The sequence below is a fragment of the Sinorhizobium fredii genome, assembly GCF_002944405.1.
GTDB classification, from domain to species: Bacteria; Pseudomonadota; Alphaproteobacteria; order Rhizobiales; family Rhizobiaceae; genus Sinorhizobium; species Sinorhizobium fredii_C.
Window position 1 is genome coordinate 115,343 of record NZ_CP024308.1, and the last position, 113,317, is coordinate 228,659.

Sequence of the window (113,317 nt, forward strand, 5' to 3'; positions counted from 1 at the left end):
GGACAGAAGGGCGTTCCCCAACTCGTCGCCCCCGGCTGCGTCGATCTAATCGACTTCGCGAGCTGGCAGGAAATTCCGGCACGGTTTGCAGATCGCCCGTACCACGCCCACAACAGGCTGATCGCCTCCGCGGCACTCACTGCGGAAGAACGGAGGGAAACGGCCAGGGAAATCGGGAAGCGCCTCTCCCAGGCGAAAGCTCCGGTCCACGTCATCCTGCCGAACCAGGGCATCGAGGAGTGGGACAGGGAAGGGCAGCCGGCACACGATCCCGAAGGGCTGACCGCCTTCCTCGACGAGATGCGGAGCGCAATCCGCGCCCCGGTGGAGCTGACCGAGATCGATGCGCACATTAACGACCCGGCGTTCACCGAAACCGTTCTCAAGATCTTCGATGACTGGGTGCGCCGCGGAATCATCCGGAAAGCCGTGTGAGGTCAGCCGCCATGACATTGGATCCACGCTACAGCGTTCTCTTCGAACCCGTGAAGATCGGACCGGTCACAGCGCCCAACCGCTTCTTCGCAGTGCCCCACGCGACGGGGCATTCGCCCCTGATGCCCAACGGGTCGATAGCCATGCGTGCCATGAAGGCGGAGGGCGGCTGGGGCACCGTCGCGATGCAGCTTGCCGAGATTGATCCCTCCTCGGATATATCGAACCTGCCTATCGAAAAGTTCTGGGATGAGACCGATATCGCCAGCCACGCAAGACTGACTGCGAGAATTCGGGAGCACGGAGCTCTGTCAGCGATCGAGATCGGCCACAGCGGCATGCGATCGCGGGGGCTTGCCAACGGCTACCCCGTACTCGGACCCTCAAGTCTTCCCGTCCTGAAGCCCGAGGTTCCCGTCCAAGCGAAGGCAATGGACAAGGAGGACATCCGGTCGCTTCGCAGGAGCTACCGCGCCGCCGTGCAGCGGGCCAAGCAGGCAGGCTACGACATCGTTTACGTCTACGCGGCTCACGACGCATCTGTTCTGTGGCATTTCCTGACACCCGCCTACAACTTCCGGACGGATGAGTACGGAGGAAATTTCGAGAACCGCGTCCGCTTGCTCCGTGAGGTGCTGGAAGAGACCAAGGAGGAAGCGCGGGACGAGATCGCCGTGGCGATCCGGTTCGCGGTCCATGAGCTATCCGGCCCCAAGGCGATCCTGAGCACGGGTGAGGGGAGGGACGTTGTCGAGCGCCTCGCCGAGCTCCCAGACCTTTGGGACGTCAACGTGTCCGGCTGGAGCCGCGACTCTGGGACGTCGCGCTTCGACCCGGAAGGCGCGCAGGAAGAGTTCACCAGCTTCGTCAAGACCGTGACCAGCAAGCCGGTCGTCGGCGTCGGCCGCTTCACGTCGCCTGATGCAATGGTGAGCCAGATCCGGCGGGGCGTGCTCGACCTGATCGGAGGTGCACGTCCATCGATCGCGGATCCGTTCCTTCCGAACAAGATCAAGGAAGGTCGAGTCGACGAGATACGCGAATGCATCGGCTGCAACATCTGCGTTGCATCGGATGCCTATTCGATCCCCCTGCGCTGTACCCAGAACCCGACGATGAGCGAGGAGTGGCGTCGTGGGTGGCATCCGGAGCGAATTCCAGCCGCGCCGGAGCCGAAAAACCTCCTCGTCGTGGGGTCAGGTCCAGCGGGACTAGAGTGCGCCTTCACGCTCGCGCGCGCCGGGCACCAGGTTACCGTAGCGGACAAGTCAACCGAGCTAGGCGGACGCGTGTCAAAGGAATGCCGTCTAAAAGGCCTCTCCGCATGGAGCCGGGTGCGCGATTACCGTCTCTATCAATTGCAGCAGATGGCGAACGTCGTTCTCTACCCCGAGAGCGAGGTAACGGCTGACGACGTAGCCGATTTCGGAGCCGACCACGTTTTCGTCGCGACGGGCTCCCACTGGAGGGATGATGGACTCGGCCGCAGCCGCTACACCGCTATCCAGGGATTCCGCGGCAACGCCCTGACGCCGGACCACATCCTCGACGGAGGGATCATTGCCGGATCGGTGGTCGTCTATGACGACGATCACTACTACATGGGCAATGCCCTCGCCGAGCACCTCGCCGCGCTCGGGTCCGAAGTGCATCTCGTCTGTCCGCTGCCATCTATCGCGGGGTGGATGGGCTACACGCTGGAGCAGCCGCGCGTCGTTGCGGCGCTGATGGAAGCCGGCGTGAAGATGTACCCGAACACCACGGCCACCGGCTGGGAGAACGGCGTTCTCCGCATCAAACGCAGTGACACGTACCAGGAGCTTCAGCCCATTAGGGCCGACAACCTTCTCACGGTGACCGCAAGGCTGCCGAACGATGCGCTTGGGGAAGCAATCAGGAAGTCCGGCTCCGTCGGCTGCACTGTCATCGGGGATGCCGTCGCCCCGGGCATCATCCAGGCGGCGGTGTTCTCAGGACACAAGGCTGCCAGGGAATTTCTTGGCACCGAACCGGAGAACAGGATCTTCCGGCGCGAGACGCCGAAGCTGTTCGTCTAGGAAGGAGATCGCATTGGACCCGGTGAACTCGGCATATCTCGAGGAGTTGAGGGCGGCTCACTTCGGAGAAATGGTCGGCGACCTTCTCTTTCGAAGACTTTGCGACCGTTATCCTGAACATTCGAGCAAGCTCCATGAGCTTGCGCGCCTCGAGGCGAGCGTCGGCGACCTCCTGGAAGGCGTCCTGGCGCGACACCGCGTGGAGCCCGAACCGACGGAGCGCGTCGAAGCCCTGACTCATCAGCTTTTCGACGATCTCGGCGATGCCGACTGGGACGCCTTTCTGGCTCGGCTTCGCGACGTGGTCGTTCCCTTCGTGGAGCGCTTCGATCGGCTGCATGATGCAGGTCCGGCCGAGGATCGGAACACGTTGCGCATTCTCCGCGACCATGAGCGGGCGCTGTTGCGCTTTCTCGATGCCGAGATCCGGCGCGAGGACGAATTGCAGCCGTTAGAACGGGTGCTGGCGGAACTCGCCGAAGTTCGCTTCGCAGGGGGCAGGATTAGATGCGACAGCGCGTGAAATCGGCATTGTTGGATGTCACGGCGAACCTCCTGCAAGGGCCGATGGGTCGACAAAGCGGCTTTCGATCGCCGCGAGCCCGAGTTCGATCGCCGACATCAACTCAGGGCCCATCGCCCGCTGAAGCTCTGCCTGATATTCGAGGGCGGCGGACGAAAGCTCCTGGTAGGTCCGCATTCCCAATGCCGTCAGTTCGAGATGTTCGATCCTGCGATCCGAGGCGTCCTCCCGCCTCCTCAACCAACGGCGCTTTTCGAGAGCGAATACGGCGCGGCTCACCTTCGTCTTGTGCATGCCGGAGTGCCCGCCGATCTGCGTTGCCGTCAGACTCTTGTAGGCACCCAAGGCAGCCAGCGTCCGCCACTCAGGACGTGTCATTCCGTGCATCCGCTTGTAGTGCTCGGCGAAACGAAGGCTCACCGCCTCCGCGGCCCGATTGAGCCTGAAAGGCAGGAAGCGATCCAGATCGAAAAATTTCTCCATTGACCAGCCTTGATGGTTACAACTGTGACAGTTACGAGCGCAACGAAATCTAACGTCGCGCAAAAGGAGTTGCAACAGATGTCGAGTGCAGCAAGCCAGAACAGCCTCCAATACATGCCGGGTTTCGGAAATGACTTCGAGACGGAGTCGCTGCCCGGCGCTCTGCCTCAGGGACAGAACAGTCCGCAGAAGTGCAACTACGGTCTCTATGCCGAGCAGCTTTCAGGCTCACCGTTCACCGCGCCGCGTGGCACGAACGAACGTTCCTGGCTCTACAGAATTCGGCCAAGCGTGCGCCACACGCGTCGCTTTTCGAACGCCAGCTATCCTATGTGGAAGTCCGCGCCTTGCCTCGACGAACACTCTCTGCCGCTGGGCCAGCTTCGCTGGGATCCGATCCCCGCTCCCGAAGAGGCATTGAACTTCCTGGAAGGTGTGCGGACCATGACCGCCGCCGGCGATGTGATGACCCAGGTCGGCATGGCCGCGCACGCCTACGTGTTCAACGAGGATATGGTCGATGACTACTTTTTCAACTCCGACGGTGAACTGCTCATCGTGCCCCAGGTGGGAACGCTCAGGGTATTCACCGAGATGGGGATCATGGACGTGGAGCCCTCGGAGATCTGCCTCGTCCCGCGTGGTATGATGTTCAAGGTCCTGCGCGTTGGCAACGCGGACGTCTGGCGCGGCTACATCTGCGAAAACTACGGGGCGAAGTTCACGCTGCCGGACCGCGGACCGATCGGCGCGAACTGCCTGGCCAATCCTCGGGACTTCAAGACGCCCGTTGCCGCGTTTGAGGACAAGGAGACTCCCTGCAGGGTGCACGTGAAGTGGTGCGGGAAATTCTTCGTGACCGAAATCGGCCACTCGCCCCTCGACGTGGTCGCGTGGCACGGCAACTACGCGCCGTTCAAATATGATCTGCGGACCTTTTCCCCGGTCGGCGCGATCCTCTTCGATCACCCGGATCCATCTATCTTCACCGTGCTGACCGCGCCGACGGAAGAGGTGGGCACAGCCAACGTCGACTTCGTGATCTTCCCGCCGCGCTGGATGGTGGCCGAACACACATTCAGGCCACCCTGGTACCACCGCAACATCATGAGCGAGTTCATGGGCCTCATTCATGGCCAGTACGATGCGAAGGAGGAGGGGTTCGTTCCGGGTGGGATGAGCCTTCACAACATGATGCTGCCGCACGGGCCCGATGCGTCAGGTTTCGAAAAGGCGTCCAGCGGCGACCTGAAGCCCGTCAAGCTGGACCACACGATGGCCTTCATGTTCGAGACGCGTTTTCCTCAGCAACTGACCAGATATGCGGCAGAGCTCGAGACGCTGCAGGACAACTACCTCGAATGCTGGGATGGCCTGGAGCGGAAGTTCGACGGAACCGCCGGGGTGAAATGAAGCTGGGATTGGAAAGACAATGAAACTCGCAACACTCAAGGACTCGACCCGAGACGGCAAACTCGTTGTCGTCTCGAAGGACCTGACGCGCTGCTCGGAGGTCGGGCATATCGCGCGCACGCTCCAAGCGGCGCTCGACGATTGGGGGCATGCGAGCCCACGGTTGGCTCGTGTTGCGGAAGGACTCGAGAACGGGTCTCAGCCCTTCATGCGGTTCCACGAGCATGAGGTGGCTTCGCCGCTGCCCCGCGCATACCAGTGGGCCGACGGATCGGCATACGTGAACCATGTCGAACTGGTGCGCAAAGCCCGCAATGCCGAGTTGCCCGCGTCGTTTTGGACCGATCCGCTGATGTATCAGGGAGGATCGGATAGCTTTCTCGCGCCGCGTGATCCGATCCGGATGGCGGACGAGGCCTACGGCATCGACATGGAAGCAGAAGTCGCAGTCATCGTCGACGACGTGCCCATGGGAGCGACCCCCGACCAGGCGCGCGAGGCAATCCGCCTGGTGATGCTCGTCAACGATGTCTCACTACGGGGCCTGATCCCAGGCGAACTTGCCAAGGGTTTCGGCTTCTTCCAGTCAAAGCCGTCCTCGGCGTTCTCACCGGTCGCGGTGTCGCCGGACGAGCTCGGCGACGCATGGGACGGCGGCAAGGTGCACCTGCCGCTGCTCGTCAGCCTCAACGGCCAGCCATTCGGCAGGGCGAACGCGGGTCGGGACATGACATTCGACTTCGGAGAGTTGATCGCGCATGCCGCCAAGACGCGGCCGCTGGTCGCCGGATCCATCATCGGTTCAGGGACGGTCTCGAACAAGCTCGACGGGGAGCCGGGAAAATCGATCGCGGACGGCGGAGACGGCTACTCGTGCATCGCCGAGATTCGAATGATCGAGACGATCGAGACCGGCTCGCCGAGAACGCCGTTCATGAGGTTCGGCGACAGCGTCCGTATCGAGATGAAGGACCAGTCGGGACGATCGATCTTCGGCGCGATCGAGCAAGCAGTCGAAAGATACGAGGCGGCCTGATCCTTTCCGGCCGCGCGACCAAACAGAATAAGGAGACTAGCAAGTGGCAAAGGCATTCGCATCGCAGGGCGACCTGGCTGAAAAGAAGATCTCGTTCACCGAGGTCGGCCGTGACCTCTGGGCATTCACTGCGGAGGGTGATCCCAACACCGGGGTTATCATCGGCGACGACGGAGTGATGATCGTGGACGCGCAAGCCACCCCCCGACTTGCGAACAAGGTGGTCGAGAAGGTTCGCACCGTCACCGACAAGCCGATCAAGTACGTGGTTCTGACGCACTATCACGCAGTCCGCGTTCTCGGGGCGTCGGCCTACGGAGCTCAGCAGGTCTTCATGTCCGACAAGGCGAGGGCCATGGTCGTGGAACGCGGCCAGCAGGACTGGGAGTCTGAATTCCAGCGCTTCCCTAGACTGTTCCAGGGTCACGAGAGCATTCCTGGGCTGACCTGGCCAACCATGACCTTCAAGGATCGCATGACGGTGTTTATGGGCGGGCGCCGCGTCGACCTCATGCATCTTGGCCGCGCGCACACGGCCGGCGACATCGTCGCACATGTGCCGGATCAAAGCGTGATGTTTACAGGCGATATCGTCGAGTATCACTCGGCCTGCTATTGCGGGGACGCCCACTTCAATGACTGGCCCGCCACAATCGAAGCGATTCGGGCATTCGACGTCGACGCCATCGCACCCGGTCGTGGGGACGCTTTGCAGGGCAGGGACTTGGTCCGGAAGGCGCTCGACAGCACGGCCGACTTCGTCCGCTCAACTTACCGTCCCGTTGCGCGTGTGGCATTGGGCGGGGGCACGCTGAAGCAGGCCTGGGATGCTTGCCGCGCCGAATGCGACCCCAAGTACTCGACCTATGCCATCTACGAGCATTGCCTGCCGTTCAATGTCGCCAGAGCCTACGACGAGGCTCTCGGGATCGACACGCCGAGAATCTGGACCGCCGAGCGCGACCGCGAGATGTGGGATGCCCTGCAGGGCTAAAGACAGGGGGATTGGGAGGCAGAAATGAGCAGAATTTTTGAAGCGCCCCTCTATCCATATCGACGGTCGAAGGACCAGGACACGGTCAGGGCGGTGCGTCACCCGGTGGTGGTTGTAGGCGCGGGTCCGGTCGGGCTCGCGCTGGCTATCGACCTGACCAGCCAGGGGGTGCCGGTCGTCGTGCTCGACGACAACGACAAGGTCAGTTTCGGGTCGCGGGCGATATGCTTCGCCAAACGCACCCTGGAGATAATGGACCGGCTGGGTTGCGCGGATCCGATGGTCGAAAGGGGCGTACAATGGAGCCTTGGCAAGGTCTACTTCGACGAACGCCAGGTCTTCGAATTCAACCTGCTGCCTGAGAGCGGGCACAAGCGTCCCGCGTTCATCAATCTCCAGCAGTACTATCTCGAGCATGAGCTGGTGGCACGCCTCCGTGCTCTCGAGGAGGAAGGCAACGCCATCGACCTCCGCGGCAACAACAAGGTGACGGCGGTCCGGCGGACCGTCGACGGCGTGCAGCTCACGGTCGACACACCCGAAGGGCCGTATGAAATCGAGGCCGACTGGCTCGTGGCTTGTGACGGAGCGAACTCGCCCGTGCGGCGTGCGCTTGGACTGGATTTCGTCGGGCGCGTCTTCGAGGACAACTTTCTGATCGCCGACATTGTGATGGAAGGCGGTGTCGAGTTCCCGGTGGAGCGGCGATTCTGGTTCGATCCCCCCTTCAACCGCGGCCAGTCCGCGCTGCTGCACAAGCAGCCGGACAACGTCTGGCGGGTGGACCTTCAGCTCGGCTGGAACATCGACAAGAGCGAGGAATCGAAGCCGGAGCGGGTGATCTCGCGACTGAAGGCGTTTCTGGGCGAGGACGCGAGGTTCGAACTGGAATGGGTTTCCATCTATACGTTCCAGTGCCGCCGGATGGAGAACTTCAGGCACGATCGGGTGATCTTCGCCGGCGACAGCGCTCATCAGGTATCGCCGTTCGGCGCGCGTGGTGCCAATTCCGGAATCCAGGATGCGGACAATCTCGCCTGGAAGCTCGCGCTCGTCTTGCAGCGCAAAGCTCCGGAATCATTGCTCGACAGCTACGACCTCGAGCGCAGGCAGGCGGCGGACGAGAACATTCTGCATTCGAGCAGATCGACCGATTTCATCACGCCGAAGTCGGAGACGAGCCGTCTGTTCCGGGATGCCGTGCTGAACCTCTCCGAGCATTTCCCCGCGACACGCCCCATGGTGAATTCCGGCAGGCTGTCTTTGCCGAGCGTGCATGACGGATCACCGCTAAACGGACCCGATTGCGAGGACATGCCTTCGCGGACGCGGCCCGGCGCGCCCGCCAGCGACGCCCCCGTTTCCGGCGGCTGGCTGCTCGACCGCCTCGGTGGAGGGTTCCAACTGCTGACCATCGACTGCGACGTGCCGGAGCACCTAGAAATCGAAGGCATCGGTATTGAACGCGTGGCGCTGACCGCCACTGGCCTGGAGGAGCTGCGGACACGCTGGCTCGGCTCCGCCGACAGCGCCGTGTACCTGCTGCGCCCCGACCAGCACGTTGTCGGTCGGTGGCGCTCGTTTGATCGGGAAGCGGTTCGATCCGCTGTCCTCAGGGCTGTCGGGAGGTGAAGGTGGCAGAACTGATCGTCAATCCAAACATTCCGGACCCGGATGATTTCTACGCCGAGCTCCTCGCTGCGCACGAAGGGCGGGCCAAGGCGGAGAGCGACGCGTTCAACGCTCGCCTCATTCTGCTCCTTGCCAACCACATCGGAGACCGGACGGTTCTCACGCAGGCGCTGGAAGCGGCCGCCCGGAGCAGGAATGTCGATGAGTGAAATCGTCCTCTACGACTACTGGCGGTCGTCGGCGAGCTACAGGGTTCGGATCGCCCTCAACCTTCTCGGTCTCCCGCACAGCTCGGTCTCCGTGAACCTCCTCGACCACTCCCACAGGAGCGAGGCGCACCTCCAGCGCAATCCGCAAGGTCTGGTGCCGGTGCTGGGGGTCGGCGAAGTCATGTTGACGCAGTCGCTCGCCATCATCGAGTACCTTGCCGAGACGCAACGCTCGGAACTGCTCCTCCCGGCCGCTCCCTTGGGAAGGCATCGTGTCCGCGCGCTCTCCCATGCGATCGCCATGGACATCCATCCCATCTGCAACATGGGGGTCGCAGCCCACGTGATGCAGATCACAGGGGCCGGCGAGGAGGCGCGTGGCGCGTGGATGCGGAAGTTCATAGGCGAGGGACTGCATGCATTCGAGCGGATGCTGGACCACCCGTCAACCGCTGCCTACTGTCACGGAGATGGTCCGACGATGGCCGACGTATGCCTCGTGCCCCAAGTCTACAATGCCGAGCGGTGGGGCGTGGAGCTTGCCAGTATGCCTCGGGTGTCGGCGATTGCCGAACGATGCCGAGCACTGCCCGCGTTCGCTGCCGCTCACCCGGACGCCGTGAAACCAGCCTGACCAAACGAGTAGTCGAAACGCCATGAATCCACTCAAGCCATTGTGGACGCCCACGTCCTATGCCCTCGAGCACAGCCCGATGGCACTGTTCATGAAACGCTGCAGCGAGAGATCCGGGCGCATCTTTGACGACTATGGCGACTTCCACGCCTGGTCCGTCAGCAACATGCGCGAGTTCTGGTCCGAGGTCTGGGATGAATGCGACGTCATCGGCGAAAGAGGAACCGAGGTTCTGGTTGACGGCGATGACATGCGGCGAGCCCGCTTCTTTCCCGGAGCAAAACTCAACTTCGCGGAGAACCTCCTGCGCAAGCGGGGACCCGGACCTGCATTGATCTTCCATGGCGAGGACAGGGTCGGCTACAGCGTCACGTGGGACGAGCTGCATGGGTTGGTGTCGAGGATGCAGCAGGCGCTGAGCATCCTGGGCGTTGGCCGCGGCGACCGGGTCGTGGCTATGCTCCCGAACCTGCCGGAGACCATCGCTCTGATGCTTGCCACGGCGTCGCAGGGTGCAGTCTGGGCTTCATGCTCCCCGGACTTCGGCGTGAGCGGGGTCCTCGACCGCTTCGCACAGGTGGAGCCGAAGCTGTTCGTTGCGTGCGACGGCTACTGGTACAACGGAAAGAAACAGGGCGTCGGCGACAAGGTCAGGGAAGTGGCGGCCAGCATGCAAGTACCCCTCGTCATCGTGCCGTATGCGGGCGACGCCGAAACCTTGGCGGCTTCCATCCCGGGAGCGGTTACGCTCGCGGGACTCATCCGCGAATTCCAGCCGCGGGCCATCGACTTCGACAGGGTGCCGTTCTCGCACCCCCTGTACATCCTCTTCTCATCGGGCACGACAGGCGCGCCGAAATGCATCGTGCATTCCGTCGGCGGCACGCTGTTGCAACACCTCAAGGAGCATAGGTTCCACTGCGGAGTGGGCGATGGGGACCGCCTGTTCTACTTCACGACATGCGGATGGATGATGTGGAACTGGCTGGCCAGCGGGCTCGCGCTTGGCGCTACGCTTTGCCTATACGACGGATCGCCGTTCTATCCGGGCCCGGGCGTGCTTTTCGACTATGCCGAGCAGGAACGGTTTTCCGTCTTTGGCACCTCGGCCAAGTACATCGACGCGGTGCGAAAGAGCGGCTACAGGCCGGGCGAAACGCATGACCTCTCGGCCATGCGTCTCTTGGCGTCCACCGGGTCGCCGCTGTCGCCGGAAGGCTTCGCATTCGTCTACGAGGCGATCAAAGGGGACGTTCAACTCGCCTCGATATCCGGTGGCACGGACATCGTGTCCTGCTTCGTCCTCGGCAATCCGCTGAAGCCGGTCTGGTCGGGGGAGATCCAGGGGCCAGGCCTCGGTATGGCCGTCGATGTGTGGGACGATACTGGATACCCCGTCCGCCAGCGGAAGGGAGAACTCGTCTGCACCAAGGCGTTCCCATCGATGCCGATCATGTTCTGGAACGATCCGGGCGGCGAGAAGTACGGCGCGGCCTACTTCGGCCGCTTCAACAACGTCTGGTGCCACGGGGATTTCGCGGAGTGGACCGAGCACGACGGTATCGTGATACACGGTCGCTCGGACGCCACGCTCAATCCGGGAGGTGTCCGCATTGGAACAGCGGAGATCTACAACCAGGTCGAGAGGATGGACGAGGTCGTCGAGGCCCTTTGCATTGGCCAGGAGTGGGACGGCGACGTTCGCGTCGTCCTTTTCGTCCGCCTGGCGGAAGGCATTCACCTCGATGCAGATCTTGAACAGGCGATCAGGACACGCATCAGGACAGGGGCTTCGCCACGGCATGTCCCGGCGAAGATATTAGCAGTGGCGGACATTCCCCGTACCAAATCCGGAAAGATCGTCGAATTGGCCGTCCGGGAAACGGTGCACGGGAGGCCGGTCAAGAACAAAGATGCCCTGGCAAACCCCGAGGCTCTGTCGCTGTTCGAGAACCTCGAATCGCTGCGCACCTGATCGGTCCGCCTCCATCCTTAAATGCAAGCTGAATGAACGGCCTGGCGCTCGTCTTCGGCAGGCCGTCGTCGTCTCGAGATTCCGCAAGTCCAGGAAGACGAATGCCTGACGGCGTCAAAAAGCGAGCACCGGCGCACTGGTTGCTCTGCTCGGCTACTATTGCATGCAGATCGGCATGTCGGGTATGTTCGGACCGGTGACCGCGGATCTCGTGAAGACATCGAACGGGCTCGATCTCCCTTGGTGGTTCTACAGCATCGGGGCATCGCTGCTCATAGGCGCTGCTGGCGTATCGCAGGGTGGAATTCTCCGCCAAGGTGCTCGGTCTGCTCATGCTTGCAGAATTCGGGGTGGTCCTGATCCTCGATCTGCTGATCGTGTACCAGGGCGTGCCGAACGGGCTCACCCTTGCTCCGTTGTCCTTGGCTGAAATGCCCAGCGGCGTGGCTCTCGGCGTGACCTTCGTTTTCACCTTCGGCTACTTCATCGGCATAGTGCAATCTGGATCGTTGAGGCCTCCGGTACCGAGACGATCGTCGGTACGCTTCAGCAACTGGCCGATCTGTTCGTCAACAGCGTCTTCGCCTGCCTCCTGGCATTCCACAATCACGTGGCGCGCTACTTCTACTTCCTTGGCAAGGAAGAAATGATGCCGGAGTGGCTGGGAAACACATCCGGTATACCAGAGGCCGACCGGAACGATCGTCCAGACGGTCATTGCCGTCAACGTCATCAGCACCTTTGCCGTGCTGGGCATGGATCCGCTCCTTACTCTGTTCGCATGGATCGCGACCATCGCCGTGATCTGCGTGATCTCCTTAATGACGCTGGTTTGCATCGCGGTGATCGTCTTCTTCGGGAGGAATCCTGATCTGGAACCGGGCGAACCGATGACGCCGCAATCGGCTTCGCGCTCGTCGGCTACTTCGGCGTCTCTGGATTTGACATTCTGACTGGCGCGTCCGCCCGCTCGCCACCATCCTACCTTCCCTGATTCTCGTCGCAGCGGTCGCCGGTGCGGCAAGGGCGATCGGAAAGCCTGAGGTCGTCGAACGATTGACCCACGATACGGTCTAATTGGCTACACATCAGGTGGCCCGGTTCCCGGGTCATCTGATGTGCGCCGAAGAAGTTCGAACAGCCCGCTCGCATGCGGCACGTTATCTCGGCAGGACAGGGCGAAAAGCGACGCGCTCCAGAGGTGGTGCCGACAAGAGTCGTCACGGCACGCATCCAGGGATCGTAGATTGGGACCGATCGAGTCATTCTCCCCGGTGCCGATTTCCTTTCGCAGCAAACGCATCACGAATGTGTCATTGTGTCGATCGTGCGGAGAGCACGGGCTGGAGCCAAACATCAACACTTCCGGCAAGGCGATGCTCGATCGCACGAGGCACAGGCACTGGTCAAAGTGACGGGGCATGGACCGCTCTCCCACAGCGGGCAATCTGGCGTGCTACCATGGGGAATGACAGCTAGGGGCTAAGCACCAGAAATTCCGCTGCGCGTTTACGAGCGGCAGCTTTGGGTCGGAAGCGGTCTCCGCAAGCTATTCGGCCGCAACGCCAACCTCGACGGGATCAGGCACGGTTGCGCTGAAGATGTCCACGATGTTGCGGCGCTTGGTCGGAGACTTGTCGCCAAGCTTCTCGGCTTTCGTCTCGACCACTTCCTTGAGCTGCGCGGCCTTTGGTATGAGGCCCTCCTCGATGGCCTTTATCCGGGCTTCCATTGCATAAAGGCTTGCAGATGCTTCCGCACCACCCGTTTTTGCAGCAGTCGCCATGGGCTTCGGGCGCAGCGCCTTTTTATTGACGGTGCGTTTGGCAGGTGCTGCAGCTTTCGGGGCTGCCGCAGGTTCTGCCTTGACCGGAGCCGCCTCCGCCGCGGCGGCCGTCAAAGGCTTCTCCTCCGTTACTGGCGCCGGCGCGGCAATTTCGACGGAAGGATCTCCCCCCTTGGCATATTCCGGAGTTGTCGCCGGAACGGGTTTCGGTGACAAATAATCGACTTCCGGCACTTGCGGAATGTTGGCCTGAGAAAACGCCTCGGCTGATTTGAAGGGCTGTGTTTGGAAGAAGCGAAGCTTTTCACCAAAGATCGGCCGTTGTCCTTCGATGAGCAGGATCATCTTGTTTTCCGGCATTTGCCGGACCTCCTGCGGCATCATCAGATCGCGTTCGCGAATCTGCTCTACCTTCGTGCGGCGCGGGAGGCCCATCAGTTCGATCGTGCGGGATTCTGACTGGTAACGGATCGTGCGCTTTCCGAGCGCGCGGGATGCGTACTCGGCTGTGGCCTGATCGTTAGCGCCGAGGACGAGCTGATAGCCACAATTGCCGAGCAGGGAATGCCGGGACGTTTCGCCATAGATCTCGTCGAGGTTCTTCAGATCCTGAATGATGAAGGCGAGCTTGATGTTATAGCCAGCCACATAGGGCAGCTTGGTCATGATTTCGTCCATCCGCTTCAACTGTCGGAACTCGTCGAGCAAGAAGTAGACGGGGAGGGAATTGGGATCGTGCTCGAGCGTGAGAATATCCATCACCTGCTGCACGAACAGGGTCAGGAGGGGGCGCAGCAGGGTGATGTCGGTGATGTTCGGCGCCAGGTAAATCGAGATCGGCCGGCGCTTCATTGCCCGAAGATCCATGTCAGTGACGTTGGTCGCGGCAACGATCCGCTCGTTCTTGAAAGGCCGCATCGCCTTTTGAATGTCCAAGAGAGCAGACGCGGCGGCGCGTTCCGATAGGGCGATGTAGGAATTGAAGCTCTCGACGGTGAACTTCGAAAGGTAGAGCTCCTTCTCTTTGATGTATTTCATGAGCGCCTGGAGATCGACGCCACTGTTAAAAAAGGAATTGACCTCGGCGAGGTTGCGCCGGTCCTTGTAGAAGGTGCTTTCCGTGATGTAGCTGATCACCCCGGCAAGGACCTGTTGGGCGGTTGCTTGCCAGACGGAATTTTCCGATTCCGTGTTCTCGGGCACAAGAATGCTGGCGATGTTTTGAATGTCGGTCGTACGACTGCCGCGCTCGGGCCGGATAAAGTCCAGCGGATTATAGCTGTTGGTCTTTTCGGAGCCGGGCGCAAATAGGAAAACCTGGCTGCCGTTCTGGCGGCGATAACCCGCCGTCGCCTTGAACACTTCGCCCTTGAGGTCGGTGACGATCATCGAGCCTTCATGCATCAGCGCATTAGGGATCACATAGCCCGCGCCTTTACCGGAGCGCGTCGGGCCGATGATTAGATGATGCCGATCGTCCTTGGTGCGAAGAATGTTCCGCCCGATCCGGCCGAAGATGTGTCCCTGTTTGCGGAACCACTTCCCGCGCCGTAGCGAAGCTATGTCCTGAAACGCAGCATCCCCCAATGGGCTGCTCGTCGGTTTCAGTCCGACGTAGGCGACAAGGCCCGCCATCAGCAGCGCCGGCACCATGGAACCAAAAGCGACCTTCTGCAGGGCAGGGCTCGTTTTGTAGTGCCAGAGCTGTTGAATCGGAGCGAAGGGATTGCTCGTGATCGTCGTTTCGAGGATCCGACCGTCCTTATAGAAGAGCTGAAGCCCCAGGCCGTACCCGAGCATCCAGACAACGAACGCTATCCCGACGCAAAAGAGGAGGTAGAAAGCCTGGAGCTGCTTCGTCATGACTCATCCCGGGCGAAGAAGATCTCAGAGACCCCGCGCTTGCCGCCTTCGCAGCGGAGCTGGATGACGATCGGGATGACCATCTGGATATAGGACATCAGATCCTGCTTCGAAAAACCCGCCGACATGCCGGCTTGCTGCATCATCATGGCGAGCTGTTCATAAGCGCCCATCGGCGTATCGGCGTGAACCGTCGACATGCTGCCAGGGTGGCCGGTGTTGATTGCGCGGAGGAAGGAAAAAGCCTCCGCGCCTCGAATTTCACCGACGAACAGGCGATCCGGCCGCATGCGCAGCGATGACTCGAGCAGGCTTTGAATTGTTACGTCTGCTGTGCCCTGTTCGCCCTTCGACGCGATCAGGTGAACGGCATTTGTTTGCGGCGGGAAGAGCTCTCGCGTGTCCTCGAGCGTGATAATCCGCTCATGCGGATCGACGCTCTTCAGGCAGGCATTGAGGAAGGTCGTTTTACCGGAGGAAGTGCCGCCACTGATCAGGATAGAGACCCGTTTGGTGATGGCGGTGTGGATGAAATCGTAAATCCGATTGGCCCGCAGATGCCCTATCAGCTCACGATCGATGTCGCTGAGGCCGCCGACGGCTACAGAGACCTTATCGAGTGCTCCGGTGTCGCGATACTCCTCGAGCGTGAAGTTATTGACCACCTGCTTGCGGATTGAAATCGAGCCACCTTCTGGCGCCGCCGGCGGCAGAACAATCTGTATGCGCTCGCCGGTTGGAAGCGCGGCACTCAAAATCGGCTTGGAGCGGCTGATAAACTGGTGCGTCGCAGCCGCAACACGCTCGCCGATGTTCTGGATTTCATCGCCCGTCAGGGCGTCGATTAGATGATGCTCCATATAATCGGCGCCAAACCGCTCCACATAGATATGGCCTGGTTTGTTGACCGCGATTTCCACCACCCTGGGATCGTCAAGAAACTCCCTGATCGGTTCGAGAGCGCGGTTGAGGAAATAATGGGGATCGCGTCTGATCGTAGTGGTGTTACCTGCGGCGACGTTCACGTTGAATCTCCTTCATCGCTTCGGTGACCGGGTCGTCATACATGGCGCTGAAATCGAGGTCCTGGCGTACGTAGACAAAGATCCGCTCGCCTTGGCTAACGCTGATGGTGGGAGGAATGCGCAGGTTTTCGCTCAAGGCTTGGTTCGCCATATCCGAGAACGTCTCGGCGATGGTTTCGCGGGCGAGCTCCTCGCCACGTTGTGCCTCGCTGTTGTTGTCGCCAAACGCCTCGTCGCTTCCATAGCCGGTCAGGAAGCTGGCACCTGCGCCGACGACCGAAAGCATGATTGCGGAGCCGAACCGCTCGCGCCACTTGTTATCGACATGACCGGTCAAGCCCGAGCGCCCCAAGCTGTCCGTGCCGATGGAGTTGAGGCGAACCGACACGCCATCATCGCGAATGAGGCGGGTCCAAATAACGAAGTTCCGCTTTTGACCGCGGGTGACCTCGGACTGGTATTCGCCAATGAGGCGCGTTCCGGTCGGGATGAGGACGCGCCTCCCGTCGAAGGAATAGACGTCCTGCGACGTGATCGCACGAATCTGGCCGGGGAGATCGCTGTTGATCGCGGTCTCGAGGATACCGGGGATCAACGTTCCTTCCGGTATCATGGCGTCGATGCGTTCGATCTGCCGCGCCTTTGCGCTCCGATCGGCGAGACTCGAGGCCGCGGCCAGGTACTTGCTGTTGCGGTCTTCGCCAGCAACGCTGAGCCCGGAATCGTCCTCGCCTGGAAAACCCCCGTTGCCGTCGCCATTCCCTTTCTGATCAAGCGAGATCAGGCCCGACTTATAGCGTTCGGGAAACTCTTCGACGGGCGCAGCCTCAGGCGTTGTCTCGATGATCTCTGGCGGAGGCGGGACATCGAATTGGGTCGTATCGACGGGTGTTTCTTGAATCGGCTCAGGAGGTGGCGGCAGGTGAATTACTGCTGGTTCTATCTCCGGCTTCGGCTCTTCCTGTTCACGGACGAAGGCCGGCGGCCGAAAGGTCGTCGTCTGAAACTCTTCGTCGCTATCGGCGACGTCACGCGGCTTTTCTCCGGCCGTGGCAAGCACGAAATAGGCGGCGACGGCGCCCCCCAGGAGTAGGGCAGCCATGCCGATGGTTTGATTCCGTCCAGTGTTCCTGTTGCTGACGGCCGTTTCATCGGCCGCCGTCATGGCCTCAAGTTCAGGGCTGCGCTTCATTAGTTGCCGCTCCTCCTACGTTTCGTCGCCTTGGTGTCAGGAGCCGGACCGAGAATGGCAGGATCCGGAGCGCCGAAGTCGGGCTTGCGAAGGTTAAAGATGCAGGTCCATTGATTGCCCTCACGCAGAGTGTATTGCATCGCGACACCATCGACGACGATGTATTCGCCCTCCTTTCGGAAATTGCGCAGCGTCTCGGAGAAGTCGGCCTGGACGGCAAAAATCACCGGGACTCGGCTGCCGAACTTGAAGAAGGTCTTCTTCCCGTCGTCGAAGATCACCAAGGGCTTCAACGCCGGGTCCCCGGAAAACGAATAGTCGATGTTGACGTTCGCCTTATCGAGATTCGACATGTTCGGGTTCGCCGCCCGGAACTCGGCTTCCTTGCGGAGCGCGGCATTTAGATCCTTCTCTGGATACATGAAACGGATCCCGAACACCTGCTTGCCAACGGTCGGAGCATGGTCATTAAGCTCGAGGAAATAGATCCTCTTGCTGGTCACAACATTCATGTTGGTGGCGACGTTCTTTGCGATCGGCTTCACGAACAGAATGTTGCCTTTCTCGGAAGGGGCAACCTGCCAACTGTCGGTGTCACCAAGTGAGATCGTTTCGAACTTTTCGTCCTCATCAAAGATGATCATGGTGGAGATGCCGTAGGTGGCAGAGACCTTCACCACGTTATTGGACTGATAGACGACGCTGGTCACGCGCGAATCGAGGCTGCCTGGGCGAGGTGCCTGCGCAGCATGGGCGTGAGTCACCATCGCGACCGCGCAGGCCGCGGAAAGCAGGAGGCGTTTGATCATTCCTCAGATCCCGGCGTAACCGTTTCTTGATCGCGACGGTAGTTGTAGACCTGGAAGCCCAAGGGATTCTCAAAACGCCATTCGTTGGTCGCCGGCGTGTCCGTATAGCGATAGCGAACGACCGAAATGTAGTGACGGACGATCGAATCCGTGTCCGATTTTTCGGTCGTCGAAAAACGGACCAGCGCCGTGCTCGCATTGGAGAAGGTGACGGACTTGATGTCGACCGTGACCTTATTGTTCTTGCCGAGGACTTTTGCGGGATTGTTGGGATTTGCCGCGCTGTAAAGCTCCTGCAGCTCGCGGGCCGCATCGTCAGTGGAGAGTAGGGCGGCAATGCCGAAATTCTGCTCAATAGCAAAGGGATCGTAACCTTCGCGTGATCGGATATAGCGCACGACGTTTGCCTGCGTGACCGCCTGTTGATCGGTCAGCTTGGCAGACCTGGTTAGGCCGGTCTTCACCTCCATATAGCCGGTGTTCTTATCGACCTCGACGATGTACGGCTCGAAACTCTTCAGCGGGACGAGCATCACCAATGCTGTCAGTGACAGCAGGGTAATCGCGCTGGAAATCATGGTGACGAACCATGCGAGCGAGCGCGATCGCTTGGCCTTTTTGACGATCTCCTGTTCCCAACGGTCGCCGTCCTGAAAATAGCTCCGAAGAGCTGCGTCATTCGTTTCTGCCATTCGTTCTAGCCCTTACATCTAGCTCTTAAATTCGCGTCTCAGCGAGGCATGCTGTTGCTGCTAATGCGGTTCTGCATCGCCTCAGCAGCGGCGTTGCGAATATTGGTTCTCATGCCTTCCTGTGTGCGTGCCCTGGCTTGCATCCCGGCGTTGCCAATTGACCCCGCCAGACGTTGTCCGCCTGACAGCGCGGATATTGGTGCCGATACGCCTGCCCATCGGCCAACGGCACGTGCGAAATTCCCGATACCGGCGGCCACGCCACCGGTGATGCCTTGCGCGAGTACCTGAATGTTGAAGAGGACAAATGCGCCTGCAGCGCACAGTAGCAGGAAGGCAGCAACATCGCTAAGCTGAAGCCGCCGCTGGCTCGCAGCGCTCGCAACTTTCGTCAATTCCGGATCCATGGCCGAGATCAGAAATGCGGCCACGACATAAACGAACAGAGGGATGAGGGCATACATCAGCACCTGTTGGAACCAGGCGACGCCCAAGCCTCTCGTTTGATCGAAGAGCATGCAGCCGATGAAGATTGGAGCAGTTCCAATCAGTACCCACATCATCACCTTGGCAAGCAACAGAATCGCCAGCGCCACAGCAATGAAAACCCCAACTGCAAACATGATCAGAAAACCGACCATGGAGGGGAGAATTGTTAGATACCCGGACTGCTCAGCAAACGCGGAAGCGGCATTATTCGCCGTTTTCCAGATCATCGATAGGCCGTTTGTCGGCTCTGTGATGCCTGTCCCGGTGGCGGTAAGGATCGCCCGGCCGACGTCCTCTGGCGTGTTATTCAGCCAAGAATAGAAAAGAGTGTTGAAGTAGTCCCACTCTCTGACCAGCGCCAGAATGATCAACATCCGGGCGACGCGACCAATGATCTCGCTGACGCTGACGCGAGCCGTTCCCATGAAAAGCTGGAGGCCGTAGTAGCCCACATATGCAATGAACATGATGGTGAGCAGCGGCACGATCTCATCACCGACAATCCCGTAGGCCCGGGAAGAAAAATTCGCGCCGGTCTGTTCAATTCTGTCCAGCAGATCGCCTAGAAAATCGTGCATCGTTGCAAATTGTCCTTATTCAGCCGCCGTCGCCTCAATCGCAGCGAAGGCGGCCGCTGCGTCACCGTTGACGCTCATCATCGGGCCGCATTCTTGGCGAGGATCCGGAACGTAAGACGTCAGGTTGGCAGGTCTCTTGCAGGGGGCGGTCTTCTCCTTCGCCGCTGTACCGCAGCCGGCCAGGCCGGCCGCGATCAGGACGAGAAACAGAACCTTTGCGGTCGTGGTGTTTTTACTGGTCACTGTAGGTGAGCGCCTTCTTCGAGTTGGAAATGTCCGTCAGGCGCCGCTGGTTATCGGCCTGAAGCGAAGACACGGCGCCGTTCATGACGCCGATCAGCTCGTTGATGGTCAGGCCTGCCTGAACCTGAAGCTGTGTGTTCTGATCGATCGAGCCCTTGATGTCCTTGGCCTGGCCGATGTTTGCCCCCGCCTGCTCGAAAGAGGTGCGGCGCGTTTGAACTGCCTGTTGCGATCCGGTAACGAGCGCCGCGACACCGAGAACGGTGTTCACCATCTCTTCGTAAGATTTGTCGCCCGAAAAGGAGCTGCCCGCCTGCCCGGACAGGTTCTTCACCAGTTGCAGGCCGTTGATGAAGGTCGTTGCGACCTTGGCAACATCGCCGCCCATGCTTCCGAAGTTCGGAACGCCGCCAGACATCAGGCTATCGAAGGACGGCATTTGAGAGACGCTGAAGCCATTGCCGACGGCAAGATTCTGCATCTGATTGGCGTCGCTACCGCGATCGCCGGTTACCGCCTGTAGGGTCTCCTGCACCGTTTTCAGGACTTCCTTGTTGGTGCCGAGAATGTCGTCTGTGGTTTTCGACGTTCTCTGCGCAATCTCAAGATTTGCAGCGTCGATGACCGGGACTTGCGCGGAAGCTGCGGACGCAAGGGCCACCGAGCACGCCGTTAAGATCAAACGTTTCATGGCAGTTCTCCTCATTGAGCGGTCAACATCAGATCTACGTTGGCTTCGCGCTCCCGCTTCTGGACGCAAGCCTTTTCTGTCGGGCTCCATTCAAGCCCCTCGCGAGGATCGCAAATGCCAGTCGTTTCGCGGTCCGTCTCATCGTCATCCTTCTTGAAGCCGCTCGTACGTGATGCGCCTGAAAGATTGCCGACATCGACCGCACTTCGAGAATTCATGAGGTCCGCCATTGTCGTGCCGAGGCGGATGACCTGGTTCATCATTTCGAGGTTTGCGTTTCGCGCGCCCGAATTATGGTCCCAACTGTCCTGAATGGTCCCGCTGGACATGGCGCCCAACTGCTGCAGCCAGGAGGCAACATTCCCGCTGCTTTCCCCGATCGCCTGGGACGTCGCCATGGAGTTGATGGTGGAATCCCGCATGCCGGTGAAGGCTGTAGAACCGCCGCCATAGTTCGCAGGAATATTCGCGTCGTCGGAGCCGCCAAAAGCAGGAAGCCACTTTTGGGTGATGTTCGCCACATACCCCTGCGTTTCCTTGAAAGGTGGGATTCCGCCCCACTTCTGGACGTTACCAGGACCCGCGTTATAGGCGGCCAGTGCGAGATTGGTGTTGCCGTTGAAGCGCCGGAGCTGTTGTTTCAGATAGCGCGCGCCGCCACGAAGATTGTCTTCCATGTCATAAGGATTGACCCCGAGCTCCTTTGCCGTACCCGGCATGAGCTGAGAAAGCCCAATAGCGCCGACCGGCGATTTCGCACACGGATTGAGCCGGCTTTCCTGGTAGACGAGCGCCATGAACAGGCTTTCGTCGACGCCTTCTTCCTGGGCCACTCGCTTCACGAGGCCGGTGATTTCCGGGTTAGCTGTCGCAGCGGAAGTGGCGTCACCGCTGCGACCCGGACGATACATTGAGCAGGTCACACTTTTGCTGACCGTATGGCGGTCACTGTCCGTCTTCTCGATTTCCGCCGTCGTCTGATCGCGTTTGGTGTCGGTCTCGAGCACCTTGCCGTCAAGTATCGGCACCTGAGAGTGCGCCGTTCCGAAGGCACCAAGCCACAGCGCGGAAATCACCCACAAAGCAGGACTCTTCCTCATTCGGCCTTCTCCCATCCGCAAAATTCAGCCAGCCAATTTTCAGGTTCGTCGCCATATAGTTCCCGAAGCGCCGCGCACTCCTCGACGGTCTCCTTGCGGCCGGAAAGCACCTTCACGAGATCGGGCATGGCGGAGAGATCGAGCCGAGCGATGACCGAGTCATTGCCGTGCTTGATCAGAAAAGTTCGCTTTTCGGGCGGAGTGTTCTTGATGAAGTTGAATTCCTTCACCGTCAGGCCAAAGCGCTTGATGTAGCTCTCTTCGTCGGCCCTCGGGTTCGGAAAGTGAATGTTCGTCGCCGACTGCTCGATCAGCGTATGCGAGGCTTTTGCCTTGGCGATATCCGCCGCGGACTGGGTGCCGAAGCCAACAATGCCGTTGAGCTTGCGGATGGTTTTCATCTTGTCGACGATGAACGCCGAAAATGTCTCGTCCATAAGGAGCTGCCAGCCCTCGTCCATGAAGAACATGACCGGGTTTCCGTCGAGCAGCTCGTCAAGGCGATGATAGAGGTACATCAGCGCCGGCGTGCGAAGATCCTCGTTGCCGAGGATGTTCGTCATGTCGAACCCTAAGACGCTGCGCCCCGAGAAAGAAAGGACGTCGTGCTGGGCGTTGAAGAGCCACGCCTTTTCTCCTTCCATCCAAGGCCGAAGGCGAGAGTGAAGGTCATTGGCATCCGCCCGCGACCGGCCCACCAGCAGCCCGGCCAAGTTCGCCAGGTTGCGCTCCGCCGCAGGTTCCTGCATCAGGCGGACGATCGCCCGCTCTAGCGTATCGTCATCTTCCTGAGTGAAGTCGCTGCGATCACCGGAACGCAGCATTGCCTTCAGGAGGCGAAGGAGGAATTCGCGGTTTGGGCCGGTATTTTCGAGCTGCAGCGGGTTAAAGCCGGTCGGCGTTCCGGGCGACAGCACCTCATATGAACCGCCAATCGCCCTTACGAAGATTTCCGCGCCGCGATCCTTGTCGAAGAACACGGCTTTCGGCGTCGGTGAAACGCGCATCGCCTGCGCGAGCAGGAAAGTCAAAGCGACCGTTTTACCGGAGCCGGTTGGTCCGGTGACCAGGAAGTGCCCGATGTCGCGGCGATGGAAGTTGAACCAGTACGGCGTCTGCGACGTGGTTTCGAGGATTGTGATCGGCAGTCCCCAATGCGTGCGATCGGCCTGGCCCGTCGCGAAATTGTGCATGGAGGACAGGCCGGAAAAATTCGCGCTCGACAGCATCGCTTTGCGAGCAATGTAGCTGTGATTGCCGGGCAGTTGCGCCCAAAATCCCGCTTCGAGGTTCAGATCCTCGCGAAGCCAGGTGAGATTCATGTCGGTGAGGCAAGCACCGAGTTCGGAAACGGTGCGGCTAAGGCCCGGGAGGTCGCGGGAGAGGCATAGGAGCGAAAGATGATGGAAGCCGAAGACGGCTTCCTGGTTCATCAGGCTGTTGAGCGCATAGTCGATATCCTGTTCGACTGAGCTACCGGCCTCGTCCGAGGCTCTGATCTGCCTCTGCAATCGACTAATACGTTCTTGGGCGATCGGCTTGTCGGCGATCGTGAAGGATTGCGTCAGAATGAATTCGTGGTTCACCTGCAGCAGGCCGTCCAGCATTCCCGGCCCGGTGAAGGGCGGATATTCCTTGATGGACAGCAGCGCTCCAAAGCGGGTGTCTTCATCGACAGCCGCTTGAGCCTGCATCGTCCGCTTGCTGAAGTGCAGTCGCGACGTGCCGACATAATTGCGAATGCCCATGCGGGGCAGGCGCATCTTGCGCGGCACGCCGCAGCTCAGGATCGCGTTGAAGAACTCGCAGGGTTCGGAGTAGGGCTCGCCTTTCTCCTTCTCTTCCTGCCCTTCAATCTTCGCCTCGTCGTCATTCCTGCGACGATAGGTAATTCCGAGCGCCCGGGCTCCATACTTATGCAGATCACGGACGATGTTGCCGATCAGCTCCTCGAGCTCCGTAACATCTTCGCGCGTTTGCTGGATCCGAGCGTCCCTGTTTGCCTTGTCAAAGAGCCTCTTCAGCGAGTCGCCAATGCCGAGGGCGCCCCGCATCCCAGACCGCACGACCGTCAGGTATATTTCGTTTGTGAACATGCGCTTATGGCGCAGTTGCCCCATGTAGCGCTTGTTCAACAGGTCGCAGAATGGTTCATCGAACGCGCCACCGATCTGCGTTTCGACCTCTCTTCGGATCACGGTCGACCAAAGAGAATAGCGGCTCGACCCCAACGCGCGGATCATCGTGTTTTGGACCACCGACCGCATGTTGAGCTCAGCCTGGTCCTCCGTCTGGAAGAACAGTCCATCGAGTTTGATGACGCTTAGAAGCGAGCCGTTTTCCAGCCCGATCACGGTATCGGAGACGTGCCGCAGATACGGAATATGAGTCGACATGGGCCGCTCATTGCTGGCGACCCGGCCGAATCCAAGCTCTTCTTTGACGACTTTCAGCATGGTCACGGTCCGTAAGAGTTGGTGCCCCAAAAGCGCTTGTTGGGCGTGCGGGGGGCCTTGCGGGACGTCACCTGCATCACATCGAGGATCCTGTTGTCCCAGGTGCAGAGCGAGAACAGGACAACGTAAGCGACCGGCGCGATGAGCAATGCCAGGAGATCGTTTGTTGCAAGCCAGCCGATAATGGTGACGCCAACGATCAGCACCACCGCCATGTAGGGCACGCCCCAGAGTGTTGGGGACCGGGTTAACCCGATCACCAACGGCGTCAGAGCTGGTTTTTCGTCCTGAAACTCACTCATCGGTCACTGACCGACCGCCGAGATCATCTCGTCGACGATCGCCGGTGCGCCAAACACCAGACCGATGCCCATCACGACCGCGCCGGCCGTGAACCACGATAGGCGTCCGGCGAATGCCAGAAACCCAAGCCCGATAACGGCAATGATCGCGAGCAGGCGACCGAACGGGCCGGTGATGAAATCGACGATCATCTGTACCGCCGTTTGCAGCGGCCCGAAGGCGCCGCCTGCGCTCTGCGCCAGAGCCACATCAGCGCCCGCGACCTGGAAAGCCGCCACGATGCCGAGCGTCGCTGCGAGCTTCAACGCCTGAGACTTCCTCGTTTGCATTTCAAATTGCATGTTTCTCTCCTTCAAAAGTGCATGACACCGCCGACAAACTTGCCGGTCTTCTTCACGGCGATGACACCGGCGTCGCCGCTGTCACTGGCATCCGAGACCGCCTGCGGAGCGGCGGCCGGCCTCGCCTTGCCTTTTGCCGGCGGCATTGGCAGCCCGAGTTGGTAGTTCACCACCTTGGCGACGTATCCGACGGTTTCCTGGAACGGCGGGATGCCGCCGTGTTGGTAGATCCGCTGTTCGCCGCTGTTGTAGGCAGCCGCGACCAGGAGCGGGTTCTGAAACTCATCAAGCAGAAACCGCAGGTACTTCATCCCGCCCTCGATATTCTGAGCGGGATCGCAGATGTCCTTGACGCCGAACCGCGCAGCCGTAGCAGGCATGAGCTGCATCGGTCCGCGCGCGCCCTTTGGGGAATTGCGGCTTTGGTCAAAGCCGCTCTCCGCCCAGGCGATTGCCGTCGCGAAAACTTCATCGACGCGATATTTGCGCGCTGTCTGCACAACCAGAGACTTAACCTCTTCCGGGTCGAGCGGCGACGGACCGCACTCATAAACGTCTTTGGTGCTGTCATCTGTCTGCCTAACTGCATCAACGTGCTGTATCGAGCCCGTGAAACCTTGCGCTTCATCAACCCTGTTCGGTACGTTGCTGGAGGGAGCGAAATTGCTCAAAGCTGCATCAATATGATGCAGACCCCCAAAATCACGGGGGCCTTTGTCGCCTTTGTTCTGAACCGCACTTTCCTGCTTCACTACACCATCAGCGCCTAGCACGAACTCCTTCTCTGAGCCGCGCCAGCGCTCATCGAAGTTCGTTGCAAGCTCCGCCTTGCGCTCAATCGTCCAAGTGCCTTTTTTTATTATGTTATCTGCAGATTTCTGCCCATCTTGAGCGTGAGAAATCTGAACCCAGCTCGTGCACAAAAGGGCGCTTCCCGTCAAAGCGGCCCAGCCCACAACGCTTGAAAATCTAGACCTTTTTTCCATTGCCGCGCGCCTAACTTGCGGTGTTGTGATCGAGACGAAAACCAACTAAGCTGGTGAAGCTATCGCATCGATTTGGTTCAGCGATACAACTTTTCGAGGCAGACTTAAACCCCCTATTGCAGGGGAACGAGCTGAAGCAATGGGTAAGGGCTAGAAAATGAAACGGACCATCATCGCCGCACTCGCAAGTTGCGCTATCGCAACACCTGCTTTGTCCCTCTCGGACATCAACAAGGATTACATCAAATCGCTCGCAGCGCCGGGCAAGACGGTTCTCGTGCTCGAATATTACGACGGAAGCGGGAAGGTCGCCGATCGGAAGGGCTATGCAACAACGGCCGGATTCAAGGCCGTTTCGCCGACCGACTTTCGCGTGGATGACAAGACAACACTGCACCTTTTCGGCCTGGAGCCATGCAAGGGCGAAATGGTCAATCGCAGTGAAGACTTCGCCGGGAGCTGCACCGATTATGCGCAGCAACAGCTTCAAATCCTGTTACAAAACCCGAAGGTCGTGTTTTGCCGTGCCTTCGTGAGCGAGCTAGGTTGGCCCGTCCAGAACGTCACCTGCTACGGCTACTATAATTTCCCCGGTAGCCTCGACTCCGTCGATATGTTCGAGGAGCAGCTTTTGTCGCTCGGCGCGCTCCGCCTCGCAAAAAAGCCAGATGGGACTCCCGTTCGTCCGGATCTCTCCAAAGCTGAGGAGATCGGCCAGAAGGGCTCCTTCGGGATGTGGGCCGATCCGAGGGTGAAGGGTCAATGAGAAAGGCTCTTTCCCTTCTGTTGGCTCTCTTGCCGACATCGGTACCCGCAGCACCGGCAGGCTATTTCGATCTTCTTCCTGGCGTCACCCTGGAAACGGGCGACACGTGGGTTTCCAATGGCGAAAGATTCCGCCTCTACGGCGTCCAGTCCTGTTTGCGCGGCACTGCCTATACGGACAAGCACGGGCAGAAACGCGACTGCGGCGAGGCGTCCCTTGCCGTGCTGGCGGCCTACATCAAGGACACCAAACCCGTTTGCGCCCCGGTGGTGAATAAAGACGGTATCGCTTACGTCGTCTGCTACGCCACAGTTGGGAAGGAGCGGCTTGATCTGGCAAACGTCCTGATCACGAGCGGATACGCCTTCGCGGCCCTCAACGGTGAGGGCATGCCCTATCACGTCCCCTATGCCGTGGCTGAGAAACTTGCGCGCGATAAGCGTGCCGGCCTCTGGCAGTTCGAAGACGTCCAGCATCCGGCCATTCTCTTGAGCCGCGAGGTGAATGCGCGAACCAAGAAGGCAGATCAATGAAGCGACACCTACTTGCAGCCGCCGCGCTCGCTTTGATCTCCCACGCAGCGACAGCCGCGGATCTCATCAAGACTCCGGCGGCGGCGGCTCGGCCACCGCAGAGATTCAGCGAAGCTCCGATCTATCAGAATGCGGTCTACAATGGCCGAGTTGCCGTCATGGACGGCCGCACCCTGTGGTACCCGCAATATGCGCAGCGCGTTCGCCTCGTCGAGATTGACGCGTGCGAGCTTCCACAGTGGGCGATTGATCCCAAGTGGGTGGATCGCGAGCGGCAAAAGGCGCCTCCACCCGTTCCGTGCGGCCCACTTGCGAAGGCTTGGCTCAAGAGGACCATAGGTAGCAGACCGGTCGAATGTACCGTCATAGCGTATGGCAATGACGGTATCCCCCAGGCCCGCTGCACGTCAGCCGGCCGCGATATTGCGGTCGAGATGCTTCGTGTCGGATGGGCGCGCGTCGCGTCGCCCTATTCATACAACAGCCAATACCTGGTCTATCAGCAGCACGCGATGGCGGCCCGATATGGCATGTGGGCCACTTACGTCCTCGACATGAACGAGTGGCGTCGCAAGGCCGTCGACAAGACGCTAGACCGCCAGCCGATCGCTGATTTCAACCTGCTCGTCGAACGGGAAAGAGAAATATCGCCGCCCTTCATCGACGCGCGGAAAAAGCCCAAGAGGACAGACCGATAGTTGCCCGACTTCGCACATATTGCGAGCTCATTCGCAACCGATCCGCTGGCGAGCTTAATGCTCGCCATTCCCTTATCGTTTGCGCTCATCGTCGTTTCGGAAAGAATCTGGTGGGTGCACGGTCCGTTCGCCCTGGCGCTCCTGATCGTTTCGATCCTCTTTCTCGATCAACGTCATCGGGCGCTGGACAGCTTTCTCGTCGGCTTATTCGCCTTTCCACCGCTTTGCCGGGACATTCCCAACCAGCCGATGCTCTTTCGCATCGGGATCCTCTGGTTCTCAGCCTTCGCGCTCGTCGCCGCCGTCCTCTACGCAGCAGGCGGTCGAGTGCACCACGCCACACCGCTCGACAAGCTATTCGTCGACCACGCGTCTCCAGCCGCAACCATCATGAGGGCCAACTGACATGAAACACCTGCTTTATGCGGCAGCCGGTCTTGCCGCGCTTGCCTTCGCCCCTACAGGAGCAAAGGCCCAAGATGCTTCCTGGAGCTGCCAGATTCTCCTTTGCGCTGCCTCTCAAAATCCGTCCTGGCAGTGCGTTCCCTATTGCGTGCCCCCGATGAAGAAGCTGATAGCCGCAATGTCGCGCTCTGGATTCGATTGGCCCATTTGCCACGAGGCGAAAGCGGGCGAGCCAGGTCGGGAAGAATATGAGGAGTGCCCGGCAGGAACCAAAGTCGGCTACACCGCGAGCGGCAATCATGATGACTGGAACCGGAATCGTGAGCCGAACCGCTGCGTGAAAACGGTGGATCGGTGCGAGAACTGAGCGCAGTTCCACTACCTTTATGGAGATGAGAAAGCAAATCGACGAGCTGGCATTACCGTCAGCTACTCTTACAGCGGCAATAGCTCTGAGCTGGTAGCTCGCAACAACAGTGCCTGCAAGGTGCAAATCTCAACTCCACGCCCGCGCCGCGCTAACGACTGGTATTTCGACATCCCGAATAACAAGGGCGTGAAAGTGCGCTTCTGGTTCAATCTCAGGATCTGAGCGTCAGAGGAAATCAATGCACCAGAATGCCATAATCGCGGTCGCAGCCACCCCCGGTTTAGCGGCCGGCGCCGGCGGCACCTACATTGCGAACTCCGATCCGAAAGTCGAGGCTCCGGCCATCTCGAAAGCCGAATTGGTGCGGCTATCTCCGCCGATCCGTCTCTATGCCCGATTCCGACCGTTGAAGCGCCTGGTGACCAACTCGGTTTGCCAGTCACGCGCGTTCAGGCAATACACCGCCAGTTCGAATAATTGCGCGATGTAGTTGTATCACGCCAGCCTTGCTTTGTCACAACGCCACGGCCAACCGGGTATGCCCGAGGTTGTCGAAAAGATTTAATAACCGGTTGCTTGACACTCGGAATTGCGCCAGCATAGGTTGCGATTTCGAAGCGTGGGGCTTAGTTCAAAAAAGTGGTTTTCGCTGAGACGTCCGTTCCTAAGTGCGGAGTGGACCACGCGGCCAACCGAGCTTGTTGAGTGAGCAGCCTGCGGGCCTTAACGAGTACACTGGCTTGACCAATTTTCTTAGGTTGTTGGTAATGTGGAAAGCGATTGTTGCTGTTACAGCAACCAAGCTGGGAGGGTGATCTGATCATTGCGAGGATGGAGAAGCCCTTGAAGGAATTCAATGTGCGAAAATACGCGATCTTAGCTTGGTTCGCGTTTATATTCATGAGCCTAATGATTCAAGTTATTGGGTTCCTCCCAAATAGAGGAACTGTGTTAGTGATACACTTATTGTACGTGTTCTATCTGATATTTACGTTGATCTTATCAAAGAGTTCGCGGAGCAATACTATTTTGCTTCTATTGCCTGTTGCAAAAGAACGTCTTGCTGGGTTGCGAAGATTCTTGATTCTTTGTCTAACTATTTCTGTCCTGTCGATATTGTACGCTTTGAACACGGCTGACCAGGAATATGGAATCGCGATGTACATTTTCTACGTCGCTTTCACTTCCTTGTTATCATACGACATGCTCACATTCATCGTAAAGTTCGAACGAGAGGGTCGCCACTAGAATGGCTTCTGCAGAGACATACGAATTCCGTTTAACCTCCCCGGGTCATCAAGACCTAACGTTTGATGCCTATACCGGAGAGGTTAACGTTGACCTCTCAGATCAGGATGTTCTTTACTGGGCAAACTACCTCACCGGCTTGGCACAAGGCATCGCACAGGCAGCTGTCGACCTTGGTAAAGCCAACCCGGGGTGGCCTGGTGCTTTGAAGCCGATCAGGCTTGTTGCGGCGGGCCTCGATATGACGGGCGTGCTGGCCGAGGCCAACGACGCCGCAACACCGCGGGACCAAGTTCAAATTTTGGCCGGCGGTATTGCCTCGGTACTCTTCACAGCATCGGCTGGCTATTATACGGGTTTGCTTGCCGCTGGCCTGCCCTTGGCGTTGGAAACTCTCGGAATCGCTTTCCCCCCATTCTTGGCGACGTTGGCAGTGCTCGCTACTGCCGGTGTCGCCGCTTACTTTATCGAACAGTACATGGATAACGCGATAAAGTTCGTTGCGGGAACCGCCGCAGGGGGGCTGTATGATTTATATGAATTACTAACGTCTCCTCTTGTCGGCATGCGCCACGATCCACTCGTGCTCGACCTCGACGGCGACGGTGTCGAGCTCTCGACGCTCGACAGCTCGAATGTGCATTTCGACTATGACCAGGATGGCTTTGCCGAAAAGACGGGCTGGGTTTCGTCGGACGACGGAATCCTGGCGATCGACCGGAACAACAATGGCTCCGTCGACGGTGTCTCGGAGTTGTTCGGTTCGCCGACCCAAGACGGCTTCTCCGTGCTTGAAACTCTGGATAGCAATCGTGACGGCAAGATCGATGCCGCGGACGAGGCCTTCGATCAACTGCGTGTCTGGCGCGACCTCGACCAGGATGGCGTTTCCGACGAAGGGGAGCTCATTTCTCTCACCGACGCAGGTATCAAGTCCATCTCTGTCGTTACCACAGAGGTAAATGGCAGCAACAATGGTCACACGGTCGGCTTCGAAGCTGTTTATACGCGTACCGACGACACGACCGGCACATCCCAGACGATCTACTTCGAGACTGACCGTCAGGATACCCGCGCAGACAATACGCCAGAGTTCGTCGTGGCCGAAGGCGTGGCGTTGCTGCCGCAACTGCCTGGCTCGGGGACGATCAATTCGCTGGCGTGGAAGGCCACTCAAGATGCGGACTTTCGCCAGGACTGGCAGGACCTGACCGATGGAGCTCACAGTCTGTCGTACGACGAGCTGCGGGACGAGTTTGCCTCCTTGCTGTTGCGCTGGGCCGGCGTGGACGACGTGTTGCACGGATCGCGAGGGCCCTATGTCAATGCGCAACACCTCGAGTTTCTCGAGCAATTCTACGGCACGCCGTATATAGAAGTCAGCCCGTGGGGCGAAATCTCCGGCAGCTCGCCGTCCGAAGCGCAATCGGCTGCGGGTATCGAGCCGGGGTTCAATGCTGTCGTGAATGCCCTGCTAACGATGTTCCTCAGTCAAGCCGGAAGAAGCGTATTGCTGCGCGGCGGAGATCTGGACGCTGTCGTTTCCAGCCCGTATTTCGCCTATGCGATGCTCGACTTCGCGGGAACCGAAGAGTCCTCGCCTACCTACGGAAATGTCCCGCAGGTTGTCGATCTGATAACGAAGATGCTTCCCTCCGGAAGCGGGGCTGCGGTCGACTTCCTCGTGCGGTCGCTTGCGGGGCTCGAGGGAATCGGTGTTGCCGCGTTTGGCGGAGACCGCGCCCTGTATCTGTCGGCTGTGGAGCAGTCACTAGCAGGCATTTCCGACGTGGCGGCCCGACAGGTTGCCACGATGATCGTCAAGGGCGAAGGAGTGTTCGGCACGAGCGGCGACGATGGCCTACTCAAGCTTGACGGCGACAATCTTTTCGATGCTGGTGGCGGCAACGACGTTATCGTTTCCGGGGCCGGAAGTGATCTTTTCCTCTACCGCTCGGGCGATGGCTCCGACGTCATCCGCGACACGTCGAAGTCGACAGCGGAACTGGATACTCTCGTTTTGACTGATGCGTCGGCCTCGGACGTCACGTTCGAGCGAATGGGCGACACGTTGCGGATCCGATTTGCGGGATCGACTGAAACGATCATCTCGGAGGACTTCTTCAGAAACTGGGGAATTGAGAATCGCGGCATCGACAAGATCGTCCTCTCCGACGGTACCGAACTGTCGCGCGACACGATTGCCAGACTGTCGGTTACCGTTGACGACAACAACGACCATACGATCTCGGACACGGCATCGGACGATGTCTTGCGTCCGGGCCGCGGCGACGATCTTATCAGTATCAATGAGGGCAACGACACCGTCGTCCACGCTGCCGGGGATGGCGACGACATTATCGACGATCTCAGCGGACGCGTTACTGAAACCGACGTCCTGAAACTCGTCGGCATGCTGCCGGAGGATATCGAACTTTCCCGAGTCGGCAGCTCCCTGGTGGTTCTCGTCAAGGCAACCGGAGAGCGGATTAGCAGCACCGACTTCTTCCGGACGGATTCGGCGACCGGCGCGATCGGCGCCTGGGGCATCGAGCAGATCAAGTTTCAGAATGGCGTGACTTGGGACAAGGCGACGATCGTCTCGCAAGCCTGGATTCGCGGAGACAGCGGCGTGAACAGCCTCAGTGGCAGTTCGATGGACGACACGCTTACCGGCGGGGCTGGAAACGATGCCCTCGATGGCAAAATGGGCTCGGACACCTATGTTTGGGAAGTGGGCGCCGGCAGCGATACGATAGACGAAGATCACTATGGTGAGACGCAGAACGCCGATCGCCTGGTGCTGCAAGATGTGCGAAGCGGCGATATCGAACTGTTCCGGCGAGGTACGTCGCTCGTCGTCCATGTGAAATCGAGCGGCGAAACGATCGAGATCTCGAAGCAATTCTTCGGCGTCGAGAATATCACAACGGATTGGAATGAATCCACATACGGGTTGGAGGAATTGATTTTCTCCGACGGCACACGATGGGGCCGCGACAAGCTGATGAAGTCGATCAGCAATGTCGGCTTCGATCTTGATTTCAAGTACTGGTTCGAATGGCCGGGCTTAGACAACACGACGTTTGAAACGTCATTTCCCGACATCACCTCTGCAAACTCCAGCATCAGCAACGGCGGAGGTGGCGGCGGAGGTGGCGGCGGATCGACCTATTCGCCGCCGCTTATCGGCATTTCCTTTGAAGACGAGCTCGGAAAAACCGGGAACTTCTATGATGTCGAGGAGATTGTCCGAAACTATACAAAGTCGGACGATAGTGGCCACGATATATTTTTCGGAGACGAACAAGGGGAACGCATTGGCGGGGACTATTACAACCCTGCGATGGAAGACGGTTTGCCGACGGGCGGCAGTTCGCAGGTTAACAGCGGCGGTAGCAGTGGTGGCGGCGGTGGCGGTAGTTCAGTTGATATCCTTCCTTCCTGGCCGGGCGAAATCAAGAACTGGGGCCACAATTACTTTGACGGTCGTGAAGGCAACGACACGCTGATCGGCGGTGGCGGTCATGACGCGTTGATCGGCGGCGAAGGAAACGACACGCTCTATGGGGATTCTGAATCGACCGCCGGCAACGCGGGCTCCGGTCACGACAGCTTGGACGGAGGTGCCGGAGACGACAGTCTTTTCGGTGGCGGTGGGAACGACTCCTTGAACGGCGGCAAAGGCAACGATCTGCTTTCCGGCGGGAACGGTTCGGATACGCTCATCGAGTATGGAACGTCGAACACCAGCAGCGACACGTTCATCGGCGGGCGCGGAGACGACCTGATCGTTTCCGGCTACTACGTCGGCGATAGCGGCAGCGACACCATCCTCTATGCCAGGGGCGACGGCAACGACATCATCGTCGAAGAAACGACCTCCTCGACCGAAGTCGATGTTTTGCGGCTGACAGACTTGACCCAGACCGATGTTCATCTGTCTCGTGAAGATGGCGACCTTGTTGTGAAAGTGCTCTCCACGGGAGAGACCATTCGCAGCAACAGCTTCTTTACGCGTGCCAATGACGTTGACGCCACGGTGGGCATTGACCGTATCGAATTTGCAGACGGCTCCTCCTTGGGCCGCTCGGACATCTGGGAGAAGGCGTGGTTCCGCGGTACCGATGGACGCGATGTTCTGAAAACCACATCGAAATCCGGCAACACGTTCATCGGGTATGGCGGAGACGACGTAATTGTTTCGGAGATGTATGGAACCACCCACAATGGAAGCGACACATTCGTATATGCCAGTGGCGACGGCAACGACGTCCTGATCGACGAAGGTTTTGAAGATGATGAGACCGATACGCTTTGGCTCACTGATCTGGATCCCGACGACGTTGAGCTTTCGCGATCGGGAGACGACCTTTTAGTCAAGGACCTGAAAACCGGGCAAGTAATTACAGGTCATGACGTTTTCTATAGCTCTTGGTATGGAATCGACGCGATAAAATTCGCCGACGGGACTATCTGGGGCCGAGGTGAGATATCCGCGAAGGCTTGGCTTCGCGGTTCGATAGGTAGAGACACGCTTCAGAATAACGGTTCCGGGGATCTCACGTTCCACGGCGACGAGGGCGATGATCTGCTTATCTCCGGATCGAGCTTAAGTTCGAGCGACATCAGCAACGGAAATGACACATTTCGATACCAGCTGGGCGATGGCAATGACGTCATTTACGACGCAGCTATCTCCACCAATGAGGTGGATACGCTGATACTTCAGGGCGTCCGTCAAGAAGACGTGCGCCTTACTATCGAGGGGTCGGACCGACTGATCAGCTTTACCACAAGTACGCAAGTCATCCGTGACTATAAAGCCGTTTGGTCAAGGCTTTACAACAACGGCGTCGACCGCATTGTTTTCGACGACGGGACCGTTTGGAACAGAGTGGACATAGATTATTGGTCTACCTCCGGTTCCGTCTACTATGATGGCGGTGGCGGGGATGACCACATTATTGGTTCGTATCTCGATCAGCGCCTGAGCGGTGGACTCGGGCAAGACTACATCGATGGTGGTTTAGGGAGTGATCTCCTATTCGGCGACCGCGGAAATGACACGCTCGCAATCGCGGCTTCCCACCCGGACGACTTGGATGAGATTGACGGCGGAGAAGACATCGACACCGTTTCCTTCCAGGATTTCGGCGCCTCGATCCTTGTCGATCTCGTGGCAAATGGCGGTGAGGCGAGAACGTCCGATACGGCCGAATTTGCCGACTTCAGCGGCCGGCGCATCGCGACATTGAAGAATATCGAGAACATCACGGGCACTGGTTTTGGGGACGCGCTGTTCGGGAACGAGGCCGCCAACAAGATTTCGGGAGGCGGCGGCGATGACCTGCTTGATGGCCGCTCCGGCGATGACACCCTCACCGGCGGCTCGGGTGCAGATATTCTCCTTGGCTATCTCGGCAATGATATCCTGGAAGGCGGACAAGGGAACGATCGACTCGAAGGCGGTATCGGAAATGATACGTACATCCACACCTTTGGCGATGGAGACGACGTCGTTGTCGAGCTAGATGGCGAGGGAACCGATAAACTGCAACTGAAGGGCGTGCTCCCCGCGGAGGTCTCAGTCACTCGATCGGGTTCAGATTTGCTGATTTCCCTTACGAGCGGCACAGGCGGAACGCTGCGCATGATCGGTGCGGCTGGATCGAACCAGCACTATGACCAGTACGGCCTCGAAGAGATCACCTTCGACAATGGAACGAAATGGGACACGGCATTTCTGCGTCAGTGGTCGATCTACGATTCCAGGACAGACGGTGATGACACGTTGGTGGGCACGACTGCGTCCGGCAGTTTCGGTGGCGGCAAAGGCAACGATGCGCTGGATGCGGGAAGAGGCAACGACGTCTTTTACTACAGTCGCGGTGATGGCGCCGACACGATCACTGAGGGGGCGGGGGCAGGAACCGCCGACAAGCTGATGCTCAACGGCATCAAACCCGCGGACGTAACGTTGTCGCGCAGCGGCGGAGACGTCACCCTGATCATAGCCGAGAGCTCGACGGGCGCCGGGGACTCGGGCTCGATTGTCCTCAAATCGAGCCTCGACGACTACCTTGAGGAGGGCATCGAAAGCATCGTGTTCGCCGATGGAACGACATGGACGCAAAACAACCTGCGGCTCATGCTGCTTCAGCAGGCGACCACGAGCGGAGGCGATAATATCGTCGGCTTTAAAGTCGCGGACACCATCAATGCCGCTGCTGGACACGACACGATCAGTGCCGGCGAGGGCAACGACCTGATCACCGGTGGCGTTGGCAATGATGTCATCGATGGCGGAAAGGGCAACGATACCTACAACTACGGTCGCGGCGATGGCAGCGATACCATTACGGACGCGGCTTTCGCCGGTTCGGCGGACAAGCTTGTTCTCACCGGCGTCAATGCAAGCGAGGTAACGCTGCTTCGCAGCGGCAATGATGCGACGCTGGTGATAGCCGAGAGTTCTCCAGGCACAGCTGACGGCGGCTCGATCCTCCTCAAGGCCAACCTGGACGACTACAATGATCAGGGCGTCGACAGCATCGTCTTTGCCGATGGGACGACATGGACGCGCAACAATCTGCGCCTCATGCTGCTGCAGCAAGCCATGACTGCCGGGGATGACTCCATTGCTGGCTTCAACGTAGCCGATGTCATTACCGCAGGTGCCGGCAACGACGCGATCAGCGCAGGTGCAGGCAATGACACGATAAGCGGCGGCACTGGCAACGACGTGATCAATGGTGAGGCCGGTAACGACACCTACTACTACAGTCGGGGTGACGGCAACGACACCATCGCTGAGATCGGCAGTTCTCACGGCAATGCCGATCAGCTCGTCCTCACCGACATTGCAGCGAACCAGATCACGCTAATCCGCAACGGAAGTGATCTTACCATCGTCATCTCGGAAAGCTCTGCGGGAGCAGGCGACGGCGCTTCGATTTTGGTCAAGGACACGCTTGCCGGCACATCCGACCGGGGTATCGAGAAGCTGGTTTTTGCGGACGGAACAAGCTGGACGCGGGCCGACATGGTTGCTCGCGTTGCCTATGTCGCAGGGACGTCGGCTTCGGAAACGGTCACTGGCAGCACCGGCAACGATGACATCCGTGCTGGCCTCGGCAATGACACGCTCGTCGGCCTGGCCGGCAACGATACCTACTCCTACTCGCGCGGGGACGGGGCCGACGTCATCCAGGAACAGACCTCCGGCACCGATATCGATGTGCTTCGGCTCAACGACATCGCGCGTTCCGAGATCGTGTTCGAGCGGCGCTTCAATGCGCTCAACGATATCATCCTTCGCAATCTCGCCACTGGCGAGACAATCACGCTGACGACCCAGCTGGACCAGGAGGGCGGTATCGAGAAGATCACATTCTCGGATGGGACCGTGCTTGGCGGTAGCGACTGGAGCCTTGACGCACTACTGAAGAGTCTAGCGCCGATCGTTGGCACATCCGGAAACGAGACGATTTCGGGAACCACTGGTGACGATCTGTTGCGGGGGAACGCGGGGGACGACCGCATAAACGGGACTGCCGGCAGCGACACCTACATCTACGCCCGCGGGGACGGGAGCGACTATATCGACGACGAATCGGGCTCCACAACCGAGATTGATGTTCTGCGGCTCTCGGATCTCAACGTCGGTGATCTGACCTTCAGCCGTTCCGGTTCTCACGTGAAGATCACGGTGAACAGCACCGGTCATGTCATCACCCTCGACGAGCAGCTCTACTCGGCAACGGCCAACTGGGGCATCGAAAGGATTGAGTTCGCCGACGGCACAACCTGGGATCGTGCCCAAATCAAGGCAGCGGCCTGGATCAGAGGCACGGCTGGCAACGACACGCTTTCCGGTACAACGGACAACGACACCTTCATGGGCGGAACGGGTGACGACCGCTTCAACAGCGGGGCGGGCAGCGATACCTACATCTATACCCGGGGTGACGGCAGCGACTACATCGATGACGAATCTGGTTCGACGACGGACGTTGACGTGTTGCGGCTTACGGATGTCAATGCCGACGACGTGGTTTTCAGCCGAACGGGCAGCCACGTAAAACTTGTTGTAAACAGCACCGGTCATACCATTACGCTCGATGAGCAACTGCATTCATCCACTGCGAACTGGGGAGTGGAGACGATCCAGTTCGCCGATGGAACAAGCTGGAACCGTGCTCAAATCCAGTCCGCCGCTTGGGTAAGAGGCACGACCGGAAACGACACGCTGACGGGTACCACCTCCGCCGACACACTGTTTGGTGACAGTGGCAACGACACGCTAGCCGGCGGCTCTGGAAGTGATGCCTTTGTATTCAAGCCTGGCTTTGGCAAGGACACGATCACAGACTTCCAGGCGGGGGCGGCGACCGACGATGTACTTCAGTTCGACGGCTCGCTCTTCGTTGACTTCGAAGCCGTGCTTGCTGCGGCATCGCAGGTGGGATCAGACACGGTCATAACCTTCGACGTGGCGAATGCGATCACGCTGAAGAACGTCACCTTGGCGAACCTCAATGCAGACGACGTCCGCTTCGTTGCTTAGGGGCTAACGCGTGACATCGTTGATGACGGACGGGCGGCGATCGCTGGTCGCCGCCGCTCTTCGCGAGACCCGCAAGGCATTTGTCGGGGTGGCGGCGCTCAGCGCCGTCACCAACCTCCTGATGCTGACCGGGCCGCTCTTCATGATGCAGGTCTACGACCGGGTGCTCGCCAGCCGCAGTGTGCCGACGCTCGTCGCCCTGTCGATCCTGGCGATCGGCCTCTATCTGTTTCTCGGCCTGTTGGAAGTCATCCGCTCGCGCATCCTCACCCAGATCGGCCAGCGCCTGGAGGAGCAGCTGGGCGGCCCGACTTTCGATACCGTCCTGAAGCTGCCGCTCCGTATGTCAAAGAAGGAGGCGATCTCACAGCCGCTGCGCGACCTCGACCAGGTGCGGCAGTTCATGAGCGGCCAAGGGCCGATTGCCATGTGCGACATGCCGTGGCTGCCGATCTATCTCGCCATTCTTTTCCTGTTCCATGCCTATCTCGGCTGGCTCGCTGTCGCCGGAGCGCTCGTCCTAATCGCCTTGACGTTGCTCAGCGAGGTGACATTGCGGCAGCCGATGCAGCGCCTTTCTCAGCTCGGCGGAAGCCGCAGCGAGTTCATCGAGGCCGGGCGGCGGAACGCCGAGGCGCTGCAGGCGATGGGCATGAGCGGTGCGTACGCGGCGCGCTGGCACGCGATGAACGGCGACTATCTCGACGAGCAGCGGCGCACGAGCGACGCGACCAGCGGCTTTGCCGCCGCATCAAAGATCTTCCGGCTGGCGCTGCAGTCTGCGGTGCTCGCGCTCGGGGCGTGGCTGGCGATCTACCAACTGGCTTCGCCGGGGGCGATGATCGCCGCGTCGATCCTGACCTCGCGGGCGCTTGCGCCGATCGAGCAGGCGGTGGCCCAATGGCGCGGTTTCGTCAATGCGCGGCAGGCGCGGCGACGTCTCGAAAGCGTGCTCGACAAGTTCGCTGATAGCCGCCAGCCGATGCCCCTGCCGGCGCCGCGGCGGACGCTCGACGTCGCCGGGCTTGTCGTTGCGGCCCCCGGCAGCAACGCCGCGATCGTCCGGGAGGTCTCATTCAAGCTTGCAGCCGGTCAAGGTGTCGGTGTGATCGGTCCAAGCGGTTCCGGCAAGTCGACCCTGGCCCGCGCTCTGGTCGGGGTCTGGTCTGCCGCGCGCGGCACGATCCGGCTCGACGGCGCCGAACTCAGTCAGTGGGAGCACGAGGCGCTTGGTCCCTCGATCGGCTACCTGCCGCAGGGGGTTGAGCTGTTCGACGGCACGATTGCCGAGAACATCAGCCGGTTCGCCAGAGAGGCGGATCCGACCGCGATCATCGAAGCGGCCGAGCAGGCCGGCGTGCATCAGCTGATCCTGTCGATGCCGGAGGGCTACGACACGCGGATTGGTACTGCCGGAGCAGTCCTGTCTGCCGGGCAGCGCCAGCGCATCGGCCTTGCCCGTGCGCTCTACGGCAAGCCGTTCCTGCTCGTGCTCGACGAGCCGAACGCAAGCCTCGATGCCGACGGCGAGGCGGCACTCACCAATGCGATCCTTTCCGCGCGTAAGGCCGGAGCGATCGTCGTCGTCATTGCCCACCGGCCGAATGCGCTAGCCGCCGTCGATCAGGTGCTCGTCCTGGCCGAGGGGAGGGCGGTCGCCTTCGGTCCGCGCGATGAGGTGCTGCGCAAGACCACTGTCCGGGCCGTTTCGGAGACCGCATGAACATGGAAGGAAACAGCCGCGCCACTAATGCGATCGCCCGCTACATGCTGGTCGCCGGCGTCTCGATTGCGGCGCTTGTCTTCGGCGTCGGCGGTTGGGCGGCGACCAGCAGTCTATCCGGCGCCGTCGTCGGTGCTGGAACCGTCGTCGTCGAGGGCAACGTCAAGCGCATCCAGCACCGCGACGGCGGCATTGTCGGCGAAATCCGGGTGCGCGACGGGCAGCCGGTCACGGCCGGTGAATTGTTGATCCGGCTCGACGACACCGTCACCCGGGCCAACTTGGCGGTGATCGTCAAGCAGATCGATCAGTTGCAGGCGCGCGCCATGCGGCTCACCGCCGAGCGCGACGAGGCGGCGGAACCAGAGTCGTCGAAAGAGCTGCGGGGCAAGCTCGGCGACCCCGAGGTCGCGGCCTATGTCAACGCCGAAAAGGCGTTGTTCCAGGCGCGAAGGCGCACGATCGACGGACAGAAGGCGCAGCTGAGGCAACGCGTGCATCAGTTGGCGCAGGAGACGCACGGGCTGGAGGCGCGACGCGACGCCAAGGACGATGAGCTGCGGCTGATCGACGAGGAGCTGAGGGGCATTGCCAGCCTGCATGCGCAAGGGCTGATGCCGTTCTCGCGGCTTGCCGAGCTCAAGCGGATGAAGGCGCAATTGTCGGGCGAGCGGGGCCAACTGATGGCGGAGATCGCCCGCGCCGCCACCCAGACGACCGAGACCGAGCTGCAGATCCTGCAGCTCGATCAAGACCGCCGCTCCGAAGTACTGACGGAGCTGCGCGACGTCGACAACAAGCTGGCCGAGCTCACCGAGCAGCGCGTCGCGGCCGAAGATCAGCTGAAGCGCATCGACATCTTCGCGCCGCGAAACGGCATCGTGCACGAGCTTGCGGTGCACACGGTCGGCGGCGTAATCGCCGCCGGCGAAACCGTGATGCAGATCGTACCTGTCAACGACAGCCTGGTCGTCGACGCCAAGATCCAGCCAGCCGATATTGATCAGTTGCATCTCGGGCAGAAGGCCACCTTGCGCTTCTCCGCCTTCAACCAGCGCACCACGCCTGAGATCACTGGCGAAGTCCAGACGATCGCCGCCAACCTGAGCAGCAACCCGCAAACGGGCGAGGCGTGGTACACAGCACGCATCCGCATCTCATCGGTAGAACTCCAGAAGCTCGGCAGTCTCGCCCTGCATGCCGGTATGCCGGTGGAGGCGTTCGTCCAGACCGGCGAACGGACGGCACTCTCCTATCTCGTCAAGCCGCTGGGCGATCAGATCGCCCGCGCGATGCGAGAGGAATAATGCAGTCCCGGAGGCGTTGTGGCCTCGTTCGGTCTCAAAGGGCCTCCGTTTCTTCCGGCTTTAACGACTCTCGCTAGCGAACAGATACGTCGCAAATGTAGGCCAGTTTGCTGGTAAGCTGGCGGCCGGCGCCAAGCTCATATTCGCCGGGCCGACTTGTCAGCGCGCGACAAAAACCGCTTCAAGCTCAAACCCGCCATTAGAATGTAAGGCGGCAAGGCGAGCGAATAGTGACCGCAGTTCAGTTCCAAAACATTCGGCCTGCCTCCGGCGTCCTTCAGCTTCTGAATGAGGCGTCTCGATGGGTCGGGCAACACCACCTTGTCCCTCGTAGCCAACACGACGTGAAGTTCGAGACCAGGCCGTGCCAGATTATGCGCGTAATTCTCCAAGTTGAGCGGACCCCATGCCCTTCGGAGATCGGTGAGCTCAATTACAGGCTCAAGGCTATCGCGTATCGATCGGGACGCGCGCCCCGTCCAAACCATGTCTGCGAGACTTCCCGCCGTCAAAAATAACGAGGCCTTCGATACGGCCGGATCATGCGCAGCGATCAATCCCGCAACCCAGGAGCCAAGGCTCATGCCGAGAACCGAGACCTCTCGATAGCCTTCGCTCTTCAGCCAGCGGATGAGCTTTCGCCCATCCCATACGGCCTGCCTTACCGACTGGATCGTGCGGCCGAGATTCGAACTAAGCATATAATCGGCGTACAGCGAGCCGGGACGGCTGCGCTCGAAGTGATAAGGCATAGCAATCTCGACAACCGTGATCCCACGCTGCGAGAAGAACTTGGCAATCTGTCGATTTCGGGAGCTGGCATTCCAGTGATGAAAAATCACCAATGCCTGATCGAGCGAGCCGCTCTCGGTGAGTTTTGCCCAAACGACGTTGTTCTCTTCGACGTCAGTAGAAATGTCCGATGGAAATCTGAGCCACCCATTGTGCCTTTTAAAGCCCTGACCGCTCCCGCTCGGCTCATCGTAAAAGCTTGAATCAGACAGGGCCTGGTCCGCAAGGACACAGAACTGGTCGATAGTTTCTATCCTCTTCTCGCCCGGAAAGGCCCGGCCGGCGTCGAGGATGAAATCCGTTACTTTCTTCGCTTCCTCACCGCGCCGCGCCCGCCGCTCGTCCCAACGATCAAGCCAATTATGATACACTCTGGTTGCTTCCTAACTCGCTTGCTCGCCATCGCCCAAACTCTGGATCAAAGAGGCCGTATGTCGCGAGCAGCACTCCAACGCCGAGGAGGATCGAAAAGCCCTCAAAGGCATCGATCAACAAGTAGCTGACAAAGAGCAACCCTACGACTGCAGACATCCTCCATAGAGGCGCGCGAAACCGCTTTCCGACACCCAAGCGAATGGAACCGTACAGGAAAACGAGACAGGTCGAAATGGCTACCAGGAGGCTGCTGTAATGCGTTGGCATTCTATAGCTGAAGCTATTGCCGCCGTCGTGGCGCTCATACAGGGCCCAAGACATATCGTGGGCTATCCAGGTCACGATATCTCCTCCGTTCGAGCTCAGGTAAGAGCTTTGGACCTTCATGCATATGGCGACCAGAACACCCAGGACAGTACACCGGAAAATTCCCCGCATCACCCTAAGGCCGATTTCACCGCCCTCGCACCGATGTTCCACCGGTCGCATCGTTGATGCCTCTTCAATGCTCCAGAGATCATGGACGATCGTATGAAGCAGAATGAGGCCCGCGAAAAAAAGATAAAAGCAGAGACACATGTAGAGATATGCGAGCGCCGTAAAAACAATCGAAACTGGCACTGATATGACGTCAGGTTGCACAATCGCTAACGTGCCCCAACTGGTCGCGTAGTCGTCACCGCCTTCTAGCAGCGGGATCAAACACACGCCGATCCACTGAAAAAGGCCCGCGAACAAGATGCAGATCAAGAAAACCGCCCAGTATGTGTACGAATAAGCTTGAACGTTGCGCGTCCATGCATCGTCGCTTTCCAAGCGGTCGCCCTGCGCTACCAGCCTAAAGCGCGCGTCATGTTTCCAGAAGACCAGCAGCTCTATCACGAACGCGAAAAATAGCGGCAAGAGCACCATGAAGAGGAACGTCCAGTTCGGTGCCCATAGAAAACCGACCTGCTTAACGACACCATCTGCCCGGCTATAAGTGGCACTGTGTATCCCCACGATATACGATAAAAACCCAAGGGCGGAGGCACCCGCGAATATCGACGCGGGTAAATTCAGGGGAGATCCATGGCTGAAAAGCGCTTCCGATCTTCTCGCTAAGCTGAAACCCTGTCTTCGCCGGGTGGCATCAATGCCTTGTGGCACATCGCCCGCAGGCTGCGTCTGATCAACGACCGTCACAGGCGGCGGCATATCTGGAACCCGCAGCGCCGTGCTGCTACCCGCCTTCTTCGAATCTCGCCTCTTGGCGGTTAGCCGTGATTGCGCCGCGCTGAGCTCCATCTGCCATTCGCTGGTCGCTTCCGGATCGTCGCACCCAAAGATCCGCGCCAGCCAACGAATGTTGGACGGGCTAATCCCCTTTTCGTTCTCTTGAAACCAGAGCTGCACCGTCCGCAAATCGACCCCGATCCGGTTGGAGTCGATCTGTGAAATCGCCTCGGCCAGAAGCTCCGGCGTCCATGGGCCTCGCGGAAACCCGTCACTGCCTAATGGCCGGCCTGCTCCCGCAGCGGCTAACTGTTTGAACAGTTCCTTGAAATCGCTCCCGTCCTTTGGCGGTGCGAAAAAAATCTTTCCGTTCTTTTCCAACGGCTTATTGGCCCAAATTTCGTTTCGTTTCGTATCCTATCGTGCCTTCAGCCTCAATCAATGGTGTTAACGCCCGCAATGCAACTTGATTGGTGAGGCATTCCGCCATGCTACTGTTGTCGTCATCCAGTTCTCGTTCGTCCCGTGGTCCCGGCTCCATTTCTCCACGCCCGAGCACGGCCTTGAGTGCGTCAGCGCCGGAGCGTGAGGCGGGTCAAAATGAAAAGAGTGGGGCGGAAACTGCAGTTGCCCTTTGCGACTTGATGGATCAGCATATCGCTGCGCTACGGTCGACCGCGGATGCCGTTCGTGCGTGGGATGAACGCAGGGCAGCCACCGAGGTTACGAACGTAGCCTATGCAAACGGACTTTTAGGCGTTGCGAGGGATGAAGAAGCCGGCCGGCTAGCGATCGTCAATTACAGGCCGCGCGGCGATCGGGAATCGACGCTGAAGCTGGCTTATATGGCGGCTTACCTGATCGCGACACGTGGCACCCTGAACCCCAATGAGATGAATGCCGTCTTGGAAGCCCCTCACGATCGACCAAGCACATCGGGTTCCTGAGTCTCCTTCATGCTGGTTCCACAATAAGACCACACTGCTGTCGATTATGTCGGCGGCGGTGTCCATATCGGACATTGCGTCGAATTCGCCAGTCGAGCGTGAGCTTGCCGGAACTCTCGGTGGCAAAGGCCCGCTTCCGATCGGCCCACGGCTAATCAGCGCGTGAGCAGGCTGGCGATCAATATGCCTGCTGCTGATGGTTGCGAATTGATGGCGATTGAACGGCAGCTCCGCCGGTTCATTTTGGGCGATGAATTTGCTATAAGGGCAGCCTGTCCGAACACGTACGTGTGCCCCGTCAAGAGGCAGGCCAGCCGGAGCGGTCGGGGGCGACTAACAATATTAGGGGTATCTAATTGCATCTGTGGTACACTTCCAGCATGCGCGACTTGCTGCTCTATATCGTTGTGCTGGGCTGCCTCGTGGCGGTCGATTGGATCGCAACCGAGGGGAAGTACAGCCGTGCGGTTTGGCGAGCAGCGAGCGAGCATGCCCACTACGTGCGCTATCAGGTGGGATATTTGGTCGATGACAACGCCAAGCTTTAGGCCTGGTCCAATTCATCAGAGGGCTTGCCGCCCGTTTGCCTCTATCAAAGGGCGCACTAAATCTCTCTCGACATGACAGAGAAAGAAAAGACGCAATCGACGAACGAGTACACACTGCGCCAACAAGTGGCCGCCCTGCCGTTTCGCATTTCAGAATCCAAATCCATCGAAATCCTCCTGATCACGTCGCGCGATACCGGCCGGTTCATCATTCCGAAGGGTTGGCGAAAGAAGGGGCAGAAGAAGTCTGACTCCGCTGCCAGGGAAGCTTACGAAGAGGCGGGCCTCGTCGGCAAGTTGGGGCGAAAGCGATGTATCTTTCAGCCAGCGGCGCCCGTGGTACCAGCCGCTGATGGTCACAGTGTGCGCCTCAATTGCGGCGTTGCATAGATCGGAAGGCGCGAACAAAAAAGGCCGGGTTAACTCCGACCTTCCAGTCGCGCATGATGGCGGATTAGCTCGGCTCGGGTCAGCTCAAGTTCTTCGGCAACAGCAGGCGCCGATTCAACCTCATCTTCGAAGATCGTTTGATCCCCAACGCGCTACAACCGAGAGCTTGAAGGTAGCATCGAGGGAAGCCGCCGAAAGGGCTAGTACACGTTCCTTTGACGTTACACGGATGAGGTGTAACATACAAGTCAGTAGCACTTGATCACGGTAACGGGTTTCGTCTCCGAGCTATACCGCGCCGCCAATGAGGTCCATCACCTCACGCCGTTGGCGGCGCGCCGGCGTTGGTGCGCGCCGTGGCGGTGATCCGCCGAGAGGAGCGGCGGTGCTCAGCCAACTGGGGATTCAGAAAAGCGGCGATCGAAGCATGCATCAAGGAAGGCAGTTGGTTTGCCGCGGAACGCCACTGAACGTCTCCAGGATTGTACGCGCCAGAACCCCTCGCCTGGTTAGAGCGGGTAATAGTGCGAGCGCGAGAGAGCTTGGCTCGCTTCGAACCGCCTCCACGATTTCCAGACGATCGATCTTACAGCCCTGCTGGGGCACAGAATGCCCCTTCCAGCGCACCTCGAGCCGGCCTACCGCAGTCAGCGGGACGTTGTGAGATCATTCCCGGCCGCGGGTCTGGAACTTACGCCGGGCGACGCCGTTTCTGACGCGTCCACAAAGAAGGAGGACGCAGATGCCGGACAGCAAGAAATCCGTCGGCCGCGACCGCGGACGGGTCGCCGCAGAACAACCGTATGAGCTCAGTTATTTCAAACGCAAGCACAAGCTGACGGAAGAGCAGGCGCGCAAGATTATAAAGGATGCGGGGAACTCCCGCGAAAAGGCTAACGCCCTGGCCGAGAAGGTTAAGAAGGCCTGACCGCTCCTCGACGCCAAGAGCGAGAGAGAGCCGGGATCGGCGCTCCAGCAGTCCCCCGAATCTTCGGCCATAGGCCATTCGATGAGCTTCGGCTCAGTCGAAGGGAGGTAGAGGATCGATCGCTCGCGAGCGGCCGGATGGCCAGTGAACGGGACAGCTCGCACTCGTAAAGAGGAATTACTCGGCCCGCGATGTGGTATTATAATACCACATCGCATAAGACTTATTATGGAACCCTAAATGCATGGATAAAGGTTCTGAACGCTAAACCTTTGCAACCCCGGCCAGAGGCAGGCCAAACGTGCCGTCATGCTGCTGACCGCTCCTGCTGGTCTGCGTCAGGGCACCGAACGAGGCAGACAACCCTGCGCGGACTAGCTGTCGGAAAGATCAAACACCGTGGCATCATCCGCGCGTTCTCTGATCCCCTTGAATGCGGCATGCCGCAGCTTCCATTCATCCGTCCAGGCGCGATATTCGACCTCGGCCACAAGCACTGGCTCGACAAAGACGGCTCCCTTCCTCTTCAGGTTCACCGCCGGCGAATCCGCCTGGATTGCGTCGAGCAGCTCGCGCAGCTTGGCCGATTCCGCATACGTCCAGCCGGTTCCGCAGCCGCCGACATAGACAAGCTCGCCTGTTCTCCTCGCCGCCAGCAGAAGCCGGCCGATTGCGCCAGGCACGGTCGACGGCTCGAAGCCGACGATCACGAAGCTGTCTCGCCGCTTGCAGGTGATCTTGAGCCAGTCGAGGCGGCGGCCGGAGCGGTACGGGCGCTCACGGTGTTTCGCGACAATGCCTTCGATCCCGTGAGCGCAGGCGACGCGCAGGAACTCATCACCGGCCGCGGGCACCTCCTCCGAGAGGCGAATTGCGCCTCGCCGGTCGACGGGCAAGACCTGCTCCAGCAGGCGCCGCCGTTCGCGTTGGGGCAGACGGCGCAGGTCAGAACCATCGAGATATAGGAGATCGAAAACAAAGAGGATAATTTCGCCGGGTTCGTGGGAGGCCGGTCGCCGGCCAAGCGCCCGCTGCAGCATGCCAAAGTCCGATCGGCCGCTGTCGTCGAGCACGACAGCCTCGCCGTCAAGGATGGCCGTTTCCACACCAAGCAACTGCGCTTCCGCAGCGATCGCGGGGAAGCGCGTCGTCCAGTCGTAGCCGCCGCGCGTGATGATCCGCAGCCGGCCCGGCTCAATATGGACGGCAAGCCGGTAGCCGTCCCATTTCACCTCAAATGCCCACTCAGGCCCGATAGGAGGCTTATCGATGAGCGTGGCCAAACACGGATCGACGCGCCCCGGGATAGGATCCGGCGGCGGCGTTAAGGATTTTTTCGAGGACGCTCTTGGAATATTTGCTGTTTTCGCCATGTGCCGCGCTTCAAGCAGCGTCGCTGTAACGGCGTCGCTTTGTTTCTTGCGAACCGGCCGCCGCTAATCTCAACCTACGCGAGGACAGCCGGGACGATTAGCGAAGTACACGGTCATAAAGCGTCCCCGTCGTATCCCCTCGACAGCAATCTCGCGGCGCGTGATAGATTGGATCTCGGGGTCACGAACTCCGAGGCTGTAAGCACGACGAATTGCCTGGCGTTCGCTACAGCCGCGATAGCGCCGATAATCGTCGTCATCATCATACCTTCGCTCGCGAAGCTCCGGTCCGCCCGGTCCGATATACAGGTCCAGGGACTGCGCTGAGGGGAAGGACGGCGTGACCGTCCATGTACTGATTGCAATCATGCCTATTGCAAGTGACTTGCCAACGGACCTTTTCATTGTCTCCTCCACTATTTCAGTGAAGCCTAATTTGCGTTCAACGAAAATCAGGGCAAACGGGTTCCCCAATCGGGCGGCGACTGACGCAAGGAAAGGCGTGGCTTCGCCGGCCTAAATCAATACCGTCGTCCGGTCGAGGTCCGCGGCGTGCAGGAGGTCGCTGCCATCATTGCCGACTCCTTTCTAGCGTTCGCCATCTTCGACATTGAGTCTGTGTTGCGCTCTCCGGCAATCACGCCTTTCGTTACGCAGACGCTTTACTCGATCCCGATCGAACTTCGCCGGGCCTCATGCGGTCAGGATCGCTCGACAGCAGAAAGCGCCCGCAACAAAATGGCTCACATGATCTCAGTTGCGTTGCTGCGAAGATATCACTTCGAGCAATTGAAGCACGCCGGGAGCTCTTGCCATTCAAACTGGCAGCAAGCGTTCGAAGAGCAATTCGGCAGTCGCCGAGGAGGCAAACCCGATGAGCGATGAACAAGGGGCGAAGCCGCATTATGAGGCCGGCCCGTACGTCCACTACTGCGAGCACCCCGACTGCCACAAGTGGGGCAGCTTCGGCTTTGCGGTCGGTAAGGCCGCGCCGAATTGGTTCTGCTTCGAGCATCGGCCTGGCCGGATTGACGGCGGCGTTGTCGCGGACGATACGTCAGCGCACGAATGAAGGGGCTCACACGACGATGACAGACGAGGAGCGCGAGGCCGCCGAGAACCTGCGCCGGATATTCGATGACGGTTCGCCAAGTCGCGTATCGGAGTTGTGGAATTGCAGGTAATCGAAATACGAATGAGCGAGGGACCGACGCTGGTGCCGCAGGTGAGCGCTATGGCCCGCCTATAGCGTTCTTCCGAGAAGATCATCGACCCTTAGGACCTGGTCCGAGGGGGGCCGGCAAAGTCCTATCCCAATTGCTGAACCAATCGCCGAGAGCAAAATGAGGTTGCAAGCGCTGACGGCCTCCGCGAGACCCCTGCCGTTGGCGGAGGTCCCAGAGCAGCCCGAAAATTGCACTTGCTCTGGGACCTAACCCCATTAACGGCTGGGGATGTGTTAGCGGTACGACTTTCGCCAGCCCGCAGCCCAAGCCTCAAACTCCGAACAAAACAAGCGCTCGCCGTATCTCGGGCTGACCTTCGTCTGCGAATAGTAGCGTTGCCCAGGCACGTGAAAAATTCGCTCGCCGGTATCGATGCTGATGTTGCCTTTGATATTGCACGATGCGCCGGCGCCACCGAAGCCATTCCAGGCTGCGAAGAGATCACTCAGGGTCATGCCGCCTGCGGCACCAACGGCAAGGGCGCCGATCACCACCCCCGGAGCTGTGAGGAGCAGCGAGCGCTTCTGCGAATTGTGATGGCCGTCGTGATAGCGCATGTTCCGCTCTCCAAGGTTGCGGAGATCGTAAACTGGTGGGAGCGTTGGCGGAAAGTCGGCCAAAAGAGTTAGACCAGGCGGCCGAACCTCATGCACAGGCGACTGTAACAACCAGCCGGAGCGCTCGAGAAAATGATCGTCGAATGAGCAAAGGCGCCGCGCCCTAACTCGGCACAGGCCATAAGCTGACCCACCTCTGCTTACAGAAGAAATGGGTTGCAACGGGTGCTAGAATCTCCTCCGGCGTAGCGCCGAGAACCTCGCAAAGACCCGCCGATTGCAACCGAGATTCAAATCCATTGCTCCAGTGATGTTGTGTCCTTGGGCCCCTCAAAACGTCTTGGATGGTATCACATTGGCCTGGCGCGACCCCGCTCTATGCCTTCGGCACGAAGCCCGCAAAAAAGCGTTCTTCGCCCGAGGGGGTATCGATCGGTCGCGCAGCGGCATGCTCCGCCGCCGTGCCGACTTCACTGCACCAAATTGGCTACAAAGCCCGTTTACATGCCGGCGTGAAGTCAGCATATTGCCAACCGGCAACGACAATCGAGAGTTGGTCGTGGCAAGTCGCTAGCCCTTCTTGTCATGCTCCACGGGGCCGTCCTGATCTACGAGCCAGGGCGGCCCTTCTCGTATCTGAGATGGCGGCCGCCAGACGGCCGGCTTTGCCTTCCTGAAGGAGGGAAAGAGGGCGCTGCCCTCTCTCCCTCACAAGGGAAAAAACGGTCTCCCCGTCCTTCCTCCCCTCGCCTCCGCTCGCTCCGTGCAGGAGCGACGAATCCGCATGCGCGGATTTTGCGTCGCCCCTTCGGCTTTGGCCTCGGGCGGGCGAACCCCCTCCGTTTTGTTCCCTTGCCTCCCTCTCTCCCGCTGCTCCGCGCGAGCTCGGGGAGCAGGAGCGGGGCTCCTGCCCCTCGGGCAAGAGCTAGACCTCTTCGCGGAAAGGAAAGGGCTAGAAAATGGTAAGAGCAAACACCGCTTATGTGCTGGACCCGGAAACCACGATTTTTAAGCCGGTAGAGCTTCAGGTCGATCTGGGCATCCAGCCGCTTTACGCGATTATCGGCTGCCGCCTGCTGGAGGTCGTGCGGTTCGACGAGCGGCACACGCTTTTCGTCGACGAAGAAGGTCTGCAGGACGGATTGACCGCCTTCACGATCTTTGAAGGCTTCCCGCCGCCGATCGCAGGCAAGATCGTGCTTGTCGGAGGCGATGGCAGCACGCCCTACACGTCCCCCCTCACCAGCCTTGAGGATGCGGCCAAGCATTTCAAATGCTGCCGTCCGGCCCTGGACCCGGTTTTCGCAAAGGCAGACGAGGTTTCGCCGGGCGGTATCATCATCGCCGGTGCGCTCGCAGGTTTGCAATGCCGCATCGAGCGCCGGGCCCCTACCCTTGTCGAGGGAGTGGCATGATGAAGATCGCGGCCCTCGAAAACAACATCCTCGCCATCGTCGCAGGAACCTTCGCCGCAACCATTGCGGCGGAGGACATCGAGCCGCAGTTTCATGCGCTCACCCACTTTCCGGACCGGCGCGCAAGGTCAGAGCTTGGAGACCTGGCCGAGCGGCTGAATCAGTTTGGCGCCTAGTCGTGGCTCTTTGGAACAAGGCTTGCGAGCCGATTCCGGAGGCTGAAATCGAAGCCTTCGCCCGCCGCCACGTCGATCTGACGCGGCGCTATTGGGCGGCGGAAGGCCGCTGCATGAATTGGTTTATCACCGGCCCTGCCCGCTTCCCTGTCGCCCGCAAGGAAAGGCGTATGAAGATATCCGACGCCCGCCGCGCCGATCTGAAGGCGCACGAAGTGACGGCCCGAAAGGCAGCGAAGCGGAAGGCGTTCCCGCACGGCACAGACGATGAGCCGATCCGTTCCGGCGATCCGGCCGCCTTGCAGCGGATCATGACGCGCATCGAGGAGACCGCTCTTTCCATCGACCGGATGAAGGCCGCGAACGCGATCATCCGGCGCATGGAGAAAGACCTTGCGACGGAAGAGGACATGATTGCCGCCGTTGCGGTGAACACCGGCCTTTCCCCCGAAGCCGCAGCCAGAGGCATCAAACTAGCGCCGTGGCAGTCCCGACGCGGGTTCAGCACAACCAACAGCCGCGCCGAACTCCGCCGCCTGCAGCAACGCCTTGCGGCGCTTGCGAGGATGAAGGAACGCGGCAATCAAAGCCAGGAGGTCAAGACGAGCGCCGGCGCCGTCGAGATCAAGGAGAACGCCGACATCGCGCGGATCCAGTTGATCTTTTCCGGCAAGCCGGACGACCCGACGCGGCGCGTGCTGAAGGCGAACGGCTTCCGCTGGTCGCCCTCGCAAGGTGCTTGGCAACGGCACTTGAACGAGTCCGGACGCTACGCCGCCCAGCGCGTGTTGAAGACGATCAGCGGCGCCGACGCCGCGTGATCACTCGCTCAGATCCCGAGAAAAGGACAGTTCCGATGGTCGACACGATCTATTCCGCAATGGAGTTTTACGGCAAGGGCGACCCATATTTCGGCGGCACTGCCGCCGATTGGGCGCTGTATAAGACCGAGGATGGCGGGCATGCTTTCATCAGCGCCGCCGACGCGCAGCGCCGGAAACTGGTCATGGCCTATTTTCCGACCGAAGCCGAGGCAGAGAAGGCCGGAACCGCAGCGAGCACCCGGAAGGGCTCGATTTCTGCCGATCCCATCAAACCCGACTCGAAGTCCTGACCGCACAGATTTCGTGGATTGTTGGCAACAAGCATGTCGGCGAGGAGGACGGCGAGCTCGCCGAGGACTTCGCCGACAGGGCGAAAAGGGCGGGCGCGGCCGATCCGGACTTGATCGCGCAAATCGTCGCCTTCGCGCTTGCTTGCCACCGCCCCAATCAGGCGTTGATCGTGCGTTTCCGGCTTTAGGAAACGTGCAAAACGCTTTACGACTACAACCGAAGATAGGCCGTGCTGTTCCCTGCGCGGCCCGGAGAGGCGATCAAGAGGAGCAGGCACTTGAGCCGACACACCGTGCAAATCACCAACGGCACTGAAACGGACGAGCAGGGCACGATAGGCTATGATCCGCCCTCGCGGACGTTCTTTCTTCAGGCGGTTCCCGACCCGGAAACCGACGAATGCGCCCTTTGGCTGGGCGCGCGTTCATTGAGGAATACCCGACTTTGGAATCCATCATCGGGGCGGCCCGCGCACAAGGTTACGAGGTGCGCGGCATGACGCAGAAAATAATGCTGGCAATGCTCAAGGAGCGGGACCGAGGCACCCGCCGAGCATTGGTGAACAACTCGGCATAGTTCCGTAAGAAGGACGACAGCAGTTTCGAGGGCGGAAGCAGCAGCGCCGAGCCAGCGGCGCGTTCGGGGAGGATGGGCCACCCCGACCGAGGCGACGGCCTCGCCCTCGAACCGGAGGTGCTGCATGTGGTTCCTACCACTTAGCATCACCCTAGACGTGAAAAGGACCCGGACCACCTGGCAAGTGCGGATCCGAGTCCAATTCTGGCTCTAGGAAACGGAGGCGGGCCGCAAGGCTCGTCCCCACTCCGGAAATCAATATAGGCGATTTTCTTCCCAACTTCAAAGCGCTCCGGCCGCCCAAGCCCGCATCGAGCGGGCCAGGAACGGAACGAGGGGCGCCCCTTTCGCCCCTCCCCTCGTGCTCCCCTCCCATCCACGGTCCGCACGGCTAACTTCGCCTTGTTGTCGTTGTCGGCCATTGAGAACTGGAGCCCTGCCCTGCCCTGCCCGCTGCAGCAAGACCGCGACCGAGATCCGGCCTGACGGCCGGATGGCAACTTGCCGCTTGACGACGAAGGCGGCGGCCGGAGCTACGAAGGCCGCGCTTGTCGGCATCTCCTTAGTGGCTGTTCGAAATCTAATGCTGCGCACGATACGCGCCACGCCCAGCCTTGGCCTGCAACCCTAAAGGTTCTCCTCTCCGCTTCGCTCCGTTGCGACCGCTTCGCGGTGCACTCGGCGGTGCCTGCCGTATTCGAGCTTCGCGATTACGCACTACCACTAATGAGGGTCCACCTCATGAAAACGCTCGTAACCTTCTGCCAGAAAACCGGCCGCCGCCTTCGCCTCTACCTCAATCGTCAAGTCGCCAACCTGTCCCATAAGGGCCAGTTGAAGATCCGGTCGCGGTCTCCCTTCCGCTCATCGCCAAGCTCGAGGTCAGCTACCAGTGCGATTTCAACGCCAAAGCCGACAACGACAACAAGCCGAAGTGAGGGGCTGCGCCCTGTCTGGAGGGCGCGGCTTTCCGCTGTGGTCCGCGTGCCGCCGCAAATCTCCTCCGGAGATATTGCGTCCTCATGCTTGAAATCACAGATTGAATGGGTGAGCACGGGACATCAACCACCAAGGGAAAACTTCGTGACAACCCAAGAGGCGCAGAGGATGACAACATTTTCCGAGTTGCCCGCGATGGCGGCAACTCGGTTCAGCAGGCTCAGGAGGACATGGCGCTGATCGCCCGGGGCGAGGAAGCCGAACTCACGTGGCGCCGGCTTCGCGTTCTCCTTGATCACGGCCTGGTCGAGATCAACACTCCTCCTGGGTGGACCGCTTGCAGGAAGTCGAACATCCATCTTGTGGACGGACGAGGGCATGCGGTTCATGGGACAGGTCAGCTAAGGCACGAGGATTGAGCATGTCGCGAACAGAAACGTCGGCACCATACAGGATCGTTTCATCCAATGTGCTGTTATCCCGAGAAGACTCGGAATTGATCGCCAATACCGGCGTTGACGCCATCGCCGCCGTGCGGGACGGGCTTCAAGTAGAATTCGACCGCCCGGTAAAGATCGAGGTCAATGAGGTTTTTGACGCCGACGCCCATAGCCTTTAGGGCTGGCGGCCGCGTTTTCCAGCCGCGCCGGCCCCGGTGGGCCGGCATAGCGGCCGGAACGACCGCCAAGAAGCGGAGCAGGCGGAGGAAACCCGCGCCCTCAATTGCGCCGTAGGGTTTCCGGAGACAACCTCCTGCGGCTGCCCTTTTAGCCGATCAAGCGGCGCGAACTGGCTTCGGCCGCGCCCGGCGTTCGCCTGGTATGCTCATTGTCGCATTAGTGGGGAACGGCGCTCTGCCCCTCCTTCCTCGCGAAACCCTGGTTTCGACCCAAGGCTGTCATTCGCCGATAGCGCCCGCAATTTCCGGTGCTGACCCCAGAGCGGTCGCTGACCGTTACCCGCGTGTCGACGAGACAAAGTGGCCGCCGCAGAGGCCGCGGCCGACCGGAGCCAATCAAAAACAACCGCCGGACTCGGAGTTGGCAGTTCTCCTTAGATGCTGTTGAAAGAACAACTTGAAATCCCGGAAACTGTCGAAGCCGAGGGCGGTAGCTAGACGTGTGACTGTGGTGGGAGAGACAGAGCACGCGGTAGCGATCGAACGGGCGCTGCCGAAGGCGACAACATCTGGTCGTGCGAGCGCCAGACGAGCGACCTGCTCGAGCTGCTTCGGAATTTTAAGGGCCCTTGAAGCCAAGATGCCCTTAAGCTCCGTGACGTCAGCCGGAGGTTTTGTCGCCTCGCTCATCTCCACGACCGCCTTTATGTCTCGCCCCATTATATCAGCGCGACGGCTGCCTTCTTTGAGACGGACTCAATGCAGGCAAGCGCGATGTTCAGCGCATTGCGCGCATCGATGCCGGTCGGTCCTTCGGGGATCTCGCCGCGACGAACCGCGGTTACGAAGGACGCGAGCTGCGCTGTGTAACCGTGGACGAAATGGTCAGTATCACGACGCCAGGTTTCGCTCGACACGCCGTTCTTGTCGAACAAGGTCATGCTTGAACGACGCGCGTCACCCATGGTCACCATGCCGCCGGAGCCGAAGACCTCGCCACGGATGTCGTAGCCGTAGAGTGCCGAGAAGTTTGCCTCTGCGACGGCAACGGATCCATTGTCGAACCGGATGGTGACAACAGCGGTGTCCAGGAAGCCCTTGTCCCTGAAGTCGGGACGGACGAGAGCATCGGCTACAGCATAGACCTCCACTGGGCGCGCTCCGACGTTGAGCCACAGCAGCGTGTCGAAGTCGTGGATAAGCGTCTCGTAAAAGATGGTCCAAGGCGGAATGCGGTCGGGATCAGCGCCGAAAGGACCGGGATCGCGTGTGAGCGAGCGCAGGAGCTGGGGCGTTCCGGCTTTGCCGGCGTCGATCGCGGCACGCCCCTCCGCGAAGGCCTGATCCCAGCGTCGGTTGAAGCCGACCTGAAGAGGAACGCCGGCCGAGCGTGCCGCCGCAATCGCCCGGTCTGCATCCTCCAAGGTCAGCGCCATCGGCTTCTCGCAAAAGATCGCCTTGCCGGCTTCGGCGGCCTGCACGAGGATGTTCGTATGAAACCGCGCCGGCGTAGCGATGATCACGGCATCGAGGTCCGGGTGGGCAAGGAGATCCGCGACATCGGTGTAGGAGCTTTCGACGCCGAGCTTGGCGGCGAGACCGGCCGCAGCCCCTGGAGCGGGATCGGCGATGGCGACGAGCTCGGCGTCGACGAGGCGGCGTGCGACGGTCTCGCCGTGAAAGGAACCGATGCGGCCGGCGCCGATGAGACCGACATTGACGGGTTTGGTGGGCATTGATTTGATCCTGTCAGGGTTGAAAAGTCAGATGGTAAATGCGGTGCGGAACGCTTCGAGCGCCGCTTCGGGGTCGCCAGCGGCCCATGCTTCCATGCCGATCGGGCCGGAATAGCCCATGGCATTCAGCGCCTTGGCGATGCCACTCCAGTTGACCTCGCCGGTGCCGGGTTCACAACGGCCGGGTACGTCGGCCACCTGGATCTCGCCGATCCAAGGCAGGCACTTGCGGCAGAGTTCGATCAGGTTCCCCTCGCCAATCTGGGCATGGTAGAGATCGAGATTGAGACGGAGGCGCGGATGATTGACGCTTGAGACCAGCGCCAGCGTATCTTCGGCGCGGCCGAAGGGCACGCCGGGGTGGTCGACCGGCAGGTTGAGGTTCTCGAGCGTGAAGATGGCCCCTTCTTCTTCCGCCATATCCACGACACGGCAGAGCGTGTCGCGCGCCTTCAGCCACATCGCGCCGGTGACGATCTCGATCGGCTGGACAGGTAGGCCTCTGTCGCCCAAGCCTGTGCCGTGCAGGTTCAGCCGCTGAACACCGAGCCGCTTTCCAACCTGCGCGGTCTCGCGTGCCGTCCTGAGGAGTTCTGCCGCACCGTCGTCGTCCGTCAGACGGCCCGTCAGATAACCGTTCATGATCGTGAAGGTCGCGCCAGTCGCTTCCAGCTTTTTGAGATCGTGCTCCGGCCAGTTCCAGAGACCAACGCCGAAACCCATTTCCTTCAGGCGCGCGGCGCGCCACTCGATCGGCCTGTCGCGCCAGATCATTTCCGCACAGGCTGCGAGTGGGAAGGGAGAAATCTTCTGAGCTGTCATTTGACGGTCCGTATTTGGATGTGCCAACGGGGGCGCGGCACGAAACGCGCCGCACCGACATGCATGCGAGCAGGTTTCGATCAGATCGTTCCGCCGAGTTCTTCCGACAATGACTGCAGCTCCTTGCCGCCGGCCATCAGGTTCTGCAGTTCGTCAATGCCGATCTCGTTCTTGGCATAGGTCCCAAGCGTCTTGCCGCGGTTGAGCACCGTGAAGCGGTTGCCAACGGCATAGGCGTGGCGAACGTTGTGGGTGATGAAGATCACGCCGAGGCCCTTGGCTCGGACTTGGTTGATGTACTTCAGCACCATCGACGTCTGGGCGACGCCCAGCGCCGATGTCGGTTCGTCGAGGATCAGCACCTTGGCGCCGAAATAAACTGCGCGGGCGATCGCCACGCATTGCCGTTCGCCGCCCGAAAGCGTGCCGACCGCCTGCTGTGGGTCACGCACATCGATGCCGATCCTGAACATCTCGTCGCGCGTGACGTGGTCGGCCTCATCCATGTTCATGCGCTTGAAGGGGCCGAAGCCGGTCAGGGGTTCCCGTCCCATGAAGAAGTTGCGGGTCACCGACATCAGCGGGATCATCGCAAGGTCCTGATAGACCGTGGCAATGCCGGCATCGAGGGCGTCGCGCGGGCCGGAAAACACGCGGGGCTGGCCCTCGACCAGGAAATCACCCGAAGTCGGTTTGTGCACGCCTGCAAGCGTGTTGATCAGGGTCGATTTGCCCGCACCATTGTCGCCGAGCAGGCATAGAACCTCGTTGCGGTAGACGCTCATGGACACGCCGTTGAGGGCAATGACGGAGCCGAAATGCTTGACGAGGTTCCTGACCTCGACGAGGGGCGTCTGAGATGTGCTCATCAGCGTTCTCCCGTGACGCGTTTGCGGATGACGTTGTTGAAGACGACGGCGGTCAGCAGCATGCCGCCGAGGAAAACGAGGTACCAATCCTGGTCGATCGACGTGTAGGTCAGCCCAATCAGCACCATGCCGAAGACGATCGATCCGAAGAACGCCCCGATCGCGGAGCCGTACCCGCCGGTCAGCAGGCAGCCGCCGATAACAGCCGCGATAATCGCCTCGAACTCTTTCTGAAAGCCGCGGCGGGCGTCCGTCGAGCCGGCGTCGAGCACGGTGAGGATGGCGACCAGCGTGGCGCAAAGGGCGGTGACGACGAAGAGCGTGGTCTTGACCCTCGCTACCGGCACGCCCGACTTGCGCGCTGCACGCGGATCGCCACCGGATGCGAAAATCCAGTTGCCGAAACGCGTTCGGAGCAGGATCCAGGTGGCAAGGAGCGCGATGGCGATGAACCACAGAATCTCGACCGGAATGCCGGGCACCCTCGGTGCGCCGTTCGGGAAGGTGTCGATAATGCCGGCTTCAGCAAGCCAGGTGAACAGTCCGGGGAAGGCGTCTCCGGAGAACAGGGGGGCAAGCGGGCTACCAGCCGCTGCTTCCTTCATGCCGCGAAGCTGGGTCGCGCCGCCGCTTGCCCATTTCAGGCCGACCAGCGTCAGGCCGCGCAGGATGAAGAGGAAGGCAAGCGTCACGATGAAGGACGGAAGGCCGGTGCGCATGGTGAGCTGCGCATTGGTGACGCCGATGAAAACCGCACATGCGAGCGCCACGAGGATGGCGACGCTGAGAGGCATCTGCCAAACGACCAGCGCCGTGCCGAAGACGAGACCGGCAAAGGCGACCATCGAGCCGATCGAAAGGTCGAATTCGCCGCCAATCATCAAGAGGGCTGCGCCGATGGCGAGAATGCCGAGTTGCGCAGCCGGGGCCATGAAGTTCATCACACCCGCCAACGTAAACATGGCGGGGTTGGCGGTGAGGAGGAAGAAGATAGTGACGAGCACCAGACCGGCGACAGCGCCGAGTTCAGGACGCCGTAGAATTGCGGTCAATGTCGAAACCTTCTTCAGCCGCTCATCGGGTCTGGCTACAGACCCGTTTTGTTCGTTGGCTAGTGTCATGGTTCGTTCCTAAAATCTCGGTCGTTGTCCGTGCGCGCCTGCGAAACGCAGTCTCGCGTCGACGGAATGCGCGGGCGACAGGGGCAACCCCCGTCCGGGACGGGGGCTGCCGGGCTCCGCTTAGCGGATGCCCTGGGAGGATTTCTCGATCACCTGCGCCGCGGTCTCGGAGGTCACCAAGCTAGGACCAGACGCCACGTTGCCGGCCGGGATGGTGCCGTAGCGCGCATTGAGCGCCAGGAACGTCACGGGCAGGTAGCCCTGCAGATAGGGCTGCTGGTCGACGGCGAAGAGCGCCTTGCCATCCGCGACCGCCTGCAGGAAGCCGGACGAGAGGTCGAAGGAGGCAACCTTCACCTTGTCGCCCACCCCCATCTTCTCGACGACGGTCACTGCCCGCTCGCCGACAAGCGGAGCCGAAAGACCAAGCACGGCATCCACAGACGTGTCGGACGTCAAGGCCGCCTGGATCTTCGCCTCGATTTCGGCCGGATCGGATGTCGTCGGCAGCACTGTCACCTTGCCGCCTTCGAAACCCTGCTCCGTTCCCGCGCAGCGCTGGTCAAGCGCGGCGTTGCCGACCTCCTGGTTCACGCAGAGCACGTGCTTGAGGCCAAGCGATTTCAGTTTCTCGCCGACCTTGCGACCGGCGGTCATTTCATCCTGGCCGACATGCAGCTTGATGCCGAGTTTTTCCGCGGCGGAGATGCCGGAGTTCATGGATATGACCGGAATGCCGGCGGCGACGGCTTTTTCGATTGCCGGGCCAAGCGCATCCGGGTCGGGATTGGAGATGACGATCCCGGCGGGGTTCTGATTGACGGCGGCTTCAATGAGCTGCCCCATCGCTACCATGTCGAAGGTTTCGGGGGCACGATAGTCGATGTTAACGTTGCTATCCTTGCCCGCCTGCGTGATGCCGTTCTTCACGATCGACCAGAACGGATCGGACGCCTGCCCGTGCGTCACAGCGATGATGGTGGGCTCCTGCGCGCTCGCGACAGCGGCGCCAGTGATCATGATTCCCAAGGCGGCAGCGCCGAGGGTGAGTCTCTTCCAAACAGATTTCATCATTTCCTCCCAAAGCCCCTTCTCCTCCGGGGCGGCCAAAAATCTCCTTTGCTACCGGGTGCAATCGTTCGTGCTACCGGTAGCAAACAGGTGCATCCTAGCGAGAGATGAGATAAAATCAAGCATTCATTTCGGCGGATCAAAAAATGGAACGTTCATTTCATGCGTAAGCGGGCAACGGCAAAGGAAGTCGCCGAGGCGGCGGGAGTCTCCAAGTGGACCGTGATCCGCGCCTTCACGCCCGGGGCGTCGATCACAGCGGAAAGCAAGCGCAGAGTCCTCGAAGCAGCCGAGGCACTCAACTACTCGCCCAATTTGCTGGCGCGCAGCCTGGCAACGAACCTCACCCACCAGATCGCGGTCTTCGTCGACGACTTCGCCAATCCGCACAAGCTCCCCTTTCTCGAGGTGCTCACGGAGCGGCTGCAGGCCGAAGGGTTGGTCGCCGTTCTCATCAACATCAATCGCCATTTCGACCATGTGCATGCGCTGCTAAATGCCGACCAGAGGCAGGTCGACGCGATTATCCTGTTCGGCACGGCCTTCCGAGACGAGACGCTCAGGGACAGGCGCTTGGGACCCGGGCTGCCGCCAATGTTCGTGCTCGCGCGGGACAGCCAGATCGAGGGAGTCCCCGCCGTGGCCTGCGACGCTGAACGCGCGCTGCACGAGATCGTCGATTACCTTCACGAAAAGGGGTATCGCCGTCCCGGTTTCATGGGCGGGGCGAAGACGCTGTCGACCGCACTCGGTCGACGTCGGCACTTCATCGATTGCTGGCGTGGAAAAGGCGTGGCCGATGTCGTCGAGCTTGCCGCGGAGAGATACAGCGCCGAGGAAGGTGCGGACGCCGTGCGCAAATATCTGGAACGTACTGCCGCCGCGGAGAGGATCGATGTTCTCATGTGCGAGAACGACATTCTTGCCTTGGGCGCAATGGACGTTGTCCGGAGCGAGTTTGGCCTACGAGTGCCTGAGGACGTGGCTGTCGTGGGTTTCGACAATCTGGACCTTGGCGCTTCTGCGGCCTACGACCTGACGACCTACGAACAGCCCAAGATCGAGATGATGAAGGCGATCGTTGAGATGATCATGGGACAGCGGGAGGCCGAGACTGTGATGTTGCCCGGCAAGCTAATCGTGCGAGGCTCCGCATAAGAGGTGCATCAACCTATGTTCGGCGAGACGCGAGTGGTCGAACGTGAGCGCCTTCGGTTTCATTGAGGTGATCTGGCTTTCGTCGAGATAGACGGAGTTGCAAATGATGACCTGGTCACCAGGCTGGCAGGTTCGCGCGCGCTCATACGAGCGCTAATGGCATCCAGGTACCGCCAAATGGCGAGCAGTCGCCCGCGTTCGCGAAGCTGGTCTCCAGCGCGGGACCGGAATGTCGATCCACCACAATAACCTCGTGTCCCGCCTTTCCCACTTTATGGGCTGATGTCGTGCCGACGACGCCGGCACCTAGCACGATGACTTTCATGGGATACGTTATCCCTGGGTCTGCGCTGCCGTGATGAGGATCTCGACCTTGAGGCCCGGCCGACCAACCCGGACCTCGCCGGATGCGCGTGCGGGTGCGTGTCCGGACGGCATCCACTCCTCCCAGATCTCGTTCACAGCAGCGAAGTCGCGCATATCGTCGAGCCAGATTTCGGCGCGGAGTATGTGCTCTCGAGAGGAATTCGCCTCACCGAGCAGCGCATCGATCTTGGCAAGGGTGTCGCGCGTCTGCTTGGCGACTTCGTCTCCTGGCTCGCCCACCTGCCCCGCAAGGAAGACGAAGTTCTGGAAAGATACGATCTGGCTCATGCGAGCGTTGGTGAGGCTGCGCGTGATCATATGAGTGTGTCCTGTATGTGTTTCAGGTTGCGAGACGGCTCAGCACCCGTGTCTCCGCAAGTGAAACGAGGCGGGTGAGCAGGAAGCCGACGATGAAGTAAAGAATCCCCACAACGGTGAGAACCTCGATGGGACGCGCGGTCGAGTTCGCGATGTTCTGACCGATGTACATCAGCTCCACCGTGCCCACGGCCGAGGCGAGCGAACTCTCCTTGAACAGTGCAACGGTGTTCGACAGCAGATTCGGGATTGCCCGCATCACCATCAGCGGAACAACGACATCCAGAAGACGCGACTTGCTGGTCAGGCCGAGAGCGGTGCAGGCGTCGTACTGTTCAGGAGGAATTGACTTCAAGGCGGAGCGAAATGACTCGCAGGTCGCTGCTCCCATGAACAATGTGAGTGCAAGGGTCGACGAGACGAAGTTGCCGATCTCCAGGCCTGTGATGACCGGCAAGCAGAAGAAGATCCAGAACAGCAGGATCAGAACGGGGACGCCGCGTATGAGCTCGACATACATTCGGACGGCAGCGCGAACGAATGGGTTCGAGGAGCGCGACATCAACGCCAGCACAAGTCCGAGCAGCGCGCCCGATACGATGCAGATCGCGGTGAACTGAAGCGTGAGGCTCAACCCCATGAGAAGGGTCTGCCAGTACTTCGCGACGAACGTTATATCAAAACTGGCCATGATCCGTCCTACCGATAAAGTTCGTTGCGTCGCTCGATGAACCCGGCGATTTGACCGAAAGTCACCGATATCACGAGGTAGATGATCGCGACGCTCGTGTACGCTTCGATCGGGCGATAGGTCTGTGTCGAAAGGAGCTTGCCCTGGTACATTAGATCCGCCACGCCAACGAGGGCGACCAAGGCGCTCTGCTGAAATGCACCTATAGCATTCGTGACAAGCACGGGCATGGCGTTGCGGGCAGCCTGGGGCAAGATGACATGCAGCGCCGTTACTCGCCTGCCGAGTCCAAGCGCGATCGCCGCGTCATGGTGTGCAGGCGGAATTCCCTGGATACTGGCCCGGTAGGCCTCGGCGTTGAACGCAGTCAGGTTCAGTCCGAGGATCAGCAGGCCCAAAAACTCGCCTGACCAATAGACATTAAAGAGTATCGGGACGCAGAAGAAGAACCAGACGATCTGCAGCAGAATTGGCGTACAGCGGAAGACCTCGACATAGGCCGTGTAGAGCCAGCGCAGCGCCCTGACATGGGAAACTCCGACCAACGCCAGAAAGAACCCGCAGGTGAGTCCGATGATGTTCGACCAGAACGTCAGGTACAAGGTGACCCAGAGGCCGTCGAGCAGCTGGCGTCCGGACGAGAGCGCGAAGTAGAAGTCGAGGTCTTGCATGGCACTACCTTGCGTGAAGCACGTTTTCGGTGAAGTCTCGCGTTCTTTGGTTCTTCGGGTTCTGGAAGAATTCCTGGGGCGTGGCATCCTCCTGGATCACGCCGTCCGCGCAGAAGATGACCCTGGTTGCCACCCTTCTTGCAAACCACATGTCATGGGTCACGATCATCATCGGCAGACCATTCTCTGCCAGCTCGATGATCATCTGCTCGACTTCGGAGACGAGCTCCGGGTCGAGCGCCGACGTGACTTCGTCGAAGAGCATGAGCTTGGGATCAAGCATCAGTGCTCGGGCAATGGCCACTCGCTGCTTCTGGCCGCCCGAAAGACGGTTAGGATATTCGTTCGCCTTTGCGGACAGCCCGAAACGGTGGAGCAGTGCGCGGGCGCGCTCGGTTGCCACCGATTTCGAGACGCCGCGGCTCTTTACCGGAGCGAGCGTGAGGTTCTGCAGCACCGATAGATGCGGAAACAGCGTATAGGTCTGAAAGACCATTCCGATCGAGGAGCGGATGGACGTGTCGATCGCGGTTCGCTTCTCGAAAGCTTCGCGCTTGACATAAGGCTTTCCTTCAAGGCTGATACTGCCGGAGTCGATCTGCTCGAGACCCATCACGCAGCGGAGCAACGTGCTCTTTCCACCTCCACTCGGGCCGATGACGACAACCCTGTCCTTGTTATCCATCGATAGTGAAAGGCCCTTGATGACCTGCACCTGCCCCTGCCCGTAGCTCTTATGGAGGTCACGGACTTCGATAAAACTCTGCCGATTATTCATTTCGGTATCCATCGCAGTGGCGGCTGCCGAAGTCGCCGCGAGTCCATTCCAAGTGTTGCTTCCGCAAGCGTAGACTGCGGAAGCAACCGTGATTTGAATAGACCCTACTCCTGATCCAGCAACTGCTTTACGTACTTGTCGACGCTTGCCTTCATTTCGCCCTTCGCGATCTTCTCCGCGAATAGGATATTGATCACGGCAAGATCCGCTCCGGTCACATTGCGCGGCAGACCTATGCCAACGCCCTGCTTAGCGATCGCAGGCTCTGGAAGAACCGTCACCCAGTCCTCGCCGTTCTTGGTCGTGAAGAGAAGATTGCTGTCCGCGTCGTCGACGAGCACATCCGCGCGACGAGACATGAGCGCCAGGCGGGTGGCGTCGCTGTCGGGGAGCCGGAGCAGCGTTGCGTTCTTGATCTGCGTCGACAGGATCTGCTCCTGCGCGGTGCCGGACATGATCGCGATCGTGACCCCCGCCTTGTCGAAGTCGGCAAGGCTCTTCCAGCTCGCATCAATCTTCGGGTTCGCCTTGTTATGGACGATGGATACCTGGTAGTCCCATGCGCTGTCCGTGAACGCGATCGCAAGGGCGCGCTTCGACGTACGGTTCAAGGCAAGGGACAAATCCCAGCGATCCGCCTGCAGACCAGCGACGATATTGTCCCAGCTAGTATCGATCACCTCTGCCTTAACGCCAACCACATCGGCGATTTCCTTGCATAGATCGATGAAGACGCCACTAAATTGACCGGACGCAGGATCGCGCATTACGTGTGGAGGAGCAACGGCTGCTCCACACCTTAAGGATCCGCGGCTTTGGATTTTCTGCCAGAATCCAGGCTCTTGGGCGTGAGCGCTGCCCACTCCAAACACCATCAAGCCGCCGATCGCTGCACTAGCTATCACGTTGAGAATTTTCATCAAGGCTCTCCTCTGAGGTCTCCGGAAACTGATGCTCCGGTTAGTTACGATGCATATATTGTCGCTTTAATGTCGACAATGTCAAATGGCTTTTTACAATTGTGTCTCGGCTTTTCAAAATCACAAACCTCGCGCGAATCTCCCTTGACGTAAGAACCTTCCGCGATTATCTCTTTTTTATTGTCGACATTTGATCGACTACAACAAAGGGAAAAATCAGAGGGAATTTGCGATGCGTACTGCCCGAATTGGGACGGACATTGGCGGAACGTTCACCGACCTCGTCCTGCTGGATAACCTGGGTCAGACTTTTTTCGCCAAAGTCTCGTCCACGCCTTCCGATCCCGGCGAAGCCGTGCTGACGGGAGTGAAGCAACTGCTTGAGATTGCCGATCTGGATGTCGTTGCCGTCACGCACGTTCTTCACGGCACAACCGTAGGTTCAAATACACTTCTTCAGCAGCAGGGCGCTAAATGCGGCCTCCTGACCACGCGCGGCTTCCGCGACATCCTCGAGATCGGTCGTCTTCGCACGCCAGTGATTTTCGATCTCCAGTGGGACAAGCCCGATCCGCTGGTGGCGCGCCGCTATCGCGTGGGCGTCGGCGAGCGAATGAGCGCCCAGGGTGAAGTGCTCTCTCCCGTCGATCGCGACGAGATCCTGAAGGCCGGGGAATTCTTCAAATCCGAATGTGTGGAATCGGTCGCCATCTGCTTCCTGAATTCCTATCGCAACTCCGAGAACGAGCTGGCAGCCGAGGCGATATTCCGCGAAGCCTTCCCGGACATCTGGGTTACCACGTCGGTTTCGGTTCTTCCGGAAATCCGCGAATACGAGCGCACCTCCACCACGGCGGTCAACGCCTATGTACTTCCCTCGCTGCGGAAGTATCTCCAACGCCTCGAGTCAGGCCTTCGGGGTATCGGGATCAACGCTCCGCTCCTGGTAAGCAACTCGAACGGCGGCCTTGCGACTGCTCCGATGGCGCAGGAGAAACCCGTTTTCTTCATCACGTCCGGACGCGCTGCGGGCGTTGTCGGCGCTGGGCGGCTGGGCAGTTCGGTCGGGATGTCCGACCTTATCGCATTCGACATGGGTGGTACGACTGCGTCGGCGTCGCTGGTTCAGAACGGCAAGCTCACGCGATCGAACGAGTATGAATTCCGCGCAGGGATTTCGACGCCTAGCCGCTTCATCAAGGCAGGCGGCTACCTGATGCGCGTCCCGAACGTCGACGTCGCAGAGGTTGGCAGCGGCGCGGGTTCCATCGCCGCAATCGATCAGGGCGGCCTGCTTCACGTTGGTCCGACCTCCGCTGGCGCAGATCCGGGTCCGGCTTGCTACGGCATCGGCGGAACGAAGCCGACGGTCACCGACGCTAACGTAGTCCTTGGATATCTTCCTTCGGTTCTGGCCGGCGGCCAGATGAAGCTGGATGTCGAGGCCGCCCGTCGCGCCATCGCAAGCCAGTTGGCAGATCCGCTCGGACTTGACGTCGAAGCTGCGGCAGTTGGCGTTCGCGAAGTCGCCAACGCGAACATGGCTCGGGCCATCCGTGCGGTGACTGTCGAACGTGGCGTCGACCCGCGTGACTTCACGTTGCTCGCCTTCGGCGGCTCCGGGCCCGTTCACGCATGCGACCTGGCGCGCATGCTCGGCATCAAGAATGTTCTCTTCCCTCGTGCACCGGGCGTATTCACCGCGATGGGGATGCTTGCCGGCAACGTCGAGCGCCATTTCATCAGAGCTCTTCCGGGCTTTCTGCATGCACTCGACACCGGTGCAGCGAATTCGGCGATCGACGACCTGGCTGAACAGGCCTACGAAGCGCTAAAGAAGGAAGGATATGACCGGGAGAATATATCCCTGTCGTTCGAGCTCGACCTGCGGTTCCGTGGGCAGGATTCGGAAGTGCCTATCCAGATCCCGGCCAAGCTGAGCGATGCCGACCAGCCGAAGATCCGGCAGGATTTCCTCGACGCTTACATCGCCCTCTACGGCTACGCGTCGACCGACCAGGTAGAGACGGTCAACATTCGGCTTTCGGCGACCGTCGTTGGCGACATCCTCGATTTCAAGCGCCTCACGTCGAGCCAGTTCGAGGTGAAGAAAGGAACTACCGAGCACCGGAAGGTCTACTTCAGCCGTGAAATTGGCTGGGTGGAGACGCCGATCATCGACCGTGCCTCGTTCCGTGGCGAAGTCGAAGGCCCCGCCATCCTGCAGAGCCCGGACTCGACGATCGTCGTACCGCCCGGCGCCAAAGCGTCGCTCGACGCCGCCCAGAACATCACTGTTTCGCTCTGACCGAAGGTGACCTCCATGAGCAAGAGAAATATCGATCCAATCAGCTTCGCGGTCATCAAGAGCGCGCTCGACACCATCGTGGACGACATGGCCTACGCGGTCATGCGCACGGCCCGCTCGCCGATCGTCCGCGACATTCTCGACTACTCGGCGACGCTGTGCGACCGTGAGGGCAGGATCCTGACCCAGGCCAAGACCGTTGCCCTCCATCTGGGAGCGGTGCCGGACGCCATGGAAGTGATCACCAGTCGCTTCTCGGCCACTGCCCGCCCCGGCGACGTATTCATCCTGAACGATCCCTACCAGGGCGGCATGCATCTCCCGGACATATTCATGTTCAAGCCGCTGTTCTTCAACGACAAGCTCGAAGGCTTCTCCGTCGTCATCTTCCATCACTGCGATGTTGGTGGGCGAGTCCCGGGCTCCAACGCAGCCGACTCCACGGAAATCTTCCAGGAAGGCCTCCGGATCCCGCCCGTCAAACTCTACGACAATGGCGAGCCGAACAACTGGATCTTCGACATCATCAGGGAGAACGTGCGTCTTCCCGATCTTGTCATCGGCGACCTGGAATCGCAGCTTGCCACCTGCAACATCGGCGAGCGCGAGTACCTGAAGCTCTTCGAACGCTACGGTTCGGAAGTCCTGAACGACTACTTCGACGAGCTGATGGACTACGGCGAGCAGATGACCCGCAAGGCGATCGCTTCCTGGCCTGATGGCGACTACGAGTTCACCGACTACGTGGACGGCGATGGCTTCAGCACTGCACCGATCCCGATCAAGTGCAAGATGACCGTCGCGGGTGATCACCTCACTGTCGATTTCGAGGGAACTTCCCCTCAGGTCCGCGGCGCAATCAACCCCACGTTCTCGTTCACGAAGTCGGCCACCTACCTTACGATCCGATGCGCCCTTGACCAGGACGTTCCCAACAATGCCGGCGTCTATCGAGCGATTACAGTGAAGGCTCCGCTCGGGACCATCCTCAACCCCATCTCCCCGGCTCCCGTCGCGGCCCGCGCCCTCACAGGATATCGTGTCATGGATACCGTCATGGGGGCTTTGGCGCAGGTTGCTCCGAACAAGGTCATCGCTGCCAGCGAAGGCGGCAACACCGTGATCACGTTCGGCGGATACGACAAAAAGTCCGGCGAGCCGTTCATTCTCGTTGACATGATCAACGGAGCATGGGGCGGCCGCTTCAACAAGGACGGTGTCGAGGGCGTCACCAATCCGGCACAGAACCTGTCGAACCTGCCTGTCGAGAGCCTCGAAGCCCGCTATCCTCTGCGCATCGACGAATACTGCCTGCGGGACGACTCCTGCGGTGCGGGCGAATTCCGTGGCGGACTTGGCCTCGCTCGCCAGTATCGCTTCCTGGCCGACGAGGCGATCCTGCAGATCCGTGCCGACAGATATGTCCACGCTCCATACGGCCTCTTCGGTGGAGAAGCTGCAGCATTGACACGCAACCTTCTCGATCCCGGCACCGCGGACGAAGTCCTGCTTCCTTCGAAGGTCACCCGCCAGGTCGAGAAGGGTCTCGTCTACCGACACGAGCAGTCGGGCGGCGGTGGCTACGGCGATCCGCTGAAGCGCAGCCTGGAATTGATCTCCAAGGATCTTGGCAACGGCAAGATCTCGCGCCGCTATGCCGAAGAGAAGCACGCTGTCGTTTTCATCGGCGATGGCCTCGAGATCGACCACGCCGCTACCGAAGCAGCCCGCAATTCGCGCGCAGCATAAAGCCGTGACACCATGAGACCCGAGCATCTCGGGTCTCATCCGAACGGAGAGATGCTCAAGGTGTGCGGGGGATCTTCTTGGATCGCGTTGCACGCGGCTGGCCCTGGGCCGCCATATGGCTTTGGCCCCAGAATTCCGACACGAGTCTGCGGAAACAAGACGCTCTCCTTTTCCATCCGATGCAGATCGATCTCAAAGGAGAATGCTTTGGAACAGGACCTGTCACGTTTCGCGATCAATCAGATCACCTCCAAATCATGGAACATGCCCGAGGCGATCGAAGGATATCGTCGGCATGGGGTCTCCGGCATCGCGGTCTGGCGAGACAAGATGTACGACTACGGCGTGAAGCAGACTGCCCGTCATCTCCGCGACGCTGGCATGTGGATTCCGACCTTCTGCGCAACCGCGTGGATGAACCAGACCGATGATGCCGGGTTCAAGGCCGCTCTCGAAGAAAACAGACAAGTGCTGCGCGATGCAGCGGAAATCGGCGCGCCAAACGTCGTATTCGTGACCGGCGGACCGCCAGAGGGCACGAAGGATATTCACGGTTTCCGCTCGAGGATGCATGACGCGCTGGGCGAACTCATCGTCACTGCCCGCGATGTGGGCATCAAGATCGGCATCGAACCGATTCACCCGATGTACGCTGGTGACCGCCATGTCATCAACAGCATGCGCCAGACCAACGACCTGATCGACGAGTTCGGAGACATCCTGGGCATTGTTGCCGATGTCTATCATTGCTGGTGGGACCCCGAGTTCGAGAACGAGCTGAGACGCGCTGGGCCTGACCGAATTCTAACCTTCCATTACTGCGACTGGCTTGTTCCAACACGCTCCTGGTTCGACCGCGGCATGGTCGGCGACGGCATCATCGATATCGCCCGTTACAAGCGATTACTCGACGGGATCGGATACACAGGCCCGTTCGAGCTCGAGATCTTCTCCGATCTCGACTGGTGGAAGCGCGATCCGGACGAGACGGTTCGGATTGGGGTCGAGCGTTGCGCGCCTTTCATTGGCAAGGTCGAAAAATAAGGAGAAGCACTATGAAGCATGCTGTCGTGACAGGCGGCGCCAGTGGCATTGGCGAGGCCACAGCCCGTCTGCTCTCGAAAAACGGCGCCCGCGTCACGTTGGTCGACGTGAACGACGAGCGCGGAGCAAGGGTTGCTGATGAGATGAACGCCGCCGGAGGGGAGGCTGTGTTTCATCATCTCGATGTAGGCGACGAGAACGGCCTGCTGGAGCTGGCGGCATCGCTCTTCGCCGAGGGGCCCGTCGATGTGCTGGTCAATTCTGCCGGGATACTGCAGAACGCCGTTCGGCTCAATGACATGGACCTGGCCGAATACGACCGAATAATGGACGTCAACCTGAAGGGAGCTGTCCTTGCGTGCCGTGCGTTCGGAAGCCGAATGTGCGCTGCAGGAGCCGGATCGATCATCAATCTGTGCTCGCTGACCTCGCTCACGCCCTCGCCTCAGCTTGCATACGGGATGTCCAAGGCCGCCCTCAAGATACTGACCGAGAGCCTTGCCGCGGAGTTCGGCCCATCGAACGTCAGGGTCAACGCCGTCGCCCCTGGCTACACGCTCACCCCGGCCATGCAGCAGCGTATCGACGAAGGGGCGCGAAACCCGGCAAAGATGGTCGAGGCAGCCGCGCTGAGAAGACTTGTGTCGATGGACGAAGTCGCGGAGGCAATCAACTTCCTCTCAAGTGACAAGGCATCCGCCATAACGGGCGTCGTTGTTCCCGTGGATTGCGGTTTCCTTGTCGGCTCCGCCTATCAGGCCTATGCCGCCCAACCCTGAACAAGGTGCCGGGACGCCGCCTGACATCCTGGCATTTTCGGTTTCATACCTTCAGACCAAAGAAATCCAGCGTCAGATCCCTTTGCATGTCGAGCATTCCGCCGCCGTAACGGACATCGCATCCGATTTCCTTTGCTGCGGCGAGCAGCGGAGTGACGCGAGGTTTCATGATGATGTCCGCGATGATCATTTCGGAGGAGATGTTGTCGAGGTCGACCGGGATCGGATCTGTTTCCGGATGCAGGCCGCAAGGCGTCGCGTTGACGACAATGTCGTGCCCCCGCGGATTGATTCCTCCCAGCTTCACATTCGCTTTCGGAAAGCGCGCGAGAATCCTCTCCGAAAGATCTGTAGCGCGGGCGGTGTCGAGGTCGCTGATCGTTATCCGCTCAGCGCCCGACTTCGCAAGCTGAAAGCCGATCGAGGCCCCTGCTCCGCCTGCTCCGACCAGAAGGACCGACTTGCCCACCACCTCGTGAGGGCCCGAGAGGACGCCCGCCATGAAGCCGGGTCCGTCGAAGTTCGCTCCTGTCAGACGCCCCTGCTCATCGCGCTTGACTGCGTTGACCGCGGTGACGAGCTCCGCAGTCTCGTCATGCTTATCGCAGAGCTGGTAGGCTTTTTCCTTGTGGGGCACGCTCACCATGAAGCCGCCAAGGTTCGCGGTGCGACGAAGGCTGTCCCACACTGCCTCGAAATCGTCTGGACGATAGTGAACCGGGATCATGATCGCGTCGACGCCGTTTGCCGCGAACCAGGGGTTGAATACCTCCGGCGAACGGACGTGGTCGATCGGATGTGCGATCATGTAGAAGATCTTGGTCTTGCCTGTGATTTGCAACGCCGTGTCTCTCTTATATTTCAAATTTGCGCTCGACATAATGTCGACATATGATAAACAAAAGTCAGGACCGACGGCAAGCCGTAAAGAAGGTTCGAACAGAAAATCGTTGAGCAGGGAACGACCATGCCTATTTTGAAAGTGGAGATGCTTTCCGGACGAACCAGGGAGCAGAAGCGCGAGCTTGCGAAGGCTCTAACCGCTGAAATGGCTAGGGTTACAGGCAATAGGCCCGAAACCATCCAGGTCATCTTCGCCGAGACATCCTCCGCGAGCTGGGCCACGGGCGGCATCCTCCTGGACGAACAGGGACATTGATCAGAGGCGGCAATGGCGGACGTTACGATAGTAGGTGGCGGCATCATTGGCTTGTGCTCCGCCATGGCTTTGCAGGATCGGGGATACACGGTCGAGATCATTGAGCGCGGTGAAATCGGCCGGGGTGCGTCATATGGAAACTGCGGCCTCCTAGCACCCGGTGAAGTTGTGCCTGTGTCGCGGCCCGGTGTTGTGAAGAAGATACCGGGGTGGCTGCTGGACCCGGAAGGCCCCCTGTTCGTGCGTCCGGGCGCCCTTGCCCGCGACCTCCCATGGCTGCTGAGATTTCTCAAGGCGGGAAGTGCCGATACGGTTCGTCACATCGCCTCCTCGCTCGCCCCGATGATGAAGAGGGTCAACTCAGATTACGGCGTGCTGCTTGAAAGGATTGGGCGGTCTGATCTCCTCTCACAGGTCGAAAGTCTGATGCTTTTCAAAGATCGGTCGGAGTATGAGCGCGATCGCTTCTCCTGGGATCTGCGGAGCGAACTGGGCTTTGATCACACGTTTATATCTGGCTCCCAGGTCAGGGAACTCGAGCCCGCGATCGAAGGTCCCGTCACCTGCGGCGTGATCATGAAGGACTGGTATCATTTCACCGATCCTCTTGCGCTCACCCAGGCCTTGGCAGAGGAAGTCGTGCGAAGGGGCGGCAAAATCGTCTCCGGCGAGGCTCTTTCCTTCGAGAGCGAGCGAGGACTCGTCCGCAGCGTGAAGCTACGGAGCGGAGACCGGATCGACACCAAGCGGATCGTCCTCGCTGCGGGTGCGTGGAGCGGGTCGCTCACCCGGCAGTTGGGACTGCGGATCCCCCTCGCCCATCTCAGCGGATACCACGTCCATGCGCCGCATCCGCAAGTCCATCTCGAGCGAGCAATCTACTATGCGTCCGGCGGATTCGTCCTGACTCCGATGGCGACAGGACTTCGTATCGGCGGAACCATCGAAATCGCCGGAGCGGATCCCAAGCCGAACTTTCGCAGAGCCGATGTACTTGCGGAACGGGCGAAGACGATCCTTCCCACTCTTGACATCACTGGCAGCACCCGCTGGATGGGAGCACGTCCATTCATCCCGGACACGATGCCGATTCTCGGCAAGGCTCCGTCCTTTGGGAACGTCATCCTGGCGTTCGGTCACGGACAGGTCGGCATGACCCTGGGGGCGACAACCGGACACGTGGTCGCGCAGATCATCGCCGACGAACGGCCCGACGTGGATCTGGGGCCGTTCCGCCCACAGCGGTTTGCCTGATGGTCGAGGCTGTCGGCGCGAATTTCATCTTGGCTGTGACGCTCTGATCGTAATACTCGAGGAACCGCCCCTTGAACTGCATCGCATGCTCGTGAGCGACCGCGTCCGCATATTCGAGATCCTTCGCCCGGATCGCCTCGATCATCTGGACGTGATGAACTGCGACTTCCTCGAAGGACATGTGCTCGGACAGTGCCTGAAACTCGAAATGGAAGTGGAGCATGCGCCTGCCCTCGTCCAGCAGGCGTTTGTAGAACATCTGGAAGTAGGCGTTCTTGCCCGCTTCCGCGATCGCCATATGAAAGTTGAAGTTGGCGTCGATGTTGTAGATTGGATCCCGGGTCTTCAGGCTCTTGTTGAAGCCCTTCTCGAACTCGCTCTGCAGCTTCTCTATCGTCCGCAGTTCCGCGTTGGTGCGGAACTGCGCCGCGAGCCTCGTCGTCGCACGCTGCAGCAGATCAAGGGCATCCAGGTACTTCGGGACGTCCCTGAAATCGATCGGCGCCACGATCGTGCTTCTGTTCGGAAGGATGTTCACAAACCCCTCGCTGGAGAGACGGACAAGCGCTTCACGAACCGGAGAGCGCGAGAGGTCGAAGCGCTCACTCAGGCTGTTTTCGTCGATTGGCGATCCCGGTGCAAGTTCAAGCCGCAGGATCTCGTCTCGAAGCTGCGCGTACACGCGCGCACTCCCAGTGACCTTCTCAGCCTTATCAGACGCCGGCGCCAAATCAGCCATACCCTACTCCCCTCTCATCACACTCGACCACACTCGTTAGCATTTCATCGGCTCTGCATCAAACAAAGCGAAAAAACCTCGCAAAGCGTTACACAATGGTCGACATTATGTCGACCATATAATAGCATCTCCGAGAAATTTCGAAAGGAGAAGTTATGGCACACGAGTTGAAGACCGACGCCGCCGCTCCGGCGGTATTGAAGAATGCATCCCTTGACACGCCGGAAATCATCGAAGCACGCCGGGATCTCGCCGCATGCTTTCGCATGGCCGCCAAACTCGATCTGCAGGAAGGCATCTGCAATCACTTTTCAGCGGTTGTTCCGGGCCACTCCGACCTGTTTCTGGTCAATCCATACGGATGGGCGTTCGCGGAAATCCGTGCATCCCAGCTTCTCATCTGCGACTTCAACGGCAACGTCGTCTCTGGAGACGGCAAGCCAGAAGCCACTGCCTTCTACATTCACGCGCAAATCCACAAGGTCATGCCGCGTGCGACTGCAGCGTTCCACACTCACATGCCGAATGCGACTGCGCTCTCGATGATCGAGGGCGACCCCTTCGTCTGGGCGGGCCAGACCTCGCTGAAGTTCTACGGGCGCACCGCAGTCGATGAGAGCTACAACGGCCTCGCACTGGGCTACGAGGAGGGGCTCCGCATTGCCGAAGCGATCGGAGACGCGGATATCGTCTTCATGCGCAATCATGGCGTGATGGTCCTCGGCCCGACGATCGCTGAAGCGTTTGACGATCTCTACTATCTGGAGCGCGCCGCCGAGGTACAGCTCAAGGCGATGGGAAGTGGCCGCAGCCTTGTGCGAATCCCTCACGAGATTGCGCAGAAAGCGTATCTGGAAATGCGTGAGGGCGATCCGGAAAGCGCCCGACTCCATCTGGCCAGCGTCCGCCGGCAGCTTCAGGCATCCGAACCCGAATACGCAGACTGATGCGCTCCAGATCCTGATGTAAGGAAGGGCCACGAGAGCGGTCGCACTGCAGACGTATCGCTCTTTTGGTCTCCCCCGACCTAAACGGTGCCATCTGGATGATGCATCTAGCACTTTCTCGGGAGATAGCGGCGTGTCGAGGACGATCTACGTAGTGCCCTACCCTTCACACGTCAATATTACGCTTGGATTAGTTCCCCGGAACGAGAACATCGGCTGCGCGGTAAGCGGAGACCGTCTGAGGCGTTCCGCGTCAGGTGTCGAACTGATAGCTTGCCGGAATGTAGTTGTAGCCACTCTCTCTCCGTTCAAGGAAGCCGACGGACGAATGCGGCATGTGGTAGCCCAATGTCGAACCTCATCTCCCAATCGGGTTTTTGCAGGTTCAGTGCATAGTGGACCGCCGAGTCAGCCATTGCTATCGCTCGCTTCCCGTCGGACTCGATGCTGAGGATCGTATGGTCCGGAGAATGCCCGTAGGCGGCAATCGCCGTTATGCCCGAGACGATATCCTGACCATCTGTCAAGAAGGTCGTTTTCGCCGCCAGCGGCTTGACGTGCGACAGGACCTTAAGATGGTTCGCTCACCAATGGTTCCGCTCGCTCGTTGATATTTGCGGCGCGGCGGCAACGACGGAGCTGGAGGCGTACGGTTCGGGCGGCGATCCCAATGACAGCATCTGTGGCGCAAAGCAGTCGCTCGGTCGAGACAGAGTGAATGACCGCGTCCCACCCACCCACGACGCTGGTGAAGGTGAACTCTCGACCCGAAGCGGACTGTTAATTCGTTGCGCGTGAACGGCAGGTTTGCGCCGTCACTCCTGTCGTTCACGCCACCCCCTCCGGTTCTGGGAAGCAGTCAGTCTGCTTTCGTAATGATCGTCCGGAACGCGCAATAGGAGGCGCGTGCGCCGTGCGAAGACAGCAACCCCGAAGGCCTATCTGAGCAGTTGAGAGTATCGTCGACGGGCAGGCTCACACTTAATACCGTCGTCAGTCTTCTCGCGAAAGTCGCTGAGGTGTCAGATGTCGTCGAAATGACTGTCGCCGAACACCTGCCATTGAATGCCGAGAGCCTGCGTAAGGCGCTATCACAGTTAGCAATCCTTGTGCGTTAGTCGCTGGGTCGGGAGTACTAATACCTTCAAGGCGACGCAGTTGGCGCAGTGTGGCGCTCCATCGACGGGTCACCCGGTCGCCCGTCGCGAGAGTTCACGAGCTAGTTCCAAGAAAGCCCTGACCCCAGCCGATAGATTGCGCCGCCCAGGATAGTAGAGGCAAAGCCCCGGATAGGGCGGTGTCCAGTCTTCCAGAATACGGATAACGCGCCCCGCGTCGATGTCCGGGAGAATATCTTGTTCGAAAATGTATCCTACGCCGGCGCTATCGAGAACGGCGGTTCTCGTAAGGCTCGCTTCATCCAACGTTATCGGGCCGCGCACATCAATTTGCACCTGTTCCCCGTCCTTTTCGAAGCGCCACCGAAACAGTGATCCATCGGGAAGACGAACGCGGATGCATTTGTGATTGAAAAGGTCGGGGGGAGCCAGTGGCTTCCCATACTTCTCGAAATACTCGGGAGAGCCGACCACCGCATGTCGCTGTGGCCGGCCGAGCGAAACGGCAATCATGTCGGTGGGTACAAGGCCCGCAACCCTGACGCCTAGATCAAATCCGTCGCCGACGACATCCACCAATTTTCCCTCGGTGACGATATCAACGTGCATGTCTGGATAGCGGCGCAGGAACTCAAGTACGAGCGGTGAGATGATGGCGCGCGCGGCAAAGGGTGCTGCGTTGATACGTATCGTTCCGGAAGGTGTTTCGCGATGCGAGCGCACGGTCTCCAGAGCGGTACGGAGATCCTGAAGGGAAGGCGCGACCTGTTGCATAAAGAGCCTGCCGGCATCCGTCAGCGAGACGCTGCGCGTGGTTCGGTTGAACAATCGGACGCCGAGTCCCGCTTCAAGTCTGCCTACTGTGTGGCTCAGCGCTGTCGTGGACATGCCGAGATCGATGGCCGCTGCGCGGAATGTGCCGCGCCGTGCAATCGCGATGATCGCTTCCAGCTCTTTGAGATTGGGTTGTTCCATTGTCCCGACTTGTTCACTATCGCATGCCGATTTATCCCACTTATCTGCGCAATGGTCGAGGGGTAAGTTTCTGGTCAGATCATGTGGAGAAACACAATGGATATGCCCCCAACAGTTACCGCGTACTTTGACGCCGACCGCCGCAATGATGTGGAAGCGTTTTCAGAGACCTTTTTGGATGACGCAGTTGTCGAAGACGAAGGCGCTCGCCACCGAGGCATTGCCGCAATTCGCCAATGGTGGGCGGCTGTGAAAACAGCGACCAACTACGTCGCTGCCCCTGTCGAAGCCACACGCGACGGCGACAAAGCGCTCGTCCGCGCGAATGTAAGCGGTCAGTTCCCCGGCAGTCCGGTGACGCTCACCTTCGCCTTCACCACCAAAAACGACAAAATCGCCAGACTGGAGATCAAGTGATGAACGATTTTCTCAATCTTAGAGGTAAACGCGCTCTCATCACCGCTGGAACGAAAGGCGCCGGCGCTGCGACGGTCAACCTGTTTCGCGAACTCGGTGCACAGGTGCTGACGACGGCGCGGGCGCGTCCGGAAAGCCTCCCGGAAGAGTTGTTCGTAGAAGCTGACCTGACCACCGAAGAAGGATGTGCGATTGTTGCTGACGCCGCGCGTCAGCGCCTGGGTGACGTCGATATCATTGTCCATATGCTTGGAGGCTCTTCAGCAGCCGGAGGTGGCTTTGCGGCGCTATCCGAAGACGACTGGGACAAGGAGCTGTCACTCAATCTGTTTCCGGCTGTTCGACTTGACCGGCTCCTTGTCCCGGACATGGTTGCCCGAGGATGCGGGGTGGTCGTGCACGTGACATCCATCCAGAGGGTCATGCCGCTTCCGGAATCGACGACCGCGTATGCAGCGGCAAAAGCAGCGCTTTCGACTTACAGCAAGTCGATATCGAAGGAAGTTTCGCCCAAAAGTATCCGGGTCGTGCGGGTGTCGCCTGGGTGGATCGCAACGGAGGCCTCAGTGCGTTTGGCCGAGCGCTTGGCGAAGCAAGCCGGTACTGATCTGGAAGGCGGCAAGAAGATCATCATGGATGCACTGGGTGGCATTCCGCTTGGTCGGCCGGCGAATCCTGAAGAGGTCGCAGATCTGATCGCATTCCTCGCGTCCGACCGCGCGTCTTCGATCACGGGTACCGAATACACGATCGACGGAGGTACGGTGCCCACGGCGTAGGCGCCCCCTGCAGATCAGGCGGGTGTGTCCCACCCGCCAATCTGGGAGTAGATCGCGTTGCGGAGATAGCGCACGTCGCGGTTCAAAGCGGCCAACTCCGGGGGCGTCTGGGTCGAAGCTGCAAGCAACGTGTCGCTGAGGCAGCCTGCCTTGTGCTGCAATGCCCGACCTTCTTCGGTCAACGCGATCACCACTTGCCGCTCGTTGCTGAGGTTTCGGGTCCTGCGCAACAAGCCGGATGTCTCAAGGCGCTTCAAGAGTGGTGTAAGCGTGCTGGATTCCAGTGCAAGGGTGTTGGCAATGGCGCCGACCGTTTGCTCATCTTCGCTCCACAAAACGTTGAGCACGAGATACTGCGGGTAAGTCAGGCCCAATTCGTCGAGGAGGGGCTTGTAGGCGCGCTGAATGGCGATGCCAGCAGTGTAAATCGCGTAGCACAACTGATCGTGCAATGGCGGTGGATCATTATGGGGTTTGGTCATTCTGAGCTCCTTTGCGCACCAATATAATCAAGGTTACCGCGAAAACCAATATCGCGATAAGAATTATGTTGACGAGCAGTTCAAGGCCTGCCAGTTTGAAGTTATCGCGATAACAGTTATCGCTACGCACGAAAGGAAAAAGCCATGACACGCACGACCACAACCACCGTTGCCGCAATCGCAGCCGCCGCCATATCCGCCGCAATGCCCGCAAACGCCGCCGACACCATCCCTGAAAGCCAGGCCGTCAAAAACGTTGTGCTCGTCCATGGCGCATTTGCTGATGGCTCTGGCTGGAAGGGCGTTTACGACAATCTTACGAAGCGCGGCTATCGCGTCACAATCGTCCAGAACCCTCTGACCTCGCTCGAAGACGACGTTGCCGCCACCAGACGTGCGCTCGAGCGGCAGGATGGTCCGGTCATTCTCGTCGGACATTCCTGGGGCGGTACTGTTATCACGGAGACTGGCATCGATCCGAAGGTTGCCGGTCTCGTCTATGTCTCCGCTCTCTCACCCGATGCCGGCGAAACGACGGCTCAGCAATACGAAGGATTTGCTCCGGCAGCGGAGTTCGTCATCGAGACCACAAAGGATGGTTTTGGATATGTCAGCCCGGCAAAGTTCAAGGCTGGGTTCGCTCATGACGTCAGCGATGCCGATGTTGCGTTCATGAGGGACGCGCAGGTGCCAATCAACATGTCGGCGTTCGCCACGAAGCTCGAGAATGCGGCATGGCGCACCAAGCCTAGCTGGGCTGTTATTGCCACCGAGGACAAAGCTTTTGATCAGGCCATGCTGATCCACATGGCTGAGCGCATCAAGGCGAAGATCACCAAGGTGTCGGCAAGCCACGCCTTGTTCATGACGCAGCCTGCGGCCATCGCCGATACCATTGATCAGGCCGCCAAGACCGTGTCGGCGAAAAAGCAATGATCGACTTCGCGTCATCGGGAAGGTCGAGACCCTCCCGATGACGCTGAAACAAATCTGTTAAACAGACCGCAGGCCCGAGCGAGATGCCGGTAGGGCGTCGGATCCTTCCAAGATCCATGAGCATTTCCTCGTCTTTCGCGACCACGACTTCAGCAAATTACCAGAATTAATTCACGGAGGAACTCACGTGAAACTGTATACCCATGATGAAAATGTACCTGCAAATACGTCTTTCGCGCACAACACGGTCGGCGATGTCTTCGACTTCATCGTCTGCGGCGCTGGGTCCAGCGGCTCGGTTGTTGCAGCGCGCCTGGCAGAGAATGGAAACGCGAGCGTTCTCCTGCTCGAAGCAGGTGGAGATCATAAATCCGAGACAGTCTCGAACCCTGCGCAATGGCCGTTGAATCTTGGCTCCAGCCGGGACTGGGGCTTCGTTGGACAACCGACACCTGGTCTGGATGGCCGACGACTTCCTCTCAGCATGGGCAAAGGGCTTGGCGGCGGTTCGAGCATCAACGTCATGGTATGGGCCAGGGGACATAAGGAAGATTGGAATCACTTTGCCGCAGAGGCCGGGGATGACGCCTGGGGCTATCAGTCGATCCTTGGCTACTATCGCCGGATCGAAAACTGGCAAGGCGCTCCGGACCCTACTCGTCGCGGGGTAGGTGGGCCTGCATATGTGGCGCAGCCTACTTCTCCGCAGCCAGTGGCGGAGGCCCTGTTGAACGCGGCATCTGCCATAGGGATACCTCTCTATAATACCACGAACGGCGAAATGATGGAGGCATCTGGCGGTGCATCGATTGCTGAACTGCGTATCCGGGAGGGCAAGCGGGAAACCGTGTTTGAATCCTATGTTGATCCGCTGCTGTCGCGTCCAAATTTGATGGTGATCACCGAGGCGTTGGTTACGCGTCTCATCTTCGATGGTAAGCGGGTAAGAGGTGTGGAAGCTCTAATCGACGGTCGGCGACGCCAGTTCATGGCGCATTGCGAAACGGTGCTGTCACTTGGCGCGATCAATACGCCGAAGGTCCTTATGCAGTCCGGAATCGGCCCGGAAAACGAACTGCAATCGCATGGCATCCCAGTCGTGCAACACCTGCCGGGTGTTGGTCGCAATCATCAGGATCATCTCGCCTTCGGCTGCACCTGGGCCTACCGAAAACCGGAAGCAGTGGGCGGTAGCGGCTGCGAGGCAAACCTCTACTGGAAGAGTGACGCACGTCTGTCCCAGCCTGACGTCCTCCAGTGCCAGTTGGAGTTCGCCGTCCCGTCGCCGCTTGAGGCCGGTCTCGAAACACCGGAGCACGGCTGGACCATGTTCAATGGTCTCGCACAGCCGAAAAGCCGCGGCCGATTGAGGCTCTCTGGCCCCGATATAAACGACCCCGTCCTGATTGAACCGAACTCACTCAGTGAGCCGGAAGACATGGCAGCCGCGTTGGCCGCAGTGGAATTATGCCGCGAACTTGGAAACAGCGATGGCTTTAGACCTTTGGTGACGGGCGAAACCGCTCCGGGGCAGCGCGACAGATCAGGAATGATCGACTTTATCCGGCGCTCAGCAGTCACCTATTGGCATCAGTCCTGCACAGCCAAGATGGGACGCGACAACATGTCGGTGGTCGACAATGAACTCAAGGTATACGGTATCGACGGCCTCCGTATCGCGGATTCTTCGATCATGCCCCGGATCACCACTGGCAACACGATGGCGCCATGCGTTGTCATCGGAGAGCGGGCCGCCGTTTTGATCCGAAACACACACGGTCTGATAGCTGTGAGCGAACCTGTCGCCCAGTCCATTTGAACTCGTTTGTGAGGAGCTTGGCGTCCTGCTGCGCGGGTCGCCGAGTTCTCCGCAACTGCGTTCTAGCTTCGGCCTGGATTGAGACTTACGGAGCACTCAGCGACGTCAGCTTTGCGCCCTCATAATGGTCATCGAGCCACCGGTCGCTGTCGCCGCAAAGCGGACATGACGCAGTGACAACGCGGGTCGCAGTTGCGCCAAGTCGCCATTCCGCCCCATGCGGGTGATTAGATCACGAATTCCTCCTCGTACGTCTGTGGCTCGGGAACGGCCGTAACCTCCACCGGAACGATCCAATTGGCCGCGTAGCTCTCGCAGTCGGAACGCGGGAGCTCGGGCTGCACGCACCCCGCCCCATCGATCGCGCGACATCGCAGTATATATCGCCCTACTTCTTCAGGGGTCCACATGTACTCCCACAAGCGCCATGCAAAGGGACGTTCTGTTTCGAGGAGCCTTCCCTCGCGCCAGCCCCTGCCATCTCCGGTGCAGACCTGCACCTGCCGGATAACAGCCTCTCCGCTCCAGGCGGCTCCGAAAATCCGATACGGTTGGCCGGCGATGAGATGCGCCCCCTGCACGGGACGCGCGATCTGCGCTTTGACCTGCATCTCCGCAAGCGGGACCAGCCTGGGTTCCCCGAGGCTGCGCTCCCAACGGAAATAGTCGCGCGCCTGCCAGTAGCCAAGGAACGGTTGCTCCACAACCGTGATATCCGTGATCCACTTGACCCAAGCCATGCCGAACCAGCCACCCACGACCGCGCGTAGCGGGTAGCCGTGATCGCGCGTCAACGCCTCCTTGTTCATCGAATAGGCAAGGATCGTGCTGTCAGCCATTGCCTTCTCAAGCGGTAAACTGCGCGCAAGAGCGATGGGGCCGGGAGAAGCCGTTTTCTTGTTCGTGTCGACGCCGCCGCTGTCTGCGCCTACGAGCAGAACCTCACGTGCGGTTCGCTTAACGCCCGCGGCAAGATTGCCCGCACCGGCCTTCCGCAGGCTGATTGCCGATCACCCGGAGTTTTCGTGGGCCCTCCTCGAGCACCTCGCGGCGGGCGTAAGGCATATGACCGAGCGGGTTTACGAGTTCAGCACGTTGGTCGTGCGCAGGCGTCTCATCCTCGAATTGCTCCGCCGTGCGGACAAGCCGGATGAAACCGCCAGCGCGGTCTTCATAGACCCGGCGCCCACCCATTTCGAACTGGCGGCCTCAATCAGCACGCACAGGGAGGCGGTCTCTCGCGAGATGAGCGCTCTAGGCAAGAAGGGGCTCATCGAGCGACGCGGGCATCGGCTCCTGCTCTGCGACCTTGCGGCTCTCGAAATGCTCGCGGGAAAAGAGGAGTAGCAGTCACCACGTCCGGAACACAAGAGACTTGGCCTGTGTTCAGCGCCGCTCAGCCGGAGCGCGTGATGAAGCTCGGAACCCAAAAAGTGACCGGGACGGAACTACCTCGATGGTAGGCACCTAGGTCTACGGCTCCATTCTTTTCGGTCGTCCGCGGCCAAGAGCGCCGTCGGCGCGGGCCTGCAGATAGGCGTAGATGTCGTCGATGTAAGGAGCGAAATTGGGATCGGTGGCAAAGCCTTTCATAACCGAACTCCCGCTACTGCTCTGGCCGTCGCGAACGATACGCCTGAACGTTTCGATATCGAGCGGCCGATCGACGAGCGAGGAGGCGAAGGTCGAGCCGACACCATCCGGGCCGTGGCAATGGCTGCAGCCGCCATGATAACGACGGTATCCGTTGTAGGTCCGGGCATCGGCCTTGCCGTCGATCACCTAGAATTTGTCGGCGGCCGCGGTCTCCTGCGAGGAGCTCCCGGAAACTACCACGAGGCCACAGGCGACGACGGCCAACAGAGCCAGTTGCTGTAGCTGAAATGGACGCGGTTGCCTCGAATGGCGTCTGCTGCATGTTATCCCTAGATCGTAACCGATTTAAGGAACATGCAGCAATTCAAGGTGCTGCCGCGACCTTTGCCTGTCTGATCACAGTACACGACAGCCGCTCGGCTCCTTGTTCAAGGTCAGGCTGCATGTTCGGTGTGGCGCGGCTTCGCGAAGACGTCGATCGCCTCACCCGTTTCGAGGAAGGATTTGAGACTGGACAGCACGACCGGCCACCCTTTGCTGATGCCCGCTGCCATTCCGCTGCCGGCTTCGAGCTCGTCATGGCTGACGGTCAGTTGCACCATGCCGTCAAAAGGAACGAGGCTGCAAGTCACCCGGCTGTATTTCGCGGGGTTGTCGGCATCGGACGCATTGGCCCAGGTGATGACGAGACGCCGGGGCGGCGTGTGCTCGACCACTTCGCCGACCAGTTCGACGCTCCGCTCGTCATTGGCGCGGATGTGCTCCCATCTCGAACCGGGCTTCCAGTCGGAGACGTTCTCGTGCCCCCAGTAGCGGCGCGCGATGTCTGGCCTCGTAATCGCCTCGAAGACTTTCTCCGGCGTCGCTCGGATGTAGGTCACGTAAACAAAGCTGATCGTCTCTTTGGTCATCGTCGCTCTCCTTCGAGTTCCCTTTTGCATTCGCAAGAGTGACTTAGCGCCGGATCTCGAAAGGGTGGGAGTTACAAATTTGACGAGATTCTACTGAGGTGAGGGAAATCGACGCCCGCAAATCACCTTTGCGAGGTTTGAGGAACGGGGAGGATCGACCCGTTGCAGACATCGGGCTTCACGTGCCGAATGACAAAAAAGTACGCTCTGCAGACGTCCGACGATGGCACCTGAGCGTTGCCCTTTGCGTTTTGTGCCGGAGCTCTGATGGCCGCGGCTAGGCCATTCTTGCTTCCGCAAGAAACGACAGCATAAGCGCTGAAACGCTCTGCGGGTCTTCCCAATGCGGGTTATGTCCATACCCCTCGAGCGTGATGGATCGCACTGAGGGGAATGCCTGTGCAAGTGCCTCGCGATGCGGGCTGCCAAAGAGCGGATCAGCCGAACCACCGATACAGAGCACCGGCGCGGTGACCCGCATCGCGGTGCGCCGGAGATCGGTTTCGGCAAAGCACTCCAAGATGCCGTGCCAAACGGCCGCCGGCATTGCCGCCGCGTCCCTTTTCATCTTCGACAGAAAGTCGGGCTCGACAGGCCGGCTGCAGGAATACCAGTCCCGGAGAAAATGCCCCGCGGGGTCTATCGGGTCGCGAAGTGCGCGGATTCCGCGCGACAGCGGGCTCATGCTGCCAAAATCCGGCCTCAGGCTTGCAGACAGAAGCACGAGGGCGGTCACGTCATCGCGACGACGAGCGGCAAGCTCGATCGCTGTCATCGCGCCCATCGAATGGCCGATAACGGCAAACTTTGAAATGCCCAGAAACGCCAGAAACCGGTCAATGCTTGCGGCAAAATCGCTGACGCGCATCCCATCCCCCAAAGCGGACTCCCCGTGTCCGGGGAGATCCGGAATGATCAGACGGTAGCCGGCAAGAAAGGGCTCAAGCGCGGCAAAGCTGCGGCCGGTGTCAGAATAGCCATGCAGCAGCAGAAGCGGCGGCCCGCTTCCGCTACTGTCGACGAATGCGATCGGCCTTCCCCCTGGCAATTCGACGCGCCGCTTGCGACGATGCCATTCGTCCTTGACGCTGCACATCACAGGCCGAGCGCTGCCTTAACCGCGGCGAGGCCCGCTTGGCCGTCGAAAGTTGATACGCCGGTCAGCCAGGTTTCCAACCGCTGTGGCTCGTCCTTTACCGATTGCAGAGCCGCTTCTTCCGGCTCCATTCCATCGTTCATGATGTAGGCCATGCCGCGGTTCTCGTATTCGACATCGAAAACGAGGTTGTTCAAAAGCTTTGCGACATTGGGGCACTCCTGCAGGTAGCCCTTGCGCACTTGGGTGGAGACCGTTGCCGCACCGAAATTCGGGCCATAGAACTTGTCACCGCCAGTCAGATACTTCATGTCGAAGACGGTATTCATCGGATGGGGCGCCCAACCCTGGAAGACGATGAACGACTTGTCGCGTGTCCGACGAACCACTTCCGAGAGCATGCCCTGCTCGCTCGACTCCACCACTTCCCATTCCTCAAGCCCGAGGGCTGGATCCTCGATCGCGTCGAGCATCAGTTGGTTCGAGCCTGGCTCGATGCCGTAGAGCTTCCGTTCGAACTTATCGGCGAACTTCTGCAGGTCGGAAAAGTCCCTGACGCCAGCCTCCCAGACGTAGCTCGGAACGGCGAAGGTGTATTTGGCACCCTCGAGATTAGTCCGAACCGTCTCGACCGAGCCCTCCTCCTTGTACGGCTTGTAGTAAGCGACCATGGCCGGGTGCCAATAGCCGAGAAACACGTCGAGGTCCTTGCTCTTCAGGCTCGTGTAGATGACGTCGATACCGAGAAGCTGGCTCTTCGCCTCGTAGCCCAGCGCCTTCAGCAAGGTCAGACCGACCCCGGTGGTGAAGGCAAGATCATTCCAACCCGGCTCAGCCAACCGCACTATTTTGCGGCTTTCCGGCTCTGCCGCAAACACAGGAGCGGCAATGGCGATGAGAGCAAACGCCGCCGTCCCAGCTTTTAAAGATCGCTCCATCGTATTCCCCTTTTATCCAGTTGGTCATTTTATTGTCCCATAGGTCAATTATTGATCTTTTCGGAAAGTTTGTCAAATGTGGGCGAAAGTGAGGGCGTGCAAATGAGACTGACCAAGATCAGCGATATCCGAAAACGTGAACTCAGACGGGCGGCGTTCGAGGTCCTACAGCGTGAAGGCATGGCGGGGGCAACACTGGAGAAGGTCGCGGCTCAAGCAGGCGCATCGAAGGGCATCGTCCTGCACTACTTCGCCAACAAGCAGCAGTTGTTCGAGCATGCGATGCGCGAGGCAAACGCCGTATTGAAGGATGCCGTTGTGAGGCGGCTGAACCGCGCGAACACCCCGTTTGAACGACTGGAAGCAATCATCGAAGGCAATTTCGAGGACCGCTTCTTCCAGCCGTCGATCTGCCATGCCTGGCTGTCGCTCTGCGCCGAGGTGCCGCGCGACCCGCAGCTAGCGCGCATTCAAAAAGTCATTCATGCGCGGATGCGATCAAACCTTATGTCGGCGCTGATCCATTTCCTGCCGGAGGATGAATGCGAGACCGTCGCTCTTGGAATTACCGCGCTGATTGACGGACTGTGGCTGCGACTAGGTCTGCAGTCGGAGGGCCTGACACGTGAAGATGCGCTTCGCCAGATGCGCGACTATCTTTCTCATCGGCTGCCCTCCGGCGCCGCATAAGCGTCAGACGACGATCTCTAAGGGGTCGTTTGCGGGAGGGGACGAAGTACTACCTTAAGCGATCGGGCGGTTTACACTAGCAACCATGACACCTTTCACACGATAGGGATTTTTGGCGGGCTTCGCCACAACAGCCGTTGGATAGTCTCCCTGTAGACGGCAAAGTGCGACCCTGTGTAGTCGTTAGCTACCAACACAATGAAAGGCTTGATTGCACGCACAGCAGACCTTAGCTCAATCCGCCGCCCATCATCGGACGCCGCCCTTCGCCTATTCTGAGTGAATGAAAGCGGCCCTAGTTCCATCGCTCCACCAGAGCTATCTGAGGCGCACGGCTGAGTTCGCATTTCTTGTAAGTTGAGCGATGATGTGCATCGCCTGCCCCTGTCTTTGTCGCTCCAAGTCTCTGTGCTGTATCCATGGCCACGGTTTTCCGGCAGGTTGCCAGCCCTGATTTTCGCCTTCCAGGAGCCATTTCGTGATGCTACGAGTGCTTGCCAACCGCACCTACCGCCACCTGTTCCTCGCCCAGGTGATCGCACTTGTCGGAACCGGCCTCGCCACCGTCGCACTCGGGCTTCTCGCCTATGATCTGGCGGGGCCGAGGCGGGGGCGGTGCTCGGCATGGCGCTCGCCATTAAGGTGATCGCTTATGTCGGCGTCGCGCCCGTGGCCGCCGCCTTCGCCGAACGGCTTCCCCGCCGCGCGATGCTCGTCTGCCTCGACCTCGTCCGTGCCGCGGTAGCGCTATTGCTGCCGTTCGTCAGCGAGGTCTGGCAGGTCTATGTGCTGATCTTCGTGCTGCAGTCGGCGTCGGCCGCCTTCACGCCAACATTCCAGGCAATCATTCCCGACGTGCTGCCGGACGAGAAGGAGTATACGCGGGCGCTTTCGCTGTCGCGGCTCGCTTATGATCTCGAAAGCGTCGCAAGTCCGATGCTGGCAGCCGCCCTCTTGACCGTCGTCAGCTTCCATAGCCTGTTCGCCGGCACCGTGTTCGGCTTTCTCGCTTCGGCGTCGCTGGTCATCTCGGTCGCTCTGCCGAGCCCGAAGGCGGCGGAACGGCGCGGCATCTATGATCGGACGACGCGGGGCTTGCGCATGTATCTCGCCACGCCCCGATTGCGTGGTCTGCTCGCGCTGAGCCTCGCGATCTCGGCGGCCGGATCGATGGTTATCGTCAACACCGTGGTACTCGTCCAGGCCGAGTTTGGGCTTACCCAACATGCTACAGCCATCGCGCTTGCCGCCTTCGGCGGTGGCTCGATGATCGCCGCGCTGCTGCTGCCGAGAGTTCTCGACAAGACGCCGGATCGCACCGCCATGCTGGCAGGCGCCGCCTTGCTCGTCGCCGGCCTGTTCATCGGCGTGTTCGTGCCGAGCTTCGCACTGCTGCTGTCGCTGTGGGTGGCCATTGGCTTCGGCTATTCGCTGACGCAGACACCGTCCGGCCGGCTGCTGCGCCGGTCGTCCCACCCGGAGGATCGGCCGGCGCTTTTTGCGGCGCAATTCGCGCTGTCGCACGCCTGCTGGCTGATCACCTATCCGCTTGCCGGATGGCTTGGCGCGAGGGTCGGTCTGCCGGCGACTTTCGCCACGCTCGGCGTGATCGCCGCAGCCCCGATCGTCGCTGCGACGCGACTCTGGCCCGCGCATGATCCCGACGAGATCGAGCACGTCCACGAAGAGCTTGCCGAGGACCATCCCCACCTCGTTGGAGCGACGCGTATCGGCAATGTCCATCGACATACTCATGTCTTCGTGATCGACAGCCATCATTCCGACTGGCCCGCCGAACGATGAGCGATCTCAGCATTTACGCGGGGCTGTTCGCCATCGCGCTTGCCGCGGCTACCATCCTGCCGATGCAGTCGGAGGCAGCGTTGGCAGGCCTGCTGGTCGCCGGCTACTCGCCATGGATGCTCATCGCCACAGCGAGCGTCGGCAATGTGCTCGGCTCGGTGGTGAACTGGCTGATCGGCCGCGGCATCGAGCGCTTCCGGCACAGACGCTGGTTCCCGGCAAGCGAAGCCGGGCTCGAGCGGATCGTCGGCAGGGATGACCCGCGGTCTCACGGTGTCGATAGCGCTGTCGGTGACGCATGTCACCATGGCAGTGCTCATCGCGCTGTTCTCGTTGCCGCTGGTCTCGGTCATGCTCGGCAGCGCCGGTTCGGCTCCGCTTCTGGAGGACGTCAGCCGCGGCCTGCTCGGTGCGATCGGTGCCTGGATGCTCTGGAGCGCGCTGTTCCGCCGGCCGCACTTCCATGGCGAAGGCGAGAGCGTCGCCGTCGGCTTCATGGCCGGTCTCATCCCCTGTCCGCTGACCCTGTTCGTCATGACTTTCGCCATGTCGCGCGGCGTGCCCGAGGCGGGCATCATGTTCGCGATCGTGATGATGACCGGAGTGGCGCTGACGCTCTCCAGCGTCGCGCTGGCGACGGTGTTCTTCCGCACGCGCCTCGAGAGGCTGCTTGCCACCAGGCATAACCTCCTCGCGAGGGCGCCGAAAACGGTCGAGGCCGTCGCTGGAGTCATCCTTGTCGCGGTCGCGCTGCACGAAATCTTCATCCGCTGACCTAAGCGGTTCAACGGCTTGACAGCTCCCGCCAAAGCGCGCAAAAAATCGCACATGGGGTCGCGATCACCCCACGAGGCGACAGCCGAAGTATCGCGTCCATTCAGCCGCTCACCCGGAGGACGCGCCATGTCGTCACTTCTCGAAATTTCTCCCGAAAGGCTCGCCCGCCTGATCGGCACGCCGAAATGCCCTGCGCTCCTCGACGTCCGCATCGACGAGGACTTCGAGGTCGACCCACGCCTGGTGCCGGGATCGGTCCGGCGCAACTATCGCAATGCGCAGGACTGGGCTGCGGAGATCGACAGCGACTCTGCCGTCGTGATCTGCCATCGCGGCAAGAAGCTGAGCTATGGTGTTGCCGCCTGGCTGCGCAACTATGGCATTGCCGCCGAGGTGCTCGAGGGCGGTTTCGAAGCATGGGCAGAGGGCGGCCATCCGGCCGTGCCGGTATCCGCGATACCGGAGCGGGATGCCAGCGGACGCACTGTCTGGATAACGCGGGCGCGGCCGAAGATCGACCGCATTGCCTGCCCCTGGCTGATCCGCCGTTTTGTCGACCCGCGGGCGGTTTTCCTGTACGTGTCGCCGCCCGAGGTCGAAATGGTCGGCGAACGTTTCGCCGCAACCCCCTTTGACATCGATGCGCCCATCCGCTGGAGCCACAAGGGCGAGCTTTGCACCTTCGACGTAATGGTCGAGGAATTCGGTCTTGCGACGGAGCCGCTGCTGCGCCTGGCAATGATCGTGCGCGGCGCGGACACTGCCCGCCTCGACCTCGCGCCAGAAGCGCCGGGCCTGCTCGCAGCATCGCTGGGCCTGTCGCGGATGTATGCCGACGACCTCGAGCAGCTCGAGGCAGGGATGCAGCTCTATGACGCGTTCTATCGTTGGTGCCGCGACGCCACCGAGGAAACGCACAACTGGCCGTCGCCGAAAAAGGATGCTTGAGATGACCGAGATTGCCGACAAGGCCGCGCCGGATTCGGCGCGGCAGCCATACAGCCACGGCATCCCATTCAGCGAAGGCGTCCGCGTCTGGCTGAGAGTGGCCGCTCTGAGCTTCGGCGGCCCGGCCGGGCAGATCGCGGTGATGCATCGCATTCTCGTCGACGAGAAGCGTTGGATCGGCGAGCACCGCTTCCTGCACGCACTGAACTATTGCATGCTGCTGCCGGGACCGGAAGCGCAGCAGCTCGCCGTCTACATCGGCTGGCTGCTGCACCGAACCGCAGGCGGTCTCGTCGCCGGCACGCTGTTCGTTCTTCCGGGTTTTCTCGCGATTCTTGGCTTGAGTTACGTCTACGCCGCCTTCGGCAATGTCACCGTCGTCGAAGGTCTGTTCTTTGGCCTGAAGGCGGCGGTGCTTGCCGTCGTCGTTCAGGCGGTCTTCCGCATCGGCGGCAAGGCGCTCAGGAACCGGCTGATGATCGGCATTGCCGCTGCGGCCTTCATCGCCATCTTCTTCTTCCGCGTGCCGTTTCCGCTGATCATCCTGGCGGCCGGCATCATTGGCTATGTCGGCGGCCGTTCCGGTTCACCGCTCTTCCGGGTTGGTGGCGGCCACAAGGCGGGCACCGGTCCGATCCTCAAGGACGAGGATTCGATTCTCGGCGAAGAGACGCCGATCCATGCACGGCCGAACCTCGCCTGGTCGCTACGGGTGTCGGCGGTGTTCTTTGCGCTCTGGTTCGTGCCCCTGGCGCTGCTGACAGCCTTCCTCGGCGTCGAAAATGTCTTCACCCAGATCGGCATGTTCTTTAGCAAGATGGCGGTCGTCACCTTCGGCGGAGCCTATGCAGTGCTTGCCTATGTCGCGCAGCAGGCGGTTGAGCACTACCACTGGCTGAGACCGGGCGAGATGCTCGACGGTCTCGGCATGGCCGAGACGACGCCTGGCCCGCTGATCATGGTGGTTCAGTTCGTCGGCTTCATGGGAGCCTACCGGGATCCCGGATCGCTGAACCCGATGATGGCGGCGACGCTCGCCGCGATCTTGACGACCTGGGTGACCTTCGTCCCGTGCTTCCTGTGGATCTTCCTCGGCGCGCCATTCATCGAGCGGCTGCGCAACAACGTGGCGCTCACCGGCGCAATGTCGGCGATCACTGCCGCCGTCGTCGGCGTGATCCTCAACCTTGCCGTCTGGTTCGGCCTGCACACTCTGTTCTCGGAGGTCGTGGCCTGGAACCTCGGCCGGCTCTCGCTCGACGTGCCTGTGCTGAGCTCGCTGGTCCTGCCGTCCCTCGTGCTGACCGTGGCAGCAGGGATTGCAATCTTCCGGTTCCGCGCCTCGGTCATCGCGACGCTGCTGGCCTGCGCGGTCGCCGGGATGATCTGGACGCTGATGATGTCGTAACGGCCGAAGCTGAGCGCAGGAGGGCGCTGGGCAATGGAAGTCGTGAAATCCGTGCACAGCACCCATCCGGCGACCCATCTATTCGGGGCGCGCGCTCTGCGGGATTTCGGCGACGGCTTTGTCGCTATCCTGTTGCCGGTCTATCTGCTCGCCCTCGGATTTTCGCCGCTGCAGGTCGGCATCATTGCGACGGCATCGCTCTTTGGCTCCGCGCTGTTGACGATTGCTGTCGGCTTCCTCGGAGCGCGCCACGATCTTCGCCGGCTGCTTCTGGCCGCCGCTAGCCTGATGACGGCCACGGGCGTCGCCATGTCCCTGGCGCACGATTACTGGCTGCTGCTGGTGATCGCTTTTGCCGGCACGATCAATCCGTCGGCCGGCAGCGTCAGTGTCTTCGTGCCGCTCGAGCATGCGGCGCTCACCCGCGAAGTGAGCGATGCGGAGCGGACGAAGATGTTTGCCCGCTACAGCCTCGTCGGGGCGCTCGCAAGTGCCGCCGGCGCGCTCGCCGCGGCCCTTCCCGATTTTACAAGCGTTGTGGGAATCGGCCGGCTGACCGCAATCAAGCTGATGTTCGTGCTCTACGCGCTCGTGGGCATTGCTGGCGGCATTCTTTATGCCCGCATACCAAAGCGCATCGCCAGCCACGAAACCAAAGCCGCCGCGCTCGGTCCATCGCGCGCCATCGTTTTGAAGCTCGCAGCCCTGTTCAGCCTCGACGCCTTCGCCGGCGGCTTCGTCGTCCAGTCGCTGCTCGCCTTGTGGCTGTTCGAGCGTTTCGATCTATCGCTTGCGCAAGTCGGAATATTCTTCTTCTGGTCGGGCGTGCTGTCGGCGTTCTCGTTTCCCGTCGCCGCATGGCTGTCGCGGCATGTCGGCCTCATCAACACCATGGTGTTCACCCACATTCCGTCGAGCATTGCCCTCCTGCTGGCGGCATTCGCACCGACCTTGCCCCTGGTGCTTGCCCTGCTGCTGATCCGGGCGGCGCTCTCGCAGATGGATGTGCCGACGCGCTCTTCCTATGTGATGGCCGTTGTCACTGAGGCGGAACGAGCCGCGGCCGCGAGCTTCACATCCGTGCCGCGCAGTCTTGCAGCGGCGGCGAGCCCTGCCATGGCAGGTGCTCTCTTCGCTGCCTCGTACCGGTCTTGGCCGCTCGTCATCTGCGCCGCGTTGAAGATTGTCTATGACCTTCTATTGTTGCTGCAGTTCCGGCAGCTCAAACCACCTGAGGAACGGTAGACCATTCGATGGTCAATTCCGTGACACTCGCTTGCCCGAACGAGCGACTGCTTCGGGCCTCGGTTTTTCAGCGTGGCTATCGGTGGCAGCGTCGGGTTGAAAAGGGTAACCCAGAAGCTTGCATGCACCGGCGACTCTCGAAGGCAGCGGCCGCATCGGCTGTCGGTCGATCATCTCAGGTGGCTGTTAATCAGCCCTTCACATTTCTCATTGCATGCCAGCATGGCATCCGTTTCGGTATCGCTGTGCTCCCGGTTGAGGATTGCGCCTCGTGAGCGCTACCTCAAACTGCCGCCGCCGAGGAAGGGTTTGATTGTTCCCGCTCCATCGTCAACTGCCCGGATACAGCCATTTTGCTTGCCGCCGATCCCGGAACATGCGCTCACTTTTAACAGCCCGATGTTCATTTTCGAATGTCGGGCCAAGATGGCGAGATCAGAGGCGGAGACAAAGACATGGCCGAGGGAAACGACTATCCAGGCATGCCGCTATGGATGAAGATCTCCGGGGCTGTTTTCGGTGCACTCATATTGCTGGCGGCGATCGTGATCGCGTTGACATCGGCGGCCCCCACGGACCAGGCCGCCACATGTCTCGCGACGGCGGAAATCCACCCGCAGGCAGCAACCCATGACGATGCCTCCGGCGCTCCGCAAGTTCACCCTGGTCGTGCATGTCATCTCCTCGGTCGGCACTCTCGGCGCGGTGGCCTGCTTCCTTGCGCTTGGATTCGTCGGGCTTTGGGGCGTGGATGCTCAGACGACGCGAAGTCCGTACGTCGCGATGGACGCCGTAGCGCGGCTCGTCATTGTCCCGCTGGTCTTCGCCTCGCTGCTTACCGGACTTGTCCAGGCGTTCGGAACCACCTGGGGCCTCTTCCGGCACTACTGGGTGCTCGTAAAGCTTCTCCTGACCATACTGACCGCCGTCGTCCTACTGCTCCGGATGGAGGGAATAAGCCATGTCGCGGCGGCGGCCATTAGGGGGGCGCTGGCAGACGCCGATCTACTCGGTCTGAGACGCTCACTCGTGGTCCACGCCTCGGGGGGCGTCTTGGTCCTGATCGTGACGACGGTGCTTTCGATCTACAAGCCGCGCGGATTGACGCGCTACGGCTGGCGCAAACAGCAGGGCCAGATCAGGAATCGGCTGTAGCGAAGCTATTCGGCAGGGTCACTTCTCGTCCTGGACGCGGAACTTGGCGTGACAGGAGGTACAAGTCTGCAGCATCAGGTGAAAGGCATGCTCGGCTGCCATCGACGAGACATCCTGCGCCGCCGTGCGTTTCTTGGCGAGCGGCCCGCCCATCAATACGTCGCCGCCTTGCATGCGCATTTCGGGGCTCAGAACGTCTGGATTGCGGTCTGCTGCCACCGCCAAGGCCGAAGCATACACGCCGAGATCAACGGCCAGCTTGTCGAACGTCTGGCGCTCGGCTGCGATATTGGAACTGGCCTTGGAGCCTGCAACGACTGGACCGTCAAAGAGCGAGGAAAGCAGCGCCCCGGAATGGGCCTTGACCGTTTCGGCAGCAGCTTTGAAAGCCTTCGCATCATACGGGGACGTGCCGTTGAACATGGCGCTGATGCTCTTGGCAGCCGCCGCCATCGCCTTCATATCCTGCTGTCTTTCCTGCACGATACTGTCCGACTTGAACCCTTGCGCGGCCGCCGCAGACATTGCTGCAATCGCCGCCCCTACGAGAACCAGGCCGCATGCCTTCACCATCTTCGGCCCCATAACTATCTTTCAATTGATCGAGGTCAACGCGAGCCTTGTAAGCGCGCGGCACAGTAATCGCACGGGTTCGAGCGAGATCACGCGAGATTGTTCGTTTTGGGGCGCAGTTCAGACGGAGGCCGAAGGGGTGATTTACACCTGCCCGATGCATCCTCAGGTACGGCAGATCGGGCCCGGCAATTGTCCGATCTGCGGGATGGCGCTCGAACCGGAAGTCGTCACGGCCGAAACGGGCCCCAGTCCGGAACTCATCGACATGCGGCAGCGATTCTGGATCGGATTGGCGCTGAGCGTCCCCGTGCTCGTCCTTGAGATGGGAGGTCACCTCTTCGACCTCCATATGCTGCTCAGTCCTCAGACGTCGAACTGGCTGCAGCTCGTCTTCGCGACTCCTGTCGTGCTCTGGGCGGGCGCGCCTTTCTTCGAGAGGGCTTGGCGATCCATCGTCACCCGACACCTGAACATGTTCACGCTAATCGCCATGGGAACGGGTGTCGCCTGGGTCTTCAGCGTTGTCGCCACCGTCTTTCCCGGTCTCTTCCACCGACCTTCCGTTTAGACGCGGGTTCGGTCGCGGTCTATTTCGAGGCGGCCGCCGTCATCACCGTGCTCGTGCTGCTCGGGCAGGTTCTGGAACTGCGTGCGCGGGAACAGACCGGGGGCGCGATACGGGCGCTTCTGGACCTCGCGCCGAAGACCGCCCGCCGCATCCGCGACGACGGGACGCTCGTCGACGGCCGCAGCTCGGTCGATGAATCGATGATCACAGGCGAGTCGATGCCCGTCACCAAGGAGGTGGGTGCCAATCTAATCGGCGGCACGATGAACAAGACGGGCGGCTTCGTCATGGAAGCCGGAAAAGTGGGGCGCGATACGATGCTGTCGCGGATCGTGCAGATGGTGGCGGAAGCCCAGCGCTCGCGCGCTCCGATCCAGCGCCTGGCCGACGAGGTCTCGGGCTGGTTCGTTCCCGCTGTCATCGCGATTGCCGTAATCTCCTTCGCCACATGGATGTGGCTCGGCCCGGAGCCGCGCTTCGCCCATGGCCTCGTCGCCGCTGTCGCTGTCCTGATCATCGCCTGCCCCTGCGCCCTTGGCCTTGCCACGCCGATGTCGATCATGGTCGGCGTCGGACAGGGTGCACGCGTGGGCGTGCTGATCAAGAACGCCGAAGCACTCGAGCGCTTCGAGAAGGTCGACACGCTGGTGGTCGACAAGACCGGGACGCTCACCGAAGGCAAGCCAAAGGTGATATCGGTCGCGACGACGGAGGGACTGGCCGAGAACGAGCTTTTGCGATTGGCGGCGACGTTGGAGCGTGCCAGCGAACACCCGCTCGCGAGCGCCATCGTCGATGCCGCCACGGAACGTGGCCTGGCACTCGGGAAGGCGGAAGACTTCGATAGTCCGGTCGGCAAAGGCGTCACCGGCTCTGTCGAAGGACGCAAGCTGATCATCGGAAGCCACCGAATCATGGAGGATTCCGGAGTCGACGTGTCGGCCCTTGCAAAGGAGGCCGAAGCCCTGCGCGGCGAAGGAGCCACCGTCATCTTTGTAGCGATGGACGGACGTGTTGTCGGCCTGTTCGCGATTGCCGACCCGATCAAGACGACGACTCCCGACGCCGTGCAGACGCTGCGGAATGAAGGCGTCCGCGTGGTCATGCTGACTGGAGACAACAGGACCACCGCCAACGCCGTCGCGCGCAGGCTGGGGATCGAGGAGGTCGAGGCCGAGGTGCTTCCGGATCACAAGAGCGAGATTGTTGCTCGGCTGCGCCAGGAAGGCCGCGTGGTCGCCGTGGCGGGAGACGGTGTCAATGACGCCCCGGCGCTCGCCGCCGCCGACGTCGGAATCGCCATGGGAACCGGAACGGACGTGGCGATCGAGAGCGCAGGCGTCACGCTGCTCAAGGGCGATCTCCAGGGAATCGCGCGGGCGCGGCAGCTAAGTCATGCGACGATGAGGAATATCCGGCAGAACCTGTTCTTCGCCTTCATCTACAACGCCGCCGGCGTGCCTGTCGCCGCGGGCGTGCTCTATCCGGCCTTCGGGCTTCTCCTGTCGCCGATCATCGCCGCCTTGGCGATGGCGCTCTCGTCGGTCAGTGTGATCGGCAACGCGCTGAGACTGAGGAGTGCGCGGATATGACCTGGGATCGCAAATGGGCGCTGTTCGCCGCGTCGCTCGCGGTGATTGCCGCGTTCTTCATTCTCCGCGAGCACTGGCAGCATGCACTGGGTCTCACACCCTACCTGCTGCTGCTCGCCTGCCCGTTGATGCATTTCTTCCATGGTCAAGGAAGTCACCGCCATGGTCGTCGCGACCACCGGGATAATCTCACATGACCTACGCGCACGCGGTACAAGCCCTTGCCGACGTCGGAACGTCCGCCGAGATGCTTTTCGACTACCTGGACGACCAGGCCAGTCTGGGCTCGCACATGCAGAAGCCCTCGATGATGATGCTGGGCGGCCGGATGTCATACGAGTTTGATGCCGCCCAAGGCCGGGCCGTCGGTTCGGTGATCAAGATGCAGGGCAAGATACTTGGCCTGCGGCTCCTCGTCGAAGAAGTGGTCACCGAGCGGCACCCTCCGCGCCGGAAGGTGTGGGAGACGCGACGACGGCCGAATCTTCTCGTCATCGGTGCCTACCGGATGGGCTTCGAGATCAGCGGCTCGCATGGGGCATCGCGGCTTCGCGTTTTCATCGAGTATGACCCGCCGTCTGCTTTTGGTGGAAAGTTTTTGGGGTCGCTGTTTGGACCGATCTACGCACGCTGGTGCGTCAGTCGTATGGCGAAAGACGCAGCCATCAGGTTTGGTGACGTAAACCGTGCTCCGGCTGCCAGACCTCTTTGACCTGAGTTGGGTTGTAAGAGCCTGATCAGGACCGCTTTTTGATGGAACGAACGGCCGACCCGCCGGTTCCTATGGCTCCCAGGTAATGGCCCGGTCGCCAGTCAGCGGAGGATCGCCATGAGAAAGCACGACAACGGATCGACGCACGGTATGCACGCGTCTCGGCACCACTATCTCATGCTTGCCGTCAACATGGTGCTCAGCCTGATCGTTATGTACTTCGTAATGTTTTCGATGATCGATGGCTGGCGCGACCTCCACAACAACCTCAACACGTTCTACATGGCGCTCACGATGGTTGCTCCGATGGGGATCATTATGCTGGCGACCATGGGCGGGATGTACAAGAACAAGGGTCTGAATGTGGCCCTTTATCTCAGCCTGGCCGCTCTTTTTGTTGTGGCTTTTACCGGAACTCGTACCCAAGCCCTGATCGACGATGATCAGTTCATCGCTTCAATGATCCCGCACCACTCCGGAGCAATTCTGATGTGTCGCGAAGCGAATCTGACAGATCAGGAGCTGGTCAATCTCTGCAATCAAATCTCCGAAGGGCAGCGCAAGGAGATCGTGCAGATGGAATCCGTTCAAGCGAGACTGAATTAGCACGGGTTCAAAACCAGGTCCACAAGTGCAATTTTGCGTGCGGAGAGCTTTGCCCGACTCCAGCACAAATGGCCGATGAACGCTTGACGACCGGTTCCGACTGGAACGGCAGCAAGGTTGCCGCGCCGAAGGCGACGGCGAATAATCCCAGATACGCGCTCACACCCAGCATCAGGTCATCGGCTGGAAGAGAGAACACGATCCCGAAGGAGGGGGAAAGTCCTCTCTAGGCAGAACCACGGGCTTGCTCGAATTTTCCGTTTGACCTTACCATCGTTGGAAGCCCTAGAACTCTGATCAGACTGCAGATTTAAGTTAGACGCTGTAGCCGTGCCACACTATCGACGCGAATCGCGTGTTGATACGGGCTGACAATTGACAACTTCGGGACCGATGGTAGTCCTCTCGGGCATGGGTATGTTTCGAATCACATTGCAAAAGATGTTGGTTCTGCTCCGCTTGGCGATTGTCATCTCGCTGACGGTTTACTCATTGCCGACCGCCTCTGCCGCCATGCATGGCGCTTGGTCCCATCCGGAAAGTGCTCAGTCCGACGATCATCATCATGAGATGGCAAGCGGCGGACATTCGCACGGCGATCAGAAATCCTCCCCGGACGACGCTCAGAAGCTCGCGAAGACGGAGTGCTGCAAGGGCTTCTGCGTCAGCATGGCGATTGTCGCGGAAACCGACCCTGTTGGCGGACCTCGCGTAGCATCCATTCGCGAGTTCATCGACGACGCCCGGAGCAGGGGCGAGCTTCCACCGCTGCACCGACCCCCAAACATCTGAATAGGACCGTACCCCTTCTTCTCACGGGGCTAACGAGTGTTCGCGAGCAGGTTTGCTCTCGAACGCGGCTGCAATTCCTATTCGGATAACACCATGAAACCATTGTTTTTCGTGGCCGCCCTGCCGCTTTTCGCGAGCGGATGCGCCTCCACATTGCCTCCCGATGTCATTGCCACGGGCGATCTCGCCGCCTCCCAAGCCGAGGTGCGCCCCCTCCGATACACGAGCCCCGTTTCGGGCTACACCCACCGCGTCCCGGTCGATCCCCAGCCGTGGCGTAACCAGAACGGCGCGCAGACTCCGGAAGGAGACGCGTCATGATGAGAGCCACTGTCAAATTGGCTGCGGCCCTCGCCCTGCCGCTTGTGCTCGGCGGCTGCGTGTCCGCCAGCGAATATGCAGCGAAGAACGCTGGCTTCTCCTCGGTCGAGGCCAAGACCGCCGAGGCCGCAGGCAAGCAGACCGTGTGGGTGCAGAACCAGCAGCAGGCGCGTGTCGTCTCCGACCGCGTGAAGACGCTGATGGCGAGGAAGACCATCGACGTCGAGACCGCCGTCCAGGTCGCGCTTCTCAACAACAAGGGTCTGCAGGCGGCTTATGCGGACCTCGGGGATTCGGCCGCCGATGCCTGGCAATCGACTATGCTGGTCAATCCGACGGTCGCCATCGGCTTCAACGGTATCGGAGCGCCGGGGATCGAGGCATTCAGGTCCGTCGAGGGCGTGATTGCCAACAATATCCTGGCGCTCGCGACACGCGAACGCGACATTGCCATCGCCGACACCCGCTTCCGGCAGGCGCAGTTGAACGCGGCTCTGCGCACGCTGCAACTTGCCGCTGATACCCGTCGCGCCTGGATCAACGCCGTTGCCGCCTGGGAAACCGTGGCCCAGCTCAATCAGGCGCAGGCAGCGGCGGACGCCGCCTCGGAGCTTGCACAGGAACTCGGCAAGAGCGGCGCGCTCACAAAAGAAGGTCAGGCCCGCGAGCATGTGTTCTTTGCCGAACTGGCGGGACAAACGGCAAAGGCGCGGCTGGAGGCGAGGCTCGCCAAGGAGGAGCTGACGCGCCTGATGGGGCTCTGGGGTTCAGGCATCGACTATCAGGTTCCGAACCGTCTGCCGCAGTTGCCGAGGGGGATAATGAAGCGTGACCTGATCGAGGCGGAAGCGATCCAGCGGCGTGTCGATCTCCAGATGGCGAAGCTCGACCTCGATGCGACCGCCAAATCCTACAAACTGACGGAAGCCACCCGCTACGTTACAGACCTCGAGCTCCTCACCGGCTTCGAGACCGAACGGGAAAAGGAGGATGGCGAGGTCAATACCGAGACGACCGGACAGGCAGAACTCGAATTCGTCATTCCGATCTTCGACAGCGGCAGGGCGCGGATGCGCAAGGCCGAACTCGCCTATATGCGGGCGGCGAACCTGCTCGCCGAAAAGGCCGTCAACGTCCGCTCCGAAGCGCGCTCGGCCTACCAGGCGTACCGCGCCAATTACGACATAGCCGGGCACTACCGAAACAGCGTCGTGCCGCTGCGCACCAAGATCGAGGAGGAATCCCTTCTCACCTACAACGCCATGATCACCAACACCTTCGAGCTGCTCGCCGACAGCCGCGAAAAGGTCAATGCGAACCTGCTTGCCGTCAACGCCAAGCGCGACTTCTGGCTGGCCGAGGCCAACCTCGCCCCCGCCATCTACGGCGGCGGCGCGGGTGCGGCGGCCGGGGAAACCGAAGTCGCGGCTGCCGCCGAAAGCGGCAGCGGTCATTGAGGAAAGGAACAGGCCATGTTCAACAGAAGACAGTTACTCGGCGCGAGCGCCGCGCTGGTGTCGACCGCCGCCTGGGCAAAGACGTCCAACATGGGACTGCCCGAGGCGGCCGTGATGGAGACTGCGGAGACGCAGCCGCCGCTAAAGCCCACCTCCGGCCCCGACTACAACCCGGTCGTCACCCTCAACGGCTGGACCCTGCCCTATAGGATGAACAACGGCGTCAAGGAGTTCCACCTTGTCGCCGAGCCGGTCGAGCGCGAGATGGCGGAGGGCATGACCGCCTATCTCTGGGGCTACAACGGCCAGTCGCCGGGTCCGACGATCGAGGCGGTCGAAGGCGACCGGGTGCGCATCTTCGTCACCAACAAGCTGCCGGAGCATACGACGATCCACTGGCACGGGATGATCCTGCCGTCTGGCATGGACGGGGTCGGCGGCCTCACGCAGCCGCACATCCCCGTCGGCAAGACCTTCGTCTACGAGTTCGATCTCGTGAAATCGGGCACCTTCATGTACCACCCGCATTCCGACGAGATGGTGCAGATGGCGATGGGGATGATGGGCTTCTTCGTCGTCCATCCCAAGGACCCGAAGTTCATGCCGGTCGACCGCGACTTCGTCTTCCTGCTCAACGCCTACGACATCGATCCTGGCTCTTACGTCCCGCGCATCATGGAGATGACCGACTTCAACATGTGGTGCTGGAACAGCCGCATCTTCCCCGACATCAGCCCGCTCGTCGTGTCCAAGAACGACCGGGTGCGCGTCCGGGTCGGCAACCTGACGATGACCAACCACCCGATCCACATGCATGGCTACGACTTCGAGGTCACCTGCACCGACGGCGGCTGGGTGCGGCCGGAGGCGCGCTGGCCGGAGGTCAGCATCGACATCCCGGTGGGCGCGATGCGGGCCTACGAGTTCGACGCCAGATACGAGGGCGACTGGGCGATCCATTGCCACAAGTCGCACCACACGATGAACGCGATGGGGCACGACATCCCGACCTTCATCGGCGTCGACAAGAGCAAGGTCGCCGAGAAGATCAAGAAGCTTCGCCCGGAATACATGCCGATGGGCACCAAGGGCATGGCCGACATGGGCGAGATGGAAATGGAAATCCCCGAAAACACCATCCCGATGATGACCGGCTGGGGTCCGCACGGCCCGATCGAGATGGGCGGCATGTTCTCGGTCGTCAAGGTGCGCGAGGGCATCTCCGCGGACGACTACGCCGATCCCGGCTGGTACGAAAACCCGCCCGGAACCCAGGCTTGGGAGTGGACGGGCGAAGTTCCCGACGCGCCGAAGGCCAAGGACGCCAAGACCCAGATCACGCCGAAACATGGAAATCATGGCTGATCCCGTATGCCGATCTTCAATCAACCAAAGGACCACACCATGAAAGCTCAAATCTTCGGACTTCTCGCCGCCGCGCTCGCCACCCCGGCGCTCGCGGGTGGCAATCACGCAGGCGGGCACGGCGAGGCCATGGCGGTCGGCGAACCGGGCAAGAAAGCCAACGCGACCCAGACCATCCAGGTCACGATGAAGGAGACGGAAGACGGCAAGATGATCTTCACGCCGTCGACCTTCAAGGTCCGCAAGGGCCAGACCGTTCGCTTCGCGATCAAGAACGCGGGCGAACTCGACCACGAGTTTGTGCTCGATCAGGAAGACAAGATCATGGAGCACAAGGCGGTAATGGAAAAGTTCCCGGAGATGGAACATGACGATCCGAACGCCATCCGTCTCGCGGCCGGAGAGTCCGGCGAAATCATCTGGAAGTTCACCAACGACGGCACGTTCAAGATCGCCTGCCTGGTCCCCGGCCACTACGACGCGGGCATGCACGGCGACGTCACGGTTGCCAAAAAGTAATCATCGAAAGGAGCCGCACATGAAAACGCTCATCAAACTCACCCTCGCCTCGACCCTCGCCTCGGCCCTCGCGCTTGGCACCGCCTACGGCGCTCTCGCCGCCGAGTTCACCAAGGCCACGGTGAAGAAGATAGACGCCAAGGCCAAGAAGGTCACGCTGATCCACGAGGAACTGAAGAGCCTCGACATGCCCGCGATGACCATGGTGTTCCGCGTCCAGGACGACGCCATCCTGGAGAAGCTGAAGGAAGGCGCGAACGTCGAGTTCGTCGCCGAGCGCGTCAACGGCAAGCTGACTGTGACGCAGGTCAAGTAATCGCTGCAACAGGACGCAGGCGTAGCCGGCCGCGTCCTGTTCGGCTCATTCGCTGGGCGACAGCTCCCGATTAATGTCTAGTATTTGCCCCAAGGTGCCATGCAGCGGGAGCGCTACGATACGGGCGGCGTGCAGACGGCTCTCCAGAGATCATCCTTCCAGTCGGGTTCAACACCGGAATTAGGTATCTGGTAGTCAACATTCCCCATCGAGACCGCTGCCGGAGGACCGCATCGGACTGACGCCTTGTGCTTGCCGGGATCGCTGTAAGCCCCCTCTCCGTCGACGCTCGTTTGAGAGAGCGAGATGAGCACATCGAAATCGTACCCCACGCTTGCCGCGGCTCGGTTTCCGACGATACTCAGGCTGACAACGGTGTGGTCGGGAAAGTGCGCCCTGTGAAAGACTAGGGGCTCGGTCGCGGCCGCAGACGTTAGCAGCAAGGTCTCGATAGCAACGGCCGAGAGGACAGTACGCATTCACCCCTCCCGTGGTTCATGCGGCGTCCAAACTATACCACGGAGAATGTTCATTGTGGCGTCCCGTTCTACGGCTGCTTCTGCCGCGCCAAGCCGTCGCACGGCACCTGCGTGTTGGACTTCCGCAGTCCACCCTCTCGCGACGGATGGGAACCGGAAAGATCGATCCACCCGCGACGATGATGAAGGCGAATTCCGACCCTATGCCGACCTCGGCACCAGTCAACCAGAACGGCTGGATCCCGAGCCGATAGCGGCTATCGCGCTAATCTGGGCGCCGGTGATGCGCTCGCATCGCATCACCGTCGAGCAGATGGCCTGAGTTCACTGGCGGCTTTTCTTACTTCTGACAGATACGTTGCCCGACCGGTCCGAAGCAGCGGCACCGACGCCGGCTTGGCTTTCAAGTTCTTTTGCAGCCTGGTGCCAGTGGCGCTCATGGTCTCCGTCAAGCCGGCCTTCGCGCTCCCAAATCTCGTAAGCACGCCTGCGAACGCGCTCGACCAATGTTCTCCGTTTTTTCTCCTTGTTACTTGTGCCGCTGTCGTCACGTCGGCGCGAAAAAGCGATTCCGTGCCAACCGAGTGGACACAGTTGCGCACGGGAGTAACGCTGCACCGCTCCCGGGACCTTCGCCCATCAGGTAGCCGTCCTCAAGCAGAAGCAAAGTGACCCTCGGAGATAATTTCCGAAAGCGCCTTGCGATGGCTCGGGGCTTCGCGCTGCTGAAGCGGCTCGGGAAGTTGCGTCTTGTCGCCGATGCGGCCGATTGCGACGGCGGCCTCGACCCGGTAATTCTCGGGAACGCCGAGTTCCGTTCGCGCCCGCTCGTAATCGATTCCCGCCATGCCGTGGGCCTGCCACCCCGAATGGGCCGCCTGCAGGGCCAGTGCGCCCCAAGCGGCGCCCGCGTCGAAGGAGTGCGTGTACGAGGGAACCTCTTCCGCCGCGCCTGGCGGCAACAGCGAGGTTTTCGAAAGCACGAAGATCAACGCCGACGCTCGCCGTGCCCAGCTTTGGTTGAATTCATTGAGCAGGCCCAGCAGCTTTTCCCAGCCGTTTGCGCCGCGGCGCGAGTAGACGAAGTGCCACGGCTGAGCATTGTAGGCAGACGGCGCCCAGCGGGCCGCTTCCAGTATCTCGAAAAGCTCGCCTTGCGAGATCTCGATGCTTGCGTAGGCGCGAGGCGACCAGCGCTCTAGAAATAACGGATTGATCGCATGTTCTGCAATACGGGAGTTCACATTCACAGTCATTGATGTCTTCCAATCTTCAACGACGCGTTTGAGTTGTCATGCAAGGACGAGTCACCAGTTTTTGTATCGGCCGCGCCGCCGCCTGAGGCTCGTGAGCTCTTCGGAGAGTTCGGCGATGCGATCTCGGAACTCATCGCTTGTCCCGTCGTCGAAGTCATCGAACCCGAAGCAATCCCGTGCCTCATAAAGCTCAAGCCGGCCCTGCAGGAAATCCCGGATCGCATTCAGGCGTTCAAACTGTCTGAGCATGCTCATGGCTTATCTCCGTTTGTCGCATGGGAGGGGCAAGGCTGTCCCCACTCTCATCCTTGTCGCTGGCGTCCGGCGCAACCCAGCCAAGCTCGGGCGCGATGCGGGTCACGACGTCCTCAAGTATCTGGCGATAGTTCTCCTCTTCGAACTCGTACGGCAGTTCGACGCGAAGCTCGCTCACCGCCGGCAGGAGCGGATCGGCAAACAGCCGCTCCAGAATTTCCTCCGAGGTGCCGACGAGGTCGCGGGCATAGAGCGTCCGGCGTTCGCCTTGGGGCGAGAGCGTTCGCGCATGACGCCCGGCCGCATATTCGCGGTAGCGCCGCCGAGTAAGAGCATCCGCACTGTCGAAGGGCACGATGACCCGGCCGAGCGCCACCCGCTTTTCAGTGCCGCCAGACGAGCGATAGGAAGCAAGCTGGCGCGCCTGCGCGACGAAGAAATCATCGGTTTCCTCGCCGGTCGTGACGTTGCCGATCAGCAGATTAAAGCCGTTCGCCCCCGCCCATTGGCCGGAACGAAGCGAGCCGCCGCCATACCAGAGGCGCTCGATGAGACCTTTGGCATAAGGCTGCAGGCGCGGGCGCTTGGGGCCGAAGGGAGTCGTGATGACGTTATCGCCGCCGCCGAGGAAATTGCCGCGCAAATTCTCGGCGAAGCGAAGCACGCGCGCATGCGAAAAGTTGTAGCTCGACCAGTCGCCGTCGAAGGCGAGCGGCGCGATCAGGTCCAGATGCGGCGGCCGGCCAGCGCTCAAACCGACATTCAGCCGGCCTCGCGACAGCACGTCGACCGTCCCGAGGTCCTCGGCGAGGCGGTAGGGATTTTCATAGCCGATCGGGATGACGGCGGTGCCGAGTTCGATACGGCTCGTCCTCTGGGTCGCCGCCGCCAGGAACGCGGCTGCCGAGGAAATGCCCGGTTCGAGGTGCCTTTGGCGCACCCATGCGCCGTCAAAGCCCAGTGCCTCGCCGTACTCCAGCAGCGCCAGCGTCTTCTCCAGCCCTTCGACCGGATCGTCGTCCCGGTAGTTTCCCGGACTGAGGAAGCCGATATGGCTGATCGAGACTTTGCGGTTGGTCATTTCCGGCATCCTCAGAATTTCGGCAGGCCGGGAGGATTGGTTTCCGATCTGGGCAAGGCTTCCTCGGAGAGATGCCAGCGATCAAGGATCCTGGCATAGGCTCCGCTCTCGATCAGGCCGTTGGTGGCGATCGTCAGCGCATCGGCAAGACCGCTGCCCTTGCGGGTCGTGATCGCGACGTCGGATCGCTCCGGCCAGCCGGCACTCAGCGTCCCGACCCGCCTGATGTTCTTGTCGCGCGCCGCGATGAAGACGAGTTGCGCGTGTGGTTGGACAATGACGTCGGCACGGCCGGAACTCAACGCCAGCAGGCTTGCCGCCTCGTCGTCGTAATATTGCAGTTCGAGGGGTTTCAGCCCGGCCGCCACATTCTCCTCGCTCCATTTCAGGAGAATGCGCTCCTGATTGGTGCCGGCCCCCACGATGATCCTGAGGCCGGCGGCGTCCTTCGGCTCCTTGATCGACGTGACGGTGCTGTCGGCTTTGACGAAGAAGCCGTGAAGGCCCTGGCGATAGCTCGAGAAGTCGAACTTCTCCTTGCGCTGTTCAGTGACCCCGACATTGGAGATCACCGCATCGTATTTGCCGGAGGTCAGACCGAGCGGCCAGTCGATCCAGGCGACGGGTATCAGTTCGAGTGTCAGGCCAAGACTGTCGGCTATGGCCTCGGCATAGTCCGGATCGGCGCCGACGACGGTCCTGGCATCGGTCGCATAAGTGGCAAGCGGCGGCCCGCCCGGGCTGACCGCGACCGTGAACTTGCCGGGAGTGACGAAGTTGAAGGCAGCGGGGATTACCGCGATCGCCTTTTCGTTTCTTTCAGCGCGGACGCGACCCGGCTGTTCTGGGCTGAGGTCGAAGCCGGTATCGGCTTGCGCAGGACTGAAGTGAAGGAGCGCCGCCACCGTTGCGGTGACAATCGTGCGGATTACCCGAATGCCCATCTTGCTTGTGATCTCCTTTGAAAGACGGAAGGCGGCGATTAAGCCGCCGGTCGAATGAACGAGGTGATCACGAACCGCTCTTCGGCAGGCCGGGCGGGTTGGTCTGCGATGCCTCGACCGCCTCGTCAGTGACGCTCCAGCGCTTCAGCACCTCGCCATACTTGCCGCTCTTGATCAGATCGTTGATGGCGATGGTGATCGCGTTGGCGAGGCCGGCGCCCTTGCGGGTTGTGACCGCAATTTCCGCCGTCAGCGGCCAGCCGCCGCTGACGATGCCGACAACCTTGGTGTCCTTCTTGATCGAAGCGGCATAGGCGCGGGTGGCGTTCGGGTTGAACTCGGCGTCGGCCCGCCCGGCCTGCAGTGCCAGATCGGCCGCGGCGCGATCGTCGTAATATTGCACCTCGATCGGCTTCAGGCCGGCGGCCACGTTCTCGCGGTCCCATTCGAGGATGATCTTTTCCTGGTTGGTGCCGGTGCCGGTGATGACCCTGAGTCCGGCCACGTCCTTCGGCTCCTTGATCGAGTTGATCGGGCTGTCCGCCTTGACGGTGAAGGCAAGCACATCCTTGCGGTAGGTCGAAAAGTCGAATTTCTCCTTGCGTTCTTCGGTGACAGTCACGTTGCTGATCACAGCATCGTATTTGCCGGAACTGACGCCGAGCGGCCAATCGGCCCAGGCGACCGGCACGAGTTCGAGTTCCAGCCCGAGCGAATCGGCAAGAAGCGACGCAAGGTCCGGATCGGCGCCGACGACCGTCTTGGAATCCGTCGCATAGGTGCCGATCGGCGGATCCCACGGACTGATGGCGACCGTGAACTTGCCCTGAGTGACGAACCTGAAGTCGGGAGCGATCGCCTTGATCGCGGCCTCGTTCCTCTCGGCCCGGACACGATTGGAGGTGTCCGGGCTCAAGTCATATCTCTCCTCACCCCAGGCCGGGCCGAGTCCGATGCTCGCTACCGCGATTGCGCCAGCAAGGAGCAGTTTTGCGGAACCGAAGACTGCCATGCGTTCACTCCTTTTCATCTCAGAATTGTGGATTGTGTCGTTCGGATGCGCGCCCGAGGCGGGGAGCTTCAGAGAACCCGGGCCAGAAATTCGCGGGTACGGGGATGCTGTGCTTCGCTGAAGATCAGCGCCGGCGGCCCCGCCTCGAGCACGCGGCCCGCGTCCATGAAGACCACGGTGTCGGCGACCTCGCGGGCAAACCCGATCTCGTGGGTCACGATCACGAGCGTCGTGCCGGTGCGGGCCAGTTCCTTGATCACGTCGAGCACTTCGCCGACGAGTTCGGGATCGAGCGCGGAGGTGGGCTCGTCGAAGAGCAGCACTTTCGGGCGCAATGCCAGGGCGCGGGCGATGGCGACCCGCTGCTGCTGACCGCCTGAAAGCTGGCGTGGATAGGCATTGATCTTGTCGCTCAAACCGACGCGGGCAAGCAGGTCCTGCGCCAGCCGGATGGCCTCGGCTCGTTCGACACCGCGCACCTGCAGCGGCGCCTCGATGAGATTTTCGAGCACGGTCATGTGCGGGAACAGGTTGAAGTTCTGGAACACCATGCCGATGTCGGCGCGACGCTTGAGGATGTCCTTTTCCTTCAGCTCGTAGAGCGTATCGGCCTTCTGGCGATAGCCGACGAGTTCGCCATCGATTGATATGAACCCGTCATCGACGCGCTCGAGGTGATTGATCGTCCTGAGCAAGGTGGATTTGCCGGAGCCGGACGGTCCGAGGATTGCGGTCACGCTGCCGGCGGGCAGGTTGAGTTCTACATTGTCCAGCACCTTGAACGAACCGAAGCTCTTGGAGATGCCGTGAACATGGACGGCGCCGCCGGAGCGCGGAACCTGCGCGCCGTGAAATCCTGCCCTGTTGGCGGTCGTCTCCGAGATTTCCGGCAGCGGACGGCGGAAGCGCGAGAAAAAGGCCTGGAAGGGCAGCGGCACCGGATTGCGAACCGCGCCCTTCGAGAAATGCCGCTCGATATAGTGCTGGCCGATCGAGAGACCGGTCATGATCACGAGGTACCAGACGGTCGCCACCATCAGGAGCGGAATGACTTCGAGGTTGCGGCGATAGATGACCTGGACCGTATAGAAGAGCTCCGGCAGCGCCAGCACGTAGACCATCGAGGTGCTTTTCGCGAGCCCGATGATCTCGTTGAAGCCGGTCGGCAAGATCGAGCGCATGGCCTGCGGCAAAACGATACGGAACGCCTGCCGACTGCGTGGTAGACCGAGGGCGGCGGCCGCCTCGTGCTGTCCCTGGTCGACGGAGAGTATGCCGCCGCGCACGATCTCGGCGAAAAAGGCCGACTGATTGAGGGTCAAGCCCAGGAACGCAGCCGCAAACGGCGTCAGCAATTGTGTCGTCGGGTAGTTCACAAACACCGTGTCGGTGAAGGGAACGCTGAGGGTGATCGTCTCGTAGAGATAGCCAAGATTGTTGAGCACGAGCAGCAGGACGATAAGCGGGATCGAACGCAGCAGCCAGATATAACCAAACGAGAGACTGACAAGCAGGGGTGACTTCGAAACTCTTGCAAGCGCCAGACCGGTCCCGAGAAGCGAACCGGAAACAGTCGCCAGCGCCGTCAGCAGCAGCGTCCGCCCAAGGCCGGCAAGAACCGGCTCGGCGAAGAACCACTCGGCGAAGACCGGCCAGCCCCAGCGCGGGTTGGTGAGCACCGAATAGAGCAATGCTGCGATAACCACAGCGGCAAACAACGAACCAAGCGCGCGACCTGGGTGGCGCGCCGGGACGATGCGATAATGCGCGTAACTCTGCGTGGCTTCGCTTCGTCGTTCGATTTCGGCGCCCGCCGCATAGTCGCTCAGAAGTGCCATTGCTGAGTCCTTTCGGATTATTTGGGGTGAAGCCGCGCCTTGGTTCCGGGTGCGCCGGCGGCGTTAGGGATGGCCCGCCAGAAGCGGCTCCTGTGGCAGCGATCCGCCCAACAGGGCAGCCGAGGCGACGAGATGGGAGATGTCCTTCTCGAAGGGTAGCGTCTTGTAGGTTTCCGGGTCGGCGTCGACATCGAAAAGCGCCGTGTAGCCATTGGTGAGGTAGAGTCCGACGGCCTCAGGCTGCCGGAATCCGGTCGTCAGATAGATTCGCGAATAGCCCTGCCGCGCGGCCTGTGCCTCAAGCTCCAGAATGACCTTGCGCGCCAGGCCCTGGCGGCGCAGATCTAAACGCGTCCATATCCGTTTGAATTCAGCTGTCCTGTCGTCGTAGTGCTTGAAGGCACCGCCGCCGATCGTCTCCCCGTTTCGGATCAGGAGCACGAAATTGCCATGCGGCGGAGCGAAGGCTTCGGGCGGATATCGATTGAGCTCGGCGGCTGCGCCCTGTTCGTCGAAATAGGTGCCGTAGCGGCTGTCATATTCGAAGATGAGCTCGTCGATCAGCGGTTTTGCACGTGGATCGAGTGGCGACGTGTAGACAAACGTGTCGCTCATGCCGGTCTCCTGTTCTTGGAATCGTTGCGCAGGAAGGTTTCGGCGAGCCGGACCCAATAGCGAGCAGCGGGTGCGATGATCCCATCGTCGAAGTTGTAGTGGGGGCTGTGCAACGCGGCGCTCTCGCCATTGCCTACGAAGAGGTAGCTGCCGGGCTGGCGCGCGAGAAAGAAGGCAAAGTCCTCACTAGCGGTGCGGGGCTTGAACTCCTGTTCGATCCAGCCTTCGCCGAAGGTGTCGACGGCGACACGGCGCGCGAATGCCGTTTCTTCCTCATGGTTGACGACCGCCGGGAAGCCGAGCCGGTAGTCGACGTCAGCGCACGCCCCGAAGCTTTCGGCCTGTGCCCGGGCAAGCGCTGCGATGCGTGTCTTCAACTGCTGGCGAACTGCTTCGCTGTAGCTCCTGACCGTCAGTTTGATCTCGACACTGTCCGGGATCACGTTCGACGCTGATCCGCCGTGGATCGACCCGACGGTAACGACCGCCATCTCCCGCGGATCGACGTTGCGCGAAACGATACTCTGCAATGCTGTGATGAACGACGCAGCTGCTACGACCGGATCGACCGCATTATGGGGCTCTGCGCCGTGACCACCCCTGCCCTTGATGTGAATTATCGCCTGATCGACCGACGCCATTGCCGGTCCCGCGACGAACCCAAAATGGCCAATCGCGATACCGGGCCAGTTGTGCAGGCCGAAGACCGCATCAACCGGGAAGCGTTCGAACAGCCCGTCCGACAGCATTTTGCGCGCCCCGGCCCCGATCTCCTCCGCTGGTTGAAAGATGAGCCTCAGCGTGCCGGAGAAGCGGCCGCTTTGGGCAAGATAGCGTGCTGCCGTAAGAAGAATCGTCGTGTGGCCGTCATGACCGCAGGCATGCATGACACCCGGCTCCTGGCTCGCATACGAGAGATTGGTTTTCTCGTCGATCGGCAGCGCATCCATGTCCGCGCGGATGCCGATGCGCCGACTGCCCTCCCCGCGTTGGAGCGTCGCCACGACGCCCGTTCCGGCGATACCCGTTGCAACCTCGTATCCCCAGCTCGTGAGGAAATTCGCGACGATGCCGCTGGTACGGACCTCCTGGAACGCGAGTTCCGGATTTCGGTGAAGATCATGCCGCAACTCGATCATCTCGCCAATGTAGGCAGCGATGCCTTGCTCGACGTCATCGATGAATTGGGCGTTGTTGGTGATGGCATTCATTCCGACACCTCCGACGGTCAGGCGCGAACCTTGTGCAGGGGCTCCTGAGCAGTGCTGGCGTAGCGGCTCTCCCGGTAGGGGAGCCCAAGATGGCTGCGAAGTGTCGTGCCCTTCAGCTTGGAATCGAAATAGCCGCGCCGCTCAAGGAGCGGCAGCACATGAGCGACGAAGTCGTCGAGCCCCTCGGCGATCACGGGGAACCCAAGAATGAAGCCATCGGCGGCTTCCCCATCGACCCAGCGGATAATCTCGTCGGCGATGTGGTCGGCAGTGCCGATGAAGGCTGTCCTCGGCGTCGCGACGTCGAGTGCTATCTCCTGGAGCGTCGCCCTTGTTTCGCGCGCCGTCTTCTTGATGCGGTCGGTGGTGGCGCGAAAACTGTTCTTGCCGATGTCGCCGATGTCGGGAAAGGGCGCGTCGAGCGGATAGGCGCTGAAATCGTGGTGATCGAAAAAGCGGCCGAGATAGCGGAGCGCTTCCTCGATTGTCACGAGGCTGCGGATAGCCTGGTATTTCGCCTCGGCCTCTTCGGCGCTCGTGCCGACGATCGGACCGATCCCCGGGAAGATCCGAATGTCCGCCGCACTTCGTCCCTGCGCGATCGCGCTTTGCTTGACCTGCTTGTAGAAAGCCTTCGCCTCATCGATCGGCCCGCCATTGGTGAACACGGCGTCGGCATGCTTGCCGGCAAGCCTGACGCCGGAGTCCGAGGCGCCGGCCTGGAAGACAACCGGCTGTCCTTGTTTCGAGCGGCCGATGTTCAGCGGCCCCTCGATCTGGAAAAAGCGCCCCTTGTGGTTCAGCCGACGCATCTTCGTCTTGTCGACAAAAACCCCCGTGTCGCGGTTGCACACGAAGGCGCCGTCGTCCCAAGAATCCCAAAGGCCTTTCGTCACATCGAGATATTCGTCGGCGATCTCGTAGCGCAGTTCATGCTCCGGGTGCGGCTTGCCATAGTTCCGGCCCGAACCCTCGAGCGGCGACGTCACCGCGTTCCAGCCGGCGCGCCCGCCGCTGATCAGATCGAGCGAGGCGAACTGCCGGGCAATGGTGAAGGGATCGCTGTAGGAGGTCGAAACCGTGCCGACGAGGCCGATCTTCGAGGTGGACGCCGCCAGCGCCGACAGGATCGAGATAGGCTCGAATCGGTTGAGGAAATGCGGGATCGACTGTTCGTTGATGTAGAGTCCGTCGGCGACGAAGGCGAAGGCGATACCGGCGGCCTCCGCCTTCAGGGCCGTTTCGACGAAGAAACCGAAATTGACACTGGCATCGGCCGGCCCGCTCGGATGCTTCCAGGCATTCATGTGTCCGCCCGGTCCCTGCAGCATGATGCCGAAAGTCACTTTCTTGCTGGTCATCGCATTGATCCTTCTGCGAATGGGTCAGGCTGCGAGGGAAAGCCGCTCTCTGGCGATGAGCTCGATGGAGGCGAGCCGTTCGGCGGCACCCAC

110 protein-coding genes and 8 pseudogenes (2 of these 118 cut by a window edge) are annotated in these 113,317 nt (G+C 60.4%); 62 read left to right on the forward strand and 56 right to left on the reverse strand.

Annotated elements, in window-relative coordinates; all coding sequences use genetic code 11:
- The 3 genes in view from NXT3_RS19900 to NXT3_RS19910 are tightly spaced (at most 13 nt apart) and all read left to right on the forward strand, a layout consistent with a single transcriptional unit that may run on beyond the window.
- Positions 1–435: the 3' portion of a Tm-1-like ATP-binding domain-containing protein gene (locus NXT3_RS19900; protein WP_104840123.1), read on the forward strand. Its footprint begins 804 nt before the window's first position; only the last 435 of its 1,239 coding nucleotides appear in the window; its start codon lies beyond the left edge, outside the window; the stop codon is at positions 433–435.
- 11 nt (positions 436–446) lie between these two features.
- Complete coding sequence (locus tag NXT3_RS19905; RefSeq protein WP_104840124.1) at positions 447–2,492, forward strand: oxidoreductase; 2,046 nt, start codon at positions 447–449, stop codon at positions 2,490–2,492.
- A gap of 13 nt (positions 2,493–2,505) precedes the next feature.
- Positions 2,506–3,015 (forward strand): hypothetical protein, encoded by a 510-nt coding sequence (locus NXT3_RS19910; RefSeq protein WP_158665370.1) that lies wholly within the window; start codon positions 2,506–2,508, stop codon positions 3,013–3,015.
- Positions 3,016–3,033: 18 nt separating this feature from the next.
- Here the strand turns inward: NXT3_RS19910 and NXT3_RS19915 are convergent, their stop codons facing one another.
- On the reverse strand, positions 3,034–3,498 hold the full coding sequence (locus tag NXT3_RS19915; protein ID WP_104840126.1) for a MarR family winged helix-turn-helix transcriptional regulator: 465 nt from the start codon (positions 3,496–3,498) through the stop codon (positions 3,034–3,036).
- A 78-nt stretch (positions 3,499–3,576) separates the two neighbouring features.
- Here NXT3_RS19915 and hmgA point away from each other — a divergent pair, with 78 nt between their 5' ends.
- From hmgA to NXT3_RS19950, 7 genes are read left to right on the forward strand one after another with little or no spacing between them, the layout of a single operon-like run.
- Entirely contained in the window at positions 3,577–4,911 is a 1,335-nt protein-coding gene (gene hmgA / locus NXT3_RS19920; protein ID WP_104840127.1) for a homogentisate 1,2-dioxygenase, read from the forward strand.
- Positions 4,912–4,930: 19 nt separating this feature from the next.
- The gene (locus tag NXT3_RS19925; protein WP_104840128.1) at positions 4,931–5,947 is read left to right on the forward strand and encodes a fumarylacetoacetate hydrolase family protein; all 1,017 of its coding nucleotides are present in this window, start codon (positions 4,931–4,933) and stop codon (positions 5,945–5,947) included.
- A gap of 43 nt (positions 5,948–5,990) precedes the next feature.
- Positions 5,991–6,941 (forward strand): MBL fold metallo-hydrolase, encoded by a 951-nt coding sequence (locus NXT3_RS19930; protein ID WP_104840129.1) that lies wholly within the window; start codon positions 5,991–5,993, stop codon positions 6,939–6,941.
- A 24-nt stretch (positions 6,942–6,965) separates the two neighbouring features.
- Positions 6,966–8,573: an FAD-dependent oxidoreductase gene (locus NXT3_RS19935; RefSeq protein ID WP_104840130.1), complete on the forward strand. Its 1,608-nt coding sequence runs from the start codon at positions 6,966–6,968 to the stop codon at positions 8,571–8,573.
- Positions 8,574–8,575: 2 nt separating this feature from the next.
- Entirely contained in the window at positions 8,576–8,782 is a 207-nt protein-coding gene (locus NXT3_RS19940) for a DUF2783 domain-containing protein (RefSeq protein ID WP_104840328.1), read from the forward strand.
- Entirely contained in the window at positions 8,775–9,416 is a 642-nt protein-coding gene (gene maiA / locus NXT3_RS19945) for a maleylacetoacetate isomerase (RefSeq protein WP_104840131.1), read from the forward strand. Before NXT3_RS19940 ends, maiA begins: the two co-directional genes overlap by 8 nt.
- A gap of 22 nt (positions 9,417–9,438) precedes the next feature.
- A complete protein-coding gene (locus NXT3_RS19950; RefSeq protein ID WP_104840132.1) occupies positions 9,439–11,391 on the forward strand; it encodes an acetoacetate--CoA ligase in 1,953 nt (650 codons plus the stop codon).
- A 478-nt stretch (positions 11,392–11,869) separates the two neighbouring features.
- Here the strand turns inward: NXT3_RS19950 and NXT3_RS19960 are convergent, their stop codons facing one another.
- The gene (locus tag NXT3_RS19960; protein WP_104840134.1) at positions 11,870–12,148 is read right to left on the reverse strand and encodes a hypothetical protein; all 279 of its coding nucleotides are present in this window, start codon (positions 12,146–12,148) and stop codon (positions 11,870–11,872) included.
- On the opposite strand from NXT3_RS19960, the gene NXT3_RS19965 reads away from it, so the two are divergent.
- The gene (locus NXT3_RS19965) at positions 12,147–12,344 is read left to right on the forward strand and encodes a hypothetical protein (protein ID WP_104840135.1); all 198 of its coding nucleotides are present in this window, start codon (positions 12,147–12,149) and stop codon (positions 12,342–12,344) included. The genes NXT3_RS19960 and NXT3_RS19965 overlap by 2 nt on opposite strands.
- 596 nt (positions 12,345–12,940) lie before the next feature.
- On the opposite strand, the gene NXT3_RS19970 is transcribed toward NXT3_RS19965, so the two are convergent.
- Genes NXT3_RS19970 through NXT3_RS20030 form a run of 13 tightly spaced genes read right to left on the reverse strand, consistent with a single transcriptional unit; the run spans position 12,941 to position 25,882 of the window.
- Positions 12,941–15,040 carry a type IV secretory system conjugative DNA transfer family protein gene (locus tag NXT3_RS19970; RefSeq protein ID WP_104840136.1) on the reverse strand — a complete coding sequence of 700 codons (2,100 nt, stop codon included), beginning with the start codon at positions 15,038–15,040 and terminating at the stop codon, positions 12,941–12,943.
- Positions 15,037–16,065, reverse strand: coding sequence for a P-type DNA transfer ATPase VirB11 (gene virB11, locus NXT3_RS19975; RefSeq protein WP_104840137.1), 1,029 nt, complete (start codon positions 16,063–16,065; stop codon positions 15,037–15,039). The genes NXT3_RS19970 and virB11 overlap by 4 nt, the downstream gene beginning before the upstream one ends.
- A complete protein-coding gene (gene virB10 / locus NXT3_RS19980; RefSeq protein ID WP_104840138.1) occupies positions 16,046–17,257 on the reverse strand; it encodes a type IV secretion system protein VirB10 in 1,212 nt (403 codons plus the stop codon). Before virB10 ends, virB11 begins: the two co-directional genes overlap by 20 nt.
- The gene (locus NXT3_RS19985; RefSeq protein ID WP_104840139.1) at positions 17,257–18,066 is read right to left on the reverse strand and encodes a TrbG/VirB9 family P-type conjugative transfer protein; all 810 of its coding nucleotides are present in this window, start codon (positions 18,064–18,066) and stop codon (positions 17,257–17,259) included. Before NXT3_RS19985 ends, virB10 begins: the two co-directional genes overlap by 1 nt.
- Positions 18,063–18,758: a VirB8 family type IV secretion system protein gene (locus NXT3_RS19990; protein WP_104840140.1), complete on the reverse strand. Its 696-nt coding sequence runs from the start codon at positions 18,756–18,758 to the stop codon at positions 18,063–18,065. Before NXT3_RS19990 ends, NXT3_RS19985 begins: the two co-directional genes overlap by 4 nt.
- A gap of 38 nt (positions 18,759–18,796) precedes the next feature.
- Positions 18,797–19,825 carry a TrbL/VirB6 family protein gene (locus NXT3_RS19995; RefSeq protein ID WP_104840141.1) on the reverse strand — a complete coding sequence of 343 codons (1,029 nt, stop codon included), beginning with the start codon at positions 19,823–19,825 and terminating at the stop codon, positions 18,797–18,799.
- 15 nt (positions 19,826–19,840) lie between these two features.
- Positions 19,841–20,068 carry a hypothetical protein gene (locus NXT3_RS20000; protein ID WP_011971091.1) on the reverse strand — a complete coding sequence of 76 codons (228 nt, stop codon included), beginning with the start codon at positions 20,066–20,068 and terminating at the stop codon, positions 19,841–19,843.
- Positions 20,058–20,759: a type IV secretion system protein gene (locus NXT3_RS20005; RefSeq protein ID WP_104840142.1), complete on the reverse strand. Its 702-nt coding sequence runs from the start codon at positions 20,757–20,759 to the stop codon at positions 20,058–20,060. Before NXT3_RS20005 ends, NXT3_RS20000 begins: the two co-directional genes overlap by 11 nt.
- An 11-nt stretch (positions 20,760–20,770) precedes the next feature.
- Positions 20,771–21,859, reverse strand: a complete 1,089-nt coding sequence (locus tag NXT3_RS20010) for a lytic transglycosylase domain-containing protein (RefSeq protein WP_104840143.1) — start codon at positions 21,857–21,859, stop codon at positions 20,771–20,773.
- Positions 21,856–24,315, reverse strand: a complete 2,460-nt coding sequence (locus tag NXT3_RS20015) for a VirB4 family type IV secretion/conjugal transfer ATPase (RefSeq protein ID WP_104840144.1) — start codon at positions 24,313–24,315, stop codon at positions 21,856–21,858. The genes NXT3_RS20010 and NXT3_RS20015 overlap by 4 nt, the downstream gene beginning before the upstream one ends.
- A gap of 2 nt (positions 24,316–24,317) precedes the next feature.
- Positions 24,318–24,617 (reverse strand): VirB3 family type IV secretion system protein, encoded by a 300-nt coding sequence (locus NXT3_RS20020; RefSeq protein ID WP_104840145.1) that lies wholly within the window; start codon positions 24,615–24,617, stop codon positions 24,318–24,320.
- A 3-nt stretch (positions 24,618–24,620) separates the two neighbouring features.
- On the reverse strand, positions 24,621–24,959 hold the full coding sequence (locus NXT3_RS20025) for a TrbC/VirB2 family type IV secretion system protein (RefSeq protein WP_017265136.1): 339 nt from the start codon (positions 24,957–24,959) through the stop codon (positions 24,621–24,623).
- Positions 24,960–24,970: 11 nt separating this feature from the next.
- Positions 24,971–25,882, reverse strand: a complete 912-nt coding sequence (locus NXT3_RS20030; protein ID WP_199773371.1) for a lytic transglycosylase domain-containing protein — start codon at positions 25,880–25,882, stop codon at positions 24,971–24,973.
- A 220-nt stretch (positions 25,883–26,102) separates the two neighbouring features.
- Between NXT3_RS20030 and NXT3_RS20035 the strand changes: the two genes are divergently transcribed.
- The 9 genes and pseudogenes from NXT3_RS20035 to NXT3_RS20075 all read left to right on the forward strand — a co-directional run bounded on the left by NXT3_RS20035 (position 26,103) and on the right by NXT3_RS20075 (position 41,564).
- Entirely contained in the window at positions 26,103–26,711 is a 609-nt protein-coding gene (locus NXT3_RS20035) for a hypothetical protein (protein ID WP_104840146.1), read from the forward strand.
- The gene (locus tag NXT3_RS20040; RefSeq protein WP_104840147.1) at positions 26,708–27,244 is read left to right on the forward strand and encodes a thermonuclease family protein; all 537 of its coding nucleotides are present in this window, start codon (positions 26,708–26,710) and stop codon (positions 27,242–27,244) included. Before NXT3_RS20035 ends, NXT3_RS20040 begins: the two co-directional genes overlap by 4 nt.
- Complete coding sequence (locus NXT3_RS20045; protein WP_104840148.1) at positions 27,241–27,942, forward strand: thermonuclease family protein; 702 nt, start codon at positions 27,241–27,243, stop codon at positions 27,940–27,942. Before NXT3_RS20040 ends, NXT3_RS20045 begins: the two co-directional genes overlap by 4 nt.
- 57 nt (positions 27,943–27,999) lie before the next feature.
- A complete protein-coding gene (locus tag NXT3_RS20050) occupies positions 28,000–28,347 on the forward strand; it encodes a hypothetical protein (protein WP_234828150.1) in 348 nt (115 codons plus the stop codon).
- 1 nt (position 28,348) lies between these two features.
- Positions 28,349–28,939 (forward strand): annotated as a pseudogene (locus NXT3_RS33295) (hypothetical protein).
- 16 nt (positions 28,940–28,955) lie between these two features.
- Entirely contained in the window at positions 28,956–29,207 is a 252-nt protein-coding gene (locus NXT3_RS32070) for a hypothetical protein (protein WP_234828151.1), read from the forward strand.
- Positions 29,208–29,966: 759 nt separating this feature from the next.
- Positions 29,967–38,534, forward strand: coding sequence for a calcium-binding protein (locus NXT3_RS20065; RefSeq protein ID WP_158665371.1), 8,568 nt, complete (start codon positions 29,967–29,969; stop codon positions 38,532–38,534).
- A gap of 10 nt (positions 38,535–38,544) precedes the next feature.
- Positions 38,545–40,257, forward strand: a complete 1,713-nt coding sequence (locus tag NXT3_RS20070) for a type I secretion system permease/ATPase (protein ID WP_234828152.1) — start codon at positions 38,545–38,547, stop codon at positions 40,255–40,257.
- The gene (locus tag NXT3_RS20075; protein ID WP_199773365.1) at positions 40,254–41,564 is read left to right on the forward strand and encodes an HlyD family type I secretion periplasmic adaptor subunit; all 1,311 of its coding nucleotides are present in this window, start codon (positions 40,254–40,256) and stop codon (positions 41,562–41,564) included. The genes NXT3_RS20070 and NXT3_RS20075 overlap by 4 nt, the downstream gene beginning before the upstream one ends.
- A 137-nt stretch (positions 41,565–41,701) precedes the next feature.
- Here NXT3_RS20075 and NXT3_RS20080 read toward each other — a convergent pair whose 3' ends face one another.
- Together NXT3_RS20080 and NXT3_RS20085 are read right to left on the reverse strand one after the other, a co-directional pair.
- Positions 41,702–42,727 carry an alpha/beta fold hydrolase gene (locus tag NXT3_RS20080; protein WP_104840152.1) on the reverse strand — a complete coding sequence of 342 codons (1,026 nt, stop codon included), beginning with the start codon at positions 42,725–42,727 and terminating at the stop codon, positions 41,702–41,704.
- On the reverse strand, positions 42,717–44,327 hold the full coding sequence (locus tag NXT3_RS20085) for an RcgA family putative transporter (protein WP_104840153.1): 1,611 nt from the start codon (positions 44,325–44,327) through the stop codon (positions 42,717–42,719). Before NXT3_RS20085 ends, NXT3_RS20080 begins: the two co-directional genes overlap by 11 nt.
- 263 nt (positions 44,328–44,590) lie before the next feature.
- Between NXT3_RS20085 and NXT3_RS32525 the strand changes: the two genes are divergently transcribed.
- The 4 genes from NXT3_RS32525 (at position 44,591) to NXT3_RS20105 (ending at position 46,759) form a co-directional block, all read left to right on the forward strand.
- Entirely contained in the window at positions 44,591–44,893 is a 303-nt protein-coding gene (locus tag NXT3_RS32525; protein WP_104840154.1) for a hypothetical protein, read from the forward strand.
- Positions 44,894–45,273: 380 nt separating this feature from the next.
- Positions 45,274–45,441, forward strand: a complete 168-nt coding sequence (locus NXT3_RS32075; RefSeq protein ID WP_199773366.1) for a hypothetical protein — start codon at positions 45,274–45,276, stop codon at positions 45,439–45,441.
- 72 nt (positions 45,442–45,513) lie between these two features.
- Positions 45,514–45,831, forward strand: a complete 318-nt coding sequence (locus NXT3_RS20100) for an NUDIX hydrolase (RefSeq protein ID WP_337442173.1) — start codon at positions 45,514–45,516, stop codon at positions 45,829–45,831.
- A gap of 742 nt (positions 45,832–46,573) precedes the next feature.
- Positions 46,574–46,759, forward strand: coding sequence for a DUF3606 domain-containing protein (locus NXT3_RS20105; protein ID WP_104840156.1), 186 nt, complete (start codon positions 46,574–46,576; stop codon positions 46,757–46,759).
- Positions 46,760–47,133: 374 nt separating this feature from the next.
- Here NXT3_RS20105 and ligD read toward each other — a convergent pair whose 3' ends face one another.
- Together ligD and NXT3_RS33105 are read right to left on the reverse strand one after the other, a co-directional pair.
- Complete coding sequence (gene ligD, locus NXT3_RS20110) at positions 47,134–48,114, reverse strand: non-homologous end-joining DNA ligase (RefSeq protein WP_234828160.1); 981 nt, start codon at positions 48,112–48,114, stop codon at positions 47,134–47,136.
- 87 nt (positions 48,115–48,201) lie between these two features.
- Complete coding sequence (locus tag NXT3_RS33105) at positions 48,202–48,501, reverse strand: hypothetical protein (protein WP_104840332.1); 300 nt, start codon at positions 48,499–48,501, stop codon at positions 48,202–48,204.
- A gap of 126 nt (positions 48,502–48,627) precedes the next feature.
- On the opposite strand from NXT3_RS33105, the pseudogene NXT3_RS20120 reads away from it, so the two are divergent.
- Both NXT3_RS20120 and NXT3_RS20125 read left to right on the forward strand, forming a co-directional pair.
- Positions 48,628–49,017 (forward strand): annotated as a pseudogene (locus tag NXT3_RS20120) (hypothetical protein); the annotation flags it as partial.
- Positions 49,007–49,204: a hypothetical protein gene (locus tag NXT3_RS20125; RefSeq protein WP_104840158.1), complete on the forward strand. Its 198-nt coding sequence runs from the start codon at positions 49,007–49,009 to the stop codon at positions 49,202–49,204. The pseudogene NXT3_RS20120 and the gene NXT3_RS20125, both read left to right, overlap by 11 nt.
- Before the next feature lie 387 nt (positions 49,205–49,591).
- Here NXT3_RS20125 and NXT3_RS20130 read toward each other — a convergent pair whose 3' ends face one another.
- Positions 49,592–49,915, reverse strand: coding sequence for a sunset domain-containing protein (locus tag NXT3_RS20130; protein ID WP_104840159.1), 324 nt, complete (start codon positions 49,913–49,915; stop codon positions 49,592–49,594).
- 959 nt (positions 49,916–50,874) lie between these two features.
- On the opposite strand from NXT3_RS20130, the gene NXT3_RS20135 reads away from it, so the two are divergent.
- The 4 genes from NXT3_RS20135 to NXT3_RS32535 are packed head-to-tail and all read left to right on the forward strand — an operon-like array spanning position 50,875 to position 52,620.
- A complete protein-coding gene (locus tag NXT3_RS20135; RefSeq protein ID WP_104840160.1) occupies positions 50,875–51,330 on the forward strand; it encodes a DUF3846 domain-containing protein in 456 nt (151 codons plus the stop codon).
- A complete protein-coding gene (locus NXT3_RS32530; RefSeq protein ID WP_234828153.1) occupies positions 51,330–51,506 on the forward strand; it encodes a hypothetical protein in 177 nt (58 codons plus the stop codon). The genes NXT3_RS20135 and NXT3_RS32530 overlap by 1 nt, the downstream gene beginning before the upstream one ends.
- A gap of 2 nt (positions 51,507–51,508) precedes the next feature.
- A complete protein-coding gene (locus NXT3_RS20140) occupies positions 51,509–52,327 on the forward strand; it encodes a DUF8626 domain-containing protein (RefSeq protein WP_234828154.1) in 819 nt (272 codons plus the stop codon).
- Positions 52,328–52,362: 35 nt separating this feature from the next.
- Positions 52,363–52,620, forward strand: coding sequence for a hypothetical protein (locus NXT3_RS32535; protein WP_234828155.1), 258 nt, complete (start codon positions 52,363–52,365; stop codon positions 52,618–52,620).
- Positions 52,621–54,258: 1,638 nt separating this feature from the next.
- Here the strand turns inward: NXT3_RS32535 and NXT3_RS31735 are convergent.
- Positions 54,259–54,525, reverse strand: coding sequence for a hypothetical protein (locus tag NXT3_RS31735; RefSeq protein WP_158665372.1), 267 nt, complete (start codon positions 54,523–54,525; stop codon positions 54,259–54,261).
- A 107-nt stretch (positions 54,526–54,632) separates the two neighbouring features.
- On the opposite strand from NXT3_RS31735, the gene NXT3_RS32960 reads away from it, so the two are divergent.
- The gene (locus tag NXT3_RS32960) at positions 54,633–54,755 is read left to right on the forward strand and encodes a hypothetical protein (protein WP_272939862.1); all 123 of its coding nucleotides are present in this window, start codon (positions 54,633–54,635) and stop codon (positions 54,753–54,755) included.
- 396 nt (positions 54,756–55,151) lie between these two features.
- Here NXT3_RS32960 and NXT3_RS20155 read toward each other — a convergent pair whose 3' ends face one another.
- The 6 genes from NXT3_RS20155 to NXT3_RS20180 all read right to left on the reverse strand — a co-directional run bounded on the left by NXT3_RS20155 (position 55,152) and on the right by NXT3_RS20180 (position 60,374).
- Entirely contained in the window at positions 55,152–55,475 is a 324-nt protein-coding gene (locus NXT3_RS20155) for a MurR/RpiR family transcriptional regulator (protein WP_337442174.1), read from the reverse strand.
- Positions 55,475–56,491: a Gfo/Idh/MocA family oxidoreductase gene (locus NXT3_RS20160; RefSeq protein WP_104840161.1), complete on the reverse strand. Its 1,017-nt coding sequence runs from the start codon at positions 56,489–56,491 to the stop codon at positions 55,475–55,477. Before NXT3_RS20160 ends, NXT3_RS20155 begins: the two co-directional genes overlap by 1 nt.
- Before the next feature lie 27 nt (positions 56,492–56,518).
- The gene (locus tag NXT3_RS20165) at positions 56,519–57,313 is read right to left on the reverse strand and encodes a TIM barrel protein (protein WP_104840162.1); all 795 of its coding nucleotides are present in this window, start codon (positions 57,311–57,313) and stop codon (positions 56,519–56,521) included.
- 80 nt (positions 57,314–57,393) lie between these two features.
- Positions 57,394–58,182: an ATP-binding cassette domain-containing protein gene (locus NXT3_RS20170; RefSeq protein ID WP_104840163.1), complete on the reverse strand. Its 789-nt coding sequence runs from the start codon at positions 58,180–58,182 to the stop codon at positions 57,394–57,396.
- Positions 58,182–59,303, reverse strand: a complete 1,122-nt coding sequence (locus tag NXT3_RS20175) for an ABC transporter permease (RefSeq protein WP_104840164.1) — start codon at positions 59,301–59,303, stop codon at positions 58,182–58,184. The genes NXT3_RS20170 and NXT3_RS20175 overlap by 1 nt, the downstream gene beginning before the upstream one ends.
- A 120-nt stretch (positions 59,304–59,423) precedes the next feature.
- Positions 59,424–60,374 (reverse strand): sugar ABC transporter substrate-binding protein, encoded by a 951-nt coding sequence (locus NXT3_RS20180; RefSeq protein ID WP_104840334.1) that lies wholly within the window; start codon positions 60,372–60,374, stop codon positions 59,424–59,426.
- Positions 60,375–60,536: 162 nt separating this feature from the next.
- On the opposite strand from NXT3_RS20180, the gene NXT3_RS20185 reads away from it, so the two are divergent.
- On the forward strand, positions 60,537–61,532 hold the full coding sequence (locus NXT3_RS20185) for a LacI family DNA-binding transcriptional regulator (protein WP_104840165.1): 996 nt from the start codon (positions 60,537–60,539) through the stop codon (positions 61,530–61,532).
- Positions 61,533–61,686: 154 nt separating this feature from the next.
- Here NXT3_RS20185 and NXT3_RS20190 read toward each other — a convergent pair.
- The 6 genes and pseudogenes from NXT3_RS20190 to NXT3_RS20215 all read right to left on the reverse strand — a co-directional run.
- Positions 61,687–61,857, reverse strand: a pseudogene (locus NXT3_RS20190) (FAD-dependent oxidoreductase); the annotation flags it as partial.
- 8 nt (positions 61,858–61,865) lie between these two features.
- A complete protein-coding gene (locus tag NXT3_RS20195; RefSeq protein WP_104840166.1) occupies positions 61,866–62,216 on the reverse strand; it encodes a RidA family protein in 351 nt (116 codons plus the stop codon).
- A gap of 22 nt (positions 62,217–62,238) precedes the next feature.
- On the reverse strand, positions 62,239–62,907 hold the full coding sequence (locus tag NXT3_RS20200) for an amino acid ABC transporter permease (RefSeq protein WP_104840167.1): 669 nt from the start codon (positions 62,905–62,907) through the stop codon (positions 62,239–62,241).
- Between the two features lie 8 nt (positions 62,908–62,915).
- Positions 62,916–63,578 carry an amino acid ABC transporter permease gene (locus NXT3_RS20205; RefSeq protein WP_104840168.1) on the reverse strand — a complete coding sequence of 221 codons (663 nt, stop codon included), beginning with the start codon at positions 63,576–63,578 and terminating at the stop codon, positions 62,916–62,918.
- Positions 63,579–63,582: 4 nt separating this feature from the next.
- Positions 63,583–64,356, reverse strand: coding sequence for an amino acid ABC transporter ATP-binding protein (locus tag NXT3_RS20210; protein WP_085025836.1), 774 nt, complete (start codon positions 64,354–64,356; stop codon positions 63,583–63,585).
- Between the two features lie 104 nt (positions 64,357–64,460).
- Positions 64,461–65,276: a substrate-binding periplasmic protein gene (locus NXT3_RS20215; RefSeq protein ID WP_104840169.1), complete on the reverse strand. Its 816-nt coding sequence runs from the start codon at positions 65,274–65,276 to the stop codon at positions 64,461–64,463.
- A gap of 232 nt (positions 65,277–65,508) precedes the next feature.
- Between NXT3_RS20215 and NXT3_RS20220 the strand changes: the two genes are divergently transcribed.
- The 4 genes from NXT3_RS20220 to NXT3_RS20235 all read left to right on the forward strand — a co-directional run bounded on the left by NXT3_RS20220 (position 65,509) and on the right by NXT3_RS20235 (position 71,156).
- Positions 65,509–67,584: a hydantoinase/oxoprolinase family protein gene (locus NXT3_RS20220; RefSeq protein ID WP_104840170.1), complete on the forward strand. Its 2,076-nt coding sequence runs from the start codon at positions 65,509–65,511 to the stop codon at positions 67,582–67,584.
- Positions 67,585–67,599: 15 nt separating this feature from the next.
- On the forward strand, positions 67,600–69,333 hold the full coding sequence (locus NXT3_RS20225) for a hydantoinase B/oxoprolinase family protein (protein WP_104840171.1): 1,734 nt from the start codon (positions 67,600–67,602) through the stop codon (positions 69,331–69,333).
- 207 nt (positions 69,334–69,540) lie between these two features.
- Positions 69,541–70,377: a sugar phosphate isomerase/epimerase family protein gene (locus NXT3_RS20230; RefSeq protein WP_104840172.1), complete on the forward strand. Its 837-nt coding sequence runs from the start codon at positions 69,541–69,543 to the stop codon at positions 70,375–70,377.
- Between the two features lie 11 nt (positions 70,378–70,388).
- Positions 70,389–71,156 carry an SDR family NAD(P)-dependent oxidoreductase gene (locus NXT3_RS20235; RefSeq protein ID WP_104840173.1) on the forward strand — a complete coding sequence of 256 codons (768 nt, stop codon included), beginning with the start codon at positions 70,389–70,391 and terminating at the stop codon, positions 71,154–71,156.
- Between the two features lie 43 nt (positions 71,157–71,199).
- Here the strand turns inward: NXT3_RS20235 and NXT3_RS20240 are convergent, their stop codons facing one another.
- Positions 71,200–71,997 carry a shikimate dehydrogenase family protein gene (locus tag NXT3_RS20240; protein ID WP_104840174.1) on the reverse strand — a complete coding sequence of 266 codons (798 nt, stop codon included), beginning with the start codon at positions 71,995–71,997 and terminating at the stop codon, positions 71,200–71,202.
- 105 nt (positions 71,998–72,102) lie between these two features.
- Here NXT3_RS20240 and NXT3_RS20245 point away from each other — a divergent pair, with 105 nt between their 5' ends.
- Together NXT3_RS20245 and NXT3_RS20250 are read left to right on the forward strand one after the other, a co-directional pair.
- A complete protein-coding gene (locus NXT3_RS20245) occupies positions 72,103–72,315 on the forward strand; it encodes a tautomerase family protein (protein WP_337442175.1) in 213 nt (70 codons plus the stop codon).
- A gap of 12 nt (positions 72,316–72,327) precedes the next feature.
- Entirely contained in the window at positions 72,328–73,569 is a 1,242-nt protein-coding gene (locus NXT3_RS20250) for an NAD(P)/FAD-dependent oxidoreductase (RefSeq protein WP_104840176.1), read from the forward strand.
- On the opposite strand, the gene NXT3_RS20255 is transcribed toward NXT3_RS20250, so the two are convergent.
- Positions 73,508–74,308: a GntR family transcriptional regulator gene (locus NXT3_RS20255; RefSeq protein WP_234828157.1), complete on the reverse strand. Its 801-nt coding sequence runs from the start codon at positions 74,306–74,308 to the stop codon at positions 73,508–73,510. The genes NXT3_RS20250 and NXT3_RS20255 overlap by 62 nt on opposite strands.
- A 155-nt stretch (positions 74,309–74,463) precedes the next feature.
- Between NXT3_RS20255 and NXT3_RS20260 the strand changes: the two genes are divergently transcribed.
- On the forward strand, positions 74,464–75,255 hold the full coding sequence (locus NXT3_RS20260; protein ID WP_104840177.1) for an aldolase: 792 nt from the start codon (positions 74,464–74,466) through the stop codon (positions 75,253–75,255).
- Between the two features lie 1,187 nt (positions 75,256–76,442).
- Here the strand turns inward: NXT3_RS20260 and NXT3_RS20270 are convergent.
- Positions 76,443–77,348, reverse strand: a complete 906-nt coding sequence (locus NXT3_RS20270) for a LysR family transcriptional regulator (RefSeq protein WP_104840179.1) — start codon at positions 77,346–77,348, stop codon at positions 76,443–76,445.
- Between the two features lie 96 nt (positions 77,349–77,444).
- On the opposite strand from NXT3_RS20270, the gene NXT3_RS20275 reads away from it, so the two are divergent.
- Positions 77,445–77,765 carry a nuclear transport factor 2 family protein gene (locus NXT3_RS20275; protein ID WP_104840180.1) on the forward strand — a complete coding sequence of 107 codons (321 nt, stop codon included), beginning with the start codon at positions 77,445–77,447 and terminating at the stop codon, positions 77,763–77,765.
- Positions 77,765–78,544, forward strand: coding sequence for an SDR family oxidoreductase (locus NXT3_RS20280; RefSeq protein WP_104840181.1), 780 nt, complete (start codon positions 77,765–77,767; stop codon positions 78,542–78,544). Before NXT3_RS20275 ends, NXT3_RS20280 begins: the two co-directional genes overlap by 1 nt.
- 14 nt (positions 78,545–78,558) lie before the next feature.
- On the opposite strand, the gene NXT3_RS20285 is transcribed toward NXT3_RS20280, so the two are convergent.
- Positions 78,559–79,026: a MarR family winged helix-turn-helix transcriptional regulator gene (locus NXT3_RS20285; RefSeq protein ID WP_037385614.1), complete on the reverse strand. Its 468-nt coding sequence runs from the start codon at positions 79,024–79,026 to the stop codon at positions 78,559–78,561.
- A 144-nt stretch (positions 79,027–79,170) separates the two neighbouring features.
- Here NXT3_RS20285 and NXT3_RS20290 point away from each other — a divergent pair, with 144 nt between their 5' ends.
- Together NXT3_RS20290 and NXT3_RS20295 are read left to right on the forward strand one after the other, a co-directional pair.
- Complete coding sequence (locus NXT3_RS20290; RefSeq protein WP_104840182.1) at positions 79,171–79,962, forward strand: alpha/beta fold hydrolase; 792 nt, start codon at positions 79,171–79,173, stop codon at positions 79,960–79,962.
- A gap of 187 nt (positions 79,963–80,149) precedes the next feature.
- Positions 80,150–81,781 (forward strand): GMC family oxidoreductase, encoded by a 1,632-nt coding sequence (locus NXT3_RS20295; RefSeq protein ID WP_104840183.1) that lies wholly within the window; start codon positions 80,150–80,152, stop codon positions 81,779–81,781.
- A gap of 227 nt (positions 81,782–82,008) precedes the next feature.
- Here the strand turns inward: NXT3_RS20295 and NXT3_RS20300 are convergent, their stop codons facing one another.
- Positions 82,009–82,785: a molybdopterin-dependent oxidoreductase gene (locus NXT3_RS20300; protein WP_337442176.1), complete on the reverse strand. Its 777-nt coding sequence runs from the start codon at positions 82,783–82,785 to the stop codon at positions 82,009–82,011.
- A 61-nt stretch (positions 82,786–82,846) separates the two neighbouring features.
- Here NXT3_RS20300 and NXT3_RS20305 point away from each other — a divergent pair, with 61 nt between their 5' ends.
- Positions 82,847–83,128: a helix-turn-helix domain-containing protein gene (locus NXT3_RS20305; protein ID WP_234828125.1), complete on the forward strand. Its 282-nt coding sequence runs from the start codon at positions 82,847–82,849 to the stop codon at positions 83,126–83,128.
- 126 nt (positions 83,129–83,254) lie between these two features.
- Here the strand turns inward: NXT3_RS20305 and NXT3_RS20310 are convergent, their stop codons facing one another.
- From NXT3_RS20310 to choX, 4 genes are all read right to left on the reverse strand, one after another.
- Positions 83,255–83,563: a c-type cytochrome gene (locus NXT3_RS20310; RefSeq protein WP_234828126.1), complete on the reverse strand. Its 309-nt coding sequence runs from the start codon at positions 83,561–83,563 to the stop codon at positions 83,255–83,257.
- 248 nt (positions 83,564–83,811) lie between these two features.
- Positions 83,812–84,288, reverse strand: a complete 477-nt coding sequence (locus NXT3_RS20315; RefSeq protein WP_104840184.1) for an SRPBCC family protein — start codon at positions 84,286–84,288, stop codon at positions 83,812–83,814.
- A 277-nt stretch (positions 84,289–84,565) separates the two neighbouring features.
- A complete protein-coding gene (locus NXT3_RS20320; RefSeq protein WP_104840185.1) occupies positions 84,566–85,384 on the reverse strand; it encodes an alpha/beta fold hydrolase in 819 nt (272 codons plus the stop codon).
- Positions 85,384–86,322, reverse strand: coding sequence for a choline ABC transporter substrate-binding protein (gene choX, locus NXT3_RS20325; RefSeq protein WP_104840186.1), 939 nt, complete (start codon positions 86,320–86,322; stop codon positions 85,384–85,386). Before choX ends, NXT3_RS20320 begins: the two co-directional genes overlap by 1 nt.
- A 102-nt stretch (positions 86,323–86,424) precedes the next feature.
- On the opposite strand from choX, the gene betI reads away from it, so the two are divergent.
- The 8 genes and pseudogenes from betI (at position 86,425) to NXT3_RS20365 (ending at position 94,348) form a co-directional block, all read left to right on the forward strand.
- Positions 86,425–87,012, forward strand: coding sequence for a choline-binding transcriptional repressor BetI (gene betI / locus NXT3_RS20330; protein ID WP_104840187.1), 588 nt, complete (start codon positions 86,425–86,427; stop codon positions 87,010–87,012).
- Between the two features lie 481 nt (positions 87,013–87,493).
- Positions 87,494–88,815, forward strand: a pseudogene (locus NXT3_RS20335) (MFS transporter).
- Positions 88,812–89,057, forward strand: a pseudogene (locus tag NXT3_RS32545) (DedA family protein); the annotation flags it as partial. The pseudogenes NXT3_RS20335 and NXT3_RS32545, both read left to right, overlap by 4 nt.
- Positions 89,053–89,589 (forward strand): annotated as a pseudogene (locus NXT3_RS20345) (sulfite exporter TauE/SafE family protein); the annotation flags it as partial. The pseudogenes NXT3_RS32545 and NXT3_RS20345, both read left to right, overlap by 5 nt.
- A gap of 129 nt (positions 89,590–89,718) precedes the next feature.
- Positions 89,719–90,540: a chromate resistance protein ChrB domain-containing protein gene (locus tag NXT3_RS20350; protein ID WP_104840188.1), complete on the forward strand. Its 822-nt coding sequence runs from the start codon at positions 89,719–89,721 to the stop codon at positions 90,538–90,540.
- Positions 90,533–91,948 carry a chromate efflux transporter gene (gene chrA, locus NXT3_RS20355; protein ID WP_199773360.1) on the forward strand — a complete coding sequence of 472 codons (1,416 nt, stop codon included), beginning with the start codon at positions 90,533–90,535 and terminating at the stop codon, positions 91,946–91,948. Before NXT3_RS20350 ends, chrA begins: the two co-directional genes overlap by 8 nt.
- Before the next feature lie 42 nt (positions 91,949–91,990).
- Positions 91,991–93,193: an MFS transporter gene (locus NXT3_RS20360; protein WP_104840336.1), complete on the forward strand. Its 1,203-nt coding sequence runs from the start codon at positions 91,991–91,993 to the stop codon at positions 93,191–93,193.
- Between the two features lie 630 nt (positions 93,194–93,823).
- On the forward strand, positions 93,824–94,348 hold the full coding sequence (locus NXT3_RS20365) for a hypothetical protein (RefSeq protein ID WP_104840189.1): 525 nt from the start codon (positions 93,824–93,826) through the stop codon (positions 94,346–94,348).
- An 18-nt stretch (positions 94,349–94,366) separates the two neighbouring features.
- On the opposite strand, the gene NXT3_RS20370 is transcribed toward NXT3_RS20365, so the two are convergent.
- The gene (locus NXT3_RS20370) at positions 94,367–94,933 is read right to left on the reverse strand and encodes a cytochrome c (protein WP_104840190.1); all 567 of its coding nucleotides are present in this window, start codon (positions 94,931–94,933) and stop codon (positions 94,367–94,369) included.
- Positions 94,934–95,078: 145 nt separating this feature from the next.
- Between NXT3_RS20370 and NXT3_RS20375 the strand changes: the two are divergent.
- From NXT3_RS20375 to NXT3_RS20390, 4 genes and pseudogenes are all read left to right on the forward strand, one after another.
- Positions 95,079–97,084: pseudogene (locus NXT3_RS20375) on the forward strand (copper-transporting P-type ATPase).
- Entirely contained in the window at positions 97,081–97,281 is a 201-nt protein-coding gene (locus NXT3_RS20380) for a DUF2933 domain-containing protein (RefSeq protein WP_104840191.1), read from the forward strand. The pseudogene NXT3_RS20375 and the gene NXT3_RS20380 overlap by 4 nt, the downstream one beginning before the upstream one ends.
- The gene (locus NXT3_RS20385; protein WP_104840192.1) at positions 97,278–97,796 is read left to right on the forward strand and encodes an SRPBCC family protein; all 519 of its coding nucleotides are present in this window, start codon (positions 97,278–97,280) and stop codon (positions 97,794–97,796) included. The genes NXT3_RS20380 and NXT3_RS20385 overlap by 4 nt, the downstream gene beginning before the upstream one ends.
- 117 nt (positions 97,797–97,913) lie before the next feature.
- Entirely contained in the window at positions 97,914–98,402 is a 489-nt protein-coding gene (locus NXT3_RS20390) for a DUF305 domain-containing protein (protein WP_104840193.1), read from the forward strand.
- Positions 98,403–98,487: 85 nt separating this feature from the next.
- Here NXT3_RS20390 and NXT3_RS33110 read toward each other — a convergent pair.
- A pseudogene (locus NXT3_RS33110) lies at positions 98,488–98,574 on the reverse strand (DedA family protein); the annotation flags it as partial.
- 239 nt (positions 98,575–98,813) lie between these two features.
- Here NXT3_RS33110 and NXT3_RS20395 point away from each other — a divergent pair.
- From NXT3_RS20395 to NXT3_RS20420, 6 genes are all read left to right on the forward strand, one after another.
- Positions 98,814–99,194: a hypothetical protein gene (locus NXT3_RS20395; protein ID WP_104840337.1), complete on the forward strand. Its 381-nt coding sequence runs from the start codon at positions 98,814–98,816 to the stop codon at positions 99,192–99,194.
- A 93-nt stretch (positions 99,195–99,287) separates the two neighbouring features.
- The gene (locus NXT3_RS20400) at positions 99,288–99,515 is read left to right on the forward strand and encodes a hypothetical protein (protein ID WP_104840194.1); all 228 of its coding nucleotides are present in this window, start codon (positions 99,288–99,290) and stop codon (positions 99,513–99,515) included.
- Positions 99,512–100,972, forward strand: a complete 1,461-nt coding sequence (locus NXT3_RS20405; RefSeq protein WP_104840195.1) for a TolC family protein — start codon at positions 99,512–99,514, stop codon at positions 100,970–100,972. The genes NXT3_RS20400 and NXT3_RS20405 overlap by 4 nt, the downstream gene beginning before the upstream one ends.
- Before the next feature lie 15 nt (positions 100,973–100,987).
- Entirely contained in the window at positions 100,988–102,337 is a 1,350-nt protein-coding gene (locus NXT3_RS20410) for a multicopper oxidase family protein (protein WP_104840196.1), read from the forward strand.
- A 39-nt stretch (positions 102,338–102,376) separates the two neighbouring features.
- Positions 102,377–102,856 (forward strand): cupredoxin domain-containing protein, encoded by a 480-nt coding sequence (locus NXT3_RS20415; RefSeq protein WP_104840338.1) that lies wholly within the window; start codon positions 102,377–102,379, stop codon positions 102,854–102,856.
- Positions 102,857–102,875: 19 nt separating this feature from the next.
- Positions 102,876–103,172, forward strand: coding sequence for a copper-binding protein (locus NXT3_RS20420; protein WP_104840197.1), 297 nt, complete (start codon positions 102,876–102,878; stop codon positions 103,170–103,172).
- Positions 103,173–103,285: 113 nt separating this feature from the next.
- Here NXT3_RS20420 and NXT3_RS20425 read toward each other — a convergent pair whose 3' ends face one another.
- The 12 genes from NXT3_RS20425 to NXT3_RS20480 form a co-directional block, all read right to left on the reverse strand.
- Entirely contained in the window at positions 103,286–103,651 is a 366-nt protein-coding gene (locus tag NXT3_RS20425; protein ID WP_104840198.1) for a hypothetical protein, read from the reverse strand.
- Positions 103,652–103,975: 324 nt separating this feature from the next.
- The gene (locus tag NXT3_RS32965) at positions 103,976–104,269 is read right to left on the reverse strand and encodes a DUF2934 domain-containing protein (protein ID WP_272939861.1); all 294 of its coding nucleotides are present in this window, start codon (positions 104,267–104,269) and stop codon (positions 103,976–103,978) included.
- 35 nt (positions 104,270–104,304) lie between these two features.
- A complete protein-coding gene (locus NXT3_RS20435; RefSeq protein WP_199773373.1) occupies positions 104,305–104,901 on the reverse strand; it encodes a nitroreductase family protein in 597 nt (198 codons plus the stop codon).
- A gap of 57 nt (positions 104,902–104,958) precedes the next feature.
- A complete protein-coding gene (locus tag NXT3_RS20440; RefSeq protein ID WP_104840200.1) occupies positions 104,959–105,162 on the reverse strand; it encodes a hypothetical protein in 204 nt (67 codons plus the stop codon).
- On the reverse strand, positions 105,140–106,243 hold the full coding sequence (locus NXT3_RS20445; protein WP_104840340.1) for an LLM class flavin-dependent oxidoreductase: 1,104 nt from the start codon (positions 106,241–106,243) through the stop codon (positions 105,140–105,142). The genes NXT3_RS20440 and NXT3_RS20445 overlap by 23 nt, the downstream gene beginning before the upstream one ends.
- An 11-nt stretch (positions 106,244–106,254) precedes the next feature.
- A complete protein-coding gene (locus NXT3_RS20450; protein ID WP_104840201.1) occupies positions 106,255–107,187 on the reverse strand; it encodes an ABC transporter substrate-binding protein in 933 nt (310 codons plus the stop codon).
- A gap of 67 nt (positions 107,188–107,254) precedes the next feature.
- Positions 107,255–108,199, reverse strand: a complete 945-nt coding sequence (locus tag NXT3_RS20455; RefSeq protein ID WP_104840202.1) for an ABC transporter substrate-binding protein — start codon at positions 108,197–108,199, stop codon at positions 107,255–107,257.
- Between the two features lie 68 nt (positions 108,200–108,267).
- Complete coding sequence (locus tag NXT3_RS32970; protein WP_104840203.1) at positions 108,268–110,037, reverse strand: amino acid ABC transporter permease/ATP-binding protein; 1,770 nt, start codon at positions 110,035–110,037, stop codon at positions 108,268–108,270.
- A gap of 63 nt (positions 110,038–110,100) precedes the next feature.
- Positions 110,101–110,652 (reverse strand): GNAT family N-acetyltransferase, encoded by a 552-nt coding sequence (locus NXT3_RS20465; protein ID WP_104840204.1) that lies wholly within the window; start codon positions 110,650–110,652, stop codon positions 110,101–110,103.
- Positions 110,649–111,863 carry a M20 aminoacylase family protein gene (locus NXT3_RS20470; protein ID WP_104840205.1) on the reverse strand — a complete coding sequence of 405 codons (1,215 nt, stop codon included), beginning with the start codon at positions 111,861–111,863 and terminating at the stop codon, positions 110,649–110,651. The genes NXT3_RS20465 and NXT3_RS20470 overlap by 4 nt, the downstream gene beginning before the upstream one ends.
- A 17-nt stretch (positions 111,864–111,880) precedes the next feature.
- Positions 111,881–113,224, reverse strand: a complete 1,344-nt coding sequence (locus NXT3_RS20475; protein ID WP_104840206.1) for an LLM class flavin-dependent oxidoreductase — start codon at positions 113,222–113,224, stop codon at positions 111,881–111,883.
- A gap of 24 nt (positions 113,225–113,248) precedes the next feature.
- On the reverse strand, positions 113,249–113,317 hold the 3' portion of the coding sequence (locus tag NXT3_RS20480; protein ID WP_104840207.1) for an MsnO8 family LLM class oxidoreductase. 927 nt of this gene lie beyond the right edge of the window; 69 of the gene's 996 nt are visible here — the last part of the coding sequence; its start codon lies beyond the right edge, outside the window; the stop codon is at positions 113,249–113,251.

Excerpts from the sequence above, each read along its gene's own strand:
- NXT3_RS19905 (WP_104840124.1), top strand. The coding sequence starts at position 447 with ATGACATTGGATCCACGCTACAGCGTTCTCTTCGAACCCGTGAAGATC.
- NXT3_RS19915 (WP_104840126.1), bottom strand. The coding sequence starts at position 3,498 with ATGGAGAAATTTTTCGATCTGGATCGCTTCCTGCCTTTCAGGCTCAAT.
- hmgA (WP_104840127.1), top strand. The coding sequence starts at position 3,577 with ATGTCGAGTGCAGCAAGCCAGAACAGCCTCCAATACATGCCGGGTTTC.
- NXT3_RS19925 (WP_104840128.1), top strand. The coding sequence starts at position 4,931 with ATGAAACTCGCAACACTCAAGGACTCGACCCGAGACGGCAAACTCGTT.
- NXT3_RS19935 (WP_104840130.1), top strand. The coding sequence starts at position 6,966 with ATGAGCAGAATTTTTGAAGCGCCCCTCTATCCATATCGACGGTCGAAG.
- maiA (WP_104840131.1), top strand. The coding sequence starts at position 8,775 with ATGAGTGAAATCGTCCTCTACGACTACTGGCGGTCGTCGGCGAGCTAC.
- NXT3_RS19950 (WP_104840132.1), top strand. The coding sequence starts at position 9,439 with ATGAATCCACTCAAGCCATTGTGGACGCCCACGTCCTATGCCCTCGAG.
- NXT3_RS19965 (WP_104840135.1), top strand. The coding sequence starts at position 12,147 with ATGGATCCGCTCCTTACTCTGTTCGCATGGATCGCGACCATCGCCGTG.
- NXT3_RS19960 (WP_104840134.1), bottom strand. The coding sequence starts at position 12,148 with ATGCCCAGCACGGCAAAGGTGCTGATGACGTTGACGGCAATGACCGTC.
- NXT3_RS19970 (WP_104840136.1), bottom strand. The coding sequence starts at position 15,040 with ATGACGAAGCAGCTCCAGGCTTTCTACCTCCTCTTTTGCGTCGGGATA.
- virB10 (WP_104840138.1), bottom strand. The coding sequence starts at position 17,257 with ATGAAGCGCAGCCCTGAACTTGAGGCCATGACGGCGGCCGATGAAACG.
- NXT3_RS19985 (WP_104840139.1), bottom strand. The coding sequence starts at position 18,066 with ATGATCAAACGCCTCCTGCTTTCCGCGGCCTGCGCGGTCGCGATGGTG.
- NXT3_RS19990 (WP_104840140.1), bottom strand. The coding sequence starts at position 18,758 with ATGGCAGAAACGAATGACGCAGCTCTTCGGAGCTATTTTCAGGACGGC.
- NXT3_RS19995 (WP_104840141.1), bottom strand. The coding sequence starts at position 19,825 with ATGCACGATTTTCTAGGCGATCTGCTGGACAGAATTGAACAGACCGGC.
- NXT3_RS20005 (WP_104840142.1), bottom strand. The coding sequence starts at position 20,759 with ATGAAACGTTTGATCTTAACGGCGTGCTCGGTGGCCCTTGCGTCCGCA.
- NXT3_RS20010 (WP_104840143.1), bottom strand. The coding sequence starts at position 21,859 with ATGAGGAAGAGTCCTGCTTTGTGGGTGATTTCCGCGCTGTGGCTTGGT.
- NXT3_RS20015 (WP_104840144.1), bottom strand. The coding sequence starts at position 24,315 with ATGCTGAAAGTCGTCAAAGAAGAGCTTGGATTCGGCCGGGTCGCCAGC.
- NXT3_RS20020 (WP_104840145.1), bottom strand. The coding sequence starts at position 24,617 with ATGAGTGAGTTTCAGGACGAAAAACCAGCTCTGACGCCGTTGGTGATC.
- NXT3_RS20025 (WP_017265136.1), bottom strand. The coding sequence starts at position 24,959 with ATGCAATTTGAAATGCAAACGAGGAAGTCTCAGGCGTTGAAGCTCGCA.
- NXT3_RS20035 (WP_104840146.1), top strand. The coding sequence starts at position 26,103 with ATGAAACGGACCATCATCGCCGCACTCGCAAGTTGCGCTATCGCAACA.
- NXT3_RS20040 (WP_104840147.1), top strand. The coding sequence starts at position 26,708 with ATGAGAAAGGCTCTTTCCCTTCTGTTGGCTCTCTTGCCGACATCGGTA.
- NXT3_RS20045 (WP_104840148.1), top strand. The coding sequence starts at position 27,241 with ATGAAGCGACACCTACTTGCAGCCGCCGCGCTCGCTTTGATCTCCCAC.
- NXT3_RS20050 (WP_234828150.1), top strand. The coding sequence starts at position 28,000 with ATGCTCGCCATTCCCTTATCGTTTGCGCTCATCGTCGTTTCGGAAAGA.
- NXT3_RS32070 (WP_234828151.1), top strand. The coding sequence starts at position 28,956 with ATGCACCAGAATGCCATAATCGCGGTCGCAGCCACCCCCGGTTTAGCG.
- NXT3_RS20065 (WP_158665371.1), top strand. The coding sequence starts at position 29,967 with ATGGCTTCTGCAGAGACATACGAATTCCGTTTAACCTCCCCGGGTCAT.
- NXT3_RS20075 (WP_199773365.1), top strand. The coding sequence starts at position 40,254 with ATGAACATGGAAGGAAACAGCCGCGCCACTAATGCGATCGCCCGCTAC.
- NXT3_RS32525 (WP_104840154.1), top strand. The coding sequence starts at position 44,591 with ATGGATCAGCATATCGCTGCGCTACGGTCGACCGCGGATGCCGTTCGT.
- NXT3_RS32075 (WP_199773366.1), top strand. The coding sequence starts at position 45,274 with ATGCGCGACTTGCTGCTCTATATCGTTGTGCTGGGCTGCCTCGTGGCG.
- NXT3_RS20100 (WP_337442173.1), top strand. The coding sequence starts at position 45,514 with ATGACAGAGAAAGAAAAGACGCAATCGACGAACGAGTACACACTGCGC.
- NXT3_RS20105 (WP_104840156.1), top strand. The coding sequence starts at position 46,574 with ATGCCGGACAGCAAGAAATCCGTCGGCCGCGACCGCGGACGGGTCGCC.
- NXT3_RS33105 (WP_104840332.1), bottom strand. The coding sequence starts at position 48,501 with ATGATTGCAATCAGTACATGGACGGTCACGCCGTCCTTCCCCTCAGCG.
- NXT3_RS20125 (WP_104840158.1), top strand. The coding sequence starts at position 49,007 with ATGAGCGATGAACAAGGGGCGAAGCCGCATTATGAGGCCGGCCCGTAC.
- NXT3_RS20130 (WP_104840159.1), bottom strand. The coding sequence starts at position 49,915 with ATGCGCTATCACGACGGCCATCACAATTCGCAGAAGCGCTCGCTGCTC.
- NXT3_RS20135 (WP_104840160.1), top strand. The coding sequence starts at position 50,875 with ATGGTAAGAGCAAACACCGCTTATGTGCTGGACCCGGAAACCACGATT.
- NXT3_RS32530 (WP_234828153.1), top strand. The coding sequence starts at position 51,330 with ATGAAGATCGCGGCCCTCGAAAACAACATCCTCGCCATCGTCGCAGGA.
- NXT3_RS32535 (WP_234828155.1), top strand. The coding sequence starts at position 52,363 with ATGGTCGACACGATCTATTCCGCAATGGAGTTTTACGGCAAGGGCGAC.
- NXT3_RS31735 (WP_158665372.1), bottom strand. The coding sequence starts at position 54,525 with ATGAACCGCATGCCCTCGTCCGTCCACAAGATGGATGTTCGACTTCCT.
- NXT3_RS20155 (WP_337442174.1), bottom strand. The coding sequence starts at position 55,475 with ATGGGGCGAGACATAAAGGCGGTCGTGGAGATGAGCGAGGCGACAAAA.
- NXT3_RS20160 (WP_104840161.1), bottom strand. The coding sequence starts at position 56,491 with ATGCCCACCAAACCCGTCAATGTCGGTCTCATCGGCGCCGGCCGCATC.
- NXT3_RS20165 (WP_104840162.1), bottom strand. The coding sequence starts at position 57,313 with ATGACAGCTCAGAAGATTTCTCCCTTCCCACTCGCAGCCTGTGCGGAA.
- NXT3_RS20170 (WP_104840163.1), bottom strand. The coding sequence starts at position 58,182 with ATGAGCACATCTCAGACGCCCCTCGTCGAGGTCAGGAACCTCGTCAAG.
- NXT3_RS20175 (WP_104840164.1), bottom strand. The coding sequence starts at position 59,303 with ATGACACTAGCCAACGAACAAAACGGGTCTGTAGCCAGACCCGATGAG.
- NXT3_RS20180 (WP_104840334.1), bottom strand. The coding sequence starts at position 60,374 with ATGAAATCTGTTTGGAAGAGACTCACCCTCGGCGCTGCCGCCTTGGGA.
- NXT3_RS20185 (WP_104840165.1), top strand. The coding sequence starts at position 60,537 with ATGCGTAAGCGGGCAACGGCAAAGGAAGTCGCCGAGGCGGCGGGAGTC.
- NXT3_RS20195 (WP_104840166.1), bottom strand. The coding sequence starts at position 62,216 with ATGATCACGCGCAGCCTCACCAACGCTCGCATGAGCCAGATCGTATCT.
- NXT3_RS20200 (WP_104840167.1), bottom strand. The coding sequence starts at position 62,907 with ATGGCCAGTTTTGATATAACGTTCGTCGCGAAGTACTGGCAGACCCTT.
- NXT3_RS20205 (WP_104840168.1), bottom strand. The coding sequence starts at position 63,578 with ATGCAAGACCTCGACTTCTACTTCGCGCTCTCGTCCGGACGCCAGCTG.
- NXT3_RS20210 (WP_085025836.1), bottom strand. The coding sequence starts at position 64,356 with ATGAATAATCGGCAGAGTTTTATCGAAGTCCGTGACCTCCATAAGAGC.
- NXT3_RS20215 (WP_104840169.1), bottom strand. The coding sequence starts at position 65,276 with ATGAAAATTCTCAACGTGATAGCTAGTGCAGCGATCGGCGGCTTGATG.
- NXT3_RS20220 (WP_104840170.1), top strand. The coding sequence starts at position 65,509 with ATGCGTACTGCCCGAATTGGGACGGACATTGGCGGAACGTTCACCGAC.
- NXT3_RS20225 (WP_104840171.1), top strand. The coding sequence starts at position 67,600 with ATGAGCAAGAGAAATATCGATCCAATCAGCTTCGCGGTCATCAAGAGC.
- NXT3_RS20235 (WP_104840173.1), top strand. The coding sequence starts at position 70,389 with ATGAAGCATGCTGTCGTGACAGGCGGCGCCAGTGGCATTGGCGAGGCC.
- NXT3_RS20250 (WP_104840176.1), top strand. The coding sequence starts at position 72,328 with ATGGCGGACGTTACGATAGTAGGTGGCGGCATCATTGGCTTGTGCTCC.
- NXT3_RS20255 (WP_234828157.1), bottom strand. The coding sequence starts at position 74,308 with ATGGCTGATTTGGCGCCGGCGTCTGATAAGGCTGAGAAGGTCACTGGG.
- NXT3_RS20260 (WP_104840177.1), top strand. The coding sequence starts at position 74,464 with ATGGCACACGAGTTGAAGACCGACGCCGCCGCTCCGGCGGTATTGAAG.
- NXT3_RS20270 (WP_104840179.1), bottom strand. The coding sequence starts at position 77,348 with ATGGAACAACCCAATCTCAAAGAGCTGGAAGCGATCATCGCGATTGCA.
- NXT3_RS20275 (WP_104840180.1), top strand. The coding sequence starts at position 77,445 with ATGGATATGCCCCCAACAGTTACCGCGTACTTTGACGCCGACCGCCGC.
- NXT3_RS20280 (WP_104840181.1), top strand. The coding sequence starts at position 77,765 with ATGAACGATTTTCTCAATCTTAGAGGTAAACGCGCTCTCATCACCGCT.
- NXT3_RS20285 (WP_037385614.1), bottom strand. The coding sequence starts at position 79,026 with ATGACCAAACCCCATAATGATCCACCGCCATTGCACGATCAGTTGTGC.
- NXT3_RS20290 (WP_104840182.1), top strand. The coding sequence starts at position 79,171 with ATGACACGCACGACCACAACCACCGTTGCCGCAATCGCAGCCGCCGCC.
- NXT3_RS20305 (WP_234828125.1), top strand. The coding sequence starts at position 82,847 with ATGACCGAGCGGGTTTACGAGTTCAGCACGTTGGTCGTGCGCAGGCGT.
- NXT3_RS20315 (WP_104840184.1), bottom strand. The coding sequence starts at position 84,288 with ATGACCAAAGAGACGATCAGCTTTGTTTACGTGACCTACATCCGAGCG.
- NXT3_RS20320 (WP_104840185.1), bottom strand. The coding sequence starts at position 85,384 with ATGTGCAGCGTCAAGGACGAATGGCATCGTCGCAAGCGGCGCGTCGAA.
- choX (WP_104840186.1), bottom strand. The coding sequence starts at position 86,322 with ATGGAGCGATCTTTAAAAGCTGGGACGGCGGCGTTTGCTCTCATCGCC.
- betI (WP_104840187.1), top strand. The coding sequence starts at position 86,425 with ATGAGACTGACCAAGATCAGCGATATCCGAAAACGTGAACTCAGACGG.
- NXT3_RS20350 (WP_104840188.1), top strand. The coding sequence starts at position 89,719 with ATGTCGTCACTTCTCGAAATTTCTCCCGAAAGGCTCGCCCGCCTGATC.
- chrA (WP_199773360.1), top strand. The coding sequence starts at position 90,533 with ATGCTTGAGATGACCGAGATTGCCGACAAGGCCGCGCCGGATTCGGCG.
- NXT3_RS20365 (WP_104840189.1), top strand. The coding sequence starts at position 93,824 with ATGACGATGCCTCCGGCGCTCCGCAAGTTCACCCTGGTCGTGCATGTC.
- NXT3_RS20370 (WP_104840190.1), bottom strand. The coding sequence starts at position 94,933 with ATGGGGCCGAAGATGGTGAAGGCATGCGGCCTGGTTCTCGTAGGGGCG.
- NXT3_RS20380 (WP_104840191.1), top strand. The coding sequence starts at position 97,081 with ATGACCTGGGATCGCAAATGGGCGCTGTTCGCCGCGTCGCTCGCGGTG.
- NXT3_RS20385 (WP_104840192.1), top strand. The coding sequence starts at position 97,278 with ATGACCTACGCGCACGCGGTACAAGCCCTTGCCGACGTCGGAACGTCC.
- NXT3_RS20390 (WP_104840193.1), top strand. The coding sequence starts at position 97,914 with ATGAGAAAGCACGACAACGGATCGACGCACGGTATGCACGCGTCTCGG.
- NXT3_RS20395 (WP_104840337.1), top strand. The coding sequence starts at position 98,814 with ATGGGTATGTTTCGAATCACATTGCAAAAGATGTTGGTTCTGCTCCGC.
- NXT3_RS20400 (WP_104840194.1), top strand. The coding sequence starts at position 99,288 with ATGAAACCATTGTTTTTCGTGGCCGCCCTGCCGCTTTTCGCGAGCGGA.
- NXT3_RS20405 (WP_104840195.1), top strand. The coding sequence starts at position 99,512 with ATGATGAGAGCCACTGTCAAATTGGCTGCGGCCCTCGCCCTGCCGCTT.
- NXT3_RS20410 (WP_104840196.1), top strand. The coding sequence starts at position 100,988 with ATGTTCAACAGAAGACAGTTACTCGGCGCGAGCGCCGCGCTGGTGTCG.
- NXT3_RS20415 (WP_104840338.1), top strand. The coding sequence starts at position 102,377 with ATGAAAGCTCAAATCTTCGGACTTCTCGCCGCCGCGCTCGCCACCCCG.
- NXT3_RS20420 (WP_104840197.1), top strand. The coding sequence starts at position 102,876 with ATGAAAACGCTCATCAAACTCACCCTCGCCTCGACCCTCGCCTCGGCC.
- NXT3_RS20425 (WP_104840198.1), bottom strand. The coding sequence starts at position 103,651 with ATGCGTACTGTCCTCTCGGCCGTTGCTATCGAGACCTTGCTGCTAACG.
- NXT3_RS20440 (WP_104840200.1), bottom strand. The coding sequence starts at position 105,162 with ATGAGCATGCTCAGACAGTTTGAACGCCTGAATGCGATCCGGGATTTC.
- NXT3_RS20445 (WP_104840340.1), bottom strand. The coding sequence starts at position 106,243 with ATGACCAACCGCAAAGTCTCGATCAGCCATATCGGCTTCCTCAGTCCG.
- NXT3_RS20450 (WP_104840201.1), bottom strand. The coding sequence starts at position 107,187 with ATGGGCATTCGGGTAATCCGCACGATTGTCACCGCAACGGTGGCGGCG.
- NXT3_RS20455 (WP_104840202.1), bottom strand. The coding sequence starts at position 108,199 with ATGGCAGTCTTCGGTTCCGCAAAACTGCTCCTTGCTGGCGCAATCGCG.
- NXT3_RS32970 (WP_104840203.1), bottom strand. The coding sequence starts at position 110,037 with ATGGCACTTCTGAGCGACTATGCGGCGGGCGCCGAAATCGAACGACGA.
- NXT3_RS20465 (WP_104840204.1), bottom strand. The coding sequence starts at position 110,652 with ATGAGCGACACGTTTGTCTACACGTCGCCACTCGATCCACGTGCAAAA.
- NXT3_RS20470 (WP_104840205.1), bottom strand. The coding sequence starts at position 111,863 with ATGAATGCCATCACCAACAACGCCCAATTCATCGATGACGTCGAGCAA.
- NXT3_RS20475 (WP_104840206.1), bottom strand. The coding sequence starts at position 113,224 with ATGACCAGCAAGAAAGTGACTTTCGGCATCATGCTGCAGGGACCGGGC.